Source organism: Pseudomonas sp. GM_Psu_1 (assembly GCF_026544185.1).
In the GTDB taxonomy this organism is placed as follows: Bacteria; Pseudomonadota; Gammaproteobacteria; order Pseudomonadales; family Pseudomonadaceae; genus Chryseomonas; species Chryseomonas oryzihabitans.
Genome location: NZ_JALNUX010000004.1, coordinates 1 through 113,185 on the forward strand (window position 1 = coordinate 1; position 113,185 = coordinate 113,185).

Genomic DNA, 113,185 nt, shown 5'->3' on the forward strand with positions numbered 1-113,185 from the left:
ATCCCGAGCTGCCCCAGGCCGCCGCCCTGGTGCGCATCGGCGCCGGCAGTCACCAGGCGCCGCGGGCCTTTCCGGGGCTGGCGCACTTTCTCGAACACCTGTTCTTTCTCGGCAGCCGGCGCTATCCGGCGGCGGACGGCCTGATGCCGCTGGTGCAGCGCCTCGGCGGCGAACTCAACGCCAGCACCCGCGAGACCACCACCGACTTCTTTTTCGCCCTGGCTCCCGAGCACCTGGCCGCCGGACTCGCCCGGCTGCTGGACATGCTCGCCGCGCCCCTGCTGGCAGCCGACGCCCAGCGCCGCGAGCGCGAGGTGCTGCACGCCGAATTCATCGCCTGGTCGCGCAGCGCCGACACCCGCCGCGACCTGGCCCTGGCCGCCGGCCTGCCCGCCGACCATCCGGCCGCCGGCTTCCATGCCGGCAACCGTTACAGCCTGCCGCTGCAGAGCCCGGCCTTCCAGGCGGCCCTGCGCGACTTCCAGCGCCAGCACTACCGGGCCGACAATGCACTGCTGGTGCTGGCCGGGCCGCAACCGCTGGCCGAACTGGTCGACCTGGCCCGGGAACAGGGCGCCCTGCTGCCCCCTGGCCCGGCGCCCAGCGCCGTAGCGCCGCAAGCACTTCCGGCTGCAGGCGAACGCTGGCAGACCACCGCCACAACGCCCCCGACGCTGGCCGTGCAATTCGCCCTCGACGATCTGCCACCCGGCAGCTGGGAAGCGGCGGAGTTGCTGGAAACCCTGCTGCTCGGCGACCATCCCGGCGGCCTGCCCGCCCTCCTGCGCCAAGCGGGCCAGGCCGAACGACTGAGCCTCGCCTGGCCCTATCGCCAGGCCCGCCAGGGCCTGCTCCGGCTGGATCTCGTGCCCGGCCCCCAGGCCAGCCCGAGCCACCTGACCGGCATCCTGTGCCCCTGGCTGGACGCCCTGCGCCAGACGCCCCTCGCCGCACTGCAGCAGGGGCACGCCGAACGTATCCAGCGCCTCTGGGCGACCCTGCCCGCCCTGGGGCTGGCAAGGCGCCTGGGTGAGCGCCTCTGGCTGGATCGGCCAGGAGACGCCTGGCCACAACCGGCGCTCTCCCCGGCCGCCCAGGCCGCCTGGCCCCGGCTGCTCGCGCAACTGGTCCCCGAGCGCCTCAGCGGTTTCGCCGCCGGCCTGGCCGACTCCCCGTGCACAACAGCTCCCGCCGCCGTCCCCTTCGCCCTGCCTCCGATCAATCCTTTGCTCGCCGACCCCGTCACGCCGAGCGCCCCGACGAGGCAGTCCTGGCCGATCAGCCAGGCCCTTGCCCCCCAGCAGCGCGAAGGCCTGCTGTTTTTGCGCTGGCAATGGCCGGGACCGGCACCGGTCGCGCCCGATGTTCGGGTGCTGGGCGCGTTACCCCGGCTGGCCGCCGAGGCGGGCGTCAGCCTGCGCTGGAGTCCGCCCGGGGCACCCTGGGACTTGCGGCTGCAGGGCTGGGCCATGGCGCTGCCGGCGGTGCTGGAGCAGGCGCTCGGCCGCCTGACGAACGCGCTGGACCTTTCCCAGCCGCTCCCCGCAGCCTCGATCGAGCCCATGCTGATCCGCCAGTTGCTCAAGGTCCTGCCCGAGCGACTAAATGCGGTCATGCCGCTGACTAGCAATGAAGCAGACCCGCGCTGGCAGGCCCTGGCCTGTGGCCTGCCCGAGGCGGCGCAGGCGTCCCTGGCCGCCCTCACGCCGCCGCCTCGGCCCCAGGCCGGGCCGCTGGGCGAACCCCCGGGCTGCACCGGTCGCCACTGGCACCACGAACCCAGCGCCGATGCCCAGCAGGCGCTGCTGCTGTTCTGTCCGCAACCCGATGCGCGCCCCGCCACCGAAGCCGCCTGGCGGCTGCTGGCGGCGCGCCTGCAAGGACCGCTGTTCCAGCGCCTGCGCAGCGAGCGGCAACTGGGCTATGCGGTGTTTTCCGCCTATCGCCTGCTGGGCGATCACGGTGGCCTGCTGATCGGCGTGCAGTCGCCCCAGGCCCGGGCGGCGGAGATCCTCGCGGAAATCGAAGGCTGCCTGGCCGACAGCCGCAACGCGGTGCAGGCCGAGGCCACTACGCTGGCAGAAGACATCGGTCAGCTGGGGCGCGACTTCAGCCCCACCACCCCTCAGCGCGCCGCCCTGGCCGAGCGACTCTGGTGGGGCTTCCAGCGCAGCGGGGCGCTGGATCTCGCCCCCCTGCAGCAGGCCCTGGCCGCCCTGGACGCCGAAGCTCTGCAGCAGGCCTGGCAACAACTCACCGCCAGCGACGCGCCGCGCTTCGCCCTGGCCAATGCCCACGCGCCATCCGGCTGGATGTCATAGCTTTCAACACTTTCCCGGGAGCGTCGGCCGGCCTTGGCGGTCAATCTGTTGCAGGATCGGTAAGACAGTAATGTCCGCCGGACCGCCAGCGATTCGTCGCGGCAAAAACCCTTAGCTAGGTAACATTTGTTAGACTTGACGACCGGATCCTTCCGGCTTTCGCAGTCAAAAGAGGAGACCTCCCATGTGGACCAAGCCTGCTTACACTGACCTGCGCATCGGCTTCGAAGTCACCATGTACTTCGCCAACCGTTGATGCGCCCCACGCCCCGGTTCGCCGGGGCGTACTTTTTCCAGGTTTAGCCTTTCCCATGCATATCCAGATTCTCGGCTCCGCCGCCGGCGGTGGCTTTCCCCAGTGGAACTGCAATTGCGTCAATTGCGACGGCTTCCGCAAGGGCACCCTCAGGGCCCAGGCCCGTACCCAGTCTTCCATCGCCCTGTCCGACGACGGGGTGAACTGGATCCTGTGCAACGCCTCGCCCGACATCCGCGCCCAGCTGGCCGGCTTCGCCCCGCTGCAACCGGCGCGGGCCCTGCGTGACACCGGCATCCGCGCCATCGTCCTGCTGGACAGCCAGATCGACCACACCACCGGCCTGCTCAGCCTGCGCGAAGGCTGCCCCCACGAGGTCTGGTGCACCGAGATGGTCCACCAGGACCTCACCACCGGCTTTCCGCTGTTCAACATGCTCGAACACTGGAACGGCGGGCTCAGCTGGCAGCCCATCGCCCTGAGCGGCAGCTTCACCATCCCGGCCTGTCCGAATCTGGAATTCACGCCCTTCCCGCTGCGCAGCGCCGCGCCGCCCTATTCGCCCCATCGCCACGATCCGCACCCGGGCGACAACCTGGGGCTGCTGGTCCACGACCGACGCACCGGCGGCAAGCTGTTCTATGCCCCGGGACTGGGCCAGCCGGACGCCGCCCTGCTGGAGCTGATGGGCCAGGCCGATTGCCTGCTGGTGGACGGCACGCTCTGGACCGACGACGAGATGCAGCGTCGCGGCGTGGGCACCCGGACCGGCACCGAGATGGGCCACCTGCCGCAGAGCGGCCCCGGCGGCATGCTGGAGGTGCTGGCCGGCTTCGAGCGCCAGCGCAAGGTGCTGATCCACATCAACAACACCAATCCGATCCTGGACGAAGACTCCCCCGAGCGCGCCATCGTCGCGCGCCAGGGCGTGGAAGTCGCCTGGGACGGCATGTCCATCGAGTTGTGAACGCCATGCCCGACGCCCTTACGCCCGCCGAATTCGAAGCCGCCCTGCGCGCCAAGGGCGACCTCTACCACATCCACCACCCCTATCACGTGGCCATGTACCAGGGCCGCGCCAGCCGCGAGCAGATCCAGGGCTGGGTGGCCAACCGCTTCTACTACCAGGTCAACATCCCGCTCAAGGACGCCGCCATCCTGGCCAACTGCCCGGATCGCGAGATCCGTCGCGAATGGGTGCAGCGCATCCTCGATCACGACGGCGAGCCCGGCAGCGAAGGTGGCATCGAGGCCTGGCTGCGCCTGGCCGAGGCCACCGGCCTGGACCGCGAGCAGGTGCTCTCCCAGGAACTGGTGCTGCCCGGGGTGCGCTTCGCGGTGGACGCCTACGTCAACTTCGCCCGTCGCGCCTCCTGGCAGGAAGCCGCCAGCAGCTCCCTGACCGAACTGTTCGCGCCGCAGATCCACCAGTCGCGCCTGGACGCCTGGCCGACCCACTATCCCTGGATCGATCCGGCCGGCTACGAATACTTCCGCACCCGCCTGGGCCAGGCCCGGCGCGACGTCGAGCACGGCCTGCAGATCACCCTGCAGCACTACACCACCTGGGAATCCCAGCAGCGCATGCTGGAGATCCTGCAGTTCAAGCTGGACATCCTCTGGACCATGCTCGACGCCATGAGCATGGCCTACGAACTGCACCGCCCGCCCTATCACAGCGTCACCGCCGAGCGCCGCTGGCACCGAGGAATCGACCTATGAGCTTCGACCGCACCCAGGTGCCGCGCTGGCGCCCCGGCTATCGCTTCCAGTTCGAGCCGGCGCAGGACGCCCATGTGCTGCTCTATCCCGAGGGCATGATCAAGCTCAACGACAGCGCCGCCGCCATCGGCGAGCTGATCGACGGCCAGCGTGACGTGGCCGCCATCATCGCCGTCCTCGACGAACGCTTCCCCGGCGTGCCCGAGCTGGGCGCCGACGTCGAACAATTCATGGAGGTCGCTCGTGCAGAGCACTGGCTCCTGCTCGGCTAAGCCTTATTCGAGAAGTCGCCGAGCGAAGGTTAGGCAAGGCAGAAACCCGCGAGGAAGCGGAGTTTACAAATGGTAAATGAGCATTCCGAGCGGGTTTCTAACGCTGCATCACCGAGCGCAGGCACTTCTCAATTGCCTGGAGTGCCCATGCAACTCCCGCAGCCACCGGCGATAGGCAAGCACAACGTCGGCCTGCCGCTGTGGCTGCTGGCCGAGGTCACCTATCGCTGTCCGCTGCAGTGCCCCTATTGCTCCAATCCCCTGGACTTCGCCGCCCAGGGTCGTGAGCTGACCACCGAACAGTGGTTCAAGGTGATGGCCGAGGCGCGGGAGATGGGCGCCGCCCAGATCGGCTTTTCCGGCGGCGAACCCCTGGTGCGCCAGGACCTCGCCGAACTGATCCGCGAGGCGCGCCGGCTGGGCTACTACACCAACCTCATCACCTCCGGCATCGGCCTCACCGAGGCGCGCATCGCCGAATTCAAGGAAGCCGGCCTGGACCATATCCAGATCAGCTTCCAGGCCAGCGACGAACAGGTGAACAACCTGCTGGCCGGCTCTAGGAAGGCCTTCGCCCAGAAGCTGGCCATGGCCAAGGCGGTCAAGGCCCATGGCTATCCGATGGTGCTCAACTTCGTCACCCACAGGCACAACATCGATCGCATCGACCAGATCATCGACCTCTGCCTGGCCCTGGAAGCCGACTTCGTCGAACTCGCCACCTGCCAGTTCTACGGCTGGGCCGAGCGCAATCGCGCCGGTCTCCTGCCGACCAGGGCCCAACTGGAGCGCGCCGAAGGCATCACCAATGACTACCGCGCGCGCCTCAAGGCCGAGAACCACCCCTGCAAGCTGATCTTCGTCACCCCGGACTACTACGAAGAGCGCCCCAAGGCCTGCATGGACGGCTGGGGCAAGCTGTTCCTCACCATCACGCCGGACGGTACCGCCCTGCCCTGCCACGGCGCCCGGCAGATGCCCATCGCCTTCCCCAACGTGAAGGAGCAGGACCTCAGGCACATCTGGTACGACTCCTTCGGCTTCAACGTCTACCGCGGCTACGACTGGATGCCCGAGCCCTGCCGCTCCTGCGACGAGAAGGAAAAGGACTACGGCGGCTGCCGCTGCCAGGCCTTCATGCTCACCGGCGATGCCCGCAACGCCGACCCGGTCTGCGCCAAGTCCCCGCACCACGACCTCATCCTCGCCGCCCGCCAGGAAGCCGAGACCGCGACCCAGCGGATCGAAGATCTGCACTTCAGGAACGAGCGTAATTCGCGGCTGATCGCCAAGGCCTAGGGCCGGCGGCGGCGCCAGGCACGCCAAGGTCGCCGCTGGAATCCAGGTCCCCGCGCCAAGGCGCAGGCTAGCGACGGGACTCACCACCCACGGCTCCGAGGCGTTTGCCTCCCGGCCGGGCAGTGACCATACTGCCCGGCCGGACCTTTTCCCCCGCCTCGTCATGCCTTCGATACGCCCGCTGCGCCCCGCCGACCTCCCGGCCGTCCTCGCCATCCAGGCGGCCAACTACCCCGCCGACCTGCTCGAAGACCACGCCTTCTACGCCAATCGCCTGGAGCTCGCCCCGGAACACTGCTGGGCGGCCCTGGACGCCGAGGCGCGGCTGCAGGGCTATCTGATCGCCTATCCCTGGGACGACGGCCTGCCACCGGTGCTGGGCGCCCGCCTGGAGCAGCTGCCGGGCGCGGCCTCGACCTGGTTCCTGCACGACTGCGCCGTGCACCCCGCCGCCCAGGGCCAGGGCGTGGCCGGGCGGCTCTATCGCCACGCGAAGGGCCAGGCCCGACGCGCCCGCCTGCGCCAGGGGCGACTGGTGTCGCTGTCCAACGCCATCGGCTACTGGCAGCGCCATCACTATCACCCGGTTCCGGCCGACGCCGCGCTCGAGGCCAAGCTGGCCGGCTATGGCGCCGGCGCCTGCCTGATGCAGCGCACCCTCGATACCCCGGACAGCGACCTCGCGTAAAACCTGCAAATCTAAATGCAAGTATTTCGCTTTCGCCTTAACATGGCCTAGCCCAGGAGGGCCTCCGCTGCCCGGCGCTCTGGCGCGGGTATCTTGATCGCCGCTACAAGGAATCCCTGATGAACATCGCTCCAGCGTCTTCGGCCAAGGGCCGGCGCGTCTTTTCCGTCACCCTGCTGGCCGCCCTGCTGGCGCTGGGTGGGCAAGCCGCCCAGGCGCGCTCCAGCTTCGAAGCCCCCGATCCGGACTACCACGGCGAGATCAAGGCCAGTCCCGTCAGCGGCACCGCCATCCTGGCCGGCAGCGAGGTCGCGCTGGACGGCCGCGGCTTCACCCCCGGTCAGCAGATCACCCTGTCGCGCGGTGGCGTGGCGCTCAACCCCGACGCCGCCTACGTGGCCGACGCCCAGGGCAACTTCAAGGCGACCATCCGCATCCCCGAAGACGCCGCCCCCGGCCAGCATCCCATCGTCATCAGCACCGCCCAGCCCTCGGGCGCCGCGGTCTTTCCGCTCAAGGTCTCGCCGGTGGTGCCGCTGTCCGGCGCCGAGGCCTACAGCCTCACCGCGGTCAAACTGGTCCCCGGCCTCTACCAGGTGGACAGCAGCGCCAAGACCGGCGCCCTCTTCGTCACCTCGGCCGTGGGCCGCCCGCCGGTCAAGGTCTCGCAGCTGCTCAAGCTCGATCCCAAGGACCTGTCCATCCAGCGCCAGATCACCCCGGCCGCCGCCCAGGGCGAGGACGCCGGTGTCTACGCCGTCTACGGCGTGGGCGTGGACGATCGCAACGGCACCGTCTGGACCACCAATACCCGGCAGAACACCGTGGCGGTCTATCGCCAGAGCGACCTGGGCCTGGTCAAGCAATTCGAACCCGGCCTCGTGCCCCATGCCCACACCGTGGTGGTCGACGAGAAACTCGACCGCGCCTTCGCCTCGGCGGCCATGACCCCGGACATCGTCAGCTTCGACGCCAAGACCCCGGCCGTGCGCAAGCACATCGCCATCGAATCGGGCGTGCGCGGCGAGCGGTTCGCCGTGGTCGGCATGCACCTGGACCTGGCGGTGCACAAGCTCTACGCCGTCAGCCTCAAGACCAACGAAGCCGCGGTGATCGACGCCAAGACCGAGCAGGTCGAGAAGGTCTTCCCGATCCAGGGCGCCAAGACCCCCATGGGCGTGGCCCACGATCCCCAGACCGATCGCCTGTTCATCACCGCGCAGGGCAGCGACAACCTGCTGATCGTCGACGCCAAGACCGGCAAGACCCTGCACAACGTCACCACCGGTGCCGGGGCGCTGAACGTGGCCTTCGACCCGGTCAAGCGCCTGGCCTACGTGACCAACCGCGGCGCCGGCACCCTGACCGTGGTCGACCCGGACGGCACCATCAAGGCCAACCTGGAACTGGGCACCTACCCCAACCACGCGGTGGTGGATGGCAAAGGCGTGGTCTACGCGGTCAACAAGGCCAAGGGGCAGGATGATGCCGAGGGGGATCGGATCACGCGGGTGATGGCGAAGTAACAAGCTCCGGGCTGATGGCCGCTTGCGTAGGAGCGGTCCACGACCGCGATAAGGCGTAAATCCACGCTTGCATTGGCCGTTAGCGAAGCCTGACAAGACAGAGCTGATAGGGGTGCCGGTTTCGTTGGTTGGGCTGAGCGAAGCGAAGCCCAACACAGCTGAGTTTGGCCGGGATGCCTTGGCTTACCGGTGCCCTAGCTGCTTATCAAGCTTTGCTGATACCTCTTGTTTCGCCCACCCGGGCGACTCACTTTTTTCAAGCGCGAAAAAAGTAAGCAAAAACGCTGTCCCCACGTTTCGGCCCTTCGGGTCCCCTCGCTCCGGCGCCGCTCCAGGGGTACGGCACGAAGGGGCCTCCTGCCCCTCGCGCCTTGCTCGGCGTCCTGCCTCGCATCCCCCTCCGCGACACCTGCACTCGGCCTCACTGACGGGGACGGGGCGCTAGCCTGGGAGTTCGTGTTTTCAGGGAGAACCCATAGCGATTCGTAGCGTGGAAAACCGCGCAGCGTTTTCCACTTAGGGAGTAACGCTTAACACGTGGACAAGGCTGCGCCGTTGTCCACCCTACCGGTTTGCACCCAAGGCATCAGGCGCGTGAATCGCCCCGTTCAGCAGGGCGAACGCCAGCGTCGTGGAGTGGGTCGAGCCGCAGGGATGCGGCGAGAGGTCCAGTGGGCCAGGGACGGCCCATCTGGACCGACCCCGGAACGGCGCTGGCGTGAGCGGACCTGGAGCGAAGCGGAAGGCCGTATGGTCGGGGCAAGCGTTTTTGCTTACTTTTTTGGCGACTGAAAAAAGTGAGTCGCCCGGGTGGGCGAAACCAAAACCATCAAAGCACTCGATAACAAGCCAAGGCACCCAATGCCCCACACCGTTGGGCTTCGCTAACCTACGTCCGCCCCAAACAACGACGCCCGCCAAATCCAACCCGGCGGGCATCATCCAAACAGGGGCCAAAGGGGGGAAACTCACCCCTCCAGCGACTCCACCCCCAACTCATCCCACACCGTCTCCGCCAGATGGAAGGTGGCATTGGCCGCCGGGATGCCGCAGTAGATGGCGCTCTGCATGATCAGCTCCTTGATCTCCTCCCGCGTCACCCCGTTGCTGCGGGCGGCGCGCAGGTGCAGGCGCAATTCGCCTTCGCGATTCATGCCGATCAGCATGGCGATGGTGATCAGGCTGCGGGTGTGCCGCGGCAGACCCGGGCGGGTCCAGATATCGCCCCAGGCGTGGCGGGTAATCATCTCCTGGAATTCTTCGTTGAAGGGGGTCAGCTTTTCCAGGCTGCGATCGACGTGGGCGTCGCCCAGCACCGCGCGGCGGACCTGCATGCCGGCTTCGTAACGTTCTCTTTCGTCCAAGATCGACTCCTTCAGGCGCTGAGAAAGGCCAGCACGCGCTGGGTAAAGGCAGCGCCCATCTGCACGTTGGACAGGTGGGCCGCGGGAAACTCGACGTACTCGGCGCCGGGGATGCGTTCCTGCAGGAAGCGCCCGTCGGCCGGGGTGGTCACGGCGTCGTGGGTGCCGGCGACGATCAGCGTCGGGGCGCGGACGGCGTCCAGCACCTCGCGGAAGTCGGCGTCGCGCACCGCCGCGCAGTTGGCCGCGTAGCCCTGGGGCGAGGTGCCGGCGAGCATGGCGACGATGCGGTCGACCTTATCCGGCTCGGCGCTGGCGAAATCGGGGGTGAACCAGCGGCCGATGGAGGCGTCGCGCAGGTCGCGCATGGCCTGCTCACCACCAGCTTCCACGGTCTGGATGCGGGTATTCCACACTTCGGGGGTGCCGATCTTGGCGCCGGTGTTGCACAGCACCAGACGGGTGACCCGCTCGGGGGCGTTGATGCCCAGCCACTGGCCGATGGAGCCACCCATGGACAGGCCACAGAAGGCGAAGCGGTCGATACCCAGGGCGTCGGCCAGGGCCAGGACGTCACGGCCGTTCTGATCCATGCGATAGGGGCCGGGCGTCACCAGGGAGGCGCCGTGACCACGGGTGTCGTAGCGCAGCAGGCGAAAGCGCTCGCTGAAGGCGGCGGCCTGGTCGTCCCACATGGCCAGGTTGGTGCCCAGGGAATTGGACAGGATCAGCACGGGGGCGCCCTCGGGGCCCTCCAGCCGGTAGTTCAGGTCGCCATCGGCGAGACGTACGCTGGGCATCAGGCAGTCCTCTGGTTTAGGAATGGGTAGGCAGGGTGCGATGTTCGGCCAGGGCGCGGGCCACCCAGGCCCGGGCCTGGCCCTGGTAATGGGCGGGGTCCAGCAGGCGATCCAGCTCGGCGCTGGAGAGTTCGGCGGTGACCTCGGGGGTATCGCCGAGCACCAGCCGCAGATGGCGACCCTCCTGGACGGCGCGCTTGCAGCTCTGCTCCACCAGGTGGTGAGCGGCCTCGCGCCCCAGGCGTCCGGCCAGGGCGATGCTCACCGCCTCGGCCAGCACCAGGCCGTGGGTCAATTCCAGATTGGCCTGCATCCGCGCCGCATCGACCTCCAGCCCGGCGACGATGGACTGCGCCTGCTGCAGGGCACCGGAGACCAGGCAGAACAGCTCCGGCAGGGTTTCCCACTCGGCGTGCCAGAGTCCCAGGCTGCGCTCGTGCTCCTGGGGCATGGCGGAAAACAGGGTGCTGACCAGACCCGGCGCGCGGGTGGCGGCGGCGATCAGCACCGCCGCGCCCACCGGATTGCGTTTGTGCGGCATGGTGGACGATCCCCCCTTGCCCGGCGCCGAGGGTTCGAAGACCTCGGCGGCCTCGGTCTGCATCAGCAGCGACAGATCGCGCCCCAGCTTGCCCAGGCTGCCCGCCACCAGGCCCAGCCAGGCGCCGACCTCGACCAGGCGATCGCGCTGGGTGTGCCAGGGCTGCTCCGGCAGGCTCAGCCCCAGCTCGCGGGCCAGGGCCTCGGCCACCGGCAGGGCGTCAGCGCCCAGGGCGGCCAGGCTGCCCGAGGCGCCGCCGAATTGCAGCACCAGCACCCTTGGCCGCAGTTCGGCCAGGCGCTGGCGGTGACGGCTGATGGCGCCCAGCACCCCGGCCAGTTTCATGCCCAGGGTCACGGGCGTTGCGTGTTGCAGCCAGGTGCGGCCGGCCAGCACGGTACCGGCATGGCGCTCGGCCTGGCTGGCCAGGGCCTCGGCCAGTTGCGCCAGGTCGGCATCCAGCAGGTCCAGCGCCTGGCGGATCTGCAGGACCAGGCCACTGTCCATGGCGTCCTGGCTGGTGGCGCCGCGGTGCACATGGCGCTCGGCCTCGGGGGCCTGGGCGGCGATCTGCCGGCCCAGGGCCTTGACCAGGGGAATGGCCGAGTTACCGGCGCTGACCACGGCGCGGGCCAGCTCGGCGGCATCGTACCGCTCGGCACGGCAGGCGGCGGCGATGGGCGCCACCGCCGTCTCCGGGATCACCCCCACCGCGGCCTCGGCGCGCGCCAGGGCCGCTTCGAAGTCCAGCATGCCCTGCAGTCGGCCGTGGTCACAGAACACCGCGCGCATGGCGGCGCTGGTGAAGTAGGCGTCGAACAGCAGATTGGACATGGGGACTCCTCGGGCTCAATGATCGTGATGCAGGTAGGCGGCCTGCCGCGGCAGCCGCAGGCTGACCAGGAAGGCCACCACCAGCATCACCGAGACGTAGATGTAGAACACCTCTTCATGCCCCTGGGTCTTGAAGCTCAGGGCGACGAATTCCGCCGAGCCGCCAAAGACCGCGTTGGCCACCGCATAGGACAGGCCCACGCCCAGGGCGCGCACTTCCGGCGGGAACATCTCCGCCTTCACCAGGCCGCTGATGGAGGTGTAGAGGCTGATGATGGCCATGGCCAGACAGATCAGCAGGAAGGCCACGAAGGGACTCTGGACGCTGGCCAGCGCCGTGAGGATCGGCCAGGTGCAGACCGCGCCCAGGCCGCCGAACAGCAGCATGGAGGCGCGCCGGCCGATGCGGTCGGAGAGCATGCCGAACAGCGGCTGCATGAGCATGAACACCAGCAGGGCGCAGGTCATCACGGCGCTGGCGGTCTTGGCGTCCATGCCGCTGGTGTTGACCAGGTACTTCTGCATGTAGGTGGTGAAGGTATAGAAGATCAGCGAGCCGCCGGCGGTGTAGCCGAGCACGGTGAAGAACGCCGCCTTGTGGTGCTTGAACAGGCCGCTCAAGGTACCGGCTTCCTTGTTGGCGCGGGTCTCGGCGGTGGTGGTCTCTTCCAGCGAACGACGCAGGAACAGCGAGATGACCGCGGCGGCGGCGCCGACCAGGAAGGGAATCCGCCAGCCCCAGGCGCGCAGCTCTTCGTCGCTGAGCACCTGCTGCAGGATCACCACCACCAGCACCGCGAGCAACTGGCCGCCGATCAGGGTGACGTACTGGAAGGAAGCGAAGAAGCCGCGCTGGCCGCGCAGCGCCACCTCGCTCATGTAGGTGGCGGTGGTGCCGTATTCACCGCCCACCGAGATGCCCTGCAGCAGTCGCGCGAGCAGCAGCAGGGCCGGCGCCGCGACGCCGATGCTGGCATAGGTGGGCAGGCAGGCGATGGCCAGGGAGCCGGCGCCCATCATCAGGATGGAGATGACCATGGAGGTGCGCCGCCCGTACTTGTCGGCGATGCGCCCGAAGATCCAGCCGCCCAGGGGCCGCATGAGAAAGCCCGCGGCGAAGACGCCGGCGGTGCTCAGCAGCTGCACGGTGGGATCGCTCTTCGGGAAGAAGGCGGCGGCGAAGTAGATGGAGCAGAAGGCGTAGACGTAGAAGTCGAACCATTCCACCAGGTTGCCGGACGAGGCGCCGACGATGGCGAAGATGCGCTTCTTGCGCTCCTCGAAGCTGTAATGCGGGTGAGTGCTCATGGAGATCCTTAATTATAGGTATGGATGGACGGAGGACAGCCTACCGCCATCGGACCAGGAGAGACACACGCGGTTACAGGAGGTGTGGGCATGGGGATGGGTGAGATTTAGGACATTTGCTGAGCAATGGCTCTACGATCAGCTCTGGCCATCGCGGCCATGGGCCGCTCCTACAGGGTCATGCTCTTGTAGGAGCGGCCCATGGCCGCGATTAACCTAGGAACCTCAGGCTCCGTCCACCCGCTCCACCGCCAGCGCCAACCCCTGGCCGACGCCCACGCACATGGTGGCGAGACCCAGGCGGCCGCCGGTCCTCTGCAGGTGGTGCACCGCGGTGAGCACCAGGCGGTTGCCGCTCATGCCCAGGGGATGACCCAGGGCGATGGCGCCGCCGTTGGGATTGACCTTGGGACTGTCGTCGGCCACGCCCAGCTCGCGCAGCACGGCCAGGCCCTGGGCAGCGAAGGCTTCGTTGAGTTCGATGACGTCGAAGGCCTCGATGGTCAGGTCCAGTTGCTTGAGCAGCTTGCGCACCGCCGGCGTTGGGCCGACGCCCATGATGCGCGGCGCTACCCCGCCACTGGCCATGCCCAGCACCTTGGCCCGCGGCGTCAGGCCGTGCTTTTTGACGGCCTCCGCCGAGGCCAGGATGATGGCCGAGGCGCCGTCGTTGAGGCCCGAGGCGTTGCCGGCGGTCACGGTCTGGTCCGGGCCGTTGACCGGCTTCAATTTGGCCAGGCCTTCGGCGGTGGTGTCCGCACGCGGATGCTCGTCGCGCTCCACCACCACGTCACCCTTCTTGCCCTTGATCGTCACCGGGACGATTTCCTCGGCGTAATAACCGGATTCCTGGGCCGCCGCGGCGCGCTGCTGGCTGCGCAGGCCGAAGGCGTCCTGGTCGGCGCGGCTGACGCCATAGTCGGCGGCTACGTTGTCGCCGGTGACCGGCATACTGTCGACGCCATAGGCCTCTTTCATTGCCGGATTGACGAAGCGCCAGCCCAGGGTGGTGTCTTCCAACTTCTGGCCACGGCCGAAGGCGCTGTCGGCCTTGCCCATCACATAGGGCGCGCGGGTCATGGATTCCACCCCGGCGGCGATCACCAGCTCCATCTCGCCCAGGGCGATGGCGCGGTAGGCCTGGCCCACCGCTTCCATGCCCGAGGCGCAGAGGCGATTCAGGGTCACGCCGGGTACGGTTTCCGGCAGTCCCGACAGCAGCACCGCCATGCGTGCCACGTTGCGATTGTCTTCACCGGCCTGGTTGGCGCAGCCCATGAACACCTCGTCCACGGCCGTCCAGTCCACCTGGGGATTGCGTTCCTGCAACGCCTTGAGCGGAATGGCCGCCAGGTCATCGGCACGCACGGCGGACAGCCCGCCGTTGAGCCGGCCAATGGGGGTGCGGACGGCGTCGCAGATATAGACGGGGCGACTCATTCCTCGCCTCCCTTCTGGCCGCCGTGGGCCGCCGTGGTGCGGGCCTGCAGATCGCGCAGGGCCTCGAGTTCGGTGGCGGTCGGCGCCTCGGTGGTGGCGACCTGATCGGCGAAGCGGAGGGCCCAGCCGGTGGCGGCCACCACCTGCTCGCGAGTCACCCCGGGATGCAGGGCGGTCACCACGAATTCGTTCGTGCCGGCTTCCGGTTCCATGATGCAGAGGTCGGTGATGATGGCGGTCGGGCCCTTGCCCGGCAGGCCCAGCTGCTGGCGGTGATCGCCGCCCTCGCCGAAGCCCACCGAGGTGATGAAGGCCAGCTTGTCGACGAAGCTGCGGTGCGACTGCTTGAGGATGATCAGCACCTCCTTGGCCGAACCGGCGATCTCCGGCGCGCCGCCGGCGCCCGGCAGGCGTACCTTGGGCTGGTGGTAGTCACCGATCACCGTGGTGTTGATGTTGCCGAAGCGGTCGACCTGGGCGGCGCCGAGGAAGCCGACGTCGATGCGCCCGCCCTGCAGCCAGTAGCGGAAGATCTCGCCGGTGGGCACCACGGTGTCGGCGGTCTCGGCCAGTTCGCCGTCGCCGATGGACAGCGGCAGCACCGACGGCTTGGCGCCGATGGGGCCGGATTCGTAGATCAGCACCACGTCCGGCGCATGGGTCAGGCGTGCCAGGTTCGCCGCGGTGGACGGCAAGCCGATGCCGACAAAGCAGACGCTGCCATTGCCGAGGCGGCGCGCGGCGGCCACGGTCATCATTTCATTGGTGGTGAAGTCGCTCATGGTTCAGGCCTCCGCAGCCAGCTTCGCCTGGAAGGCGGCGAAGTCCGCGGTACCGCGGATGTAGGTGTCGATCCACTGGGTGAAGGTGTCGCGATCGCGGGCGATCGGATCCCAGGCCTGGTAGAAGCGGTTGTCGCGCTCGTAGTAGCCGTGGGCATAGGACGGATGCGCCCCGCCCGGCACCACGCAGACGGCGCTGAGCGCCCAGGTCGGCAGCACGCAGGCGTTCATCGGTGCCTGGAGGTCGTCGACGATCTCCTCCACGGTGACGATGCAGCGCTGGGCGGCCAGGGCCGCTTCCTTCTGCACGCCGAGGATGCCCTGGATCAGCACGTTGCCCTGGCGGTCGGCCTTCTGCGCATGGATGACGGTGACGTCCGGGCGCACGCTGGGCACAGCAGCCAGTTTTTCGCCAGTGAAGGGGCAGGCGATGAACTTGATGTCCGGATTGACCTTGGCCAGGTCCGAGCCCTGGTAGCCGCGCAGGACGGCGAACGGCAGGTTGGAGGCACCGGCGACATAGGCATTGGCCAGGGCCGCGTGGCTGTGCTCGGAAATCTCCAGCGGGTGCGGCCAGCCCTTTTCCACCGCATCGCGCAGCCGGTGCAGGGAGCCGACACCGGGGTTGCCACCCCAGGAAAAGATCAGCCGCTTGGCGCAGCCGGCACCGATCAGCAGGTCGTAGACCAGGTCGGGGGTCATGCGCACCAGGGTCAGGTCGCGCCGATTCTGGCGGATCAGCTCGTGGGCGGCGGCGGTCGGAATGAGATGGGTGAAGCCTTCGAGGGCGACGGTCTCGCCATCGTGGACGAAGCGCTGGATGGCTTCGCTCAGGGACAGGATCTGGGCCATGGATTGTCGACTCGCGTCTTTGTTGTCGGCGCCGCCCGGTGCGGCGGTCTGGGGTCAGACTACAAAGCCCCATCGACGCAAACAATCCGATAATCGACTAACAGTTCGATTATCGAACAGCATCGTTCCGCAGGCGGGCGACCGCTTCGCTGCGCAGAGCGACGTCGCAACGGCTACACTGCCCTGCCCTTACCCAGAGCCCTGCCGATGTCCGACAAGCCCCGCGCCTCCCTGGAAGGGATCACCCTCGAAGCCCTGCTCACCCGCCTGGTGGAGCATCACGGCTGGGAAGAACTCGGGCGGCGCATCCCGCTGCGCTGCTTCACCCATGAGCCCTCCATCAAGTCCAGCCTGACCTTCCTGCGCCGCACGCCCTGGGCACGGGAAAAGGTCGAACAGCTCTATCGGCGCTTGCCCAAGCAGGGTTGAGCCTGGCCCGGTATAGGTTGGGTTGAGACGGCTCTATCGTCGAAGCCCAACGAGCCAGAGCCGAACCCGGGCACCATTGGGGTTCGCTGCGCTCAATCCAAACTACGACGCCTGTTCCTGCCGGAACACCAGCACCTTGAGTCCGCCCTCGGGATCCTCGTCGGCGAATTCCGGTGGATTGGCCAGGCGCTCGACGAAGGCCAGTCCGGGGGCTTCCTGGGCCATGCCAGCGATGAGGAAATCCGCGCCCACGCCGGGGTCGTTGACGCAGGCCAGCACCCGGCCGCCGGGGGTGAGCAGTTCGGGCAGGCGGCGCAGGATGCGGGCGTAGTCCTTGGTCAGGGCGAAGCTGCCCTGCTGGAAGCTGGGCGGATCGACGATCACCAGGTCATAGGGCCCCAGCTTGCGTACCTTGCCCCAGGACTTGAACAGTTCGTGACCGAGAAAGCTGACCTTGCCCAGGTCATGGCCATTGAGCCGGTGATTCTCGCGGCCGCGGGTCAGGGGCCCGCGGGCCATATCCAGATTGACCACCTGGGCCGCGCCGCCGGCCAGGGCGGCCACCGAGAAGCCGCAGGTGTAGGCGAACAGATTGAGGATGCGCAGGCCGGCGGCCTGCTCGCGCACCCAGCGGCGGCCCAGGCGCATGTCGAGGAACAGCCCCATGTTCTGGTGGCGGGTAAGGTCCAGGCCGAACTTCAGGCCGTCCTCGTGGATGACGTGCTCCCCCACCGGCGCGCCGATCAGCGCCTCGCTGGCGGCGTCCAGGCGATAGCGATGCTGTAAGAGCAGGCTGCGGGCACCGCTGGCCATCCACACCGGGGTCTCGCCCAGGGCGGTCAGAGTAGCGCGCAGGGCCTCCAGCTCGGCCGCGGGCAATTCGCGAAACAACCCCACCCGCACCACGCCTTCCAGCCAGTCCACGGTGAGTTGCTCCAGCCCCGGCAGCAGCCGGCCACGTCCATGCACCAGTCGGCGTGCCTCGGCGGGCGGCGAAGCGAGGGCGGTAAGCAGGAGCTCGGAGAGGCGGGCAAGGGTGGCGGTATTCATGGGCGGTCACGACGGCAAAGGAGCGGCATGCTACGGCAAAAGCGTCGGCCCCGCCTCCCGCAGCGAGTCCGGTAGACGTCTGCCGGCGCCTCGGCGCGGACACCCGGGCCGGACGTCGCCAGCGAACCGACCAGCCCGATGAAAATATGTCTCAGGCGGTAACGACTCGCAGTTGTATCCAGTTTGTAACCCGCTCTAGAATCCGCCTCCCCAACCCCAGGACGATAACAATGCGCCGGCTGGTCCCTGCTCTCTATCTGCTGCCCCTCTGTGCCCTCCCCCTCGCCGGTCATGCCCAGGAGCAGACGGAAGACTCGCCCCAGGCGCTGTCCGATCTCACCATCGTCGGCGCGGCCGAATCGCCCACCGGTCCGGTACAGGGCTACAAGGCAGAACGTTCCAGCAGTGCGACCCGTACCGACACCCCGCTGCACGAGACGCCCCAGTCGGTGAGCGTGGTCTCCCGCGAGGCCCTCGACGACCTCTCCGCCACCCGCCTGCAGCAGGCGCTGGACCAGGCCGGCGGCGTCGGCCGTGGCAACAACTTCGGCGGTCAGGGCCTGACCAGCTACACGGTGCGCGGCTTCACCAGCTCCGAATATTTCCGCAACGGCTTCCCCATGAATCGCGGCTATCCCAGCGCGCCGGATGCCGCCACCCTGGAGCGGGTCGAGGTCCTGCGCGGCCCGGCGGCGACCCTCTATGGCCGCAGCGATCCGGGCGGCACCTTCAACGTGGTCACCAAGCAGCCGCTGGGCGAGCGCAAGACCACCCTCGGCAGCCAGTTCACCGACCAGGGCCTACGGCGCGGCACCCTGGACACCACCGGCCCGGTGGATGAAGACGGCCGCCTGGCCTATCGCCTCAACCTGATCGCCGAAGGCGGCGACAGCTTCCGCGACGATGTCGAGCACGAGCGCTACGAAGTGGCCCCGGTGCTGAGCTGGCAGGCCACCGACGCCACCCTCATCACCTTCGAGGCCGACATCATCCGCAGCAACGCCCCGCTGGATCGCGGCCGCACCAATTACCTGACCCAGCGCGCCGAGGCCAGTCGCTCCACCAATGCCTGGGAAAAGGGCACCACCAACCTGCTGCACAGCGACAGCGAGGCCTATCAGCTGCGCTTCGAGCACCAGTTGAACGACGCCTGGACCCTGGCCGGCGGCTTCCAGTACCTCGACGGCAGCCTCAAGGGCAATGCCGTGGAAGCCAATGGCGTGCAGGCCGACGGCGTGACCCTCGGCCGCAACTTCAACTACCGCAAGCTGGAATGGAGCGATCGCGACCTGCAGCTGAACCTGACCGGTCGCTTCGACACCTTTGGCCTCGGCCACACCCTGATCACCGGGATCGAGGTGGAAGACTATGACTACCGCTCCATCATCCAGCGCTCCCCCGGCGGCGCCAACGTCTATCCGGTCAATCTGGTCGATCCGGTCCTGGGTCAGCCGCGCCCCGCCCTGACCCGCGTTGCCACCCACGACCATGAGACGCTCAAGACCTGGGCCGCCTTCGTGCAGGACCAGATCGCCCTCACCGAGCGCCTCAAGGTGCTGGGTGGCGTGCGCCTGGAGCGCTTCGAGCATGACTACGATAACAAGATGCCACCCCAGGTCCTCGCTAACGGACGGATTGTCACCGGTGACTGGAGCAAGGACTCGAACGCCGTCACCCCGCGCCTGGGCGTCAGTTATGACCTCACCCCGGAACTGGCCCTCTACGCCAGCGCCTCCAAGTCGTTCAAGCCCAACACCGGCGCGGCGTTCCAAGGTGGGGGTTTCGATCCCGAAGAAGGCAAGGCCTACGAAGTGGGCATGAAGTGGGCGGCGCTGGACGGCCGCCTCAGCGTCGACACGGCGATCTTCCATACGGTCAAGGAAAACGTCCTGACCCCGGATCCGGTCGAACCCACCTTCAACGTCGCTACCGGCGAGGTACGCAGCCGCGGCTTCGAAGTCAACGTGACTGGCGACCTGACGCCCAACTGGCGCATCCTCGGGGGCTACGCCTTCACCGACGCCGAGGTCACCAAGGACAACACCCTGGCCCGCGGCACGCGCCTGACCAACATTCCGCGCAATGCCGTCAACCTGCTCAACGTCTACGAATTCCATGACGGCGTGCTGCGCGGCCTGGGGCTGGGCGCCAACCTCAAGTACGTGGGCGAACGCGAAGGCCAGAAGACCGCTCTCAGCGACTACACGATGGACAGCTACACGGTCACCGACCTGCTGAGCTTCTACAAGGTCGACGAGCACCTGCGGCTGAACCTGGACGTGCGCAACGTCTTCAACAAGGGCTACGACGAGAGCTCCTGGAACGCCTACAGCTATCCGGGCGAGCCGCGTACGGTGCAGGCCGGTTTCACCTACACCTTCTAAAAGCACCCAACAAAACTACTGCGCGTCCGCCAGGCGGGCGCGTGCAGTGCTCGGAGTCCTCATGTACTGCTTGTACACTGCGGCTCCTGCGCGCCGCGCGCACCCGCCTGACAGCCGCTCGCTACGTTTTGTTAGCCGCTTTATGGCTCTCTAGAGTCAGGCCTCGCTGAAGGCCTGACCGGTCAGCGGCTGCACCACCGGGCGACCCTGGCGGTCGTGGAGGATGTCCACCGCCACGCCGTAGGTGGCTTCCAGCAGGTCGGCGGTGACGATGGCGGCGGGTCGGCCGGCGGCCAGCAGGCCACCGTTGACCAGCACCAGCAGCGAATCGGCGTATTGGCAGGCCAGGTTGAGGTCGTGCAGCACCACCACGGTCACCCGCTGGTGCAGGCGGGTTTCGTGGCGCACGCGATCGAGCAGGTTGATCTGGTGCCGCAGATCCAGGGCGCTGACCGGTTCGTCCAGCAGCATCACCTCGGGTTCGCGCATCAGCACCTGGGCAAAGAACACCAGTTGCCGCTGACCGCCACTCAGGGCACCCAGCTGGCGCGAGGCCAGATGGCCGATGCCCACCTCGTCGAGCTTGCCCAGCGCCCGTTCCAGCAGCTCATCGTCCAGATGCAGGGTCAGCCGTTCCAGGCTGCCCATGGCCACCGTCTCCAGCACCGACAGCGCCGCCTCGGCATGGGAATCCTGGGGCATGTAGGCCACGCCCTGGCGCCAGCCGTCCCGCTGACCACGCAGCGAAGCCCCCGCCACCAGCCGCCTGGCGCCGCGCTCGATCCGGCCGGCCGCCAGCGGCAGGTCACCGGCCAGGGCGCGCAGCAGGGTGGTCTTGCCGGTACCGTTGGGGCCGAGGATCACATGCACCTGCCCCGCGTGCAGCTCGGTGCAGAGTCCGGAGATGACGGTACGATCACCGCGCTTCAGCGCGAGGTCCTGGAGGCGGATCATGGGCTGGACCTGCGGGGGGCGAAGATGAGCCAGAGCAGAAAGGGCACCCCGACGATGGCGGTGACGATGCCCACCGGAAACAGCGCCCCGGGCAGGATCGACTTGGACAGCACCGAGGCGAAGGACAGCATCAGGGCGCCGCAGATCGCCGACAGTGGCAGCAGGAAGCGCTGGTCCTCGCCCACCTGCCAGCGGGCGATATGGGGCGCGACCAGGCCGACGAAGCCGATCACCCCGACGAAGCTGGTGGCCGTGGCGGTCATCACCGCCACCAGGATCAGCACCTTGAGGCGCAGCCGGCGGATATTTACGCCGAGGCTCTCGGCCCGTGCCTCGCCCAGCCGCAGGGCAGCCAGCTTCCAGGCATCGCGCAGGAGCAGGAGGCAGCACAGCAGGGTCACCCCGGCGACGATGGCCAGGGTGGTCCAGGTGGCGCGACCGAGGCTGCCGAACAGCCAGAAGAGGATCTGCTGCGACAGCTCCGGCGAGGAGAGGAATTGCACCAGCGACAGCAGCGACTGGAAGAGGAACAGCAGGGCGATGCCGCCGAGGATGATGGTGTCGCTGCCGGTGCGCTTGAGCGAGGCCAGGGCGAAGAGAAACAGCGCCGCCAGCATGGCGAAGGCGAAGGCGCCCAGCGGCACCCCGATCAGCGCGCCCAGGCCGAAGCTGCCCAGCGCCAGGCTGAGGGCGGCGCCACAACCGGCGGCGGCGGCCATGCCCAGGGTGTAGGGGCTGGCCATGGGGTTGTTGAGCAGCGTCTGCATCTGCGCCCCGCCCGCGCCGAGGGCCGCGCCCACCGCCAGCGCCATCAGCGCCACCGGCAGGCGCAGGTCGCGGACGATGGCGTCGGTCATCGGCTGCCGCTCGCCGAGCCCGGTCAGCGACTTGAGCACTTCCAGCGGCGAGAGCAGCGACGGCCCGGTGGCGATGTCCAGCACCAGACCCGCCAGGGTCAGCAGCAGAAACACCCCGCAGGCGCGCCAGCGGCGGCGCTCGCGGGCGCGTTGCTCGGCGATGGCGTTGCCGTGGCTGGCGTTCGCGGCCTCGCTCATGGCGTCAGGCCTATGGCAAAGGTGCCCTCGGGCTGGATCGGCATGTAGCGGCGGTAGTACTCGCGGTAGTTGGCCATGGGATCCACGTCCTGGAACAGATCCGGATAGAGCTGCTTGGCGATGAATTGCAGCATGGCGAAGTCTTCCAGGCTGCGCGAGGCGCCCTGGTAGACGCCATAGAGGCGCCCGTCGCGGATCGCCGGCAGATTGGCCCAGCCCGGTCGCTGCATGAAGGCGCGCAGGTGGCTGCGGGCGTCGTCGGCAGAGACCCCGGGGCCCATGGGCAAGGCGGAGGGATTGCTGTTGTCCTCACGCCCGGAGATGAAGATGACCTCCGGCTGGGCCAGGAGCACCTGCTCCGGATTCATCACCCCCCACCACTGGATGAAGGGCGCGGCGATGTTGTCGCCGCCGGCCAGGGTAACCATGGCGCCCCACATGTTGCGGCCATAGGTGAAGGAGTATTCGGCCGGGCCCTTGTTGCCGAACTCGGCATAGACCCGTGGTTTCGGGCGATGAGCCGCCGCGATGCGGGTCTGGATGTCCTGCACCACCTTGGCGTAGAAGTCGGCCAGTTCGTTGGCGCGCGCCTCCTGGCCAGTGATCACCCCGAGCAGGCGGGTGGAGGCCAGGTGGCGCTCCAGGGTCTGGGCGTTGTAGTCGATCGCCACCACCGGGATGCCGAGCTGTTCCAGGCGCTTGACCTCGCTGTCCAGCGCCTGGAATTGCCAGGCGGCCAGGACCACCAGATCCGGCTTGAGGGCGAGCACCTTTTCCACGGAGAAGCTGTTGTTTTCCGTCTCGCCCACATCGGGAAGGCTGGCCAGGGAAGGTCGGTGGGCGACGTTGAGCGCCCAGTTGGCCGGCACCTTGCGCTCCCAGGCGCCACGGGAGACACCGACCACGGCGTCGAAGGCCTGCTCGCCACCGACCGCCAGGTAGTCGCCATAGTGGAAGCCCAGCACCACCCGCTTGGCCGGCGCCTCGATGGTCACCGTGCGCCCGAGGACGTCGGTCACCTGGCGCGTCTCGGCGAAGGCCGGCGCAATCAGAAAGCAAGCGATAAGCGTTACCAGCCGGACAGCCCACTGTCCGCTGCGCGCGAAACCTTTCATGGAACCCCTTGGACGTCTGCACCCGCTCCAGGAGCCTGTCCATAATCTCGCGAGCTAGAGCCAAACAAGGCGAAAAGGCCTGAGGAAGCGGAATTTACTTAAAGTAAATGAGCATTCCGAAGGGGTTTTCAACGCTGTTTGGCCGACGCGCAGCAGATTATGGACAGGCTCTAGGGCGGGTGACTGCGAAGCTAGCAAAGGGTGCAACTTTACGCGGTGGCAGCGCCTGCGCCTAGCGCCCGCCACCGGCAAAAGGGAAGCCATCGACCTCAGGTCGCGTCGGCGTGACTGACCACCCCCTTGATCAGCACCGCCAGGGCGGCGAGACCCGCCGGCAGGAGCAGCGCGGTGAGCACCTGGGTGAAGCTCCAGCCCAGGCCCAGCAGGGTCGCGCCCATCCAGGCGCCGGTGATGGCGCCGAAACGGCCGATGCCGAGCATCCAGGAGACCCCGGTGGCGCGGCCATGGGTCGGGTAGTAGCGCGCCGCCAGCGAGGGCATGGCCGACTGGGCGCCGTTGATGCACATGCCGGCCACCAGCACCAGGGTGGCGACCAAGGCGACCTGGCCCAGGCTCTGGCCGACGCAATAGGCGAAGACGCCCGCCAGGACATAGAACAGGCCGATCACCTTGTGCGGATTGAATCTGTCCATGGCCCAGCCGACGAACACCGCGCTGAGCACCCCGCCGAACTGGAACAGCGCGCCGATCAGGGCGGCCTGCTCCAGGCTGGCGCCGGCGTCGCGCATCAACGTCGGCAGCCAGCTGGTGAGCAGGTAGACGATCACCAGGCCCATGAAATAGGTCAGCCACAGCAGCAGGGTGCCGGCGCTGTAGCTGCGGTTGAAGATCACCGCGAAGACGTTGCCGGTCTTGACCGACTTCTGCTCGGGCACCACGAAGTGCCGCGCCTCGGCGGCTTCGCGGCCGATGGGTGCCAGCACCCGGCGGATGCGCTCGGCGCTCTTGCCGTGCACCACCAGATAACGCGCCGATTCCGGCAGCCAGAGCAGCAGCACCACGGCCAGCGCCAGGGGCAGCACGCCGCCCAGCACCAGCAGGCTGTGCCAGCCATAGGCCGGGATCATCCAGGCCGAGACGAAGCCGCCGCCGGCCATGCCCAGGTTGAAGCCGCAGAACATGCTGGTCACCAGCAGCGACTTGAGGCGCTCGGGGGTGTATTCCGAGAGCAGCGTGGTGGCATTGGGCATGGCGGCGCCCAGGCCCAGCCCGGTGAGGAATCTCAGGATCACCAGCTGTTCGAGGTTGCTGCTGAAGGCCGACAGCAGGCTGAAGCCGCCAAAGATGAAGGTGGCGACCACCAGCACGCCCTTGCGACCGAAGCGATCGGCCAGCGGCCCGGAACCCAGGGCGCCAAAGACCATGCCGCCCAGCGCGGCGCTCATCACCGGCCCCAGGCTGGCCCGCGGGATGCCCCATTCCACCGACAGCGCCGGGGCGATGAAGCCCATGGCCGCGGTGTCGAGGCCGTCGAGAAAGACGATGAGAAAGCACAGGGCGACGATGCGCCACTGGTAGGCGGACAGCGCCTGGCGATTGATGAACTGCTGGACGTCCAGGGTGCCGGCTGTCGCCGTGGCCGAGGAATCGGCCAGGGGCACGGCGCCCGCGAGGGTGTGCGTCATGGTGGTCTGCTCGTGTTGTTGTTATCGGCGTGTTGCGCCACTGCGCCGACGTTAAGCCCAACCCCAGACAGCTGACAATTCGATTATCGGCGATATGGCCGATAATCGACCGGATTCGCTAGTGAAACAACCGGGTGCTCAATTCCTGGCTGGCCGCCAGGAGCACCGGCAGGAAGCGCGTCTCCAGCTCCTGGCGACTGACCCGACTGGCGTGGGTGCCGACGTTGAGCGACGCCAGCACCTGGCCGGCGGCGTCCCTCAGGGGCACCGCCAGGGATCTCAGCCCCACTTCCAGCTCCTGGTCGACGATGACGTAGCCTTGCTGGCGCACCTGGCCCAGGCACTCGATGAGCGCCGGCGGCTGATAGAGGGTACGGCTGGTCTTGGCCTGGAGGTCGGCGTGTTCCAGGTAGTCGTGCAGGGCGGCATCGTCCAGGGCGGCGAGCAGGATGCGGCCCATGGAGGTGCAATAGGCCGGCAACCGGCTGCCAACGCTGAGGTCCACCGAGATCAGTCGCTGCGGCGTGGCCGAGCGGGCGATATAGAGGATCTCGTCGCCTTCCAGGGTGGCCATGGAGCAGGCTTCGTGCAGTTGCTCGCTGAGGCGATCGAGCACCGGCTGGGCGGTGACCGCCAGGGGTGTCGACGACAGATAGGCGTGCCCCAGGGTCAGCACCTTGGGCAGCAGCGAATAGGTGCGCCCATCGGTGGTGACGTAGCCCAGCTTCATCAGGGTGTGCAGGCAGCGACGCACCGCGGCGCGAGGGATCTCGGTGCGATGGCTGATCTGGGCGATGGTCAGCTGGCGCTTGCGCTCCTGGAAGGCGTGGATGACCGCCAGGCCGCGGGCCAGGGAGGTCATGAAATTCGGGTCGCCGGTGAAGGCTTCGATGCGCTTGGCCGGCGAGGCGATGATGGGCGGCGCGGCCAGTGGCGGCAGACCGGTGGCGTGAGCGGTGCGGTTATCGTCCATCGACCCTATCCTCGGCAGGCTTTTGATCGATTATCGAGCGAGGGGGCGATTATCGCAATCGCATTTCTGCCGACACCCGCAGACGCGCAGGGGCCTCCAGGTGCATGCTAAGGCTTCCCGCCCAGCCGCCTGGATGCCTGTCGATGAAGACCCTGGAAGATCATCTCAGCCAGTACGCGAGCTACCACCGCGATCCGCGCAATATCGCCAGCCACTTCCCCGGCATCCTGCTGATCGTGCTGGCGGTGGCCATCCTGCTGTCCCGACCGGTCTTCAGCCTGGCCGGCTGGCCGCTGTCACCCGCGGTGCCGGTGGCCGGTGCGGTGGCGCTCTTCTATCTGCGCCTGGATCGGCCGCTGGGGCTGCTGATGAGCGTCCTGCTCGCGCTCGCCCTCTGGCTGGGCGCCGCGCTGGCGGCCCAGACCACGGGTGTCTGGCTGGCCTGGGGGCTGGGTCTGTTCCTGGTCGGCTGGGCCATCCAGTTCGTCGGCCACCACTACGAGGGGCGCAAGCCGGCCTTTCTCGACGACCTGGCCGGCCTGGCCATCGGCCCGCTGTTCATCGCCACCGAAGCCGTCTTCTGGCTGGGCGGTCGCCAGCAGCTCAGGCAGGCGATCGAAGAACGGGCCGGCCCGGTGCGGCGCCGTCAGCCCAGTCGATAGCGGATCGACGGCCGACCGTCGGGACCGTCCAGCGTCACCTGCGCCCTCACCCCCCAGACCTGCTGGATCAGCGCGGCCGTCAGCACCTCGCCGGGGGCGCCTTCGGCGACCAGGCGGCCGTCGCGCAGCACCGCCAGGCGATCGCAGAACAGCGCGGCGAGGTTGAGATCGTGGATGGCCAGCACGCAGGTCGCCGGCAGGCGGCGGACCAAGTCGAGGATCTCCAGCTGGTGCTGGATATCGAGGTGGTTGGTGGGTTCGTCCAGCAGCAGTTCGCTGGGCTCCTGGGCCAGGGCACGGGCGATCTGGGCGCGCTGGCGCTCGCCGCCGGAGAGGCTGTGCCAGCGCCGTGCCGCCTTGTCGACCAGGCCGACCTGGGCCAGGGCGCGCTGGCAGACCTCGGCGTCGCGCGCGCTCCAGGCATCGAGCAGGCCACGATGGGGCGTGCGCCCCAGGCGCACCACCTCGGCCACCGACAGATCGGCCTCGGTACCCGCCTGCTGCTCCACCAGGGCGACCCGACGCGCCAGGTCGCGCCGGCGCAGCTCGGCCAGCGGCGTCCCGTCGAGACTGACCCTACCCTCCTCCGGCCGCCGCAGCCCGGCCAGCAGCCGCAGCAGACTGGACTTGCCCGAGCCATTGGGGCCGAGCAGTCCGAGCACCCCACCGGGCGGCACCGCGAGGGTCACCCCGGCGAGGATCGGCTGGCCGCCGGCGCTCCAGGCCACGTCGCGCGCGGCGAGGCTCATCGGACCTCCCGTGCGCGATAGAGGATGAAGGCGAAGGCCGGGGCACCGACCAGGGCGGTGACCACGCCGATGGGCAGGGTCTGCTTAGCCACCAGGGTGCGGGCGACGATGTCGGCCAGCACCATGAACAGCGCGCCGATCAGGGCGCAGGTGGGCAGCAGCCGGCCATGCCCCGGACCGACCAGGAAACGCGCCACATGGGGGATCACCAGGCCGACGAAGCCCACCGCGCCCACCAGGCTGACCAGGCAGGCGGTGATCAGGCCGGTGACGGCCAGCAGCAGCAGGCGCAGCGGTCCCACCGCCACCCCGAGGCTGGCGGCGGCGTCTTCGCCAAAGGCGAAGGCATCCAGCGCCCGGGCGCAGGCCAGGCACACCAGCAGCCCGGCGAGCACCACCCCGGCGGCCAGCCAGACATCCGGCCAGCGCACCCCGGCCAGGCTGCCGAGCAGCCAGAACATCACGCTGCGCGCCTGCTCGGCATTGGCCGCGGTGGCAACGATATAGGCGGTCAGGGCATTGAACAGCTGGGAAGCCGCCACCCCGGCGAGGATGATGCGGGTACTGCCGCCGCTGCCGAGAAAGGGCAGCACCACGGCGAAGGCCAGCACCGCGCCGAGAAAGGCGCCCAGGGAGACACCAAGCACCCCGCCGCCGACGCCCAGCAGCATCACCAGCACCGCGCCGGTGGAGGCGCCGGCCGACAGGCCGAGCACATAGGGCTCGGCCAGGGCGTTGCGCAGCAGCGCCTGGAGGATGGCCCCCGAGACCGCCAGGCCCGCACCGCAGCAGGCGGCCACCAGGGCGCGACTGAGGCGGTATTCCCAGACGATGCCCTGGACGATGCGCTCCACCGGATAGGGCCCCAGGCCGAGGCCGTTGGCGATGGCCTGCAGACTGGTCAGGGGCGCGATGGGCATCTCGCCGAAGGACGCCGCCAGCACCACGCTCGCCGCCAGCGCCAGCACCGCGGCCAGGCCCAGCAGCCAGCGCCAGGGCCGGGCGCCTTCGGCCGCGAGGGGCAGACTCATGGTTGCGGCTTGGCCAGGTCGGCGGCCAGGGTCTCGACGCTGTCCACCACCCGCAGCGAGGGATTGAGGGTCGGGGCGTCTACCACCAGCAGATGATTCTCGCGTACCGCGCGCAATTCGCGGGTCAGGGGATCGCTGCGCAGGAAGGCCAGCTTCTTGTCTACGTCATCGGCTGGGTAGAGACGCCGGTCCATGCGCGCCACGACGATATAGTCAGGGTCCAGGCTGGCGATGCGCTCCCAGCTCACCGCCGGCCATTCCTCGGCGCTGTCGACCACGTTGCGCAGGCCCAAGGCCCGGGCGATCCAGGCCGGCGCACCGAGGTTGCCGGCGACCCAGGGATCCCCTTCCAGCCGCGGACTGGAAAACCAGAACAGCACCGAGCGGCCCTGCACCCCGGCGGCTTTGGCCTGCTCGCCCGCGGCGGCGATACGGCGGTCCAGGTCGGCGACCAGACGCTCGCCGGCCGGCTGCACATCGAGGATGGCCGCCAGCTCCCGGGCTTCGCGGGTCACCAGCTGCATGTCGAAGGGCGCGCTGCGGCTGCCATCGCTGTTGGAATCGGCGGTCACCGCCTTGCCCTCGCAATCGCTGGGCGCCACATAGGCGGCGATGCCCAGCTTGGCGAAGCGCGGGAAGTCCGCCACCTCGCCACCGGGGCCGACGTGATAGGTGTACTGGGCCGCCACCAGGTCCGGCCGGGTGCCGACCACGGCCTCGAAGCTGGGGGCGTTGTCGGCCAGCCGCGGAATGCCCTTGCCCGCCGCCTGCAGGTCCGCGGGCAAGCCGCCGAACCAGACGCCGGTGCCCACCAGCCGCGCGCCCACGCCCAGGCGCAGGAGCAACTCGGTGCTGGCCTGACCGAGGCTGACCAGCCGCTGGGGCGCGCGCTCGAAGACCAGTTCACGACCGCAGTTGTGCACGGTCAGCGGATAGGCGGTGGCCGCCTGGGTGGTGAGAGAGGCAACGGACAACAGGCCGGCGGCGAGCAGCGGCAGAAGATGGCGAAACATGGACTCTCCTTGGGATGACGCGTCCCTTGTGGATGTTGGGTAGCCCCTGGCAAGGTCTGGCTCGCTTCTCGCGAAGCTCACAGTGGCGCGACCGCGCCGGAGTTGCACCGGCTTCCCGCCAGGGAACAGGAAGGTCGCCGAGGGTGAGCCAGCAGCAACCAGGATTCAAGCACTAAATGTTACTTTATAACAATTCCGGATCGTACCAGCGCGGCGTATAGACCCACTCGCCGCCACCGGCCCGCGGGAAACGCCGGGTATGGCTGGAGCCGAGGATCACCAGGGTGCGTGAATCCACCATGTCGCTGCGCAGCGCGCCGAGGCTGGTGTATTCGAGACCGCCACCGGGACGGCCGACGTCGCGGCCGAGGATCACCGGGGTGTTCGCCGGACGGCAGCTGCGCAGGACGTCCAGCGCCCGCTCCAGCTGATGCGGCCGGGCCTTGGAGATGGGGTTGTAGAAGGCCATGGCCAGGTCCGCCGCGGCGGCCTGGCGCAGGCGCTGCTCGATCACCGCCCAGGGCTTGAGGTTGTCGGACAGGGAGATCAGGCAGAAGTCGTGGCCCAGGGGCGCGCCGGCCAGGGCGGCGCTGGCCATGGCCGCGGTGATGCCCGGGAGGATCTCCAGCTCCACCGCCGCCCAGCGCGGATCGTCGGCGCCTTCCAGCACCTCCAGCACCGCGGCGGCCATGGCGAAGACGCCCGGATCGCCGGACGACACCATGACCACCTGGCGACCGCTGGCGGCCAGTTCGAAGGCGTGGCGGGCGCGCTGCAATTCTTCGCGGTTGTCGCTGGCATGGGCCAGCTGATCCGGGCGCAAGGGACCGGCCATCTGCACGTAGGTGGCGTAGCCGAGCACGTCCTGAGCCTGGTCCAGGGCGCGGCGCACCACCGGCGCCATGAGCTCCGCCGCGCCGGGGCCGAGGCCCACCACGCTGAGGCGCCCGCGGCGCTGGCCCAGGTCCTCGGCGTCCAGCGGCCGGTCATGCAGGTGCAGGGCGAGGCCCTGGGCCTGGGCCCGCGCCACCGACGCCCGGGCGAAGTCCGGGGTACGGGCGTCGACGAATCTCAGGGGTACGGCCAGCGTCTGGCTCAGCTCGGCGAGACCGGGCGCGGCCATGTCTTCCGCCCGCGCCAGCAGCAGCGCCACGGCGCCCGGCGCATAGCCGGCGCTGGCGAGCAGCGCGGTGACGGCGGTGGCGGTGGCATCGGCGCGTACCGCCACCAGCACGGCGCGGGGATGGATCAGCAGGGTGTGATCGTCAGCGCTGGCCAGTGGCGAGACCAGGATGCGCTGCCGCGCCGCGGGATCGCGGGCCAGGGGCACCGCGTCCAGCCAGGGCGCCTCGCCCTCGATGCGTACCGGGGCGCCGGCCAGCAGATCGGCCACCCGGTGCTTGGCCACGTCGACATCGGCCAGGGCATAGCCGGCCGGCGGATCGAGCAGGCAGGTGCCGAATCTCAGTTCGCCACTGGTGGTGATGGCCGGGGCCACGTTCAGCAGCGTACCGAGCTGACGGGCCAGGCGATTGGCGCCGGCCAGGCCGCCCAGCAGCGGCACCACGGCGCTGCCGTCTTCGGCCACGGCCAGCACCGGCGGCTCGGCGGTCTTGTCGTCCAGCAAGGACGCCAGGCTGCGGATGACGATGCCGGCGGCGCAGAGCACCAGCAGCGGGCGCTGCTGCCGATAGAGGTCACGCAGGTGATCGCCGAAGGCGCTGTAGCTGACGTCGCCCTCGACCCGCCCAGCCAGGCCATGCACCAGGCTGCCCGGCAGGCCGGCCTGCAAGCGGCGGGCGGTGGCCAGGGCGCCGGGACCGAGGATGACGATGGCCGGGCTCAACCCTTCCATTTCACCCCCGGCACCACCACCAGCGAGAAATACGGCGAGGCCATGGGGTCGACGGCGTCCAGCGCGACGATGCGCTGATTGTCCATGGTGGCGCGCTCGATGTAGCGGGCGCGCTCGTCCAGACCCAGCTCACGCAGCACCTGGCGCACCTTCTCGAAGTTGCGCCCCAGCTTCATCACCACGGCGGCGTCGGCGCTGGCCAGGCGCGCCTTGAGTTCTTCCGCGGAGAGCACACCGGAGAGCACCGTCAGGGTCTGGTTGCGATAGACCAGCGGCAGGCCGAGCATGGCCACGCCGCCGAGCATGGAGCAGACCCCCGGCACCACCTGGGCCTCGTAGCGCTCGGCCAGGCGGTCGTGCAGGTACATGTAGGAGCCGTAGAAGAAGGGATCGCCCTCGCAGATCACCGCCACGTCGCGGCCGGCGTCCAGATGGTCGGCCACCTGGGCGGCGGCGGTGTCGTAGAAGTCGGCGATCACCGTCTCGTAGGACAGCGGCGGTGCCAGCTTCTCGGTGGTCACCGGATAGACCAGCGGCAGGCGCTGCTGGCCGTCCAGCAGATAGCCCTCGATGACGCCATAGGCATTGCCGCCCTGGCCCGCGTTGGCCTTGGCCTTGGCGACGAAATAGGCCACCACCGGCGCGCCCTGCAGCAGGCGCAGGGCCTTGAGGGTGATGAGTTCCGGATCGCCGGGGCCGACGCCCAGGCCGAGCAGGCGGCCTGCCATCACTCCACCTCCGTAGCCAGGGCGTTGACCGCCGCGGCGGCCATGGCACTGCCGCCCCGCCGGCCGCGGACGATGACATAGGGTACGCCGCGGCTGTCGGCGGCCAGGGCGTCCTTGGACTCCATCGCCCCGACGAAGCCCACCGGCATGCCGAGGATCAGCGCCGGCCTGGGCGCCCCGGCGTCGAGCATTTCCAGCAGATAGAACAGCGCGGTGGGGGCATTGCCGATCACCACCACGCTGCCGGCCAGGTGCGGCCGCCAGCGCTCCAGGGCCACCGCCGAGCGGGTGTTGCCCTGGGCCACGGCCAGCTCGCGGATGCCCTCGTCGTGCAGGGTGCAGATCACCTGATTATTCGCTGGCAAGCGGGTACGGGTGACGCCCTCGGCGACCATGCGCGCATCGCAGAGGATGGGCGCGCCGGCCGCCAGCGCCGCGCGCCCGGCCGCCCCGGCCCCCGGGGAAAAGGCCAGGTCCTGGACCACGTCGACCATGCCGCAGGCGTGGATCACCCGCACGGCGAGCTTTTCCAGGTCGGCGGGGATGGCCGAGAGATCGGCCTCGGCGCGGATGGTGGCGAAGGATTGGCGATAGATCGCCTGGCCGTCGCGTTCGTATTCAAGCATCACTGGGACTCCGGGCCAGCCAGGCGGCGGCCTCGTCGAGGGACAAATGGGTGGCGCGCCGCCGGCCCGGACCGGGCTGGGTGGCGTCGCGCACGAAGAGGTCATAGCGACCGGGGGCCATCGCCAGCAGGGTGTGGGGTGCCTGTCCGGCCAGGGCGCAGCTGCGCGGGCAACCGGAGAGGTGCACCTCGACGCCGGCCGGCAGCCGCTCGGCCAGGCGCAGGGCATCGCCCTTGGTGTCGGCCCGGCCCTTGGCGCAGCCCTGACTGCCGGTACAGGCGACCAGCCGGGCCAGGGGCGCGGCGGGATCGGTGATCAGCTCCAGGGTGGCCAGCGCGGCGAGCAGCTTGGCGGCCTGGTCGACCGGTACATCGGGCAGCAGCAGGCCCTGCCAGGGGGTGAGGTGCAGGTCGCCATTGCCGTGGTGTTCGGCCAGGTCGGCGACTGCCTCTAAAGTCGTGGCCGGCAGGCGGCCCAAAGCCGGTTGGACGCCAACCCAACACAAGCCGGATTGCCGCTGAGGATGGCTACCGAGGCGTCCTGCGATTTCCGCTGGCGCACGTGGGTGGCTCTGAGTCGGCAGCAGACCAAGACCGGCCAGCAGCTCCTCGACCGGCCGTTGCGCAAGCAGCTGTCTCATGCGGCTCTGTTCAGGGTCAGCCAGGTCAAGGAAGCGATGCAGCAGGGTCGCCACCGTGGCCACCTCGCGTCCCGCGGGGATCAGGCCCAGGGGCGCATCCGCTGGGGTGCCAGCCAGGCCAAGGACATAGCCCTCGGCGCGCGCCGACAGCCAGACATCATGGGGATGGTCGAGCCGGGCCAGGGCTTCGCCGCCGTCCAGTTGCAGAGCGAACTTGGCCGACAGCCCATGCAGGCGGCGGTCGCCTTCCAGCAGGGCGAGCAATTCGGCGGCCAGGGGACGAACGTCGCGCAGCTGCTGCGGATCCCTGCCGGCAGACGGGCTGAGCAGCAGATTGCGCACGTCATCGGCGGCGGGATCGGCCGGCCCCAGACCGGCGGCCTGCAGCTCGGCCACCAGGGCAGCGGCACCGTCCTGGCGTACACCACGCAATTGCAGGTTGGCCCTGTTGGTCAGCTCCAGGACCCCGCTCGCCCAGCGCGTGCTGGCGGCGGCGATGGCCCGCGCCTGGGCTGCCGTCAGCCGGCCCCCCGGCAACTTCACCCGGCACAGGCCGCCATCGCGCGCGGGCACGATGCGCAGCAGCCCCGGACAGGCCGAAGGCCGCGGGACGAGGGCGGAAGGAGACGGAGGATTCACGGCGGAAGGTCGGGCTGAACGGGGAAAGACGTTATTATGCCCGCTTTGCCCGACCCCTTGAAAACGCCCGGTCGGCTGACGTTCGATGAGGTGTGTTCATGATCCCCTGGCTGACCGTGGTGGGTATCGGCGAAGACGGCTACCCCGGCCTCGGCAAGCAGGCCCGCCGCGCCCTGCTGGAGGCGGGGGTCGTCATCGGCGGTCCGCGCCAGCTGGCGCTGCTGCCACCCTGCATCCGCGCCACCCGCGAGCCCTGGCCGCAGCCCTTCGCCCTGGCCCCGGTCCTGGACCGCCGCGGCACCCCGGTCTGCGTGCTGGCCAGCGGCGATCCCATGCTGTTCGGCGTCGGCGCGAGCCTGGCGCGCCAGCTGTCGGCCGACGAACTGCAGGTGCTGCCGGCGCCCTCCTCCTATTCCCTGGCCGCGGCTCGCCTCGGCTGGCCGCTGCAGGACGTCACCCTGCTGTCGGTGGTGGCCCGCCCGCTGGCCGCCGTGGTGCGCCATCTGCACCCGGGCGCCCGCCTGCTGGTATTGAGCAACGACGGCCACAGCCCTGCGGCCCTGGCCGCGCTGCTGGTGGACCAGGGCTTCGGCGCCAGCCAGCTGCAGGTGCTGGAGCACCTGGGCGGTCCTCTGGAGCGCCGGATCGCCGGTCGCGCCCAGGACTGGTCGCTGGCGGAAGCGGCGGCGCTCAACCTGGTGGCCATCGAGGTCCTGAGCGAGACTGGGGAGACGGGTCTGCCGCTCACCCCGGGTCTGCCGGACAGCGCCTATCGCCACGACGGCCAGCTGACCAAGCGAGACGTGCGCGCCGTGACCCTGGCCCGCCTGGCGCCGCGCCCCGGCGAACTGCTGTGGGACGTGGGCGCCGGTTGCGGCTCCATCGGCATCGAATGGGCGCGCAGCCATCCCGGCTGCCGGGTGCTGGCCATCGAGGCCGACGCCGGTCGCCAGGCGCATATCCTCCACAACCGCGACCACCTCGGCGCCCCGGCGCTGCACCTGGTGGCCGGCCTGGCCCCTGAGGCCCTGGCCGGTCTGGCCACCCCGGACGCCATCTTCATCGGCGGCGGCCTCACCGCGCCGGGGGTGCTGGACGCCTGCTGGGCCGCCTTGCGTCCCGGCGGCCGCCTGGTCGCCAATGCCGTGACCCTGCAGACCGAAGCCGCCCTGGTGGCCTTTCGCGAACGCCACGGCGGCGACCTGACCCGCCTGCAGGTGGCCCAGGCCCAGCCGCTGGGCGCCTTCGACACCTGGCGTGCGGCGCTGCCTATTACCTTGCTGGACGTGGTGAAGCCGTGAGGGTTGGACGTGCCCCCCTCACCCCGACCCTCTCCCCGAGGGGAGAGGGGGTGGCTTGGTGTGACCCTTTAATCCGCGGCGGCAAGCGGCGCCTTGCCCCCTCACCCCAGCCATCTCCCCGTAGGGGCGAGGGGGCGGTTAGGCGTGCCTCCTTCACCCCTGAAGACGGTGAGCTGCGCCTTGCCCCCTCACCACGCGGGGTAGGGGGGATGATTGGGTGGTGGCTTGGAAGTCTGGCGTACGGGCTGACGCCCACGACGCTTGCTGAGCACGCTGTGATCATCGGCGGGAAAGCCGCCTGTGAGACCAATACCCCTACTCCGCCGCCCGCCCCCAGGCACCGCCTTTCCTCCCCTCTCCCTCGGGGAGAGGGGCCGGGGGTGAGGGCGCGCCATGCATGACGAAACCTCCGCCGCTCCGGGGGAAGACCGCCCATGAAGATCCTTCTGCTCGGCGGCACCACCGAAGCCCTGGCCATCGCCCGCACGCTGCAGGCGGACGCCCTCTACAGCCTCGCCGGTCTCGGTCGGGTGCCCCAGGACCTGCCCTGCCAGGTGCGGGTCGGCGGCTACGGCGGCGCCGCGGGGCTGGCCGCCTTTCTCCACAGTGAAGGCATCGAGTTGCTGCTGGACGCCACCCATCCCTACGCCGCCCGGATCAGCCACAACGCCGGCCTGGCCGCGGCCCAGTCCGGTATCCCCTGCTGGGCCCTGCGCCGCCCCGGCTGGCAGGCTTGTCCCGACGACGACTGGCGCGAGGTGGCCGACTGGAGCGAACTCCAGACCACCCTGGCGCCCTTCACCCGCCCCTTCTTCACCCTGGGTCGCGAACCCCTGGAGCACCTCGCGGAAATCCCGCCCCACCAGTTCTGGACCCTGCGCCTGCTCGACGCCCATCCCGGCCACGCACGGGCGCGGATCATCGCTGACCGTGGTCCCTTCGCCTTGGAGGCCGAGCGCCTGCTGTTCGCCCAAGGCGACTTCGATGTGCTGATCAGCAAGAACAGTGGCAGCGCCGCCACCCAGCCCAAGTTGCAGGTGGCCCGCGAGCGGGGTCTGCCGGTGCTGATCCTGCGCCGCCCCGAGTTGCCCTGCGTCGATCGTGAATTCGCCAGCGTCGCCGACCTGCTCGCTGCCCTGGCCGAGGAAACCCCATGACCGTTCATTTCATCGGCGCCGGCCCCGGCGATCCCGACCTCATCACCGTCAAGGGCCAGCGGCTGATCCGCCAGTGCCCGGTGATCCTCTATGCCGGCTCCCTGGTACCGCCCGCGGTGCTGGAAGGTCACCAGGCCGAGACGGTGATCGACACCGCCCACCTGGACCTGGATGCCATCGTCGGCCATCTGGCCGCCGCCCATGCCCGCGGCCAGGACGTGGCCCGGGTGCATTCCGGCGATCCCTCGCTGTACGGCGCCATCGGCGAGCAGATCCGCCGCCTGCAGGCGCTGGGCATTCCCTACGAGATCGTGCCCGGCGTCACCGCCACCGCCGCCTGCGCCGCCCTGCTGGGTTGCGAGCTGACCCTGCCCGGGGTCAGCCAGACGGTGATCCTGACCCGCTACGCCAGCCGCACGGCCATGCCGGAAGGCGAGGCGCTGGCCGACCTGGCGCGCCATCGCGCGACCCTGGCCATCCACCTCGGCGTCGGCCAGCTGGAGCGCATCGTCGCCGACCTCCTGCCGCACTACGGCCCCGGCTGCCCGGTGGCGATCGTCCACCGCGCCAGCTGGCCGGACCAGGACAGCGTCCGGGGCACCCTGGCCGACATCGTCGAACGGGCGCGGGACAAGGATTTCCGCCGCACCGCGCTGATCCTGGTCGGCGAGGTACTGGCGCCAGGGGATTTCAGCGATTCCAAGCTCTATCGGCAGGGGCCGGGGTAGTCATCAAATGCCTTTATCGCGGCCATGCCGGTGCGCCGTAGCGACCGCTCCTACGGTTACATCGGAGCCTGTAGGAGCGGCCCATGGCCGCGATAAAACACCCCTACCCTAGAGAGAAATGACGGCGATTTCCGGAGTTCAATACCCCACCCCACCCTCGCCACCGCTGACGATGGCCACGCCCGAGCTGGTCCCCAGGCGGGTCGCGCCGGCGTCCAGCATGGCCTGGGCGGTGGCGCGGTCACGCACGCCGCCGGAGGCTTTCACGCCCATTTCCGGACCCACCTCTTCGCGCATCAGGCGGACATCGTCCAGGGTCGCGCCGCCATGGCCGAAACCGGTGGAGGTCTTGACGAAGGCGACGCCGAGGTCGCGACAGATCCGGCAGGCCTGGCGCTTCTGCTCATCGTCGAGCAGACCGGTCTCCAGGATCACCTTGAGCGGTACCGCGCCACAGGCGGCCTGCACCGCGGCGATGTCGGCGGACACCTCTTCCAGCAGGCCATCCTTGAGCCAGCCGAGGTTGAGCACCATGTCGATCTCCCCGGCCCCGGCGGCGATGGCCTGCGCGGCCTCGAAGGCCTTGGCCGCGCTCAGCCCGGCGCCGAGCGGAAAGCCCACCACCGCGCAGACCTTGACCGCGCTGCCGGCCAGTTGCGCCGCGGCATGGGGGACCTGGGCGGAATTCACGCACACCGAATAGAAGCCATGGGTGCGCGCCTCCTGGCACAGGCGGTCGATCTGGGCGCGGCGGGCATCGGCGGCGAGCAGGGTGTGGTCGATGGTCTTGGCGAGTTCGCCGGGTTCAAGCTGCATGGGGCCTCCTCAGGCACGGGTAGCGTATGATCGGATCAGAATTCTTGGTTGGTGCGGCCTGCACCTCTAGTCGGACTCCCGTAGCGCACCCCTCATGGATAGCAAGAAAGCCGCTCGGCTCAAGCTGATGCACCAGGCGCTGCAGGATCAGCACGCCATTCACCTGCGCGAGATGGCCCAGCTGCTGGGTGTCTCGGAAATGACCCTGAGACGCGACCTGCGGCTCCCGCCGGACGGCCTGCGCCTGCTCGGCGGTCATGTCACCCGCGATGTCGGCGGCAGCGAGGCGCCCGGCTACCAGGTGGTGGAACAGGACCTGCGCCAGGTCGAGGAAAAGCGTCGCATCGGTCGGCTGGCCGCGGCGCAGATCCGCGCCGGCGACACCGTCTTCCTCGATTGCGGGACCACCACGCCCTTCGTGGTGGACTTCATTCCCGATGACCTGGAATTCACCGCCGTCTGCCATTCGCTCAATGTGCTGCTCAAGCTGCAGCAGAAGGTCAACTGCACCCTGGTGGTCTGCGGCGGCACCTTCCAGCGCAAGAACCAGATTTTCGAGAGTCGCCTGGAGACCGGGGTGCTCGATGGCGTGCGCCTCACCCATGCCTTCGTCTCGGCGGCCGGGGTGAGCGCGGACTTTGGCGTCACCTGCTTCAACTTCAACGAGGTCGAGGTCAAGCAGAAGGTCCTGCGCCAGGCCCAGCAGCGGCTGCTGCTGGTCGACCATACCAAGTTCGACGTGGTGCGCGCCGCGCATTTCGCGGCGCTCGGCGACTTCGACCTGGTGGTCAGTGACGGACGCATTCCGCGCAGCTATCGCGAGCGGATCGAGGCGAACGGCGCGCAACTGCTTACCTGATCCGCGCCGGGTCGGCCAGGCGCGCCAGCAGCGCCTCGCGCTCGGCGGCGGCGAGATAGCCGGTCCGAACGCTGAAGGCGCGGCGTTCACCCGGCTGCAGCTGCTGCACCTGGCCCTTGGCCGTCTCGGCCAGATAGCCCTCCGGTTCGCAGGTCGCCGGCAGCACGAAGGCCGCCACCTGCTGATCGGGGTTGTGCAGCACCCAGCGCGTGGCATGGGGCAAGGCCTGCGGGCGATAGGCCGTGTAGAAGGCGGCGCCGCCCGGATGCTCCAGCAGGAAATGCGCCTCCCCCGCCGCGTCGGTCCCCGGCGCATCGATGAAACTGACGATCTCCGGCTGGTAGCGCGCCGGCGCATCCAGCACCCGCAGTCGCTCGGGGTCCTCGGCCAGTTCGGCGATGAAGGCCTGCCAGTCGGCGGTCGGCCGCACATGGGCCGGCACGCTGGTGCGCACCCGGGTGCGGGCCACCCCGAGCGGCTCATGGAAGCGTCCGCCGGGCACATAGGCGTAGTTCATGTGCGCCATGTACATCAGGTCCATGGGCTGGCCGGCCTGGTTTTCCACCTCCAGGCCCAGTTCGAACACCGCGCTGTCCGCTCTCAGGGTCACGCGGGGCTGGGCGCGATAGCGATCGCCGAAGCCCATGGCGTAGTCGTGGCGGCCGCCCAGACGCAGGAAATCGCCCTCCGCGTCCCGGCCCAGTTCCAGCCAGGCCTCGTCCAGCGGCGCGCAGGGCAACTCGCCGTGCAACTCGTGGCTGTCCTCCGGCGCCGGGCAGCCGTTGCGCAGCACCCCGGCGTGGAACATGAAGCAGCCATAGGTCTCGATGATCCGCCGGGTCGGCCGCGGTTGGTCGAACAGCCCCGGCATGGTCAGGCGGCAGCCGTCGAAGGTGGCGTCCCAGATCATCTGCCCCTGGTAGGGCAGCACCACCAGGCGGCCACGACGATTCTCCAGCGCCAGGGCGCGCACCCCGGAGGAATAGGTCCAGGCGCGCACCTGGAAGGCGTCGCTGGCGAGCAGGGTGCGCTTGTCGGCGGTGAATTGCTCAGGCTGCAGGGGCAGGCGTACGGACATGACGACGTCCTCCTCAGGCGGTCTGGGCGGCGCCCACCGGCAGCCGTTCGCTGGCCGGGTGACGCAGGCAATAGAGGGCGTAGGCGACGATCACCGTGAAGCACAGCAGCGGCACCGAATAGGCCAGCTGCATGTTGCCGCCGGTGTAGTCCGACAGCAGGCCCTGGAAGATCGGGATCACCCCGCCGCCGACGATGCTCATCACCAGCAGCGAGCCGCCGAATTCGGTGTCCCGGCCGATGCCGTCGACGGTCAGGCCATAGATGGTCGGCCAGCAGGGGCCAAGGAAGATGCTCACGCCCACGGCGGCGTACACCGCGGTGATGTTGGGCACCAGGATGGTGTAGGCCAGCAGCGCGATGCACAGCACCCCGTAGACGCCCAGCACCTTGGCCGGATGCCAGCGGCGCATCAGCAGGTTGGCGATCAGCTTGCCGACGAAATAGGCGGCGAAGGTGGTGAGCAGGAACCAGGAGGCGCTGCGCTCGTTCATGCCGCCGAGTTGCATGGCCAGGCGGATGGTGAAGCTCCAGACGCCGACCTGGGCGCCGACGTAGAGGAATTGCGCCAGCACGCCAAAGACGAAGCGCGGATTACGCCGCAGCCGACCCAGGCTGGCGGCGACGCCGTCGCCCTCGCTGCGTACGCGCTCGTTGCCCTTGCAGGCCGGATAGCGGGTGCAGGCGATGAGCACGAAGATCAGCACCAGCACGCCGATCATCCACTGGTAGGGCGTCAGGGTGGCCTGGATCATCTGCAACTGCTGGGCGGCGGCCTCGGCGGGATTCATCTGCAGCAGCTGCGCCTGGCTGGCGTCACCCTCCTTGAACATCACGAAGCTGCCGACGTAGACCCCGGTCATGGCGCCGAAGGGGTGGAAGGTCTGGGAGATGTTCAGCCGACGGGTGCCGGTCTCGCGCGGCCCGAGCAGGGTCGAATAGGTGTTGCAGGCGGTCTCCAGAAAGGACAGCCCTGCGGCGATCACGAACAGCGCCAGCAGGAACATGCCGTACTTGGCCATGGAGGCGGCGGGAAAGAACAGCAGGCAGCCGACCATGTAGAGGAACAGGCCGAAGAGGATGGTCGTCTTGTAGCTGAAGCGCCGCACCATCAGCGCGGCCGGCAGGGCCAGGAAGAAATAGCCGAGATAGAAGGCCGACTGGACGAAGGCGGTCTGGAAGTCACTGAGCAGGAAGGCCTTCTTGAAGTGGGCGATGAGCACGTCGTTCATGCTCGCCGCCGCGGCCCAGAGGGCGAAGATGCAGCACAGCAGGATGAAGGCGAACCACGGCGTGCGGTTCAGGTAGTAGCCGTCGGCACTGGGCCGCAGGGGTGACTGGCTCATTGTTGTTCTCCGTAGGGTGCCAGGGTGAGGGATCGCCGACCTTGCGTCAGAGATCCAGGGAAGCGAGGTAGTCTTCGAAGACCGCGGCCTCGGGATAGGAGGTCTGGGTGCCGCGCCCGGTGACCGACAGCGCCGAATAGGCCACCGCCCGCTGCATGGCCTCCCGCAGGCCCAGGCCCTGGACGCGGCCGTGGGCGAAGCAGCCGATGAAGGCATCGCCGGCGCCGGTGGTGTCGAGGGCCGCCACCCGCTGGCCGGGCAGGCTGAATTCACCCTCCTCGCCCACGTACAGCGCGCCCGCGGCGCCCAGGGTGACCACCACGTGCCGGATGCCGCGACCGGCCAATACCCGCGCCGCGGCGAAGGCGCTGTCGCGATCCGCCACCGGCAGGCCGCTGACCAGGGCCAGCTCGGTCTCGTTGGGGACGAAGTAGTCCAGCCGGGCGAGGTGCGCGGCGCTCAGGTCGGCCACCGCCGGCGCCGGATTGAGCAGCACCGGGATGCCCAGGCGCTGACCGCAGTCGATGGCGGCATAGACGGTCTCCAGGGCGATCTCCAGTTGCAGCACGATCAGCGCGCAGTCGCGCAGATCGGCTTCCGCGGCCTGGATGTCGGCCGGACCGAGGGCGGCATTGGCGCCCTTCACGATGAGGATGCTGTTGTGCGAATCGGGCTGCACGAAGATCGGCGCCACGCCGCTGGAGCGCCCGGGCGCGCGGGTGACGTGGCGGGTGTCGATGCCGAAGCGGCGGAAGTTGGCCAGGGTGTTGTCGGCGAAGAGGTCGTCGCCGACCTTGGTCACCATCAGCACCTCGCTGCCCAGCTTGGCCGCGGCGACCGCCTGGTTGGCGCCCTTGCCGCCACAGCCGAGGGCGAAGTCCGGCGCTTCCAGCGTCTCGCCCTGGACAGGCAGTCGCTCGATATAGGTGATGAGATCGACCATGTTGCTGCCGATGACCGCGATTTTGCCCATGCCGAGCGCGCCTCCGTTTTTCTTGATGTTATTAAATTAACGGTTTTTGTTAATTTTCCATCATAGATACTGCAACTCGGGGCGCAGCTCAAGCGCCGGTGATCGTCCACGGACGACAGCGAGCGTCCAACCCTCAAGGCTGGGAGCTGCGACACACGAAATGCGAGAAACGGAGAGATTGGACGGCGGTGCGGTACGGCAGCGGGAAGCAGCGCACCGGGGACCCGGTGCGCGCGGGGCGGATCAGTGGAAGAGTTCGGCGATGAACACGGCGCCGATGAAGGTGCCGAAGCCGGCGGTCAGGGAGACCACCACGATGCGCCAGCCCAGCCGGCGAAAGGCCGGGATGTCCTTGGCGATGGACAGGCCGGCGAAGGCCAGCATGGGCGTGATCACCGCCAACACGCCGACGCTGTTGGCGGCGGCGGTGATCTGCGGCGCCAGCGGGCACCAGGGCGAGGTGAGGAACATGGCCACCAGCGACACCCAGCACACCGCCGGCACCTTGCGGCGGAACAGCTGGCAGAGCAGCTCGCCGACGACGGCCGCGCCGATCATCAGCGCCACCGCGATGAGGGCGGCAGCCGGCAGCGTCTTGGTCGCCACGAAGGTGCCCAGCAGGGCCAGGCCGGCCGCGGCGAACCAGGCACTCAGGCGTCCCGACCAGCCCAGCTCCACCGGCTCGTCCACCACCGTCTGGTCTACCGCGCTCTGGGCGAAGGAGGCCTTGGTCGTCCGGCCGATACGCGGCTCCAGCACCCGATAGCCCCAGACCGCCAGCGGCAGGGAGATGAACAGGGTGAAATAGGTACCCAGGGTGGTGGTGATGAGGTTGGCCGCGGCGGCCAGCGCCATGACCTCCTTGGCCACCTCGGGGGTCTGCTGGGCCGCCACCGCACCGGCCGCGGCGGCCATGATGCTGCCCGAGCCGATGCCGGCGCCCATGGCCAGGGAATAGGGGTGGAAGATGTTGAGGCTGGCGATGAAGCCGGCGACGATGGCCATGAACACCGCACCGATCAGGGTGCCGGTGAGGTACTCGGCGAGCACACCGCGGCCTTCCGGGGAGTCCATGCCGTAGCGTTCGCCGATGATCGCCAGGCTCGGTTCGCGCCCCACGGAGAAGGTGGCGCCGATGGCCTCGCGCTTGATGCCCAGCAGCAGCGCCACGGGCAGGCCGAGCAGGATGGTGCCGACGAAATGGCCCAGCTCCTGGAAGGCCAGCGCCCAGCCGGCGGCGATCACCGTGGGCAGGGAACCGCCCACCACCAGGCCGAGCTTGGCGATGAAGATCAGCAAGGCGTACTGCAGGATGGCCGCCGAGCGCACCTGGGCGCTGCGGCTGACGCTCAGGCCCTGCGGCAGTCGCGTGCTGGCCAGGCCAATGGCGGCGCCCAGCAGCAGCGCCCAGATCATCGGCAACAGCACCACCTTGCCCGGGCCCAGCGGGATGCTGACCGAGCCGATCAGCTCGGCGATCAGCAGCACCAGCGCCGCCCAGAAATAGAGTTTCACGGTATCGCTGACAGCTCGGTCCTGGCCCACGGCCAGCGTCGGATTGGCGCTCATTCTTCCCCCTGCGGCCCGCTCGCGGGCTCGGTTGTTGGTATGGTTGGCAGTCGCGAGCGGCGAAGCCCGCTGGGCAGAAAAGGGCTCCGCGAGGGAGCGCGACCCGGTCGTTCTGGAGGTCTGGTCGAGGTCGCACGGCTGGCGTACCGGAGGCTGGAAGCCCGCCGCGGACAGGGTCTCGCGCGGGGTTCTGCGCCCTTTCCGGGGCTCTGCGTCGCGGGCCTCGGCCAGGCCGGGGCGGCCGTGGTCTTGGCCCGAGTATGGACAGCGCCCTGTTCTCTCTCCAATACTGGAAATGGCCTTTTCCGTTGCCTTTACGAGAACATACGGATGCGTGGGATTCACGAACAACGCTTGCACTATTTCGTCGAGGCGGTGCGGCTGGGCAGCGTGCGCGCCGCCGCCGACGCCCTCGATATCGCCCCGTCCGCGGTCAGCCGGCAGATCGCCCAGGTCGAGGCGGAACTGGGCGTCGACCTGATCGAGCGCCACCGCCGCGGCATCACCCCGACCGAGGCCGGGCGCCTGGTGCTGGATTACTTCCGCCAGCGTCAGACCCAGCTCGACGGGCTGAGAGACGCCATCGCCGATCTGCAGGGGCTGCGCACCGGTCGCGTGGTGCTGGCCATCGGCGAAGGCTTCATCGGCGACCTGTCGCGCAGCCTGGGCGACTTTTCCGCGCGGCATCCGGAGATCGAGGTCAGGGTCAACGTGGTGGGCACCAACGAGGTGATTCGCCAGGTGATGGAAGACGAGGCGCAACTGGGGCTGGTGTTCAATCCGCCGCGCGATCCGCACCTGCGGGTGCATGGCAGCCGCGGGCAGCCGCTCTATGCCATGGTGGCGCCGGAGCATCCGCTGGCCGCGACCCAGGGCCCCGTGACCCTGACGGAGCTGGGCCAGCATCGCCTGGCGCTGCCGGACATCTCCTACGGCATCCGCCAGATGCTCGACGCCGTGGAGCAGGCCGCCGGCCAGCGCCTGGCGCCGACCCTGACCTGCAACACCTTCGCCCTGCTCAAGCACTATGCCCAGCAGGGCGGCGTCACGCTCCTGCCGCTGTTCGCCGCGACCCAGGAACTGGACAGCGGCGCCTTGCGCGCCCTGCCCCTGGCCGATCCCGGCTTCGCCCGTGCCCACGTCGAGCTGGTCACCCGCCTGGGCCGCAAGCTCAGCCGCGCCGCGGACGAGTTGCGGACCAGCCTGGTGCAGCAGATGACCGCCTTTCGCTGAGCGCCTGCCCAAAGCCAGCTGCGCGTCGGCCAAACTGCGTTGAAAAGGCCCTGGGTCGCCAGCCCGGCCGGAATGCTCATTTACCATGAGTAAACTCCGCTTCCTCAGGCCTTTGATTCGCTAGCGCTCACCCTCCGGGCCAGCCTTCGGCTGTTACTCCCGTTGGTCGTTGCGCCTTGCTTGACTCTAGCTCGCAAGCCTTTGAGCAGACGCTAAGGCGTCTCAGGCGGGCAGTTCCTGGCGCACCAGCTCGGCCCACAACCGTACGGCCGGTTCGATGATGGCGTCGTTGAAGTCATAGGCCGGGTTGTGCAGCGGCGCCGAGGGCTGGGCGCCGTCGACCCCCAGCCAGAGATAGGCGCCGGGACGCGCCGCCAGCATGAAGGCGAAGTCCTCGGAGGCCATGGATGGCGGTACGCCATCGCTGACCCGCTCGGCACCAAAGGCCCTTACCGCCGCCTCACGCACCCGCGCGGCCTGGGCCGGATGGTTCTGGGTCACCGGATAGCCGCGGGTGAATTCCAGCTCGCCGCGCACGCCCTGAGCCAGCGGCGCCTGGGCGACGATCTCGCCGATCAGCCGCTCCACCTCGGCGCGCACCGCGCCGTCCAGGCAACGCACCGTGCCCCGGAGTCGCGCCACCTCGGGGATGACGTTGATCGCCTCCCCCGCTTCCATCATGGTAACGCTGACCACCGCCGACGCCAGCGGCGAGATCCGCCGGGCAACGATGGTCTGCAGCTGCAGGATCAGGTCCGCCGCGGCGACGATGGGATCGCGGCCGCGCTCGGGCATGGCCGCGTGGCAGCCCTTGCCGGTCAGGGTGATAGCGAAGGTGTCCAGCGAGGCCATCATGGCCCCCGGATTGACCACCACCTGGCCGGCCGGCAGCCCCGGCCAGTTGTGCAGACCGTAGATGGCGTCCATCGGGAAGCGTTCGAACAGGCCCTCCTCGATCATCTTCTGGGCGCCGCCGAGATTTTCCTCGGCGGGCTGGAAGACGAAATAGAGGGTGCCGCGGAAATCGCGGTTCTCACTCAGGTGGCGCGCAGTGGCCAGCAGGATGGCGGTGTGGCCGTCATGGCCGCAGGCATGCATGCGCCCGGCGGCGGTGGAACGATGGGGCACGTCCCCCACCTCCTGCATCGGCAGGGCGTCCATGTCGGCGCGCAGCCCCAGACTGGGGCCCTCGCCATGGCGCAACACCCCGACCACGCCGGTGCCGCCGAGGCCACGATGGACCTCCAGGCCGAAGCCCTCGAGCAATTCGGCGACCCGCGCCGCGGTACGGTGCTCGGCGAAACCCAGTTCGGGATGGGCGTGGAAATCGCGACGCCAGCTGCGGGCGTCGTCCAGCAGCGCTTGGTGAATGGTCATGGGCTACTCCAGGCTGGCGCCGTAGCCGAAGCCGGCGGCGGGGACGGCGGCGGTTTCCACCCAGACGCTCTTCACCTCGCTGTATTCGCGCAGGGCGTCGAGGCCGGAGGAGCGACCGTAGCCGCTCTCGCCATAGCCGCCGAAGGGCGAGCTGACGTGGATGGTCTTGTAGCCGTTGACCCAGAAGGTGCCGGCGCGCACGCCACGGGCCACCCGGTGGGCGCGCCCGACATCGCGGGTCCAGACCGCGCCGGCCAGGCCGAAGCGACTGTCGTTGGCGATGCGGATGGCGTCGGCCTCGTCCTTGAAGGGAATGGCCACCACCACCGGCCCGAAGATCTCTTCCTGGGCGCAGCTCAGGCCATTGTGACCGGCCAGCACCGTGGGATTGACGTAGTAGCCGGTCCCGGCGGGCAGCGGTTCGACGCCATTGGCGACATGCCGCGCGCCCTCGCCCAGGGCCCCTTCCACCATGGTGCGCACATGGGCGAATTGCTTGGCGTTGTGGATCGGACCGATCTGGGTCTCGGGATCGCTCGGGTCACCCACCTTGAACTGGCTGGCGGCGCGGGCCACCGCCTGAATGAAGCGCTCGTAGATGGATTCCTGCACCAGCAGTCGCGAACCCGAGACGCAGCTCTGGCCGGCGCCGGAAAAGATCGCCGCCTGGGCACCGCGCACAGCCAGGTCCAGGTCGGCGTCTTCGAAGACGATGTTGGCCGACTTGCCACCCAGCTCCAGCACCACCGGGATGCAGCGCTGGGCCGCGGCGGCGGCGATGTGCCGGCCGGTGGCCGGCGAGCCGACAAAGACCACCTTGCGGATGTCGGCGTGGGCGATCACCTGCTGGCCCACGGTATGCCCCTGGCCGGCGAGCACGTTGACCAGGCCCTTGGGCGCGCCGGCGCGTTCCACCAACACGCCGAGCAGCAGCGAGGTCACCGGGGTCAGCTCGGAGGGCTTGAGGATCACCGCGTTACCGGCGGTGATGGCCGGGGCGATCTGCCAGCCGCCGGTGAAGATGGGCGCGTTCCAGGGGGTGATCTGCAGCACCGTGCCCAGGGGTTCGTAGGTCACGTAGTTGAGATGACTGGTGGGCACCGGGATGACTTCGCCGTGCAGCTTGTCGGCCCAGCCGGCGTAGTACTCGAACATCTCGGCGACCTTGAGCACCTCGACGCGGGCATCACGGATCGGCTTGTTGGCGGTCTGGGATTCCAGTTGCGCCAAAACCTCGGCTTCCTCGCGGATCAGGGCGCCAACCCGGTAGATGATGCGCCCGCGCGCCTGGGCGGTCAGGGCGCGCCATTCCTCGCGCGCCCGGCGGGCGGCGGTATCGGCGCGCTCGACCACGGCCAGGTCGGCGTCGGGGTAGCTGTAGGCGGGGCTGTCGTCATGGGCGTTGCGCACGGTGATCCGCTCGCCACTGCCGTCGACGAAGGTGCCGTCCACAAAGCTGGCGACCTGCTGGCGGTCGCCCCAGAAGGGCTTGAGCAATTCCAGTGTCTTGGCGTTCATCGTGATCATTCCCCCTTGCCGAACAGGTCTTCGCTGGTACGTCGTGCGATGGCGCAGAAATCCTCGCCATCGGCCAGGGTCTCGGCGCTGGCCTTCCAGGCCTGGGCCGTAGCCGCGGCCAGTGGCAGGTCGAGGCCGAGTTCGGCGATGAGCTGCTGGGCCAGGCCCACGTCCTTGCGCATCAGGCCCATGGTGAAGCCGGAGTCGTAGGCCTTGTTCAGCACCCAGGTGGGGAACATGCCCTGGCTGGCGGCGCTGCGCCCGGAACCGGCATTGATGCCTTCGAGCAGCTTTTCCGGAGCGACGCCGGCACGGGCGGCCATGGTGACGGCTTCTGCGGTGGTGATCAGGTGCGCCGCGGCCAGGAGGTTGTTGGCGATCTTGGCGATGTTGCCGGCACCCACGGCGCCGATATGCACCCGGGTCGCGCTCATGGCTTCCAGCGCCGGTAGCGCCTTGGCCAGGGCCACCTCGCTACCGCCGATCACCATGGTCATGGTGCCGGCCGCGGCACCGGCGGGGCCGCCGGAAACCGGGGCATCGAGGAAGTCGGCGCCGACCTCGGCGAAGGCCGCCGCCACCCGGCGACTGGTCTCCGGGGTGGAGGTGGTGGTGTCGACCACCACGGTGCCCGGTCGCACGCGGCTGACCAGACCCGCCTCGCCCAGGCACACGGCCTCGACATGCTCGGCCTTGGGCAGCGACAGCACGATGACGTCGCTGCTGGCGGCCAGGGCCGCCAGGTCGCCGGCGATGGCCACGCCCTGGGCGGCGACCCGCTCGCAGGCGGCGCTGGAAGGATCCAGTCCGGTGACGGTCACGCCCTTGCGCGCCAGGGTGATCGCCATGTTGCCGCCCATGTTGCCGAGTCCGATGACCCCGACCTGCCTGCCCATGCCTTGTTCCTCTTCTTCGAATTGGCGGTGACCGACCCGGTGGCCGGCCCCTTGGCGATCGAGTATGGGAGGCCCCAGGCATCACCACCAATACGGCATTCGGACTTTCATGTTGCGCAAAAGGCAACGTGAGCAAGAGGCACCAGCATCGTGCAAAGGCGCAATTCAAGGGCACTGCCCAGCCCCAGACTGGTGCAGGGCGACCGACCGCGAAGTCACCGCCGAGGCCGAGGCGCCAGTCCCTATGCGTCTCGCCGACGCCTGGCACAGTTCCTGAAAAGGCGCCCTGGCTGGCCAGCAGTCCAGCCCAACAACAGCGCACGTTCGCTTAGGAGCCTTTCGCATGAAGCGCCGCCCACTACTGAAGACCACCCTTGCCGCGTCCGCTCTGCTCATGAGCGGTCTGTTTCCCTGGAGTGCCGCCCACGCCGCGGACACCATCAAGGTCGGTATCCTGCATTCGCTGTCCGGCACCATGGCCATCTCCGAGACCTCGCTCAAGGACATGGCGCTGATGACCATCGACGAGATCAACGCCAAGGGCGGGGTACTGGGCAAGAAGCTGGAACCGGTGGTAGTGGATCCGGCCTCCAACTGGCCGCTGTTCGCCGAGAAGGCGCGCCAGCTGGTGACCCAGGACAAGGTCGCGGTCACCTTCGGCTGCTGGACCTCGGTCTCGCGCAAATCGGTCCTGCCGGTCTATGAAGAACTCAACGGCCTGCTGTTCTACCCGGTGCAGTACGAAGGCGAAGAGATGTCGCCCAACGTCTTCTACACCGGCGCGGCGCCGAACCAGCAGGCCATCCCGGCAGTGGAATACCTGATGAGCGAAGAAGGCGGGGCCGCCAAGCGCTTCTTCCTGCTGGGCACCGACTACGTCTATCCGCGCACCACCAACAAGATTCTGCGCTCCTTCCTGCACAGCAAGGGCGTGCAGGACAAGGACATCGAAGAGGTCTACACCCCCTTCGGCCACAGCGATTACCAGACCATCGTCGCCAACATCAAGAAATTCTCCGCCGGCGGCAAGACCGCGGTGGTCTCCACCATCAACGGCGACTCCAACGTGCCCTTCTACAAGGAACTGGGCAACCAGGGCCTGAAGGCCACCGACGTGCCGGTGGTGGCCTTCTCGGTGGGCGAGGAAGAACTGCGCGGCATCGACACCAAGCCGCTGGTGGGCCAGCTGGCCGCCTGGAACTACTTCGAGTCGCTGGATAACCCGGTGAACAAGAAGTTCGTCGAGGCCTGGAAGGCCTACGCCAAGGCCAAGAACCTGCCCAACTACCAGACCGCCGTGACCAACGACCCCATGGAAGCCACCTACATCGGCATCCACATGTGGGCCCAGGCGGTGGAAAAGGCCGGCAGCACCGACGTCGACAAGGTGCGCAAGGCCATGGCCGGCCAGACCTTCGCCGCGCCGGACGGCTACACCGTGAAGATGGACGAGAAGAACCATCACCTGCACAAGCCGGTGATGATCGGCGAGGTCCAGGACGACGGCCAGTTCAACGTCGTCTGGCAGACCGAGGGCCCGGTCCGCGCCCAGCCCTGGAGCCCCTACATCCCCGGCAACGACAAGAAGTCCGACGAACCGGTGAAGAGCGGCCAGTAACGGCCCGCCTCACTCCCGGCCCCTCACTCCGAGGGTAGGGGAGCGAAGCCTGCAAGGTGGCACCTCGCTCTTGCCCCCTCTCCCCCCGGGAGAGGGTTGGGGTGAGGGCAACAGGCGCACCGAAGCCAACAGTTCTTCCCCTCTCTTTGGCAGAGGGCCGGGGTAAAGGCAAAAGGCGCTCCAAGGCCAACAGCTCTTCCCCCGCTCTTCTAGGGAGAGGGCCAAGGCGCTACCCGCCAGAACCGGAAGCGCCCGCACCACCAACGCTCCGCTCCGCCCTCTCTCCCCCTGGGAGAGGGCCGGGGTGAGGGCCCGCCAGCGCACCCGGCCAGACCGCCGGGCGCCGGCACCAGAAACGAGGCCACGCCCGCCCTCTCCCGGAGACGCCGTGCAGGAGCCTTTACCCACCGACGAGGCCGAGTATGTCCCTACGCCTTTTTCTGCTGCCCCTGCTGTTGCTGCTCATGGGCACCGCCCAGGCCGGCCCCGCCGCCGACCTGGCCGCCGCCAGCGCCAACGACCAGGCCAAACTCCTCCAGGACTGGGCCGCCGCGCCCGATCCCGCCCAGCTCCCGGTGCTCCAGGCACTGCAGGACGGCCGCTTCTATGTCGATGAAGACAAGCGGCCCTTCTACAAGACCGGCGACAGCTACAGCGCCGCCGAAGGCGACGCCACCCCTCCCACCGGCACACCCAAGCCGGTACGCCTGAACAACCGTCTGCGCATCCTCATCCGCGCCGCCCAGGCCAGCGGCGGGCTGCTGTCGCCCGATGCCGGCGTGCGCCTGGCCGCCGCCCAGGCCCTGCGCCAGGAGGCCAAGCCCGAGCAGCGTGCCTTCCTGGAAAAGCGCCTGCAGAACGAAGCCGACAAGGACGTCAAAGGCGCCCTTGCCGCCGCCCTGGCCAATCTGCAGCTGACCGACCCCGATCCCGCCGTGCGCCTGGCCGCGGTGCGGCTGCTCGGCGAATCCGGTGAGCCCCAGGCCAAGACCCGCCTGCAGGCCCTGCTCGATCCGGCCGTGGAAGCCAACGAAGACGTCCGCAAGGCCGCTGCCACCGGCCTTGCCCAGGTGGACCGCAAGCTGCTGCTGGGCGACCTGCTCGGCCAGGCCTTCACCGGGTTATCGCTCGGCTCCATCCTGCTGCTGGCCGCTCTGGGTCTGGCCATCACCTATGGCCTGCTCGGCGTCATCAACATGGCCCACGGCGAGATGCTGATGCTCGGCGCCTACAGCACCTATGTGGTGCAACTGACCCTGCAACGCCTGGCGCCCGAATGGCTGGCCTGGTATCCGCTGCTGGCACTGCCGGTGGCCTTCGCCGTCACCGCCGCCATCGGCATGGCGCTGGAGCGCACCGTGATCCGCCACCTCTATGGCCGCCCGCTGGAAACCCTGCTGGCCACCTGGGGCATCAGCCTGATGCTGATCCAGGCGGTGCGGGTGCTGTTCGGCGCCCAGAACGTCGAGGTGGCCAATCCGGCCTGGCTGTCCGGCGGCATCCAGGTGCTGCCCAACCTGCTCCTGCCGTGGAACCGGGTGATCATCCTCGGCTTCGTGGTCTTCGTGCTGATCCTCACCTGGACCCTGCTGAACAAGACCCGCCTGGGCCTCAACGTGCGCGCCGTGACCCAGAACCGCAACATGGCCGCCTGCTGCGGCGTACCGACGGGTCGCATCGACATGCTCGCCTTCGGCCTCGGTTCCGGCATCGCCGGCCTCGGCGGCGTGGCTCTGTCGCAGATCGGCAACGTCGGTCCGGACCTTGGCCAGAGCTACATCATCGACTCCTTCCTGGTGGTGGTGCTCGGCGGCGTCGGCCAACTGGCCGGCAGCGTGCTGGCGGCCTTCGGCCTGGGCATCGTCAACAAGATCCTCGAACCCCAGATCGGCGCCGTGCTGGGCAAGATCCTCATCCTCGGCCTGATCATCCTGTTCATCCAGAAGCGGCCCCAGGGCCTGTTCGCCCTCAAGGGGAGGGTCATCGATTGAACCAGCCACTCGCGCTTACCGCTGTGCAGAAGGTCGGCCCGCGCCTGAGCCTGGCCGTGCTCGGCCTGGCCCTCGCCGTGCTGATCGCCCTGCCGCTCTTGTCCCTGCTGCCGGCCGACAACCCCTTCCAGGTCTCGGCCTACACCCTCACCCTGGTGGGCAAGATCCTCTGCTACGCCATCGTCGCCCTGGCGCTGGACCTGGTCTGGGGGTATGCCGGGATGCTCTCCCTCGGCCACGGGCTGTTTTTCGCCCTGGGCGGCTACGCCATGGGCATGTACCTGATGCGCCAGGCCGCCGGTGACGGTCTGCCGCCGTTCATGAGCTTTCTCTCCTGGACCCACTATCCCTGGTTCTGGGCCGGCACCGACCACTTCCTCTGGGCGCTGTGCCTGGCGGTGCTGGCCCCCGGTCTGCTGGCCCTGGCGTTTGGCTTCTTCGCCTTCCGTTCGAAGATCAAGGGCGTCTACTTCTCGATCATGACCCAGGCGCTGACCTTTGCCGGCATGCTGCTGTTCTTTCGCAACGAGACCGGCTTCGGCGGCAACAACGGCTTCACCGGCTTCACCACCCTGCTGGGCTTTCCGGTCGCCGCCCAGGGCACCCGGGCGGTGCTCTTCCTGCTCACCGTGGCCCTGCTGGTGGCCAGCCTCTGGCTAGGCTGGCGCCTGGCGCAGAGCAAGTTCGGCCGCATTCTCACGGCGATCCGTGACGCCGAGAATCGAGTGACCTTCTGCGGCTACGATCCGCGCGGCTTCAAGCTGTTCGTCTGGGTACTGTCGGCGGTGCTCTGCGGCCTGGCCGGGGCGCTCTACGTACCCCAGGTGGGCATCATCAACCCCAGCGAGATGGCCCCCACCAACTCTATCGAAGCGGCCATCTGGGTCGCCCTCGGCGGACGCGGCAGCCTGATCGGCCCGGTGCTTGGCGCCGGCATCGTCAACGGTGCCAAGAGCTGGTTCACCGTGGCCTTTCCCGAATACTGGCTGTTCTTTCTCGGCGCCCTGTTCATCGTCGTCACCCTCTATCTGCCGCGTGGCGTGATCGGCCTCATCAAGAAGGAGCGCGACGCATGAAAGCCGCCCCCGTACCTCCCACCGCCGCGGAAGTGCTCGATGCCGGCATCGGCGCCGAAGCCAGCGGTCTCGGCCATCGCGCCGGCACGGGCCTGGATACCCGCCACGGTACCATCCTCAGCCTGGAAGGCATCGAGGTCAGCTTCGATGGCTTCAAGGCCCTGCGCGACCTCAACCTCTACATCGGCGTCGGCGAATTGCGCTGCATCATCGGCCCCAACGGCGCCGGCAAGACCACCATGATGGACGTCATCACCGGCAAGACCCGCCCCGACCGTGGCAGCGCCTGGTTCGGCGAGACCCTGGACCTCACCCGGCTGCAACCGGTGGAAATCGCCCAGGCCGGCATCGGGCGCAAATTCCAGAAGCCCACGGTGTTCGAGGCCCTGACGGTCTGGGAAAACCTCGAGCTGGCGCAACGGACCGACAAGTCGGTCTGGGCCAGCCTGCGCGCGCGCCTCTCCGGCGAACAGCGCGACCGCTTGGAAGAGGTGCTCACCACCATCCGCCTGCAGGAATCCCGCGGTCGCACCGCTGGCCTGCTCTCCCACGGCCAGAAGCAATTCCTCGAGATCGGCATGCTGCTGGTGCAGGAGCCGCAACTGCTGCTGCTCGACGAACCCGTGGCCGGCATGACCGACGCCGAGACCGAATTCACCGCCGAGCTGTTCAAGTCGCTGGTGCCCCGGCACTCGCTGATGGTGGTGGAGCACGACATGGGCTTCGTCGGCAGCATCGCCGACCACGTCACCGTGCTGCACCAGGGCCACGTCCTCGCCGAAGGCTCGCTGGACCAGGTCCAGGCCAACGAACAGGTGATCGAGGTGTATCTGGGGCGCTAGCGCCCCTGACTTGAGAATGCGCATCGCGGCCATGGCCACGAGCGGCACCCTATCCGTAGGAGCGGCCCATGGCCGCGATAGAACCTTCCCGAGGCCCCCATGCTCCAGGTCAACGAACTCCATCAGTACTACGGCGGCAGCCACATCCTGCGTGGCCTGTCCTTCGACGCCCCCATCGGCGAGGTCACCAGCCTGCTCGGCCGCAACGGCGTCGGCAAGACCACTCTGCTGCGCTGCCTCATGGGCCTGATCCCGGCCAAGCGCGGCAGCGTCACCTGGGAAGGCCAGGACATCACCAGTCGCAAGCCGCACCAGCGCGTGCAATCCGGCATCGCCTACGTGCCCCAGGGCCGCGAGATCTTTCCGCGCCTCACCGTCGAGGAAAATCTGCTCATGGGCCTGTCGCGCTTTCCCGCCCGCGAGGCCCGCGAGGTGCCCGAGTCCATCTACGAACTCTTCCCCGTGCTGCGGCAGATGCGCCAGCGCCGCGGCGGCGACCTCTCCGGCGGCCAGCAGCAGCAACTGGCCATCGGCCGCGCCCTGGCCAGCCGCCCGCGACTGCTGATCCTCGACGAACCCACCGAAGGCATCCAGCCCTCGGTGATCAAGGAGATCGGCACCGTTATCGCCCACCTGGCCAGGCGTGGCGACATGGCCATCCTGCTGGTGGAGCAGTTCTACGACTTCGCCAGCGAACTGGCCGACGGCTATCTGGTGATGTCCCGTGGCGAGATCGTCCAGCGCGGTCGCGGCGCTGACATGGAGGCCGAAGGGGTACGGGGACTGGTGGCGATCTGAGCCACCAGGGTCGATAATCGAACGCTTCCGCGACCTGCTCGGCCGCCCGCCCGTTCGCCTCGATTGACGAAATTAACCGACTGGTACATTTTCTCTCCAGCGCCGGGCAGCGCCTGCCCGGCAAGACCCCAAGAGAGAAGGCTGTCATGTCCTCCCGTCGCATCCTGGTCCTCAACGGACCCAACCTCAACCTGCTCGGCACCCGCGAACCCGCCACCTACGGCCACGAGACCCTGGCCGACGTCGCCCGGCTGTGTGCCGAGACCGCCGCCGCCGAGGGGTACGAGGTGGATTTCCGCCAGACCAACCACGAAGGCGAATTGCTCGACTGGATCCACGCGGCCCGCGTCGCCTATGCCGGGGTGGTGATCAATCCCGCCGCCTGGACCCACACCTCGGTGGCCCTGCGCGATGCCCTGGTGGCCAGCGAGTTGCCGGTCTACGAGGTGCACCTGTCCAACGTGCATCGCCGCGAAGCCTTCCGTCACCATTCCTATGTCTCGGGCATCGCCGTCGGCGTGATCTGCGGCCTCGGCAGCCAGGGGTATCGCGCCGCCATCAGCGCCCTCATCGCCCACCAGGGAAACTAACGCCATGACCGCACCCAAATCCGTTCTCGCCGGCCTCATCGGCGCCGGCATCCAGGCTTCGCTGACGCCCGCCATGCACGAACGCGAAGGCGACGCCCAGGGCCTCAGATACCTCTACCGCCTGATCGACCTGGACGTGCTCGGCCTCTCCGCCGACGCCCTGCCCGAGCTGCTGCAGGCCGCCCAGCGCACCGGCTTCACCGGTCTCAACATCACCTTTCCCTGCAAGCAGGCGATCATCCCGCTGCTCGACGACCTCTCCCCCGAGGCACGCGGCATCGGCGCGGTGAACACCGTGGTGCTGGCCGACGGCCGCACCGTGGGCCACAACACCGACTGCCTGGGCTTCGCCGAAGGCTTTCGCCGCGGCCTGCCGGACGTGGCCAAGCGGCTGGTAGTGCAGTTGGGCGCTGGCGGCGCCGGCAGCGCCGTGGCCCACGCCCTGCTCGCCGAGGGGGTGGACCAGCTGTTCATCTTCGACGTCGAGGCCGAGCGCGCCCAGGCGCTGGTGGACAACCTGACCCGCCACTTCGGCCCCGGGCGCGCCGCGGTCGGCACCGACCGGGCCGCCGCGGTAGCCGCCGCCGATGGCCTGGTCAACACCTCGCCGGTGGGCATGGCCAAGCTGCCCGGCATGCCGCTGCCGGCCGAGTTGCTGCACCCCGGCCTATGGGTCGCCGAGATCATCTATTTCCCGCTGGAAACCGAACTGCTGCGCCAGGCCCGCGCCCTCGGCTGCCGCACCCTGGATGGCGGCACCATGGCCGTGTTCCAGGCGGTCAAGGCCTTCGAACTCTTCAGCGGCCGCAGCGCCAACGCCGACCGCATGCAGGCCCATTTCGCCGAATTGCGCGGCTGATAGCGCGTTTGATCGCGGCCATGGGCCGCTCCTACAGGCTCCGATATGCCCCGTAGGAGCGGCCCATGGCCGCGATAATTTCCGCGCAACCATCTACAGCCACACCGCATCCCAAAACGAATAATCACCCGCCCGCTTCACCAGCCCCGCCCTTAGCGGATTGGCGACGATGTAGCGGGCCACCGCCTGCACATCCTCTTCGGCTCGTAGCGCATGGTCATGATAGGCCGGCGCCCACACAGCCCCTTTGGTATTGCGGATCGCATTGACCCGACGCGCGCTTGCCGACTTCAGGCGCAGGACCAACTCTTCCAGGCTGAAACACTCACCCAGCGAAACCAGCCAGTGAACGTGATCCGGCATCAACACCCAGGCAAGCAGCCTGGCGTCATTGAGCAGACAAGGATCGATAAAGGTACGGGCAGCCGTGCACGCCAGATGAAAATCGGAAAAAAGCGGCTGGCGCTCCACGGTCGTGGCGGTAAGGAGATACAGCTGGCCAGGCAGAGAAACACGCCCCCTGCGCAGCGCCGCATGACGTGATGACATCGCTCGTCCTTGAGTGATGAAGACAATTCAAGATCTTAATCGCGGCCATGGCGGTCCGCCGATGCGGCCGCTCCTACAAAAGCATCGCTCTCTGTAGGAGCGGCCCATGGCCGCGATAGAACCCTACCGCGGCATGTTCGGCTGGCGCCGCGACTTCTTGCGCGGACCGCCCTTGGCGTAGCCGGCGGCCTGGCCTTCCTGGCCCTTGTCCCAGGCCTTGCTGCCGTCGCTGGCGCGGGGCGGCAGGCCGTTGTGCTGGGTCAGGATGCGTCCGCCGCCGTTACCGGCCTTCTTGCTGCCCACCGGGGTGGAATTCTTGCGTCGCGCGCTCTGGTAACCGGTGTCGCCCACCGGCTGGGTGGCCGGGATCAACTGGTGCTTGCCCGGCCCGATCAGGTCGGCGCGGCCCATCTCCTTGAGCGCCTCGCGCAGCATCGGCCAGCCCTTGGGATCGTGGTAACGCAGGAAGGCCTTGTGCAGGCGGCGCTGCTGGTCGCTCTTGACGATGGTCACGCCATCGCTCTTGTAGGTGACCTTGCGCAGCGGATTCTTGCCCGAGTGGTACATGGCCGTGGCGGTGGCCATCGGCGAGGGATAGAAGGCCTGCACCTGGTCCGCACGGAAGCCGTTGCGCTTGAGCCAGAGGGCGAGGTTCATCATGTCCTCGTCCGTGGTGCCCGGGTGCGCGGCGATGAAGTACGGGATCAGGTACTGCTCCTTGCCCGCCTCCTTGGTGTACTTCTCGAACATCTGCTTGAAGCGGTCATAGCTGCCGATGCCGGGCTTCATCATCTTGTCCAGCGGACCGCGCTCGGTGTGCTCGGGCGCGATCTTCAGGTAGCCGCCGACATGGTGGGTGACCAGTTCCTTGACGTACTCGGGCGATTCCACGGCCAGGTCGTATCTCAGCCCCGAGGCGATCAGGATCTTCTTCACCCCCGGCAGCGCCCGCGCCTTGCGGTAGAGCTCGATCAAGGACGAGTGATCGGTGTTGAGGTTCTCGCAGATGCCGGGGAACACGCACGACGGCTTGCGGCAGTGGCGCTCGATCTCCGGATCCTTGCAGGCGATGCGGTACATGTTGGCGGTCGGCCCGCCGAGGTCCGAGACCACGCCGGTGAAGCCCGGCACCTTGTCGCGCATCTCCTCGATCTCGCGGATGATCGAGTCATGGGAGCGATTCTGGATGATCCGGCCTTCGTGCTCGGTGATGGAGCAGAAGGTGCAGCCACCAAAGCAGCCACGCATGATGTTCACCGAGAAACGGATCATCTCGTAGGCCGGGATCTTTTCCTTGCCATAGGCCGGGTGCGGCACGCGCGCATAGGGCATGCCGAACACGTAGTCCATTTCCTCGGTGGTCATGGGAATGGGCGGCGGCGTGAACCAGACGTCCACGTCACCATGCCGCTGCACCAGCGCCCGGGCGTTGCCCGGGTTGGTCTCCAGGTGCAGCACCCGGTTGGCGTGGGCATAGAGCACCGGGTCGTTGCGGACCTTCTCGAAGGACGGCAGGCGGATCACCGTCTTGTCGCGGGTCATGCGCGGGCTTTCCAGCAACTGCACCACCTTGGCTTCGTTGGGATCCTCAACCTCACCCTTGGCTTGCTCGATGGCGCAGGCCTCGGTGTCCTGGGTGTTCACATAGGGATTGATGATCTTGTCGACGCGACCGGGACGGTCGATGCGGGTCGAGTCGACCTCGAACCAGCCCTCGGGCGTATCGCGACGGATGAAGGCGGTGCCGCGCACATCGGTGATGGACTCGACGCGCTCGCCACGCGACAGGCGCTGGGCGATCTCCACCACCGCCCGCTCGGCGTTGCCATAGAGCAGGATGTCGGCGGTGGCGTCCATCAGGATCGAGCGGCGGACCTTGTCCTGCCAGTAGTCGTAGTGGGCGATCCGGCGCAGCGAGGCCTCGATGCCGCCGAGCACGATCGGCACGTGGCTGTAGGCCTCCTTGCAGCGCTGGCTGTAGACCAGGCTGGCGCGATCCGGTCGCTTGCCGGCGACGTTGCCCGGGGTATAGGCATCGTCGGACCGGACCTTCTTGTCCGCGGTGTAGCGGTTGATCATGGAGTCCATGTTGCCCGCGGCCACCCCGAAGAACAGATTCGGCTCGCCGAGCTTCATGAAATCGTCCTTCGACTGCCAGTCCGGCTGGGCGATGATGCCCACGCGGAAGCCCTGGGCCTCCAGCAGCCGGCCGATGATGGCCATGCCAAAGGACGGGTGATCGACGTAGGCGTCCCCGGTGACGATGATGATGTCGCAGCTGTCCCAGCCGAGTTGCTCCATCTCCGCCCGACTCATGGGCAGGAAGGGTGCAGGACCAAAGCACTCGGCCCAGTATTTCGGATAGTCGAACAGCGGCGTGGCGGCTTGCATGGCAGCTTCCGGGAAAGGGGGGTTTTCAGGAGGGCGCGAAGAATAGCACAAAAAATGACCAGTTCAGCCCCCGGACATCGATTGCCTTTGGCTATCGACGGTGGCTCTGGACCCGCCCTCACCCCAACCCTCTCCCCGGGGGAGAGGGGGCAAAAGCACACCGCGCAGCTATTCGTCCCCCTCTCCCTTGGGGAGAGGGTCGGGGCTAGGGAAGCCCATCGGCAATGCCCTTCAGCCGTAGGGTGGATAACGGCGCAGCCTTGTCCACGCGTAGCTGCCCCCTTCTCCCCAGAGAGGACGAGGAACGCTACCCAACGGCAGCATGCTCTTCCCCCTCGCCCTCCGGGAGAGGGACGGAGTGAGGGAAAGTCCACTCAGCGGCCCAACTCGACAGGAGTGCTACCATAGCCGCCCGCTCCCCTTCACCACCGAGACGCCCCCGTCCATGTCCCAGCCCCAACCCGCCGCCGGCCAGTTGCAGCGCGGCCTGAAGAATCGTCATATCCAGCTGATCGCCCTCGGCGGAGCCATCGGCACCGGTCTGTTCCTCGGCTCGGCCGGGGTGCTGAAATCCGCCGGTCCGGCGATGATCCTCGGCTACGCCATCGCCGGCTTCATCGCCTTCCTGATCATGCGCCAGCTCGGCGAGATGATCGTCGAGGAACCCGTCGCCGGCTCCTTCAGCCACTTCGCCAGTCGCTACTGGGGCCGCTTCCCGGGCTTTCTCTCCGGCTGGAACTACTGGGTGCTCTATGTGCTGGTGGGCATGTCGGAACTCACCGCAGTGGGCAAGTACGTGCAGTACTGGTGGCCCGAGGTGCCGACCTGGGCCAGCGCCCTGGTGTTCTTCGTGCTGGTCAACGCCATCAACCTGTTCAACGTGAAGGCCTTTGGCGAGACCGAGTTCTGGTTCGCGCTGATCAAGGTGGTGGCCATCCTCGGCATGATGGCCTTCGGGCTCTGGCTGCTGGTCAGTGGCAGCGGCGGTCCCGAGGCCTCGGTGAGCAATCTCTGGAGTCATGGCGGCTTCCTGCCCAACGGCTGGAGCGGTCTGTTCGCCGTGCTGGCGATCATCATGTTCTCCTTTGGCGGCCTGGAACTGGTGGGCATCACCGCCGCCGAAGCCGACCAGCCGCGCAGCGTGATCCCCAAGGCCATCAACCAGGTGGTCTGGCGCATCCTGATCTTCTATGTCGGCGCCCTGACCATCCTCTTGTCGCTGCATCCCTGGGACGAACTGGTGCGCAGCATCGGCGCCGGCGGTGACGACTACGCCGGCAGTCCCTTCGTGCAGACCTTCGCCCTGCTCGGCAGCGACACCGCCGCCCACCTGCTCAACTTCGTGGTGCTGACCGCGGCGCTGTCGGTCTACAACAGCGGCGTCTACTGCACCAGCCGCATGCTCTACGGCCTGGCCGAACAGGGCGATGCCCCGCGCGCCCTGCTGCGCACCAATCGCCGTGGCGTGCCGCTGCTGGGTATCGCGGTGTCCTCGGCGGTGACCCTGCTCTGCGTGGTGGTCAACTACCTGCTGCCGCAGAATGCCCTGGAGCTGCTGATGTCGCTGGTGGTGGCCTCGCTGGTGATCGCCTGGGCGCTGATCAGCCTGACCCACCTGAAATTCCGCGCCGCCCAGCGCCAGGCCGGGCGCACCTCGCACTTCCCGGCCTTCTGGTCGCCCTTCGCCAACTGGCTGTGCCTGGCCTTCGTCGGCATGATCCTGGTGCTGATGCTGCGCATCCCCGGCATCGCCGTCTCGGTCTATGCCATCCCGGTCTGGCTGGCCTTCCTGTTCCTCTGCTACCGGCTGCGCCGCGGCTGATCGCTACGGGTAGTTGGGCTGAGCGCAAGCGAAGCCCAACACCTGGGGTAGGCACCGATCGTTGGGCTTCGACGATGGAGCCGTCTCAGCCCAACCTACCTCCCTACTCGAACGGCACCCAGGGCCTTTGCGGCTTCATGATGATGCAGCCGTCCTCGCCCACCGCCCAGATGTCGTAGAAGCGATTGTTCACCAGTCGCGTGGCGGCACCGGGCACGGCCACCCGCTGGGTGCAGCTGTCGCTGTCGGCATCGTCGATCACCCCCAGATCCAGCAGGCGTTCGGCGATCATGAAGTTGCCCGGCGACAGGCCGAGGATGAAGGGCAGGACCGGCACCTGCTCGAAGGTCTTCTGCGCCAGCGGCAGCCAGGCCACCTCCAGCGGACCTCCGGTCCAGAGCAGCCGCTTGAGCGGCCGCAGCTCCGGAAGGCTGCTGAGGTCATGGTGCAGTTCCTGGACGAAACCGCGCTCGAAGGTCTTTTGCGCCGAGAGCACCTGGCCATAGGCATAGGCCAGCGACAGCATCCACAGCACGGGCAGCACCAGCAGCCAGGTCAGCCGTGGCTGGAGGCGCTCCAGCAGGTCGTGGGCCAGCAGCAGGGCCAGGGTCAGGATGACCGCCAGGCCCATCAGGGTGCGCGCCTCGAGGATGAAATCGCTGAACAGCAGGGTGATGCCGGCCACGCAGGCGGCCAGCACCGGCAGCGTCGCGCCGTACAGCAGCAGGGGCAGCAGCGCCCGGCGGCCATAGGCGCGGGCATAGGTCAGGCCGCCCAGGCCATAGCCGATCGCCGCCAGCCCACCAAACAGCCACCACAGCCAGAGATTGCCGGGGGTGACCAGCAGGCCGACGCTCTGCAGCACCTCGCCCAGCCGATGCCAGAGCTCGGGCAGCACCTGGCCACCCACACCGGCGTGTCGCGTGGTCGCCATCAGCTGATAGGCGGTGAGGAAGTAGAGGGCGCAACCCAGCAGCAACTGCAGGCCCTGGCGCAGCACCAGCCGCAGGGCCTGCGCCGGGGCCTCGCGGCGTTGCACGGCGCGGATGAACTCCAGGCAGCAGAGGCCGACGAAGACATTGAGGGCCACCTGGTAGAAAGCGACGGCCGCCGCCAGCAGCGCCGCCGGCACCAGCAGCGCCAGCACGGTGTGACGACTGCGAAAGATCGCCGCATAGATCACCGCCACCAGACTCAGGGCCATGGTCGGGCCATCGTACTGGTAGGTCAGGTTGCCCAGCCAGAACGGCGAGAACCACAGCGGCAGCAGGGCCAGGCACTGGGTCGGTCGCGGCGCGCCGAAGCAGTGCCTGGCCAGATCGGTCAGGGCCCAGGTCGCGGCGGCGCAGGCGATCAGCAGCGGCAGGGGGAAGAGGTTGAGGGTACTGCCGCTGAAGGTCAGCAGCCGGTAGAAGACCTCGGTGAGCACCCGCCCCTGCTGGCGCCACTCCGGGCCGTTCTCCAGCTGGATGCGCCAGTTGTCATCGACATAGGGAAAGTCGACCAGGATGAAGGGCAGGACGAACAGCAGCAGTGCGGAAAGGAACAGCGCCCGGGTCTGCACCGGGGTGAGCGTCTGGGGCATGGCGGCGGATCCGGATCCGGCTTCGACGGGAGACGCAGCCGCCACCACCCGAAGCGATAGCGGCGCCGGCTGCGTGGGGTCAGTCCTGCAGGGCCAGCTGGCAGATGCGCTCGCAGAGTTCGTCGAAGTCGATGCCCATGGCCGCGGCCGATTGCGGCAGCAGACTGGTGGCGGTCATGCCCGGCAGCGTGTTGACCTCCAGACACCAGAGTCGTCCCTCGGCGTCCAGGCGGAAGTCGGCGCGACTGTAGCCGTCGAGCTTGAGCGCCCGATGCGCGGCCAGGGCCAGCCGGCGCGCTTCCTCGGCGATCTCCGCGGAGACCTCGGCCGGAAAGACTTCCACAGCGCCCTTGGGCTGGTATTTGCTGGTGTAGTCGAACACGCCACTCTGGCCGAGGACGATCTCGCCCACCGCCAGTGGCTGGTCGCCCAGCACGCCCACGGTCAGCTCGCGCCCGGCGACGAAGCGCTCGATCATCACCTCGCGGTCATAGCGCAGCGCCAGCTCGATGGCCGGTTGCAGGTCCTCGGCGCGGCTGACCTTGCTCAGGCCCACGGTGGAACCCTGCTGGCTGGGTTTGACGATCACCGGAAAGCCCAGGGTGTCGGCCACGGTCGCGGCATCCACCGGCGCCATCAGCCAGTCGGCGGTGGGTACGCCAGCGGCCCGGAACAGCCGCTTGCTGAGGTCCTTGTCCATGGCCACGGCGCTGCCCACCCGGCCGCTGCCGGTGTAGCGCAACTCGGCCAGGTCGAGCAGGGTCTGCAGGGTGCCGTTCTCGCCGGTCCCGCCGTGCAGGGCGAGGAACAGCAGATCCTGGTCGCCCAGCTGGGCACGGCTGAGCACCGCGCCGGCATCCTGGCCGCGCATCCGCACCAGGGCGGTCCGCTCCGGCGGTTCGAGGCCGACGCGGGCTTCCAGCAGGGCGCGCTCGGCGTCTTCATCGAGCAGCCCCAGGGCGGTATCCACGGTCACCACCTGATGCCCACGCCGGCGCAGCGCCGCCACCACCTGGGCACCGCTGGCGATGGACACGTCGCGTTCTTCGCTGGTGCCGCCGAGCAGGACCGCGATCTTCAGCTTGTCCTTGACCATCATTCGTCCTCGAAAACGTAGCTGCCGGGCGCGAGATTCTCGAACCGGGTGTATTTGCCGATGAAGGCCAGCCGCGTGGTACCGATCGGACCGTTACGCTGCTTGCCGATGATGATTTCCGCCACGCCCTTGTACTCGGTCTCCGGGTGGTACACCTCGTCCCGGTAGACGAACATGATGACGTCGGCGTCCTGCTCGATGGCGCCCGATTCGCGCAGGTCGGAGTTCACCGGACGCTTGTTCGGCCGCTGTTCCAGCGATCGGTTGAGCTGGGAGAGCGCCACCACCGGGCAGTTGAATTCCTTGGCCAGGCCCTTGAGCGAGCGGGAGATCTCGGAAATCTCGTTGGTGCGGTTCTCGCCGCTGCTGCCACCGATCTGCATCAGCTGCAGGTAGTCCACCATGATCAGCGCCAGGTCGCCGTGCTCGCGCACCAGGCGCCGGGTGCGGGCGCGCATTTCCGAGGGACTGATGCCGGCGGTATCGTCGATGAACAGCTTGCGGTCGTTGAGCAGATTGACCGCCGAGGTCAGCCGCGGCCAGTCATCGTCGTCCAGCTTGCCGGAGCGCACCTTGGTCTGGTCGATGCGGCCGAGGGACGAGAGCATCCGCAGCACGATGGAGTCGGCGGGCATCTCCAGGGAGAACACCAGGACTGCCTTGTCGGTGCGCAGCACCGCGTTCTCCACCAGGTTCATGGCGAAGGTGGTCTTGCCCATGGAGGGACGGCCGGCGACGATGATCAGGTCGGCCGGCTGCAGGCCGCTGGTCTTCTCGTCCAGGTCGGCGAAGCCGGTGGACACGCCGGTGATGGCATCGCTGGAGTTGAACAGGGTATCGATGCGGTCGATGGCCTTGGTCAGGATGTCGTTGACCCCGACCGGCCCGCCGGACTTCGGCCGCGCCTCGGCGATCTCGAAGATCTTGCGCTCGGCTTCGTCGAGCAGCTCGTTGGCGCCGCGGCCTTCCGGGTTGTAGGCGCTGTCGGCGATGTCGGCGCTGATGCCGATCAGCTGGCGCAGGGTGGCCCGCTCGCGGACGATCTGCGCATAGGCCTTGATGTTGGCCACCGAGGGGGTGTTCTTGGCCAGCTCGGCCAGATAGGCCAGGCCGCCCACCTGGGGCAGCTGACCTTCGTTGTCCAGCTGTTCGGACAGGGTCACCACGTCGAACGGCTGGTTGCGCTCGGCCAGACGGGCCACGGCGCGAAAGATGAGTCTGTGGTCGTGGCGATAGAAGTCGCCATCGGACACCTGATCGAGCACGCGCTCCCAGGCGTTGTTGTCCAGCATCAGACCACCCAGCACGGCCTGTTCGGCCTCGATGGAATGCGGCGGGACCTTGAGGGCAGCGGTCTGCAGATCGTACTGCTCGGGCAGGGAAATCTCGTTCATGCGCAGGTCTTGGGCCCCCATTGCGGGCGGCGAAATGATTTTCGATAGGGCAGAAAAGACAAAGGGCACGTCACTGCCTTGGCAATGACGTGCCCGATTGTCGACAGACCGGCGCCGGGGCGCAAGTCCGCCAGTCAGGCGACGGCGCGCTTATTCAGCGACGACGACGACCTTGACGGTGGCTTCGACGTCGGTGTGCAGGTGCACTTCGACATCGTATTCGCCAACGCTGCGCAGGGCGCCGTTGGGCAGGCGAACTTCGCTCTTGTCCAGCTCAACGCCGGCGGCGCTGACGGCTTCGGCGATGTCGCGGGTGCCGATGGAACCGAACAGCTTGCCTTCGTCGCCGGAGTTGGCGGCGATGGTAACAGTCAGGTCGGCCAGCTTGGCGGCACGGGCATCAGCCTCGGCCTTCTTCTCGGCAGCCTGCTTCTCGAGCTCGGCGCGACGAGCTTCGAAAGCCTCGACGTTGGCAGCGGTGGCTGCGGTGGCCTTGCCCTGCGGCAGCAGGAAGTTACGGGCGTAACCGCCCTTGACGTTCACTTTGTCGCCCAGGTTGCCCAGGTTGGCGATCTTTTCCAGCAGGATGACATCCATTGAGTCTTTCCTCTTAACTTTTAACCTTCACCGTCCGCGGGCCCCTGCGGCTCTTGCGCGGACCGCCCACGGAAATCGAACACGCTATCGATCACAGCCAGAATCACCAACAACGGATAGATCAGCTGCCCGAACAGCAACAGCGTCACGTACAGCCCCACCAGCCAGAATCCTGCCAGGCGCTTGGCCGCCACCAGCCCGTGCAGCAGGGCGATGCCGGCAAAGGCCAGCGGCACGCTGCACAGCGGGGTCAGCAGGCCAAGCCCGCTGCCCAGGTTCGGCGCCAGCACCAGCAGGGCCAGGAGGCCGAGCGCGATGGCCGGACGCAGACGCAGGGCGCGAAATTCGCGACCGAACCCCTGGGGGTTGTACAGCGCCGCCTGCCAGTAGCGCCCGAGCATCAGGCACAGCAGGCAGGTGATCTGGAAGAACGCCGCCATCAGGCCGGTCAACACGGGCAGCAGCAACTGCTGCAACTGCGCCTGCTTTTCCGGCGGCAACTGCGCCGCGCTCGGGCCCAACACCTGGGGCAGCAACCGACGGATTTCCTCCGCCAGTTGCGCGATGCCCTCGGCATAGACCTGGCCCAGCACCAGGGCGAAGACCAGCCCCAAGGGGACACTGGCCAACAGCACCCGGGTCCAGGACAGACTCTGGCGCAAGATGGCCGCCAGCAGCGTCGAACCCAGCAACACCAGCACGATGCTGGCATCACCCAGATACAGCCAGAACAGCGCTGGCAACAGGGCCCAGACCAGCACCCCGGCCGCCGCGGCAGGTCCCCGGCGCAACAGCACCAGGCTGCCACCGGCAGCGGTCATCCAGTACAGCAGCGGCACGACTGCACCCAGCACCACCACGAGGGTGGCTTGAGTACGGCCGCGCATGATGAACTCAGCCAGAGGCCGCATGCCGTGTTTATCCGTTATTCGTGATCAGGCGTCGATCAACGACCGTGGCTGTCGGTGTAGGGCAGCAGGGCCAGGTAACGGGCACGCTTGATGGCGGTACCCAGCTGACGCTGGTACTTGGCCTTGGTGCCAGTGATACGGCTCGGGACGATCTTGCCGGTTTCGGAGACGTAGGCCTTCAGGGTGTTGAGATCCTTGTAGTCGATCTCTTTCACGCCTTCGGCGGTGAAACGGCAGAACTTACGACGACGGAAGAAACGTGCCATGACAATGATTCCTCGCTAGATCCAGATTACTCGGCGCTGTCGGCGTCGTCGGAGTTGCCTTCGGCGGACTCGGACTCGGACTCGGCAGGACGCTCGCGACGCTCGCGACGCTCGTTGCGGTTTTCTTCGGCCTTGAGCATCTCGGATTGACCGGTGACGGCCTCGTCACGGCGCAGGATCATGTTGCGGATCACGGCGTCGTTGTAGCGGAAGTTGTCTTCCAGCTCGGCCAGGGCCTTGGCGCTGCACTCGATGTTCATGAGTACATAGTGAGCCTTGTGAACGTTGTCGATGGCGTAAGCCAGCTGACGACGGCCCCAGTCTTCCAGGCGATGGACTTTGCCACCGTCTTCTTCGATAGCCTTGGTGTAGCGCTCGACCATGCCGCCCACCTGTTCGCTCTGGTCCGGATGAACCAGGAACACGACTTCGTAATGACGCATTTAATGCTCCTTACGGGTTGCAGCCTGCCGCGGAAACGCGGTCAGACAAGGAGTGAATAGTTCGGATGACTTGCCCTGCGGAATGCGGACGCACTCCGGGCAAGGGGCAACATTCTAGAGAAGGGCGCCGGGGGGCGCAACCGCAGGCATGACCGACGCGACCGCCGGGCAGCCCCAGGCACTCAGCGTTGCACGTCGGCCAGGGCCTGGCGGATCTTGTTCAGGTCATAGGGCTTGATCAGCACCCCGACCCGCGCTTCCATGCCCGGCTCGCGCTCGAAGGCATAACCCGAGGCGACCACGATGCGCAGCGTCGGATCCATCGCCAGGGCGCGGCGGGTCAACTCGATGCCGGACATGCCGCCCAGCCCGATATCGGTGAACAGCACATCGTGTTCGCGTTGCGGCAGCAACTCGAGGGCGGCCTCCGCCGAGGCGACGGCCGTGACCTGATGGTCCAGCTCCTCGATGACTTCGGTGGTCAGCATGCGCAGCGTGGCATCGTCTTCGACGAGCAGCACTCGCAAGCCTACCGGCTCCTGGATCTCCTGACTCACGCGGGCGTCCTCTTGTTGACAGGCCTCGCCCCGGCATTCCCGGAGCGAGGCCGATATTCTGCGCACTGCAGCGCGATTCGTATAGTGCGATACGCGCTGCGTCGGTACCCAGACGTTTCTTAGCGCGGGCTAGCTGGGCGCAGAGGCGCGTCTTTGACGCACGGCCTCGAACAGGCAGACCCCGGTCGCCACCGAAACGTTGAGACTGCTGACACTGCCGGCCATGGGCAGCCGGGCCAGATGATCACAATGCTCACGGGTCAGTCGGCGCATGCCCTTGCCCTCGGCCCCCATGACCACCACGGTCGGCCCACTCATGTCGACGTCATAGATCTCCTGGGTCGCCTCACCGGCAGTCCCGACGATCCACAGGCCACGCTTCTGCAGCTTTTCCAGGGTCCGCGCCAGATTGGTGACGGCCACCAGCGGCAGCACCTCGGCGGCCCCACAGGCGACCTTGCGCACCACGGCGGTCAGGGTGGCCGACTTGTCCTTGGGCACGATCACCGCCAGGGCTCCGGCGGCATCGGCGCTGCGCAGGCAGGCGCCGAGGTTGTGCGGATCGGTCACACCATCGAGCACCAGCAGCAGTGGCGGGCCCTCGGCCCGATCGAGCAACTCCTCGAGCATGGCCTCGCCCCAGACCTGGCTGGGGCTGACCTGGGCCACCACGCCCTGATGCACGCCCTCGGCTAGTTCGTCGAGCAGCGCCCGCGGCTTGGTTTCCACCGCCAGGCGCTGACCGGCGGCCAGCTCCAGCAGGGCCTCGACCCGCGGCTCACGCCGCCCTTCGGCGATCCAGAGCTGCTTCACCCGCCGCGGGTGGAAGCGCAGCAGCGCTTCCACGGCGTGGATACCGTAGACGGTTTCCAGCTGGCTCATGCGTCATCCTTGGGGCGCGCCTGGCCCTTGCGATGCGGCTTCTTGGCCTTGGCCTTGGTCCTGCTCTTGGCCGCGGCCTGGGCCTGGCCTTCGACCTTGGGCTTGGCAGCCGACTTCTTCTTGGCGGCAGCGGCCTTGGCCTTCTTGACCTTGGCTTCCACCGCAGCGGCGCCTTCGGCAGCAGCACCCTGCGCCTGACGCTTCGCCGGAGCGGTACGCGCCTTGGCCGTGGCACTGGCCTTGCCCTTGGCAGTCTTGCCCTGAGCCGTGGTCTGGCCCTGGGCGACGGCCTTGTCCTGACCGCCGGACTTGCCCTTGGCCTTGGGCTTGCCGCCCTCGACCTTGGCTTCCGCCAGCAGCGCCTGCTTCACCGCACGACTGCGCTTGACGTCGGTATTGCCCAGCAACTTGTCGGCCTGCTCCAGCAATTCCGGCGACACCGAGGTGGCCGGGGCTTCCGGCGTCGGGGCGACGGCCTGGTCTTCCGCTGCCGGCGCCTCGCGGCGACGACCGCGACCCTCACGCTTGCGGCGCGGCTCGCGCTCTTCACGGACCCGCGGCGCGCCGGCCGAGGCCGGCAGCACGAAGTCGATCTTGCGCTCGTCCAGGTCGACCCGGGCCACCACCACCTCGATGGGATCGCCCAGGCGATAGCTGCGCCCACTGCGCTCGCCGGAGAGGCGATGATGGACGCTGTCGAAATGGTAGTAGTCGTCCGGCAGCGCGGTGACGTGCACCAGGCCCTCGACAAAGACCTCGGACAGTTCGACGAACAGGCCGAAACCGGTCACCGCGGTAATGACGCCGGCATAGGTCTCGCCGACGCGATCCTTCATGAACTCGCACTTGAGCCAGTTGGACACGTCACGCGTGGCCTCGTCGGCGCGGCGCTCGGTCATGGAGCACTGCTCGCCGAGCTGATCCAGGCGCAACTCGTCGTAGGGATAGATGCGCGCCTTGGCCATGCTCGTCGCGCCTGCGCGCTTGACGTGCTTGGTCTCCAGCTTGGAGCGGATGACGCTGCGGATCGCCCGGTGCACCAGCAGATCCGGATAACGCCGGATCGGCGAGGTGAAATGGGTGTAGGCCTCGTAGTTGAGACCGAAGTGACCGTTGTTGTCCGGGCTGTAGACCGCCTGACTCAGGGATCTGAGCATTACCGTCTGGATCAGCCGGAAATCCGGCCGCTCACGGATCTGCTGCAGCAGCGCCTGGTAGTCCGACGGCACCGGATTGGCCTTGCCCTTGGTCAGCGACAGTCCCATCTCACCGAGGAACTGGCGCAGATTGGTCTGCTTTTCCAGCGGCGGCGCCTCGTGCACCCGGTAGAGGGCTGGCACCTTGTGCTTTTCGAGGAACTTGGCGGTGGCCACGTTGGCGCACAGCATGCACTCCTCGATCAGCTTGTGGGCATCGTTGCGCTGGGTCGGACGGATCTCCGAGATCTTGCGGTCGGCGCCAAAGACGATGCGCGTTTCCTGGGTCTCGAAATCGATGGCACCGCGCACGTGACGAGCGGCCAGCAGCACCTTGTACAGGCTGTAGAGCTGCTCCAGGTGCGGCACCACGTCGCCGAGCTGCTTGCGCAACTGCTTGCCTTCGGCCGACTTGGGCTGTTCCAGCACCGCCGAGACCTTGTTGTAGGTCAGACGGGCATGGGAGTGGATGACCGCTTCGTAGAACTGGTAGCCGGTCATGCGCCCGGAAGCGGCGATGGTCATCTCGCAGACCATGGCCAGGCGATCCACCTGGGGATTGAGCGAGCAGAGGCCGTTGGAGAGCGCCTCCGGCAGCATGGGAATCACCCGCTCGGGAAAATACACCGAGTTGCCGCGCTTTTCCGCCTCGGCATCCAGCGCCGAGCCGACCTTGACGTAGTGGGAGACGTCGGCGATGGCCACGTACAGCCGCCAGCCGCCGGACTTTTTGGCCTCGGCATAGACGGCATCGTCGAAGTCGCGAGCATCTTCGCCATCGATGGTCACGAAGGGCAGCTGGCGCAGATCGATGCGCTTCTGCTTGTCCTTCTCCTCCACCTCGGGCTTGAGCTTGGCGGCCTCCTTCTCGACGGCCTTGGGCCATTCGTTGGGGATGTCGTAGCTGCGCAGGGCGACCTCGATCTCCATGCCCGGCGCCATGTAGTCGCCCAGGATCTCGACCACTTCGCCCTGGGCCTGGCGGAAGGTGGTGGGCCACTCGTCGATGCGCACCTGCACGAACTGGCCGTGAGCGGCGCCGCCGTGCTTGCCCTCGGGCACCAGCACCTGCTGACCGATCTTGGGATTGTCCGGCACCACGTAGGCCAGGCCGCTCTCCTGGAAGAAGCGCCCGACCAGGGACTCGTGCGCCCGGGTGACCACCTCGACCAGACCGCCTTCGCGACGACCGCGCCGATCATGGCCGGCGACCCGCGCCAGGGCGATGTCGCCATCGAACACCAGGCGCATCTGCGCCGGGCTGAGGAAGAGGTCGTCGCTGCCGTCGTCGGGGATCAGGAAGCCGAAGCCATCGCGATGGCCGGCGATGCGGCCACGCACCAGGTCCAGCTTGTCGATGGGCGCATAGGCACCGCGGCGGGTGTAGATCACCTGACCGTCGCGCTCCATGGCGCGCATGCGGCGCCGCAGGGCTTCGAGCTGGTCCTCGGTGACGAGACCGAATTCTTCGGCGAGCTGTGGCCGTGTGGCCGGGGCGCCGCGATCGGCGAGATGAGCCAGAATGAGTTCGCGACTCGGAATGGGGTTATCGTACTTTTCCGCTTCCCGGGCGGCCTCGGGATCGAGGGATTGCCAATCGGCCATCAGTCTGGGGTTACCTTCTGTGTCTTGGTTCGGTAGGAACTGCCATGGCGCCTATTGAAACGTGAAAACCGCGCAATAGTTAGCCTGGCATGCTCAATAAAATATTTTTCACAGCAGGGGTTTACAAGCAAACGCCCCCTGAGTAAAGTGCCGCCCCACGACGCCGTGAGCAATCACGACGCCGGAGATGAGCAATCATCGCCTTGAGTGCCCAGGTGGCGGAATTGGTAGACGCACTAGGTTCAGGTCCTAGCGGTGGCAACACCGTGGAAGTTCGAGTCTTCTCCTGGGCACCACTCATTATAGTCGATCGATTTGCAGATCGGTCGACGAAAAGCCGGCACTAGCCGGTTTTTAATCCTGAAACCCGCAAGGGTGACGGGAAGCGACCAGAAGTCGCACTGCAGGCCCAGGTGGCGGAATTGGTAGACGCACTAGGTTCAGGTCCTAGCGGTGGCAACACCGTGGAAGTTCGAGTCTTCTCCTGGGCACCAATACCAAGCGGACGATCCCGGATCGGACGCAACAGAAAAAACCGGCTTCGGCCGGTTTTTTCTTGCCTGCGAAAAGGCGTGGGGCCCTCCCCTACGCCTTGAACTGCCCCAGACTGCCGCGCAACTGGGCGGCCAGCTCCGCCAGAGTCCGACTGCTGTGCGCAGTGGCCGCCACCGATTCGGCTGCGCGCAGCGTCTCGCCATGGATGACCTCGACCCGCTGGCGTACCGCCGCGGCGCCCTCCGCCTGACGCTGGGCCGCCTGGGCAGCCGTGGTCATGCTGGCATGCACCTGATCCACGGCGCGGTGGACATCCTGCTGGATGCGCTTGCTGTCGCGCAGCACCGCCAGCCCGCTGCCGGCCTGCTGGCGCGCCGCGCCTATGGCGGCGACAGCTTCGCGCGCGCCTTCCTGCAGACCGGCGATGTGGGTCCGGATGCTGCCGGTGGATTCCTGGGTCTTGCTGGCCAGCGCCCGCACCTCGTCGGCGACCACCGCAAAGCCACGTCCGCTCTCGCCGGCCCGGGCCGCCTCGATGGCCGCATTGAGCGCCAGCAGGTTGGTCTGCTCGGCGATGCCGCGGATCACGTCCAGCACCACCTCGATCTGCTCACTTTGCGCGGCCAGCCGCTCGATCACCTGGGCGCCGGACTCGACCTGGGTCACCAGCCCCTCGATACCTTCGGCCACCTCGGTGGCGATGCGGGCGTTGCTCTGGGTGGAACTGCGAATGGCCTCCACCTGCTGCAGGGCGCCCTGCATGGCCTGACTTTCGCCCTGGGCTTCCGCGGCGATACCGGACAAGGCCTCCAGACTGCGCGCCACCTCTTCGCGTTGGCGCAACGCCGCCGCTTCGGCGGTGGCACTGCTGCCGGCCAAACCGCGGATTTCCTCGCCGGTACGCGCCGCGACGCCATGGGCCTCGCCCACCAGCGGCTGCAGCTTGGCCAGGAAGCGATCGACCGCGCCACCCAGCGCCTGGATCTCATCGCCCTGCCCCAGCTGCAGGCGGCGCGTGAGATCCCCCTCCCCGGCTGCCAGATCGTCCAGCGCCCGCTGCAGCACGCCGATCCGCCGCAGCACCCGGCGCCCCAGCACCAGCGCCACGGCCACGACCATCACCACGCCGACCCCGATCAGCCCCAGGGCGATCTGCCAGCGCAGCGCGCCCGCCAGGGTGGCGACCGTTTCACCGGCATTGCGACTCATGGCCAGGGCAGCCTGGCGCGTGCCTTCCAGGCGCGTCGCCAGGGTCGCCGCACTGCCCTTGGCCGCGGCCGTCACGCTGCTGGAGACCAGACCGCCGGCGTCGTCGATCAGGGTCTTGAAACTCTTGTCCAGAGCCGCGCCGGTGCGCTCGATGGTCTGGGTGGAAAAGCCCACCACCACCTTGCCGATCTCCACGCCATTGGGACTGATGGAAGCCTCCACGCGATAGACCGAAGGATCCCGGGTCGCGGCATCCAGCACCTTGGCCAGGGCGCCCTCGCCCTGGCCCACGGCGAGCAGGCGGGCCACGCGCTCGTCCTGGCGATTGAGATAGCGGGTCAGATTCTGGCCCTGGGCGTCCTGGAAGACCACGAAGAGCACCTCGGGATTGCCTTGCGCACGCCGCGCCAGGTCGGACAGGGCCGGCACATCGGCGTCCCACATCGCCTTGGGCGCGACGCCCGCAAGCAGCTCGGCCAGATTCTGCGCATTGCTCTTGAGGGTAGCGGCCAGGGTCTCACCCACCTGCTGCCGCTCGCGCGCCAGGCGCTGCGCAAGCCCCTCGGCCAGCCGCGCACGGGTCTGCCCCGCCAGCTCGGCAAGACTGCCGTCCACCTCGCCCCCGGCCTGGCGCAGGGTGTCGGCGAGCTGCTCGGACTCGCCGGACAGGCGGGTGGCCAGACCTGACTGCAGCCCCTTCACCGCATCCTGGGTCAGCCACAGCGCCAGGGCTACCTGGAGCATGACCGCGAGCAAAAGACTGATGAATACCGGCAGCAACAGGCGACTGCGCAGCAGCGACAAGAGAAACGACATGGAGGTCTCCAGCGGCAAGGGACATTTACAGGCTGTCGGCCAGCTCGAGGGGAGCTGGAGGCTCAGCGGTGAATAGTCATAGCAATATGCTGGCCATTTCGGACCAGCGGCCGTCCCCGGCCTACCAGCGTCTCTCGCCCGCCAGAAATGGAAAAGCCCCGCGGTGCGGGGCTTTTCCGGCTGCATCCTTTTAGCGCATCAGGCGAAAGGATGGCGCAGCACGATGGTTTCCTTGCGATCCGGGCCGGTCGAGACGATGTCGATCGGCGCCTCGACCAGCTCGGCGATGCGGCGGATGTAAGCCTGGGCGTTGGCCGGGAGCGCCTCGAGACTCTGGGCACCCACGGTGGATTCGCTCCAGCCCGGCATCTCTTCGTAGACCGGCTGCAGACCGATGTAGCTGTCGGCGTCGGTGGGCGCCTCGGTCAGCAGGTTGCCGGCGGCATCCTTGTAACCGGTGCAGATGCGCACGGTGTCCAGACCGTCGAGCACGTCTAGCTTGGTCAGGCACAGACCGGAGATGCTGTTGATCTCGATGGAACGACGCAGGATGACGGCATCGAACCAGCCGCAACGGCGCGGACGGCCGGTCACGGAGCCGAATTCGTGGCCCTGCTTGGCCAGGTAGGCACCGGTTTCGTCGAACAGCTCGGTCGGGAAGGGACCGGAGCCGACGCGGGTGGTGTAGGCCTTGGTGATGCCGAGGATGTAGTCCAGGTACAGCGGACCCACGCCGGAACCGGTCGCCACGCCACCGGCGGTGGTGTTGGAGCTGGTGACGAAGGGATAGGTGCCGTGGTCGATGTCCAGCAGGGTGCCCTGGGCGCCTTCGAACATCAGGTTCTCACCGGCCTTGCGCAGCTCGTGCAGACGGCTGACGACGTCCATGACCAGCGGCTGCATGACCTTGGCGTGTTCCATGGCCTCGTCGTAGGTCTTCTGGAAGTCCACCGGCGGCTCGTTGAAGTAGTTCTGCAGGACGAAGTTGTGGTAGTCCAGCACTTCCTTGAGCTTGACGGCGAAACGCTCGGGGTGGAACAGATCGCCGACGCGCAGACCGCGACGGGCGATCTTGTCTTCGTAGGCCGGGCCGATGCCGCGACCGGTGGTGCCGATCTTGGCTTCGCCACGGGCCTTCTCGCGGGCCTGATCCAGGGCCACGTGATAGGGCAGGATCAGCGAGCAGGCCGAGCTGATGCGCAGGCGCTCGCGCACCGGCACGCCGCGCGCTTCCAGCTCGCCGACTTCCTTGAACAGGGCTTCCGGCGAGAGCACCACGCCATTGCCGATCAGGCACTGGGTGTCGGCGCGCAGGATGCCCGAGGGAATCAGCCGCAGGATGGTCTTCTGACCATCGATGACCAGTGTATGGCCGGCGTTGTGACCGCCTTGATAACGCACCACGGCAGCGGCCTGGTCGGTCAGCAGGTCCACGATCTTGCCCTTGCCCTCATCACCCCACTGGGTGCCCAGGACGACGACGTTCTTACCCATAACCTTATCCCCTGTCAGGAAGATTTCTGTCGGCCAGGCCGACGATGCTCACGTTCACCCGGATGCCAGATCCGGTGTTTAGGAATTCAAGGGCACCACGACCCAGGCGCCCTGCTGCTCGATCAGGCGGCGATCGCAGCCCGAGCTGTGCAGCTGGTCCGCGTCGTCATGAGCGGTGGCCTGGACCACCCGCTCGCCCGCGGCACGCAATTCGCGCACGGCCTGCCAGAGCACCGGCGCATCGCCCGCCGGCGCCCAGATGCCGCGGCGTGGCTCGTCAAGCACGGCGGTGCCCAGCTCGACGAGGGTCTTGAGATCGGTGGAAAAGCCGGTGGCCGGACGCGAACGGCCGAAGTCGGCGCCGATGTTGTCATAGCGACCGCCCTGGGCGATGGATTGACCGGTGCCCGGCACGAAGGCGGCGAAGACCACCCCGGTGTGGTAGTGATAACCGCGCAACTCGCCCAGATCGAAATACAGCGGCACGCCCGGGAAACGCCCCTTGAGCGAATCGGCCAGGGCGATCAGCTCGTCCAGTGCCTGCAGGACGCCCGCGGGCGCACCCGCCAGGCGCTGCCGCGCCTGCTCGAGCACCATGGCATCGCCACTGAGCTCCACCAGCGCCCGCAGCCAGCCGCGCTCGGCGGCGGGCAGGCCGGCGGTCAATTCGGCGATCTCGTCGACCGCCTTGCGCTGCAAGGCATCGAACAGCTGCTGCTCGCTGGCGCCAGAGACGCCGGCCGCCTGGCACAGCCCGCGATAGATGCCCACATGCCCCAGATCCATGTGGACGTCGGGCACCTGGGCCTGCTCGAGCACGTCGAGCATCAGGCTGATGACTTCCAGATCCCCTTCGCTGCCGGGCACGCCATAGAGCTCGGCGCCGACCTGGATCGGGCTGCGCGAGGTGGACAGGGCACGGGGACGGGTATGCAGCACGCTGCCGGCATAGCACAGTCGGCTCGGACCGCTCTGCTTGAGGCTATGGGCTTCCATGCGCGCCACCTGGGGCGTGATGTCGGAGCGGAAGCCCATGAGGCGGCCGGAATTGGGATCGGTCACCTTGAAGGTGCGCAGTTCCAGCTCCTTGGCCGCGCCAGTGAGCAGCGATTCCAGGAATTCCAGGTGCGGGGTAATGACGAACTCGTAGCCCCAGCAATGGAACAGTTCCAGCACCCGACGCCGAGCGCCTTCGATGCGCGCCGCGTCGGGCGGCAGGATTTCCTCGATACCGTCAGGCAGCAGCCAGCGGTCTACCGTAGCCATTAGGCCTCTTCTCCATGTCATGGATCGGCACGCGGCTGCCGAGGTCGGCGCAGTGGATTCCTGGAGAATCCTGCCGCCGGATCGAGCCGCTCTGCCGTGGATTGCTACCCGGATCAGCCAGGGCGTCGCCCTTCCACGGGTTTCGTACGGACGCAAAAAAGCCGGGGATGGCCCCGGCTGATTCATGATAACACGAAAAAATCGGCGATCGGGGATGAACGACGAGCGAAGCCTAGGCGCCGTTCATCCCTGACCTCACTGCCCCGGACTCTGGAAATACTTGAAGAAATCGCTCTTCGGATCCAGCACCAGGACGTCGCTCTTGCTGGAGAAGCTGGAGCGATAGGCCTGCAGGCTGCGATAGAAGGAGAAGAACGCCGGATTCTTCGAGTAGGCCTGGGAATACACCTGGGCCGCCTGGGCATCACCTTCACCGCGGGCCTGTTCGGCCTGGCGATAGGCTTCGGCCAGCAGCACACGGCGCTGACGATCGGCGTCGGCACGGATGCCTTCGGCCAGCTCGCGACCCTTGGCGCGATGCTCGCGGGCTTCCCGCTCGCGCTCGGTGCTCATCCGCTCATAGACGCTGCGACTGACTTCCTTGGGCAGGTCGATGGCCTTGACGCGCACGTCCAGCACCTCGATACCCAGCTCCTGGTTGGCCATCTTGTTCAGCGCCGCGGTCAGCGAACCGACCATGGCATCCCGCTCACCGGACACCACCTCGTGCAGGGTGCGACGACCGAACTGGTCACGCAGCCCCGCTTCCAGGCGGCGCAGCAGACGCTCATCGGCGATCTGCTTGAGACCCGAGGTCGCGGTGTAGTAGCGATCGGCGTTGAAGATGCGCCACTTGGCGTAGGCATCCACCATCACCGCCTTCTTTTCCAGGGTCAGGAAGCGCTGCGTCGGGGTATCCAGCGTCTGCAGGCGGGCATCGAACTTGCGCACCCGGTTGACGTAGGGAATCTTGAAGTGCAGGCCGGGCTCCAGATTGGGCTCGACCACACGACCGAAGCGCAGCATCACCGCCCGCTCGGTCTCCTTCACCACGAACAGACTGCTCCAGGCGGCAAGACCCAGAACGACCACGACGATCAGCGCGGCCAGCGATTTATTGCTCATCAGCGGCTCTCCCTCGTACGCGCTTCGGTGGACTGCGGCAGATTGCGAATGACCGAGGCCGCCGTATCGCTCGACGCCGCCGGGGCAGCGCCACTGCTGATCGCCGAGGTCGGTGCCGGGGCACGGTTCTGCATCAGCTTGTCGAGCGGCAGATAGAGCAGGTTCTGGCCGGCCTGACCGGTGACCATGACCTTGCTCGCCTGACCGAGCACTTCCTGCATCGTCTCGATGTACAGACGCTCGCGGGTCAGCTGCGGATTGGCCGCGTACTGGACCGCCAGCTGGCTGAAGCGCGAGGCATCACCCTGGGCCCGGGCGACGACTTCGTCGCGATAGCCGTTGGCTTCCTCGATGATGCGCTGGGCAGCACCGCGGGCCTCGGGGATCACGCCGTTGGCATAGGCTTCGGCCTGGTTCTTCTCGCGCTGCTCGTCTTCACGGGCACGGATCACGTCGTCGAAGGCTTCCTGAACTTCACGCGGCGCCGAGGCGCTCTGGATGTTCACCTGGGTCACGGTGATGCCGGTCCCGTAGGTATCGAGGAAGCGCTGCAGACGTTCGCGGACGTTGGTGGCGACCTGCTCGCGGCCGTCGGTCAGCAACTGGTCCATGGTCGAGGAGCCGGCCACGTGGCGCACGGCGCTGTCGGTCGCCTGCTGCAGGCTGACCTCGGGCTGGTCGACGTTGAGGACGAAGTCCTTGAGATTGGTGATGCGGTACTGGACGGTCAGCGGCACCTCGACGATGTTCTCGTCCTGGGTCAGCATGGCGCCCTGCTTGCTGTAGGCCCGCTCACGGGTGACGTTTTCCTGGTACTTGGTCTCGAAGGGCGGGAAGTAGATGTTCAGGCCCGGCCCTACCGTCTCATGGTATTTGCCCAGGCGCAGCACCACCGCCTGCTCCTGCTCGTCCACGACGTAGACGGCGTTGTACAGCCAGAGAGCGCCGACCAGCAGCACGCCCAGCAGCAGCAAACCCTTGCCACCACCCGAGCCAAAGCTGTCGCCGCCGCTGCCGCCGGAGCGCTTCTTGCCGCCGACCAGGCGGTTGATGCGGTCCTGAAACTTACGCAAGGCTTCGTCGAGATCCGGCGGCCCCTTGCGTCCACCATTGCCGCCACCGTTGTTGTTGCGGCCGCCCCAGGGGTCTTGATTGTTCGAGTTGCCACCGGGCTCGTTCCAAGCCATAGCGCTCTCCCTACTGATAACGCGAAAACGCGCCGAAATGGCGCGCCGACCAATGCTACCGGATGGTCCCTGCCCGAACAAAAGCGCCGAGCGGGGGTTTATTGCAAAACATGTTGCTGGATAAAGACTTCCGGTTCTTCACCGGCCCGGCTGAGCAGTCGATTGAGTTCGGCGCGGGGTACTCGTACAGACAACAGGATGTTGCCTTCGTCATCATGATCGTCCTGGCGAACCACGCCCAGCTCGAACAGCTGGGCCCGCAGCCGGGCATGCCGCTGGGGCAGGCGCAGCACCCCGACGAAAAGATCTTCGCCGAGCAGTTCGGCCACGGCCTGACCGACCAGCTCCAGACCACGGCCTTCGCGCGCCGAGACCCAGACCCGGATCGGCCGTCCGGTTTCATCGTCGCGCTGGATATGCGGCTCGACCCCGTCGAGCAGATCGAGCTTGTTGTAGACCTCCAACATCGGCAGCTCGTCGGCACCGATTTCGTGCAGCACCGCCTCGACCTGCTCGATCTGCAGCTGGCGATCGTCCTCGTGGGCATCGATCACGTGCAGCAGCAGGTCGGAGTTGCTGGATTCCTCCAGGGTCGCTCGGAAGGCCTCCACCAGCTTGTGGGGCAGATGGCGGATGAAGCCCACGGTATCGGCCAGCACGATCGGCCCCAGGTCCGGCAATTCCAGACGGCGCAGGGTGGGATCGAGGGTGGCGAACAGCAGGTTGGCCGCGTAGACGCCGGATTCGGTGAGGCTGTTGAACAGGGTGGACTTGCCGGCGTTGGTGTAGCCGACCAGGGACACCGAGGGAATCTCGGCACGCCGGCGACCGCGCCGGGCCTGCTCGCGCTGGCTGCGCACCTTGTCCAGGCGCTGGCGGATCTGGCGGATGCGGATCCGCAGGAGACGACGGTCGGTTTCGAGCTGGGTTTCACCCGGACCACGCAGACCGATGCCGCCCTTCTGGCGCTCGAGGTGAGTCCAGCCGCGCACCAGCCGGGTGCTCATGTGCTCGAGCTGGGCGAGTTCCACCTGCAGCTTGCCCTCGTGGGTACGGGCGCGCTGGGCGAAGATGTCGAGAATGAGGCCCGTGCGATCGAGGACGCGGCACTCGAAGGCTTTTTCGAGGTTGCGTTCCTGACTGGGCGTGAGGTCATGGTTGAAGATGACCAGATCGGCGGCATGGGCGTGCACCTGATCGTGCAACTCTTCGACCTTGCCGGTACCGATGAGATAACGCGCCGTCGGCTGGCTGCGGTTCACCGTGACGAACGCCACGGTCTCCGCACCCGCCGATCGCGCGAGTTCGAGGAACTCCTGAGGATCTTCGCGCGCCTCGGGATGCAGGCCTTCCAAATGGACCAGAATGGCCCGCTCACCACCTTCGTGACGCTCGAAGAACAACAGGGCGCTCCTCTCGTTATTTATTCGCTATCCGACTCGCTCGTCTCGGAGCTGGGCAGACGGACCGGGCGGCTCGGCACCACGGTGGAGATTGCATGCTTGTAGACCATCTGGCTGACGGTGTTCTTGAGCAGAATCACGAACTGGTCGAAGGACTCGATCTGACCCTGCAGCTTGATACCGTTGACGAGATAGATGGAAACCGGAACGCGCTCTTTACGCAGGGTGTTCAGGTAAGGGTCTTGTAGCGAATGCCCTTTTGACATCGTGTCGCTCTCCTAAGGAAATGAAAATACCGATCTGGCGACATGCCAGTTTCCGCTGCCCACCATGGACACGCGGACAAAAACGATTCAGCTGCGGGGCGATATGGTGTCACCGGCCAGGCATTTCAAGATCCGCGGCAGATTGTCACAAGCCAGGCTGTCGAAGGTGTGTGCGGCGGGCCAGCCACGCAACCAGGTCAACTGCCGCTTCGCCAACTGCCGCGTCGCCGCAACGCCACGCGCCACCATCTCTTCCCGCGTGCAATCCCCTTCCAGGAACTCCCACACCTGACGATAGCCTACGGATCGCATGGACGGCAGACCAGGATGCAGATCGGGACGTTCCCGCAAGGCTGAGACTTCGTCGATGAAGCCCTGTTCCAGCATCAGGCTGAAGCGCTCGGCGATACGCGCATGGAGCACCTCACGCCGGCCGGGCGCCAGGATCAATTGGGCCACAGTATAGGGTAATTGCGTCTGGGGCGCCCCGTTCGAATCGGCATTGGCGCGCAATTGCAGCGCGCGGTGCTCGGTCATCGACTGGCCGCTGACGCGATACACCTCGAGGGCGCGCAGGAGGCGCTGGGGATCGTTGGGATGGATGCGCGCGGCCGATACCGGATCGACCTCGGCCAATTGCCGGTGGATCTCGCCCCAGCCGGCCGTGGCCGCCAGCGCCTCGATCTCGGCCCGCACCTCGGCGTCGGCACCGGGCATGTCGGCCAGGCCTTCGAGCAGGGCCTTGAAGTAGAGCATGGTGCCACCCACCAGCAGCGGGATGCGTCCGGCCGCGGTGATCTCGGCCATGGCCGCCAGGGCATCGGCGCGAAATTCGGCGGCGGAATAGCTCTCCGCGGGGTCGCGGATGTCCACCAGCCGGTGCGGATGGGCGGCCAGCAGCCCGGCGCTGGGCTTGGCGGTGCCTATGTCCATGCCGCGATAAATGAGCGCCGAATCCACGCTGATCAGCTCGATGGGCAGCAGCCGCGCCAGCTCGATGGCGAGATCGGTCTTGCCGGAGGCGGTCGGCCCCATGAGAAAGATGGCGGGCGGCAGAGGGGCGGTCATTGCGGATTCTCGAAGGGGCGCCGCGCAGGGCGCGGCGGGCGGTCAGCGGCCGCGCAGGAAGAGTTTGTCCAGATCGTCCAGGCTGAGCTGGGCCCAGGTGGGACGACCGTGGTTGCACTGGCCGCTGCGCTCGGTGGTTTCCATGTCGCGCAGCAGGGCATTCATTTCCGGCAGGGTCAGCCGCCGGTTGGCCCGTACCGAGCCGTGGCAGGCCATGGTGCCGAGCAATTCGTTGAGGTGCGCCTGGATGCGATCGCTGGTGCCATAGTCCAGCAGGTCGGCGAGCACGTCCTGCACCAGCCGCGCCGCCTGGGCCTGCTTGAGCAGGGCGGGGATCTGGCGGATGGCGAGGGTCTCGGGACCCAGGCGCTGCAGTTCGAAGCCGAGGCGCTCGAACCACTGGCCATGCTCTTCGGCGCAGTCGGCCTCGCGCTCGCTGACGGCCAGGGACTCCGGCACCAAGAGCGGCTGGCCGCGCAGGCCTTCGCTGGCCATGGCCACCTTGAGTCGTTCGTAGGTGATGCGCTCGTGGGCGGCGTGCATGTCCACCAGGATCAGGCCCTGGGCGTTCTCGGCCAGGATGTAGATGCCCTTGAGCTGCGCCAGGGCATAGCCCAGCGGCGGCACGTCGCCCTGCTCCGCGGGCAGGGCCGCGGCCTCGGCACCCTCCGGCAGCGGCGCGAAGAAGGCCTTGTAGGCGCTCTGCACCTCGGCCACCGGCGCGCCGGCATAGGGCTGCGGGGCAGGACTGTAGTGCGCGGCACCACCCGAACCGCCGCCACCGGCGAAGGGCTGGGCCGGCGGCGCAGGGCTGTCGTGCAACACGGCGGCAGCCAGGCGCATCTCGCCCTGGGGGCCGAATTCACCGGCGGCCGGACCGCTCAGCGGCGTCGGTGCGGTGGGCGCCACCACGGCGAGCTGGTCATCCGGGCGGATGTCGCCCAGTGCCCGGTGCAGGGTGCCGTAGAGAAAGTCGTGCACCTGGCGGCTGTCGCGGAAGCGCACCTCGTGCTTGGTGGGGTGGACGTTGACGTCCACCGCCGCCGGATCCACTTCCAGGAACAGCACGAAGGCCGGGTGGCGACCGTTGTAGAGGACGTCGCGATAGGCCTGGCGTACGGCATGGGCGACCAGCTTGTCGCGCACCATGCGGCCGTTGACGTAGAAGTACTGCAGATCCGCCTGGCTGCGCGAAAAGGTCGGCAGGCCGACCCAGCCCCAGAGGCGCAGGCCGTTGCGCTCGTGTTCCAGCGGCAGAGCCTGCTCGAGAAAGGCCGGACTGCAGACCGCGCCGACCCGCCGACCCTGGCTCTGAGGATCGCCCGCCGGATGCAGGGCCAGCACGCTCTTGCCGTTGTGTCTCAGATGAAAGCCGACGTCGAAGCGCGCCAGCGCCAGGCGCCGCACCACTTCCTGCAGGTGATCGAATTCGGTCTTTTCGGCGCGCAGGAACTTGCGTCGCGCCGGGGTATTGAAGAACAGGTCGCGCACCTCCACCGAGGTGCCCTGGGGATGGGCGGCGGGCTGCACCCGCGGTTGCATCTCGCGGCCTTCGGTCTCCACCTGCCAGGCCTGGTCTTCGCCGCGAAAGCGCGAGGTCAGGGTGAGGCGCGACACCGAACTGACCGACGCCAGGGCCTCACCGCGAAAGCCCAGGCTGGTGACGCTTTCCAGTTCGTCCAGGTGGTAGATCTTGCTGGTGGCATGGCGCGCCAGGGCCAGATGCAGGTCGTCCGGCGGGATGCCATGGCCGTCGTCGCGGATGCGCAGCAGCTTGACCCCGCCCTGCTCCACCTCGATATCGATGCGCCGGGCCCCGGCGTCCAGGCTGTTCTCCAGCAGCTCCTTGGCCACCGAGGCGGGTCGTTCGACCACCTCGCCGGCGGCGATCTGGTTGGACAGCCGCGGGCTGAGCAGCTGGATGCGCCGGGGTTCAGTCATTGCTGGCCGCCAGTTCGTGGGTGGGGATGGTCAATACCTGGCCGGAGCGGATGCGATTACCACGCAGCCCATTGGCCGCCCGCAGGGTGGAGAGATCGACGTCATAGCGACGGGCGATGAGGCTCAGGCTTTCGCCGGGCTGCACCCGGTGCTGATCGAAGCCGCGCACGCTGCCGACCTTGTCGCCCCGCTGTTCACGCTGCCAGGCCAGGTAGGTGCCGGGCGGTGGACGGTGCTGGAAGTACTGCACGATACCGGCCTGGATCTGCCGGGCGAGCAGCCCCTGGTGCGCCGGACTGGCCAGCTTGGCCGATTCGTTGGCATTGGTGATGAAGCCGGTTTCCACCAGGATCGAGGGGATGTCCGGCGACTTCAGCACCATGAAGCCGGCCTGCTCCACCCGCGTGTGCAAGAGCTTGGTGGCGCGCCCGACCTGGCTGAGGATGGTCTGGCCGACCTCCAGGCTGGAGGCCACGGTGGCGGTCATGGACAGGTCCATGAGCACCCCGGCGAGCATGGGATCCTTGTTGTCCAGCGCATCGGACACCCCGCCGACCTGGTCGGAGCGGTTTTCCGCATCGGCCAGCCAGCGCGCCGCCTCGGAGGTGGCGCCGCGCTGGGACAGGGCGAAGACGGTGACGCCCTCGGCGCTGGCACTGGGCGCCGAATCGGCGTGAATCGAAATGAACAGGTCGGCGCCCTTCTTGCGGGCGATGATCTGCCGCTGGCGCAACGGGATGAAGTAGTCGCTGGTGCGGGTCAGCTCGGCGCGAAAGCCCTTCTGCCGATTGAGATTGGCCTGCAACTGCTTGGCGATGGCCAGCACCACGTTCTTCTCGTACAACCGACCGCGACCGATGGCACCCGGGTCTTCGCCGCCGTGGCCGGGGTCGATCACCACCACCACGTCGCGCTTGCCGCTGGGGCTGGACGGCAGACGGGTCGCCGGCTGCGCCGGGGTCACCGGCGTGGCCGGCAGATTGGGCGTGACGGTGGCGGGAATGTCACTGGTGGCGGGATCGGTGCCCTGGTCGTAGAGGTCGACCACCAGGCGATTGCCGTATTCCTTGTTGGGCGCCAGGGTAAAGCTCTTGGGCGTCAGGGCACCCTTGGTGTCCAGCACCAGGCGCACCTCGCCCGGCGAACGCTGGGCCGCGCGCAGACCGGTGATGGGGGTGTTGCGCAGCGGCTTTTCGTTCAGCCCACCGTCGAGCTGCGCGCCGGACAGGTCGATGACGATGCGATCCGGGGCACTGAGGGTGAAGACGCTGGCCTTGACCGGGCCGGTCAGATCGAACACCAGACGGGTGTTGTCGGGCGCACGCCAGACGCGCATGCCCTTGATCTGGGTGGCGGCCAGCAGCTGACTGCTGAGAATCAACAACAACAGGCCGAGTCCCGACCTGAAAAAACGCTTGCGCATGCCTGCGACCGTATAGCTGGAGAACGAGGGATCGGCGCCTAGGGCGCGAGGGCGGCGCACCAGGCCTCGCCGTGAGCGCCATGACTAGTCAGGCGCAGATCACGGCCGTCGGCGCGTGGCGTAATGGTAATGTCCAGGTCCGGCTTTGGCAAAAAGCCCTGACCGCGCTCGGGCCATTCCACCAGGCACAAGGCCTCGGGTGTGAAGTAGTCGCGAATCCCCATGAATTCCAGTTCTTCCGGATCGGCCAGGCGATAGAGATCGAAGTGATAGACCGCGCCACTGGCCAGTTCGTAGGGCTCGACCAGGGTGAAGGTGGGACTCTTCACCGCCCCGGTGTGGCCGAGGCCACGCAGGATGCCCCGCGACAGGGTGGTCTTGCCGGCGCCCAGATCGCCGTGCAGGTAGAGTACGCCACGACCGCCGCTGGCCTGGGCCAGGCGGGCACCCAGGGCGTACATGGCGTCTTCGTCGGCGGCGTGCAGGGTCAGTTCAGGCATGGCTGGAGTTCCTCGAGCAACTGGCGGGCGACCGGGGGCAGATCGCTGGCGGCGAGACCGCGGCCCTGGCGACCCAGCTCGGCGCCGGCACGGCCGTGCAGCCAGGCGCCCAGGCAGGCGGCCTCGAAGGGGGCCAGCCCCTGCCCCAGCAGGGCGGCGATGATACCGGTGAGGATGTCCCCCAGGCCACCGGTAGCCATCGCCGGATGCCCCTCGCCGCACAGCGCCATGCGACCGTCCGGATGGGCGATCAGGGTACCGAAGCCCTTGAGCAGCGCCACGCCGCCATAGCGCCGCGCCAGTTCGCGGGCGCTGCCGGGACGATCGGCTTCGATGTCCTTGATCGAGACCTCCAGCAGCCGCGCCGCCTCGCCCGGATGGGGCGTCATCACCCAGGGCCCGCGCGGCGCCTGGACCACCCCGGCGGCCAGCAGGTTGAGGGCATCGGCGTCCCAGACCTGGACCGCGTCCAGCGTTGCGGCGGCACTGGCCAGGGCCTTGCCCCAGGCGCCCTGCCCCAGGCCCGGCCCGACGGCGAGCACATCGGCCTTCTTGGCCAGTTCCAGCACGGCGAAACTGGAATGCACCCCGGCGACCATGACCTCCGGCCGCCGCGCCAGCACCGCGGTGACATTGGAGGGCCGGGTCGCCAGGCTGAGCATGCCGGCGCCGCAGCGCAGCGCCGCCTCGCTGGTCATGATGGCTGCGCCACCGGTGCCTTCGTCGCCGCCGATCACCAGCAGATGGCCGTACTGCCCCTTGTGCGCATTGAGCGGGCGCCTGGCCAGCCGCGGCAGGTTGCCGGGCGCCAGCCGCTGGGCGGTGGCATGGGCGGGATTCTGCGGCTCCTCCATCAGCGGCTCGAACACCAGACTGCCGACATGGTCAGGTCCCTTGCCGGTGAACAGGCCGAGCTTGAGGCCGATGAAGGTGATGGTCAGATCGGCGCGCACCAGAGGGCCCGCCGCGGCGCCGGTGTCGGCATCCAGTCCGGAAGGGAGGTCGATGGCCACCACCGGCAATTCGCTGGCGTTGATCCGTTCGATGGCCGCGGCATAGGGCTCGCGCGCCGCGCCCTTGAGGCCGGTGCCCAGCAGGGCATCGACCACCAGACCCTCCAGCGGGGCATCCGCGCGCCAGGGCTGGATGTCCACGCCGGCGGCCAGGGCCTCGGCATGGGCCAGGGCGGCATCGCCCTGGAGTCCGGTCGGATCGGCCAGGTGCCAGACCCGTGCCTGCCAGCCGGCCTTGCGCGCCAGCGCCGCGACCAGATAGCCGTCGCCGGCATTGTTGCCACCGCCGGCCAGCACGCAGAGGGCACCGGCATGGGGCCAGCCGTGGCGCAAGGAGCGCCAGGCCGCGGCCGCCGCGCGTCTCATCAACTCGAGGCCGGGCAGACCGCCGGCGATCAGTTGGGCGTCGAGATCCCGCACCTGCTGGGCGCTGTAGAGCTGGAACGGCAGTTCGTCGTGCATGCTGGGAAAGCCTCCGGAGTCTGGCAAAATAGGCGGCCCTCCTGCCTGTGCGTTCCCATCGATGTCCGCTGTCGCTCTCGATCTCGCCGCCCTGGCCGACCTCATCAAGACCTGGGGTCGGGAATTGGGCTTTCAGCAGACCGGCATCGCCGGGCTGGATCTGGCACGTCACGAGGAACATCTGGAGCGCTGGCTGGCCGCCGGTTTCCACGGCGAGATGGACTATATGGCCGCGCACGGCAGCAAACGTTCGCGACCGGCCGAACTGGTCCCGGGAACCCTGAGGGTGATTTCCCTGCGCATGGATTACCTGCCCGGCGACACCCGCATGAGCGAGCGTCTGGCCGACGGCGCGGCGGCCTATGTTTCGCGCTACGCCTTGGGCCGCGACTATCACAAGCTGATCCGCAAGCGCCTGCAGCATCTGGCCGAGCGCATCCAGGGCGAGATCGGCCCCTTCGGCTATCGCGCCTTCGTCGACAGCGCGCCGGTGCTGGAGAAGGCCATCGCCGAACAGGCCGGCCTGGGCTGGATCGGCAAGAACACCCTGGTACTCAATCGCAAGGCCGGCAGCTGGTTCTTTCTCGGCGAGCTCTTCGTCGACGTGCCGCTGCCGGTGGACGAACCCACCCCGCGTGACCACTGCGGCACCTGCCGCGCCTGCCTGGACATCTGCCCGACCCAGGCCTTCGTCGGCCCCTATCAGCTCGACGCCCGGCGCTGCATTTCCTACCTGACCATCGAGTTCAAGGGCAGCATTCCGCCGGAGCTGCGCCCCTTGATCGGCAACCGGGTCTTCGGCTGCGACGACTGCCAGCTGGTCTGCCCCTGGAACCGCTTCGCCAAGCCCACCGCCGAAGGCGATTTCCAGCCACGCCACAGCCTGGACAGCGCCAGCCTGGCCGAACTCTTTCGCTGGACCGAAGCCGAATTCCTCAGCCGCACCGAAGGCTCGCCGCTACGCCGCGCCGGCTACGAGCGCTGGCTGCGCAACCTGGCCGTGGGCCTGGGCAACGCCCCGACCAGCATCCCGGTGCTGGAAGCCCTGAAGCTGCAGCGCGAACACCCCTCCCCCCTGGTGCGCGAGCACGTGGAATGGGCGCTGCAGCGACACGCGGCAAGCTAGACGCTCAGGGCCCTACCGTGGTGTAGGGGATCGGCGCCCACCAGCTGCCGTAGGGGACGCCGTATTTGTCGACATAGCGCTTGACCACCGGCGACAGCGGCCGGTACTTGCCGTTGGATTTGCCGCCATAGGGCCCCTTGGGCTCGATCTCGGCCTGGAGGGTCAGGACCTCGATGGGGTCGAGGCAGGGGCCCATGATCCAGACCTTGACAACCCCGCCGGGCGCCAGGCCGATGGTGAGGGCTTCGCGATAGTCGAAGTGGTAGCCACTCGGACACTGACCCGGGATACGCTCGACCATCTTTTCCCTGGCCCAATCGGGGATGGTGAACAGCGCATGATAGGTCTGAGGTTCGACCATCGATTGCCAGCGTAGGGAGACGACGTAGGGCAGATCCAGGCCGGTCAGAGTACGGCCTTTGCCTGAGCCGATTCTTTCAGGCCAACCCTCTGCGCGAATCGCCAGATTTCCAGGTTTGCCATAAGACACTACTCCCCCCATAGCATTAGGAAAGATGCGCCCACTGTTATCACCAATATTGACTTGCTCCAACCAAACTTCCATGTAGTTAGGCGCTATAAAGCCCAAGTACCAGGCTTCATAAGGCATCTTTGGTTTGCTCAACGCGCTAGATTGGCAGCCTGCAATACACAATACCGTGACGAGAAGCAGCCAAAAGCGACTCATATCGGATACTCCGCCTGCAGTCGATTGGGATAGACGTTGCGCCGACCATCGGCGGTAGGGGCATCGACGAAGATCGTATCCACATTGCCCAGGCCACTGCCCATACGCGCATTCCAGTGAGCCGACCTGTGTACATAGCGACTGAGCAGCAGACGATTTTCGGCCTGACTCAGTGGCTCAGGCACATGCGGACTACCTGCCTGAAGCTTATTGGCTATCGGAGCCAGTTCGGCTGGCAAACGCCACTCCGGATCCTCGTCATCGAGGGTCGTTAAAGGGACACCTTGAGCACTGGCCAGACGGTGCATCATCCGCAGGTAAACCAGGGATAGCTCTCCACGAACCTTTCGCTCCAGTCGTATCGCAGCGAAGACTTCGACTTCCGGCAGGTCGCCCCGGATGCGGGGCAACTCGAGGCGCCAGGTATCGATACCGAGACGAGTGCTTGATGAGTCGTACCAGAACGCCCCTTGCAGGCGCCGCAACTCCAGTTCGGCCTGGCGATAGCTCCAGGCCTGGTGGCTATCCGTGCCCCGCGGCTCACGGGAAGCCCTCGGTCGGGTTAACAGCAGTCGCTCCTGCGTCTCATCCGGATAGCCGCCGCCAATATCAGCGTGGGCGCCGGGCAGAAAGATCTCCTCATGCTCGGGTGCCACGCTGGTCAGGGCGAAATTGCGGCGGTACTCGTGCTGCGCTGCCAATTGCACAACCTTGAGCGCGCAACCAGCCGGCAGATAGAGATTGAGCCCCGGATTGATCGTATTGGCTGGACTGAAGTCGCCCCGCAAAGGATCAGCAACCGCTGCCACGGTATCGAACACGCCAATGAAATTGATTTTCACCCTGGCGCGGCTCCAGGAAAGACACGGCAACAGTCCTGCCGCGGCAACACCACCATCGATCTTTAATACTTCATTGGCGAAATGCCGCGCTGCTGCCGCCCCTCGGCTAAAGCCAAAAAGATCGAATTCAACAGCCTCAACAGATACGCTGGGATTACTGAGTCGAAACTGTATGTATTGTTTGGCAAAGGCGGATGGGAAACTATGAACGCAGCCCAACACGCCGCTTTTTCCCACGCCCGTCCCCATGGAAAACAAATTGTCTGGCTGGCCAGCTTGGGTCCCAATACCTTCGATATAGACAGAGATACTGGATCGGACTTCGCTTTTATCGAGCTTTCGATCCACATCGCTCTCATACAGCCGATACAACCGCGCGATATTCGTCTCCGCCCCGGCATAGCTGCCATCGGCATTCAGCATGAACTTCTCGCAATGCCTTGCGATGCTGCGCGCCTGATCCTGACGAAACCCCTGCTCTCCCGCCCGGCAGGCGGCGCCGGTGGCGGCGTTGAAGAGGTTGTTGCCGGTACCGTCGAAGAAGACGCCGATGCGCAGGGTGATGCGCTGTTCCAGCGGGCGCTCCGCCTGTTCGGCGACTTCATCCCTGGCGACGGGCGCGCTGTCCGGGCGCTTGGCCGGTCCCTCGCTGCCCTGTCGCTCCCGGTCGCGCAGCGCCGCAGGCTTGCCCTGCCCCGGTGCCAGGCCGGTAGCACCTGCATGGCTTGCGCAGGCGCCCTTGGCCGCGCCGCCTGCGTCCAGGCCGATGATGACGGTGCCGGAACCACCGATCACCACGCCGCCATGGCTGGTGAGGCTGCCGAGCACCGCCGCAGGCCGGCCGTTGATCAGGACGTTGGGGATGACCGCGGCGCTAAGGGCCGCGCCACAGCCGCAGGCATGGCCGAGGGTCGCGGCGGGCAGGCCATCGAAGGTGACATCGGCGGAGCCCTGGACCAGGGCGGTGGAACCACATTTGGGGCAGGCGACGGCGTCGCCCAGGCGAGCAGCGGGCTTTCCAGACATGACCGATCTCCCTATCGGTAACTGGGGCCTGAAAAATGCCGCACAAAAGGCTCTAGGACAAGCCTTTCAGCGCGACACCGCGCAAATCGTCACGGCCTTAGCCGTGGGGATCGTCCGGATAGGTGAAGGTCGGCATCTGCCAGTTGAATCTCAGCGCCAGCAGGCGCAGCAGCAGCCCCGCGGCCAGGGTGATGAGCAGTGCCTGCTCTTCGCCGAGCCACGGGCGGCAGAGCAGGTAGCAGCCGGCGGAGAGTACCGCCACGCTGGCATAGAGCTCGCGCCTGAGGATCAGGGGTACGTCGTTGCAGAGGATGTCGCGCAGGATGCCGCCGCAGGTGCCGGTCAGGGTGCCGCTGACGATGACGATGGCCGGACTCAGGCCCATTTCCAGGGCCACCTGGCAACCGATCACGGTAAAGGCCACCAGGCCCAGGGCGTCGAGCACCAGGAACAACCGGCGCAGATAGCGCATGACCCGCGCGATGGCCACGGTGGCGAGGCCCGCGCCGACGGTGAGCGCGAGGTACTCCGGGTGCTTTACCCAGCCTAGCGGATAGTGCCCCAGCAGCACATCACGCACCGAGCCGCCGCCGAGGGCGGTGACGCTGGCGATCAGCGCCACGCCGAACAGGTCCATGCCGCGGCGCCCCGCGGACAGGGCGCCGGTCATGGCTTCGGCGGTGATGGCGACCAGGTAGAGGATGGACAGCAGCACGGACGGGTGGCCGTCAGACCTTGATGAAGTGCTCGCGGTAGTGACGCAGCTCGGCGATGGAATCGCGGATGTCGTCCAGCGCCAGGTGGCTGCCGCTCTTCTTCACGCCGTCACGCACATGGGGTGCCCAGCGCGCGGCCAGTTCCTTGAGGGTGGAGACGTCCAGGTTGCGGTAGTGGAAGTAGGCTTCCAGCTCCGGCATGCGGCGATAGAGGAAGCGCCGGTCCTGGCAGATGCTGTTGCCGCAGATCGGCGATTTGCCCTTGGGCACCCATTGACGCAGGAACTCCAGGGTCAGGGCCTCGGCCTGGGCGGTGTCGACGGTGCTCTCGCGCACCCGCTGGGTCAGGCCCGAGCCGCCGTGCTGACGGGTATTCCACTCGTCCATGCTGGCCAGTATCTCGTCCGACTGGTGGATGGCCAGTACCGGGCCCTCGGCCAGCACATTGAGATCGCTGTCGGTGACGATGGTGGCCATCTCGATGATCACGTCCCGATCCGGATCCAGGCCGGTCATTTCCAGGTCGATCCAGATCAGGTGCTGCGGATTGGGGGCGGTCATGGCGAACTCCTTGATGATGGCACCAGTGTAGCAGCGCGCCTGCCGCGCACCTACCGGCGCCAGAGCAGCAGCCGGCTGCCGCGCAGGTCCCCTACCTCCAGCACCCGATCCGCGGGCTGGCCGGGAATCTCGAAGGTGTTGCTGATCAGCCAGCTGCCGGCGCGCTGCTCCGTGCGGGCCTTGTCGCCCAGGCGTGGCATGGGCGCCGGCGAGAGAAAGCAGTAGACGACGTCGAACTCGCCCAGCTCCACCCGCCAGAGATCGCGATAGCGCACCTGGCAATTGCGCCGCGGCAGGCAGCGCAGCCAGGCCAGGGCGAAGCTCAGCGGCGCGGTCTCCACGCCGACGAAGGTGGCCTGCGGAAAGCGCCTGGAAAGATCGACCAGGGTATCGCCCAGGCCGCAGCCCAGGTCGACGAAGCGAAAGGTCGGCTCGCGCTCGGCGAGCAGTTCGGCCAGTCGCTCACGGGTCTGACGGCCGGTGAGATAGAGCGGTACCCGCTCGCGCAGACTGTTCCAGTTCAGCAGCAGCAGCAGCAGGAAGCCGAGCGCGGCGATGCCCGCCGAGAGCCCGCGACCGCTGACCAGATAGAGCGCCGGGGCGAACAGCAGATTGATGAAGACCCACCAGCGGGCGAGTCCCAGCAACTCGCCCAGCAGGGCCGCCAGTACCGCCTGCAGGCAGACCAGCGCCAGCAGCGAGGGGCGCTGGCCGGCGAAGCTGGCCCACAGGCGGATGCCGACGACGGCGACCACCAGGGCGGCCAGTTGCACCAGCACGGCCAGCAACAGCGGATAGCGCGAGGCGAGATGGGCCAGCATGGGGGCTCCGAAGCGACGAGGTACGCCAAGTTTAGGTAATCCGGGGGAGGCGGCCAATGCTAGACTCAGCGGTCCTGAAACCCGCGGACATCCCATGGCCAAACGCCACCTGACCCGTCGCCAGAGCTGGCGGATCGAGAAAATCCAGACCGAACGCGCCGCCCGCGCGGAAAAGCGCGAATCCAAGCTGATCGACGAGCTCGAAGGCGGCGACCTGGGGCCGGAGCAACAGGGCCTGGTGATCGCCCACTTCGGCGTTCAGGTGGAGGTCGAGGATGACGACGGCCAGCTGCAGCGCTGTCACCTGCGCGCCAACCTGCCGACCCTGGTCACCGGCGACCGGGTGGTGTTTCGCGCCAGCCTCCAGGGCAATGGCGTCATCGTCGCCCAGCTGCCGCGCCGCTCGGAAATCTGCCGGCCGGACATGCGCGGCCTGCTCAAGCCGGTGGCGGCCAACGTCGACCGCCTGGTGATCGTCTTCGCCCCGCTGCCCACGCCCCACGCCAACCTCATCGACCGCTACCTGGTGGCCGCCGAGCACGCCGGCATCCAGCCGCTGCTGCTGCTCAACAAGGCCGACCTGATCGACGAGCACAACGGCCCGGCGCTGGACGACCTGCTGGGCATCTACCGCGAACTGGACTATCCGCTGCTGGAGGTCTCGGCCCACAATGGCCTGAGCATGGACCAGCTCAAGAGTGCCCTGGACGAGCACGTCAGTGTCTTCGTCGGTCAGTCCGGGGTGGGCAAGTCGTCGCTGGTGAATGCCCTGCTGCCGGGAGTCGATACCCGCGTCGGCCCGCTGTCCGAGCTGACCAACAAGGGCACCCACACCACTACCACCGCCCGGCTCTTCCACTTTCCCGACGGCGGCGACCTGATCGACTCGCCCGGCATCCGCGAATTCGGCCTCAGTCACGTCAGCCGTGATGATGTCGAAGCTGGCTTCAAGGAATTCGGCGACTACCTGGGCCACTGCCGTTTCCGCGACTGCAAGCATGAGCGGGAGCCCGGTTGCGCCCTGCTCGCTGCCCTGGAGCGCGGTGACATCCATCCGCAGCGGATGGCCAGTTACCGGCATATCCTGGCCAGCCTCGAAGGCGAGTCGCGCTACTAGGCAAAACGCCGGGCAAGCCCGGCGTTTTGCTCTATCAGTCGAGGACCATCAGCCAAAGACGCGGAAGCGCTCGGCGTCGTCCATGAAGCCCTTCTCGGGGAAGTCGCCTTCGTTGGAGCCGAAGGGCATCTGGGCGCGCAGGTGCCAGGTCTCCGGCAGCTTCCACTCGGCGGCGGCCAGGGCGTCGGGCAGCGGATTGTAGTGCTGCAGGCTGGCGCCGATACCGGCATTGGCCAGGGCCGTCCACACCGAGAACTGGGCGATACCGCTGGCCTGCTCCGACCAGATCGGGAAGTTGTCGGCGTAGGCCGGATACTTGTCCTGCAGGCCGGCAACCACATGCCGATCCTCGTAGAACAGCACGGTGCCGGCACCGGCGGCGAAGCTGTTGATCTTGCCTTCGGTGGCGGCGAAGGCGTCGGCCGGCACGATCTGCCGCAGCGCCTGCATGACGAAGCCCCAGAACTTGTCGCTCTCGGCGCCGAACAGGATCACCGCGCGCGAACTCTGCGAATTGAAGGCGGAGGGCGACAGCTTGACGGCCTCCTGGATCAGCGCGGTGACCTGGTCCTGGGCCAGCGGCAGATTCTTGCCCAGCGCGTACTGGCTGCGGCGGCGCTTGATGGTGTCGATAAAGGCGTTGCTCATCGGAAGGCTCCTGCAAGGGAATCGGAGATCGGGAGACCGCGCACGAGGGCGCAAGGTGCCCGATCCGTCATGAAACCCCTGCAGCTTAACCAGCCGTCTTCACGTCAACGGACGAAAAAACCGAACGCTAGCAGCGAATTTTCCTATCTATCAGCGCGACCGTTCAGGGCTTGCTCTGGATGACACCCGCATCGAAGGCATTGATCTGCTGCTTGAAGGCCGCGTTGTTGATGGGTTGCGCCAGGTTACCGGTGGCGCTGACGCCACCGCTGGAGACCCCGCTCCGGCTCGCCGCCGGGGCGGCGCCGGCCGCGGGCTTGGGTGCCTGGTTGCCGCCGGCGCGCCCCTCGATGGCCTGCTGGGCCTTCTTGGTCAGCACGATGATGTCGATGCGGCGGTTGACCGGATTGAGCGGATGCTCGCGATCGAAGGGGGCCGAGGAGGCATAGCCGACGATCCGCGCCACCTGCTCTTCCGGATAGCCACCGGCGATCAGCGCCCGGCGTGCGGCGTTGGCGCGACCGGCGGACAGCTCCCAGTTGCTGAAGTCACCCTTGCCGTTGTAGCGCGCCGCATCGGTATGGCCGCTGATGCTGATCTTGTTCGGCACTTGGCGAATGGTGTCGGCCATGGCCAGCAGGATGTCCTCGAAATAGGACTTCAGCCGCGGACTGCCGGAGTCGAACATCGGCCGGTTCTCGGCATCGACGATCTGGATGCGCAGGCCGTCCTGGGTGATTTCCAGCAGGATCTGGTCCTTGAACTTCTGCAGTTCCGGATTCTGCTCGATCTTGTTCTGCAGCTCCTGCAGCAACAGCTCCAGGCGCTCCTTGTCGACCTGCTCGGCGATCTTTTCCGCCTGGCTGGCATCCATCTTTTGGGCCTGCTGGTTCTGATCCTTCTGCGCCGCCGCATTCGGCTGGCGATCTGGCGAACTGTCCGGCGACTGGGTCGGATCGGGCTGCACCCGGTTGGAGTCGTTGGGGTCGGCGCGCTCCTCCATGTCCGGGTTGACCTTGTTCTGGGTCGAATCCGGCTGGGCCTGGATCTCGGGATTCAGGGTGCGGTCGGGCGCCGGCGTCGGCGTGCCGCCCAGGTCGATGACATAGGGGCTGGCGCTTTCGGTGAAGCCGATCGGATCCTGGAAGTAGCCGGCGATGGCCTTCTTCTGTTCCGGGGTGGCCGAGGACATCAGCCAGAGCACCAGGAAGAACGCCATCATGGCGGTGGCGAAGTCGGCGAAGGCGATCTTCCAGGCGCCGCCGTGGTGGCCGGCGGCGCTCTTCTTGACGCGCTTGACGATGATCGGCTGGTTGTTGTCCATCAGCTGCCCCGCATCGCCTGCTCGAGCTCACTGAAGGACGGCCGGTGCGCCGGGAACAGCACCTTGCGACCGAATTCCACGGCGACGGTGGGCGGCATGCCGCTGGCAGCGGCGACCAGGCAGGCCTTGATGGCCTCCAGCACATTGAGTTCTTCCTTGGCGTCGTGCTCCAGGCAGGTCGCCAGCGGTCCGAAGAAGCCGTAGGCCGCGAGAATACCGAGAAAGGTCCCCACCAGGGCCGCACCCACGTGGCCACCGATGGCCGCCTGGTCGCCCTCGCCGAGCATGCCCATGGTGATCACGATGCCCAGTACCGCGGCGACGATGCCGAAGCCGGGCAGGCCGTCAGCGACCCGCGATACCGCGTGGGACGGATGCTCCAGCTCTTCCTTGATGCCGGCCAGTTCCATGTCGAACAGGCCTTCCAGCTCGTGGGGGGCCATGTTGCCGGAGGACATCAGTCGCAGGTAGTCGGCGACGTAGGCAGTCATCCGCTCATCCTTGAGGATGTTCGGGTACTTGCTGAAGATAGGACTGGCCTTGGGATCCTCGACATCCGCCTCGATGGACATCATGCCCTCGCGCCGGCTCTTGTTGAGGATCTCGTAGAGCAGCTTCAGCACGTCCAGGTAGAAGGCGTGGGTGAAGCGATTACCAAACATCTTCAGCGACTTCTTGAACACCTGCATGAAGGTGCTGCCCGGGTTGGCCTGCAGGAAGGCCCCCAGGGCGGCACCGCCGATGATCAGGACCTCGAGCGGCTGGATGATCGCAGCGATCTTGCCATGCGCGAGGATGTAGCCGCCGAGGACAGCCGCGAATATCACGATGATGCCGATGATTTTTGCCATGGTTGGGAATACTGTGTGCTAAGGAAAATTGAGCCGGGGAATCACCCTCACGCCCCCTTTATCGGACCCGGCGCCCCGGACTGAAGGCCTTTCATCAAATTTCAAGGCGACCGTCGTATGTCCAGCCGCCCGAACACTGTCGAAGACTGGGTCAAACACCTGGAAGGCGTGCGCCTGCCGGTGGCCACCGCCACCGCGGAGCGTCTGCGCCGCGCCCTGGCCGATGGCCGTCTGGCGTTGCATGAGATCGCCGAACGGCTCTGCGAGTCACCACCCCTGGCGCTGGCCCTGCTGCGCGAGGCCAATCGCGGCCATGCCAGCCTCGGCGATCCGGCCGCCAGTCTGGAAGCCGTGCTCGGCCGCGTCGGGCTCGGCCCGGCGGAATACCTGATCGCCCGCCAGCCGACCCTGCCCGAGGAACGCCTGCCGCGTCCGCTGCGGCAGCTGTGCCTGGTCAGCCAGCACGCCATGACCCTGGGGCTGGGCCTGTTCGGCGTGCCCCTGGCGCGGCTGTGGCCGGACATCCGTCTGGCCGCCCTGCTCTTTCTGGCGCCGCTCTGGCCGCTGGCGACCCGCTATCCGGAACTCTTCGAGGAATGGGAGCGGCGGGTGCTAGGCGAAGGCGAACCGGCGATAAAGGTCGAGCACGAGCTGCTCGGCGTGCCGGCGATCCGCCTGTGCCAGGCGCTGGCCCGTCACTGGCAGCTGCCCGAGTGGATCATCGAAGGCTATCGGCTGCTGGACCAGGATCGCCGGCAACTGGTCAGGGCGTTGCACATCGCCCATGGCGACGATCCCCTCGAACAGCAGCAGCACCTCGACGACGACCCCACGCTGCGGCGCTGGCTGACCCATCCCGGCAACACCATCCTCCTGGCCAACGGCCTGGCGCTGGCCAGCCACCATGCCTGGGACGGTCCCCACACCCTGCGCTGGCAGCGCTTCAGCGCCCTCTACCTGCAACTGCCACTGGCACGGGTGCAGAGTCGCAGCCACGAACTGGCGGTGCAGGACGCCCAGCGCCATGCCCGGCCCGGCCTCTGGCACCCGGCCGAAGGCCTGGTCTGGCCGCCGGGCGAACGGCGCCTCAAGCCGGTGCCCCGGGTCCAGGTCGCCAGCGAGGGGCAGGCGCAGCGCTGGCGCGGACTCTGCGAGCAGTTGCTGCACACGCCCAGCGCCTTCGCCACCCTGCCCCAGCTGTTCGATTGCGCCCGCCAGGCGCTGGTGGCCTGCGGCCTGCCGCGGCTGCTGCTGCTGACCCCGGATCGCAACGGCCAGAAGGGCAATGTCCAGCTGCACCATGGCCTGGACGACGCCCCCGGCCTGCAACTGGACATCGCCAGCCATCCGCTGCTGGCCAAGCTGTTCGGCAGCCCCGGCCAGTTGCGCATCGATGACGGCAACCGCGCGCGTTTCGCGCCACACCTGCCCGCCGATCTGCGCCGGCTGTTCAGCAACGAACGGCTCTGGCTGCGCAGTCTGGGCTTTGGCGAGCGGGTGGTGCTGCTGGCGATCCTGGACAGTGAACTGCAGCCGGAGGATCCCCGTCGGACCGCGGCGCTGGACAAGACCTTCACCTGCATCGAGCGCGCCATCGGCACCTTCGCCAATCGTCCGCGGGTACGACCGACCTGACGCTGGCCGGTCAACCTCGGTACACTTCACCTTTGCTACGGACCGACGGGAAATCCGCGATGCCCTTTTCCGCCCTGCCCCTGGTGATCGAACCGGCCGATCTCGCGGCGCGCCTGGATGCGCCCGAACTCATCCTGGTGGATCTCTGCAGCGCCGCCCACTATGCCGAGGGCCATCTGCCCGGCGCGCGCCATGTCGCGCCCGCCCGCACCCAGCTGGGCAGCAAGCCGGCGCCCGGTCTGCTGCCGGCCCAGGCGGACCTGGAGCAGCTGTTCGGCGAACTGGGCCAGCGCGACGAAGCCGTCTACGTGGTCTATGACGACGAAGGCGGCGGCTGGGCCGGACGCTTCATCTGGCTGCTCGATGTCATCGGGCACGGCCACTATCACTACCTCAACGGCGGCCGCCAGGGCTGGATCGCCGCCGGCCTGCCGCTGAGCACCGCGGTGCCCGCGCCGGCCGGGGCACCGGTCGCCCTGACCCTGCACGAGGAGCCCACCGCCAGCCGCGCCTATCTGCAGAGCCGGCTGGGCGCCGAGGACCTGGCCATCTGGGACGCCCGCGGCGCCGACGAATACCGCGGCGAAAAGGTGCTGACTGCCCGTGGTGGCCACATTCCCGGAGCGATCAACTTCGAGTGGACCGCCGGCATGGATCGCGAGCGCCAGTTGCGCATCCGCGAGGACCTGGGCGCCGAACTCGAACGCCTGGGCATCACCCGCGACAAGGAAATCATCACCCACTGCCAGACCCATCACCGATCCGGCTTCACCTACCTCGCGGCCAAGGCCCTGGGCTATCCGCGGGTCAAAGCCTATGCCGGCTCCTGGGGCGAATGGGGCAACCACCCCGACACCCCCATCGAATGACTGCCAAGGACCTCCCATGAAACTGCAAGACCGACTGTTCATCCTCGCCCAGCACCTGCTGCCGCACCATCTGCTGTCGCGGGTGATCGGCGGCTTCGCCGAGTGCCGGGCGCCCTGGTTCAAGAATCTGCTGACCCGCTGGTTCGTCCGTCACTATGACGTCGACATGCGCCAGGCCCAGGTGGAAGACCCCACCGCCTACGAGAACTTCAACGCCTTCTTCACCCGCGCCCTCAAGCCCGGCGCCCGCCCGCTGCCGGCCGAAGCCGGTGTGGTGGTGAGCCCGAGCGACGGCGCCATCAGCCAGCTCGGTCGCATCGAGCACGGCCGCATCTTCCAGGCCAAGGGCCACAGCTACAGCCTGCTGGAGCTGCTCGGCGGCGATGGCCTGCGCGCCGCGCCCTTCATGGGCGGCCATTTCGCCACCATCTACCTGTCGCCCAAGGACTACCACCGGGTGCACATGCCGCTCACCGGCACCTTGAAGGAGATGGTCTATGTGCCCGGCCGCATCTTTTCGGTCAACCAGCTCACCGCCGAGAACGTGCCCGAACTGTTCGCCCGCAACGAGCGGGTGGTCTGCATCTTCGATACCGCCGTGGGCCCCATGGCGGTCATCCTGGTCGGCGCCATGATCGTCGCCAGCATCGAGACGGTCTGGGCCGGCCTGGTCACGCCGCCCAAGCGCGAACTCAAGAGCTTTGCCTACGACGAGGCCGCGCGCGCGCCCATCACCCTGCGTACCGGCGACGAGCTGGGGCGCTTCAAGCTGGGCTCCACCGCCATCGTGCTGTTCGGCCCGGACGCGGTGAACTGGTCTGCTGAACTCGGCGCGCTGTCCACCGTCAACATGGGGCAACTGCTGGGGGTTCCGACCACGCCGGACCCCTTGACCACCGTTTCCGAGCCAGGGCCTCTCGCCTAGATGCGCGGTTCATTGCCCATCGAACCAGGAGTGTGCGCGGCGAATGGATAGCAAAAGGCCACAGCTCATGTTGCGGGTACCGACGCCCGATCAGCGCAGCCTGACGTTTTGTGACGCCACCCCGGCCGGCCTCAAGCGCTGGCTGGAGCAATTGCCACGGGCCAAGCTGGGCGAATTCGCCCGACTGCTCTATCAGGGCCTGCTGGAACTCAACCGGCTGATCCTGACGCCGGAAGCGCGCCTGCGCCTGCTCGAAGCCCTGCGCCCGGACGTGCAGCGGGTCTGCCAGCAGCTCGAGCGTCATGTGCTCAACCAGGCCATCGTGCTCGACGAACGCTCGCGCAAGGTGGCCAATCTCTGCCAGGCCCTGCAGAACCTGCTGGCCGCCGGCTACAAGCTGATCGTGGTCGAGGAAAGCGAGCGCGGCGAACGCAGCACCCTGCTGGCCACCGCCATCCAGCGCGCCCTGCGCGCGCTGCTCGGGCCGCTGATCCGCGCCGCCCAGCTCTATACCCCGGTGCACGACAACCTCTGGCTGGAGCTGCACCAGCTCTATCGGCTGGCAGTGACCACCGGCCTGCACAACCAGAAGATCCGCGACGAACTGCTGCCCGGCGACGGCAGCCAGACCATCACCCAGGCCTATGGCGCCGCTCTGCTGTTTGGCGCCGCACGCTGCAACCAGCTGCGCCAGAGCCATATCGCCCAGCTGACGCTGCACCTGGACGACTGGGCCAGCCTGATCCGCCTGCAAGGGCCCGAACAGAACGGCACCCTGATGGTGGTGGCGCCGCAGATCGACGCTCCCCCGCGCTATCGTTCGCTGTTGCGTGAAGCCAATCTCAACGGTCTGCTCGGTCTTGCGCCGCAACAACTGGTGCAGGCCATCGAGGACTACTTGGCGCTGGCGCCGGAGCAACGCCCGCGGGCGCGCCTGCCGGTGCACGGCGACCTGTCCCTGGATCTGCTGCAGCACCTGGTCGGCGCCTGGGGCCAGGAGGCGGACCGCGCCTTCCAGCGCATGCCCGGCCAGGGCCAGGTGCAGGTCTGCATCGGCATGAGCGCCCTGCACTACCAGCTCGCGGGGGGGCAGGTGTTCGCCGACACCCTGCGCCTGTCGGCGCAGGCCGTGCCGGACGCCTTCGCGCCCAAGCCCAAGGAAGACGTCTGGTCGCTGGCCTTCGATGCCGATACCCGCGCACCCGACGCCCTGGACTGGAGCGCCGAGTCCCTGGAAGAAATCCATTACGACGTCCTGCCCGGCGACGGCGAGGCGGCCAGTCCGGCCTTTCCGATCCATGCGGTGCAGGTGGTCAACCACAGTCCGGGCGGCTATTGCCTGAGCTGGAGCGGCGAGGTCCCCGAGCAGCTGCAGGCCGGCGAACTGCTCGGCGTGCGCCTGCCCGAGGATCACAACTGGGGCCCGGCGGTGGTGCGCTGGGTACGCCAGGTGCCCGGCAGCGGAACCCACATGGGCGTCGAACTGCTGGCCCCCACCGCACGGCCCTGCGGGCTGCAGCTGCTGCGCAAGGCCGAGCAGAACAGTCAGTACCTGCGTGCCCTGCTGCTGCCGGAGATCAAGGCCATCGACCAGGCACCGACCCTGATCGCGCCGCGACTACCCTTTCAGGAGGGCAGCAAGGTGCAGATCAATCAGCAGGGCAACGAGCAGCGCGGCATGCTCGACCGGCGTCGCAGCATGACGGTCAGCTTCAGCGTCTTCGAATATCACTTGCTGGAACAGAGCGGCGCTCAGCCCAGCGGCGGCCCTGCCGGCGGTGGCGCCCGGCAGGAAGAAGACTTTGACTCGCTGTGGAAGTCTCTGTAGCTTCGATAAATCATCGTTATCGCCAGGGCGCGAATAGACCATGGCCGCCGAACACAGTGCGATCCGCCTGTTACTGCTCGAAGCATCGCAGAACGAGGCGGAACGCCTGGTCAGTCTGTTCCGCAACGCCGGACGGGCGACGCGGGCCCAGCGTCTGGCCGACCCTGCAGGTCTCGACGAACTGCTGTCCCAGTCCTGGGACCTCGCCATCCTCGCCCCGCCCTCTCCCGAACTCGACAGCCTGAGCGCGCTGCGCCAGTTGCGTCGCCGCGTGCCCCAACTCGCCGTCATCCAGCGGGTGCCACCGGACGATCCCGCAGCGGTGCTCGACGCCCTGCGCCTGGGCGCCCGCGATGGCATCGCCAGCGACAACGACGAGCACCTGCTGCTGGCCAGTCTGCGCGAACTCGGCAACCTGGCCGAGCGCCACGAACGCCGCCGCCTAGAGCAGGCCCTGGCCGAGGCCGAACAGCGCTGCCAGCTGCTGCTGGCCAACGCCGTGGAGGCGGTCGCCTATGTCCACGACGGCCTGCATATCCACGTCAACTCGGCCTATGTGGAGCTGCTGGGCTATCCATCCGCGGAAGACCTGGAGATCACGCCGCTGATGGACCTCATCGCCGCCGCCGACCAGCCGGCGCTGCGCGAGGCCTTTCGCCAGTTGCGCGACGACCCCAGTCCCCTCGAACTGGACTGCCGGTGCGTCCGCCAGGACGGCAGCACCCTCGGTGTGCGCCTGCGCCTGACGCCGGCCATCTACCTCGACGAACCCTGCGTGCAGCTGCACCTGCGCGAGGAACGCGCGGCCCCGGCCGCCGAGGCCCTCGAGGAACAGCTGCGCGAGGTGCGCTTCCAGGACACCCTCACCGGTCTGCTCAATCGCAGCCGCATGCTCGAACTGCTCGAAGACGCCCTGGAGCGCGCCCGACTCGGCGCGCCGGCGAGCTTCGCCTACCTGAGCATCGATCGCTATCCGACCCTGCTGGCGGAGCTGGGCATAGGCGCCATGGACGAGTTGCTGGTGGCCCTGGCCGAGCGCCTGCGCGAGCACTTCGGCACCCTGGTGACCCTCTCGCGCTTCGCCGATGATGCCTTTACCGCCCTCCTGCCGCAGGCGGCCGACGCCAGCCTGGACAGCGCCTTCGAGCGCCTGCTGGGTCGTCAGGAGCGGCAGCCGCTCACCCTGGCCGGACGCACCCTGGCGATCAGCTATTCCATCGGCGTGGTAAGCCTGGACAACCACACCAAGAGCGCCGGTGATCTGGTGGACCGGGCGCACCGCTCCGCGCGCCAGGTCGCCCAGCGCGGCGGCAACGCCTGCAAACGCTACGATCCCCAGGAAGAGCTGGCCGCCGCCGCCAATCGCGGCAATCTGGTGGCCATGGTCAAGCAGGCCCTGCAGCAGAACGGCTTCCGCCTGCTGTTCCAGCCGGTGATCGGCCTGCGCGGCAGCAGCCACGAGTACTACGAGGCGCTGCTGCGGCTGGTCAATCCCCAGGGCGAAGAGGTCTCCCCGGCCGAATTCGCCCGCACCGCCCGCGACAGCGGCCTGAGCGGCCAGATCGATCGCTGGGTGATCCAGCAGGCGGTGCGTCAGCTGGGCGAACACCGCGCCCGCGGCCACGGTACCCGCATCTTCGTGCACCTCTCGGGCGCGACCCTGGGCGATCTGGAGTTGCTGCCCTGGCTGCGGGAAACCCTGCAGGGGCAACAGCTGGACGCCGAGGCGGTGATCTTCCAGCTCAGCGAAGAAGACCTGCTGGCCCAGCCGGAGCAGGCCCTGGCCATGGCGCAGCGCCTGCGCCGCCAGGGTCATCCGGTCACCCTGAGCGGCTTTGCCGCCGGCGATCCGCCCCTGGCGGCGCTGCGGCTGCTGGTACCGGATTACGTCAAGCTGTCGGGCAAGCTGATCAAGGATCTGGGACAGCCGGAGCACCAGGAGCGGCTCAAGGCCATGGTCGCCGAGTTGAGCGCCCAGAACGTCCAGACCATCGCGCCCTTCGTCGAGAGCGCCAGCGTGCTGGCCCAGCTCTGGCAGGTCGGGGTGCACTTCATCCAGGGCTACTACCTGCAGGAGCCCAGTCAGGCGATGGACTACGAATTCCACCCCGAGCACTAGGGCTCGGGGTGGCCGTCGAACGGGACCTCAGCCGCGGGTAAGCCGGTCTTCCACGCCGAGCAGATAGAGCACGCCATCCAGGCCCAGCACGCTCACCGACTGGCGCGCGGACTGGCGCACCAGCGGCTTGGCGCGAAAGGCCACGCCCAGCCCGGCCAGGGCCAGCATCGGCAGGTCGTTGGCGCCGTCGCCCACGGCGATGGTCTGCTCCAGCGTCAGGCCTTCACGGCTGGCCAGTTCCTGCAGCAGGTCGGCCTTGCGCTGGGCATCGACGATGGGCTCGACGGCGCGGCCGGTCAGCTTGCCGTCGACGATCTCCAGTTCGTTGGCATAGACGTAGTCGATGCCCAGCCGCGCCTGCACCTGGCGGGCGAAATAGGTGAAGCCGCCGGAAAGGATGGCGGTCTTGTAGCCCAGCCGCTTCAACTCGGCAAACAGCCGCTCGGCGCCCTCGGTCAGGCGCAGCCCGGCACCGATGTCTTCCAGTACCTCTTCGGACAGGCCCTGCAGCAGCGCCATGCGCTCGGTGAAGCTGGCGCGGAAGTCGATCTCGCCACGCATGGCGCGCTCGGTGATGGCCGCCACCCGCTCGCCGATGCCGGCGGCCTTGGCCAGTTCATCGATGACCTCGGCCTGGATCAGGGTGCTGTCCATGTCGAACACCGCCAGGCGGCGATGCTGCCGCGGCAGATCGTCAGGTTGCCAGCCGATGTCGGCCTGGCCTTCCTGGGCCAGCGCCAGCAGCCCCGCGCGCAGCGCCTGGGGCTCGTGCGGCTCGCCGGTGACGCGCAGCTCCAGGGCGGCGCGCGTGGTCGCGCCCGGCTCGCTCAGGGCGCGGATGGCATGGATGTTCAGGCCCTGCTCGCGGCACAGCGCGGCCAGGCGGGTCAGCGGCAGATCGGCCAGGGTACGACCCATCAGCGTCAGGACATGGGCTTCGCCGGTTTCCGGCGCCGGCTGCGCCAGGGGCGCCACCTGCAGGCCCAGGGCCTGCAGCGCCTGCTGCAACGCGGCGCCAGCACTTGCCGGGCTGACCAGCAGGGTCACGGCGGCACTGTTGTCCAGCCCCTGCTGCTGCAGCGATTCCAGCCGGGCACCGGCCGCGGCCAGGGCGCCGGTGAGAGCAGCCAACCAGTCGGCGGGCAGGATGCCCACGGCCTGGAGTCCGATAACGTCTTGCATGGCGATCCCCTCGCGGAAAAGCGCGCAGTCTACCCTTTCGCCCCGACGGTGCCGAGCCATGGGCACCGGCTGGCGGCGGGAGTCCACCGCCGGCCTCTTTTGCGGGCGAAGCCCTGCATTCGCCGTTTTCGCACCCCTGGCGCGCTGGTTATACTGGCCGCACATTTTTTGTCCAAAGAAACGATTTCTGTGACCCGCCCCGCGACCGTCAAGCCCGATAATTTCTTCCTGCTGATCTACCGAGCCCTGCGCCAGCGTCGTGTGCCGGTGGCCTTGCGCATCGTTTCCCACAGCCTGCTGCTGGTGGCGGCCGCCCTGGTGATCTATGCCGGCATCATGAGCATGCAGTTTCGCCATGCCATGCAGCAGCAGGCCGACGCCGTCGGCCAGAGCCTGGTGACCCAGACGGCCAACTCCGCCGCCGAATTGCTGGTGGCCAACGACAACCTCAGCCTCAATGTGCTGCTGAGCAACCTGGCGCGCAATCCGCTGGTGGCCCATGCCGCGGTCTACAGTCCGGACAACCGGGTGCTGGCCGAATCCGGCACGCGCCCGAGCCAGGGCCTGCTGACCGCTACCGACGGCATCTACAGCACGCCGATCCGCTTTCAGGACGTCACCGCCGGCCAGGTGCGCCTGGCGCTGGACATGGACCAGTTCCAGCAGCCGATGATGATCAGCCTGCAGAACATGGGACTGCTGGGCCTCATCCTGTTGGCCCTGACGCTGATCCTCAGCCTGCGCCTCGGGCGCCAGCTGTCGACGCCGCTGCTGGAGCTGCGCGTCTGGCTGCGCGATCCCGATGACCCCGCACCGGGCGCCGGTCGCCTCGACGAACTGGGCGACCTGGCTCGTCAGCTGCAGAGCCGCCTGATACCGCCCAAGCCGCCCAAGGCGGAAGTGGCCGACGAAGACGACGATCCCTTCGCCGACGAGCAGGGTGGCCTGAGCGTCAAGCCGCCTGCGCGCAAGGCCGCCGCCAAACCGGCCGCGCGCAAGGCGCCCGTGGCGGACGCCGACAGCGAGCTGGACGCCGACGCCTTCGCCGAGCTGGTACCGGACTCCTTCACCGAGCCGCCGCCCACGCCCGCTCCGGTGGTGCCCACCGAACCCGATATCGTCACCTCCGCGGTGCTGGCCATCCAGCTCGGCGCCCAGGACCAGCTCAGCCGGCTGCCGCGCAGCCGCCTCGAACAGCTGCTGGAGCGCTATCGCGACTGCCTGCAGCAGGCGACCGAGCTCTATGACGGCGAACTCCACACCCTCAAGGACGGGGGCAGCCTGATCCTCTTCCACGAGCGCAGCGACGACGACGACTACCTGACCCGCGCGCTGTGCTGCGGCGAGATCATGCGTGCCCTGGGTCATGCGCTGCAGGTGGAAGTGGTTGGCAGCGGTGCAACCCTGCAGCTGCAACTGGGTCTGACGCAGGGCGAACGCCTCGCCGGCCTGGAGCTTGCCCAATTGCTGGAAAACACCACCGTGCGCAATGCCCAGGCGCTGAGTCGCCACAGTCGCAACCTGTTGCTGGTCGAGCAGAGCATCGCCGAGGACGAGCTGCTGCGTAAACGCGCCCGTATCCGCACCATCGCCAGCCCCGCCGGGGCCAGTTGCGTGGAACGTCTCCTGGAACCCTACTCCGCGACGCTGGAGCGTCATCTGGTCCGGCTCGAGGCGCGTTAAAGCGCCCACCCGACCCCACCTATGAGCGCCCTCCTGCCCCGTCTCGCCCTCGTTGCGCTGTTGCTGGCGGCCTGCGCTGCCCAGGCGGCGCCCAACGCGAGCAGCGTGCGACTGCCCGATGGCGGGGTCTATACCGGCGAGATCGTCAGCGGTCTGCTCAACGGCAGCGGGCGCATCGAGTGGCCCAACGGCAACTGGCTCAAGGGCCGCTTCAAGGACGGCCTGGCCGAGGGCCCCGGCGAACAGCAATTCGCCGACGGTACCTACTACCAGGGCACCTTTCGCCGCGGTCTCTACCATGGCCAGGGCAATCTGATCAGCAGCAGCGGCTGGGAGTACCACGGCAGCTTCGTCAATGGCCGCATGCAGGGCCAGGGCTCCAAGCTCGACAGCGACGGCACCCAGACCATCGGCACCTTCAACGACGGCCACCTCAACGGCGTCGGCCAGTGGCAGGAGCCGGGCGGCGATCGCTATGACGGCGAATTCGTCGACGACCAGTTCGAAGGCGCCGGCGTCTATCGCAGCGCCGGTGGCGATCTCTGGCGCGGGCGCTTCAGTGGCGGCGAGCTGACCGGCAACGGCGAATTCGTCGGCAGCGACAGCAGCCAGTACCGCGGCGCCTTCCGCAACTGGAAATTCGATGGCCAGGGCGTGCTCACCAACAGCGACGGCAGCGTCTATCGCGGCAACTTCGCCGATGGCGTCTATGCCGGCATGGGCGTCCTGACCCGCGCCGACGGCCAGGTGGAACGGGGTCTCTGGGAGGGCGGCAAGCGCATCCGCGACGACCAGGGCCAGTACATCGCCGATCCCCTGGAGCGCGCACTGCTCGACCAAGGCAAGGTGCTCGATCAGGAATTGCAGCAGATCCCCGCCTCCACCCCCGCCACCGAACTCTATGGCCTGGTCCTGGCCGGCGACGGCGGTCAGGGCGTGTTCCAGCGCGAGGCCAACTATGTGGCCAACTTCCTGACCACCACCTGGGGTGCCCGCGACGTCGTCCACCTGATCAACGCCAAGGACATCCGCAGCGACCATCCGCTGGCCACCCGCGAGAATCTCTATCAGAGCCTGCAGGCCCTGGCCCAGCGCACCGGTCCGGAAGACCTGATCCTCATCTACCTGACCAGCCACGGCTCGGCCGACCATCAGCTGGTGCTCTCCCAACCGGGCCTGGATCTCTCCAGCCTGCCGGCGGCGGAGCTCGGCCGCCTGCTCGCGCCGCTGCGCGGACGCGACAAGCTGATCATCGTCTCCAGCTGCTACAGCGGCGGCTTCATCCCGCAACTGCAGGACGACCATACCCTGGTGATGACCGCCTCCAAGGCCGATCGGACCTCCTTCGGTTGCACCGACGAAGCCGATTTCACCTACTTCGGCCGCGCCCTGTTCGCCGAGGCCTTCCAGCACACCGACGATCCCGAGCAGGCCTTCCAGCGCGCCCGCGACACCGTGTCGGTGCGCGAGAAGACCGAAGGCTTCGACCCGTCCGAGCCGCAGCTCTGGGCGCCGCCGGCCGTGCTGCAGAAGTGGCGCGCCTGGCGCGCGGGTCGCTGAGAACTGCCTTTGCCTTGGGGCTTTGACGAACAACCGGAACGCCTGAGGTCCAACCTGACATCAGCGGTCGCCGCTACAAGGAGAGCCCCGTGTACCTGACGCCTCAGCATGCCCTCATCGCCGGCGCCACTGGCCTGACCGGCGAACACCTGCTCGACCGCCTCCTCAACGAGCCGACGGTCCCCCGGGTGCTGGCGCCGACCCGTCGCCCGCTGGCGGAACACGCCCGGCTGGACAATCCGGTGGGTGACCTAAACAGCCTGCTGCCGACCCTGGAAGGCCCGCTGGATGTGGCCTTCTGCTGCCTGGGCACCACCATGAAGCAGGCCGGCTCCGAAGCCGCCTTTCGCGCCGTGGACTATGGCCTGCCCCTGGCGGTCGGCCAGCGCGCCCTGGAACTGGGCGCCCGTCACTACATCGTGGTCAGCGCCATCGGCGCCGATCCGCAATCCTCGATCTTCTACAACAAGGTCAAGGGCGAGCTGGAAGAAGCCCTGCGCGCCCAGGGCTGGACGCAACTGACCCTGGCCCGACCGTCGCTGCTGATCGGCCAGCGCCAGGAAGAACGCCTGGGCGAGCGCCTGGCCGCCCCCTTGTCGCAATGGCTGCCCGGCAAGTGGCACGGCATCGAAGCCGCCGTGCTGGCCCGCGCGCTCTGGCGTCTGGCCCTGGAAGAAGGCAAGGGCGTGCGCGTGGTGGAATCGGACGAATTGCGCAAGCTGGGGCGATAGAGGCGTAGAACCAGGGGCGGGGTTCCCAACCTCGCGGTCATGGCGATACGCCGATGCGGCCACTCCCCGCTCGGACAGCTCCCTCGCCCTCCGGGAGAGGGTTGGGGTGAGGGCACGCCGCACGACGAAGCCACCCGCGGAAAAGGCTGCGCCGTTTTTCACGCTACGGCGCCTGCACAAGACCCTCCTCGCTCAGATAAGCCCCCTCTCCCTCTGGGAGAGGGCTGGGGTGAGGGCGCGCTTCACGACGAACTCACCAGCGGAAAAGGCTGCGCCGTTTTCCACACTACCGAGCTATCACGCCCCTCAGGCCGGCTGGGCCAGCACCATCTGGTCGACCTCCTGCACCAGCCAGTCGTGCAGGGCGCGCAGGCGGGGATCGGCCAGGGCGCCCTGGGCATAGAGCAGCATGTACCTCTTGTGCGCCGGTACCGAACGGCCGAAGGGCGGCACCACCAGCACGCCTCGGGCCAGCTCGTCGGTGATCAGGGCGCGGCGGGCGATGGCGACGCCCATGCCGGCGATGGCCGCCTCGATGGTCAGGTGGTTGCGGTTGAAGGTGTGACCCCGGCGCACATCCAGCGCCGGCGCGCCGATGCTGGCCAGATAGAATTCCCATTCGGCGTATTCGTAGCTGCCGCGCCAGGCGGTGATGTCGTGCAGCAGCGGATAGAACTCCAGGTCCTCCGGCCGCTCCAGCGGCGGTCGTCCCGCCAGCAGGCTGGGCGCGCAGACCGGAAAGATCTCTTCCTCCATCAGCGGCGTCGAGGCCAGGCCCGGATAGCTGCCGTCGTTGAGGTCGATGGCCAGGTCGAATTCGCCCTCGCGCAGCGACCAGCTGCTGTCTTCGGCCACCAGCCGCAGTTGCAGGTCGGGAAAGCGCGCCTGCAGCCGCGGCAGTCGCGGCGTCAGCCACTTGCCCAGGAACGAGGGGATCGACCTGAGGCGCACCACGCCGCCGAACTGGCCGGCGTTTAGACGGCGCAATTCGGCGTCGATCAGCCCATAGGCCTGATTCAGGGTGGTTGCCAGGCGCTGGCCTTCGGCGGTCAGCTCCAGGCCACGGGCCACCCGGTGAAACAGCTTGAAGCCCAGGCGCTCTTCCAGCTGGCGCATCTGCTGGCTGATGGCGCCAGGCGTCACGTGCAGCTCTTCGGCGCAGCGCGTGAAGGACAGGTGCCGGGCGGCGCAGGCGAAGACCTGCAACCAGGCCTGGGTTTGGGCGTTGAGGATCCGGCTCATCGATGAGTTCCGCTAAAGGATCGCTTAGAAGCTTTCGTTTGTGCGAGCTGAGGGCTTATCACCACTATGAGCCATCCGCCGGCAGCTTGTCTGGCGACCATTCAAGCTCAATCAGGGATTATCGTCATGGCCATCAGCGTCTTCGACCTGTTCAAAATCGGCGTGGGTCCGTCCAGTTCCCATACCGTGGGCCCGATGCGGGCCGGCGCCCTGTTCGCCCAGCGCCTGGTCGACGAAGGTCTGCTGGAACAGGTCAAGCGGATCGAGGTACGCCTTTACGGATCGCTCTCGGCCACCGGCGTCGGCCATGGCACCGACCGCGCCACCCTGATCGGCCTCATGGGCGAATGGCCGGATCGCGTCGATCCCGCCGCCGTGGAGCCGCGCATCGAAGCCCTGCGCAACGAGCGCCAGCTGCTGCTCGCCGGGCGCCAGGCGATCCACTTCGACTGGCAGGAAGACCTGCTGCTCCTGGACGAGAGCCTGCCCTATCACCCCAATGCCATGACCCTGACCGCCTTTGGCGCCACTGGCGAGGTGGCCGAGGCGACCTACTATTCCATCGGTGGTGGCTTCGTGGTGGACGCCGCCCAGGCCGCCAGCGGCGTGCTGGACAACGACACCACCGAACTGCCCTACGACTTCTCCAGCGGCGCCGAGCTGCTGCAGCTGTGTCGCCGTCATGGCCTGGGCGTGGCCGAGCTGATGCTGGCCAACGAAAAGAGCTGGCGCTCCGAGGAAGAGATCCGCAGCGGCCTGCTGCGCATCTGGAACGTGATGCGCGAATGCGTGCAGAACGGTCTCGCCAACGAGGGCATCCTGCCCGGCGGCCTCAAGGTGCGTCGCCGCGCTGCCCGCCTGCACCAGAGTCTGCAGGCCATCGGCAAGCCCAACGTCATCGGCTCCACCCTCTCCGCCATGGAATGGGTCAACCTCTTCGCCCTGGCGGTGAACGAGGAGAACGCCGCCGGCGGACGCATGGTCACCGCGCCCACCAACGGCGCGGCCGGGATCATCCCGGCGGTGCTGATGTACTACATGAAATTCAACCCCGACGCCTGCGACGACGACGTGGTGCGCTTCATGCTGGCCGCCGCCGCGGTCGGCATCCTGTGCAAGAAGAACGCCTCCATCTCCGGAGCCGAGGTGGGCTGCCAGGGCGAGGTCGGCTCGGCCTGCGCCATGGCCGCGGCCGGTCTGGCCGAGGTGCTGGGCGCCAGCCCGGCGCAGCTGGAAAACGCCGCCGAGATCGGTCTGGAGCACAACCTGGGACTGACCTGCGATCCGGTCGGCGGCCTGGTGCAGGTGCCCTGCATCGAGCGCAATGCCATCGCCGCGGTCAAGGCGATCAACGCCGCCCAGATGGCCCTGCGCGGCGACGGCGAGCACTTCATCTCCCTCGACCAGGTGATCCGCACCATGAAGGAAACCGGCGCGGACATGCACAGCAAGTACAAGGAAACCTCGCGCGGCGGCCTGGCCGTGACCTTCGTGGAGTGCTGAGAGGCGCTTGATCACTCCAATGCGGCGTATATACTCCAATGTATATACGCCTCGAGGAGCTACCCATGGCCGAAGCCCGCGTGTTCAAGTCCGGTAACAGCCAGGCCTTGCGCCTGCCCAAGGAATTTCGCTTCGAATCGGATCGGGTAGAAATCTTCCGCCGCGGCAACGAGATCGTCCTGCGTGAGCTACGCCCCAGTGCAGCCGAGATCTTCGACACCTTGGCTGCCCTGTCACTGTCGTCCCTGGAGCGGGAAGACAATCCACCCCAGGTGCGGGAAGAACTCTAGTGCCGGCCCGCTACCTGTTGGACACCAACATCTGCATCTACATCGCCAAGCACAATCCGCCGCAAGTCCGCGAACGTTTCGCTCAGCACGGACGCGATGAACTGGCGATGTCCGTGATCACCTGGGGCGAACTCTGTCATGGCGCGGCCAAGAGTCAGCAACCCGAGCGCACTCGGGCGATCCTGGAACAACTCCGACAACAGATCGCCGTGCTGGAACTGGATGCGGAATGCGCCGAGCACTATGGTGCCATCCGCGCCGAGCTGGAGCGCCAGGGCAAGATCATCGGCAACAACGACCTGTGGATCGCCGCCCATGCCCGCGCCAGGGCGCTGATCCTGGTCAGCAACAACCTGCGGGAATTCAGCCGGGTCGCTGATCTGGCCTGCGAGAACTGGACAGCGGCCGACTGAAACGGCACGGTCGGCTCTGACCTAGACACAAGGAACGCCCATGAGCCTCGACTCCGTCCGCCAGCACCTTGCCTGCATCGCTCCCGATCTCGAGATCCTCGAGGCCACCACCAGTACCGCAACCGTCACCCTGGCGGCGGCCGCCCACGGCGTGGAGCCGGGGCGGATCGCCAAGACCCTGGGGCTGAAAGTCGGGGAGCAGCGGTTGCTGTTGGTGGCTCGCGGCGATGCGCGCCTGGACAACCGCAAGCTCAAGGCCGCCTTCGGTGGCAAGGCTAAGCTGCTCGATGCCGCCACCGTGGAAGGCCTCACCGGGCATCCGGTGGGCGGCGTCTGCCCGTTCGG

At 67.8% G+C, this 113,185-nt stretch carries 100 protein-coding genes, 2 tRNA genes, 1 other RNA gene and 1 riboswitch (1 of these 104 cut by a window edge); of the genes, 41 read left to right on the forward strand and 62 right to left on the reverse strand.

From position 1 onward, the window contains the following. The 8 genes from pqqF to OXS31_RS07435 form a co-directional block, all read left to right on the forward strand. Window positions 1-2,321: pyrroloquinoline quinone biosynthesis protein PqqF (gene pqqF / locus OXS31_RS07400; RefSeq protein ID WP_267398586.1), on the forward strand; the 2,321-nt coding region annotated here is incomplete at its 5' end. A gap of 184 nt (window positions 2,322-2,505) precedes the next feature. Next, window positions 2,506-2,577 (forward strand): pyrroloquinoline quinone precursor peptide PqqA, encoded by a 72-nt coding sequence (gene pqqA, locus OXS31_RS07405; RefSeq protein WP_003243383.1) that lies wholly within the window; start codon window positions 2,506-2,508, stop codon window positions 2,575-2,577. Between the two features lie 55 nt (window positions 2,578-2,632). Next, on the forward strand, window positions 2,633-3,544 hold the full coding sequence (gene pqqB / locus OXS31_RS07410) for a pyrroloquinoline quinone biosynthesis protein PqqB (RefSeq protein ID WP_027601037.1): 912 nt from the start codon (window positions 2,633-2,635) through the stop codon (window positions 3,542-3,544). A 5-nt stretch (window positions 3,545-3,549) separates the two neighbouring features. Then, window positions 3,550-4,299 (forward strand): pyrroloquinoline-quinone synthase PqqC, encoded by a 750-nt coding sequence (pqqC, locus tag OXS31_RS07415; RefSeq protein ID WP_027598782.1) that lies wholly within the window; start codon window positions 3,550-3,552, stop codon window positions 4,297-4,299. Continuing rightward, window positions 4,296-4,571, forward strand: coding sequence for a pyrroloquinoline quinone biosynthesis peptide chaperone PqqD (gene pqqD / locus OXS31_RS07420; protein WP_267398589.1), 276 nt, complete (start codon window positions 4,296-4,298; stop codon window positions 4,569-4,571). The genes pqqC and pqqD overlap by 4 nt, the downstream gene beginning before the upstream one ends. Before the next feature lie 147 nt (window positions 4,572-4,718). Continuing rightward, window positions 4,719-5,870: a pyrroloquinoline quinone biosynthesis protein PqqE gene (gene pqqE / locus OXS31_RS07425; protein WP_197851201.1), complete on the forward strand. Its 1,152-nt coding sequence runs from the start codon at window positions 4,719-4,721 to the stop codon at window positions 5,868-5,870. Window positions 5,871-6,033: 163 nt separating this feature from the next. Beyond that, window positions 6,034-6,558, forward strand: a complete 525-nt coding sequence (locus tag OXS31_RS07430; RefSeq protein ID WP_108581439.1) for a GNAT family N-acetyltransferase — start codon at window positions 6,034-6,036, stop codon at window positions 6,556-6,558. A 119-nt stretch (window positions 6,559-6,677) separates the two neighbouring features. Further along, on the forward strand, window positions 6,678-8,084 hold the full coding sequence (locus OXS31_RS07435) for an ATP-binding protein (protein WP_267398591.1): 1,407 nt from the start codon (window positions 6,678-6,680) through the stop codon (window positions 8,082-8,084). Between the two features lie 968 nt (window positions 8,085-9,052). Here OXS31_RS07435 and pcaC read toward each other — a convergent pair. The 7 genes from pcaC to OXS31_RS07470 all read right to left on the reverse strand — a co-directional run bounded on the left by pcaC (window position 9,053) and on the right by OXS31_RS07470 (window position 16,005). Then, window positions 9,053-9,448, reverse strand: coding sequence for a 4-carboxymuconolactone decarboxylase (gene pcaC, locus OXS31_RS07440; RefSeq protein ID WP_042137431.1), 396 nt, complete (start codon window positions 9,446-9,448; stop codon window positions 9,053-9,055). Between the two features lie 11 nt (window positions 9,449-9,459). Beyond that, a complete protein-coding gene (pcaD, locus tag OXS31_RS07445) occupies window positions 9,460-10,248 on the reverse strand; it encodes a 3-oxoadipate enol-lactonase (protein ID WP_267398592.1) in 789 nt (262 codons plus the stop codon). A 16-nt stretch (window positions 10,249-10,264) separates the two neighbouring features. Further along, window positions 10,265-11,623, reverse strand: a complete 1,359-nt coding sequence (locus OXS31_RS07450) for a 3-carboxy-cis,cis-muconate cycloisomerase (protein ID WP_267398593.1) — start codon at window positions 11,621-11,623, stop codon at window positions 10,265-10,267. Window positions 11,624-11,638: 15 nt separating this feature from the next. Beyond that, the gene (locus tag OXS31_RS07455; RefSeq protein WP_267398594.1) at window positions 11,639-12,931 is read right to left on the reverse strand and encodes an MFS family transporter; all 1,293 of its coding nucleotides are present in this window, start codon (window positions 12,929-12,931) and stop codon (window positions 11,639-11,641) included. 225 nt (window positions 12,932-13,156) lie between these two features. Further along, a complete protein-coding gene (pcaF, locus tag OXS31_RS07460; protein WP_267398595.1) occupies window positions 13,157-14,371 on the reverse strand; it encodes a 3-oxoadipyl-CoA thiolase in 1,215 nt (404 codons plus the stop codon). Beyond that, window positions 14,368-15,153: a CoA-transferase subunit beta gene (locus tag OXS31_RS07465; protein ID WP_027598791.1), complete on the reverse strand. Its 786-nt coding sequence runs from the start codon at window positions 15,151-15,153 to the stop codon at window positions 14,368-14,370. Before OXS31_RS07465 ends, pcaF begins: the two co-directional genes overlap by 4 nt. Window positions 15,154-15,156: 3 nt before the next feature. Next, window positions 15,157-16,005, reverse strand: a complete 849-nt coding sequence (locus tag OXS31_RS07470) for a CoA transferase subunit A (protein ID WP_027598792.1) — start codon at window positions 16,003-16,005, stop codon at window positions 15,157-15,159. A 207-nt stretch (window positions 16,006-16,212) separates the two neighbouring features. On the opposite strand from OXS31_RS07470, the gene OXS31_RS07475 reads away from it, so the two are divergent. Next, window positions 16,213-16,434, forward strand: a complete 222-nt coding sequence (locus OXS31_RS07475) for a VF530 family protein (protein WP_027598793.1) — start codon at window positions 16,213-16,215, stop codon at window positions 16,432-16,434. 102 nt (window positions 16,435-16,536) lie between these two features. On the opposite strand, the gene OXS31_RS07480 is transcribed toward OXS31_RS07475, so the two are convergent. Next, the gene (locus OXS31_RS07480) at window positions 16,537-17,484 is read right to left on the reverse strand and encodes a class I SAM-dependent methyltransferase (RefSeq protein ID WP_181084377.1); all 948 of its coding nucleotides are present in this window, start codon (window positions 17,482-17,484) and stop codon (window positions 16,537-16,539) included. Window positions 17,485-17,714: 230 nt separating this feature from the next. On the opposite strand from OXS31_RS07480, the gene OXS31_RS07485 reads away from it, so the two are divergent. Together OXS31_RS07485 and OXS31_RS07490 are read left to right on the forward strand one after the other, a co-directional pair. Beyond that, window positions 17,715-19,868 carry a TonB-dependent siderophore receptor gene (locus tag OXS31_RS07485; RefSeq protein WP_267398598.1) on the forward strand — a complete coding sequence of 718 codons (2,154 nt, stop codon included), beginning with the start codon at window positions 17,715-17,717 and terminating at the stop codon, window positions 19,866-19,868. Between the two features lie 61 nt (window positions 19,869-19,929). Next, window positions 19,930-20,005: non-coding RNA, sX9 sRNA (locus tag OXS31_RS07490), on the forward strand. A gap of 19 nt (window positions 20,006-20,024) precedes the next feature. On the opposite strand, the gene OXS31_RS07495 is transcribed toward OXS31_RS07490, so the two are convergent. The 5 genes from OXS31_RS07495 to OXS31_RS07515 form a co-directional block, all read right to left on the reverse strand. Beyond that, window positions 20,025-20,822, reverse strand: a complete 798-nt coding sequence (locus tag OXS31_RS07495; RefSeq protein WP_027598796.1) for an ABC transporter ATP-binding protein — start codon at window positions 20,820-20,822, stop codon at window positions 20,025-20,027. Beyond that, the gene (locus OXS31_RS07500) at window positions 20,819-21,877 is read right to left on the reverse strand and encodes an iron ABC transporter permease (protein WP_027598797.1); all 1,059 of its coding nucleotides are present in this window, start codon (window positions 21,875-21,877) and stop codon (window positions 20,819-20,821) included. Before OXS31_RS07500 ends, OXS31_RS07495 begins: the two co-directional genes overlap by 4 nt. Beyond that, entirely contained in the window at window positions 21,874-22,896 is a 1,023-nt protein-coding gene (locus tag OXS31_RS07505; RefSeq protein ID WP_267398600.1) for an ABC transporter substrate-binding protein, read from the reverse strand. The genes OXS31_RS07500 and OXS31_RS07505 overlap by 4 nt, the downstream gene beginning before the upstream one ends. Before the next feature lie 365 nt (window positions 22,897-23,261). Further along, window positions 23,262-24,638: an MFS transporter gene (locus tag OXS31_RS07510; RefSeq protein WP_235389957.1), complete on the reverse strand. Its 1,377-nt coding sequence runs from the start codon at window positions 24,636-24,638 to the stop codon at window positions 23,262-23,264. 118 nt (window positions 24,639-24,756) lie between these two features. Then, window positions 24,757-25,611 (reverse strand): IclR family transcriptional regulator C-terminal domain-containing protein, encoded by an 855-nt coding sequence (locus OXS31_RS07515; protein WP_017642952.1) that lies wholly within the window; start codon window positions 25,609-25,611, stop codon window positions 24,757-24,759. 143 nt (window positions 25,612-25,754) lie between these two features. Between OXS31_RS07515 and OXS31_RS07520 the strand changes: the two genes are divergently transcribed. After that, window positions 25,755-26,273, forward strand: a complete 519-nt coding sequence (locus OXS31_RS07520; RefSeq protein WP_144948602.1) for an Mpo1-like protein — start codon at window positions 25,755-25,757, stop codon at window positions 26,271-26,273. Here OXS31_RS07520 and OXS31_RS07525 read toward each other — a convergent pair. From OXS31_RS07525 to cobG, 7 genes are all read right to left on the reverse strand, one after another. Beyond that, window positions 26,258-27,022 (reverse strand): ABC transporter ATP-binding protein, encoded by a 765-nt coding sequence (locus OXS31_RS07525; RefSeq protein WP_027598801.1) that lies wholly within the window; start codon window positions 27,020-27,022, stop codon window positions 26,258-26,260. The two genes, OXS31_RS07520 and OXS31_RS07525, sit on opposite strands and share 16 nt — an antisense overlap. After that, entirely contained in the window at window positions 27,019-28,053 is a 1,035-nt protein-coding gene (locus tag OXS31_RS07530; RefSeq protein WP_017642949.1) for an iron ABC transporter permease, read from the reverse strand. The genes OXS31_RS07525 and OXS31_RS07530 overlap by 4 nt, the downstream gene beginning before the upstream one ends. After that, the gene (locus OXS31_RS07535) at window positions 28,050-29,066 is read right to left on the reverse strand and encodes an ABC transporter substrate-binding protein (RefSeq protein WP_144948600.1); all 1,017 of its coding nucleotides are present in this window, start codon (window positions 29,064-29,066) and stop codon (window positions 28,050-28,052) included. Before OXS31_RS07535 ends, OXS31_RS07530 begins: the two co-directional genes overlap by 4 nt. 30 nt (window positions 29,067-29,096) lie before the next feature. Next, a riboswitch (cobalamin riboswitch) is annotated at window positions 29,097-29,244 on the reverse strand. A gap of 6 nt (window positions 29,245-29,250) precedes the next feature. Continuing rightward, on the reverse strand, window positions 29,251-30,921 hold the full coding sequence (gene cobJ / locus OXS31_RS07540) for a precorrin-3B C(17)-methyltransferase (RefSeq protein ID WP_267398603.1): 1,671 nt from the start codon (window positions 30,919-30,921) through the stop codon (window positions 29,251-29,253). Next, window positions 30,909-31,649: a precorrin-2 C(20)-methyltransferase gene (locus tag OXS31_RS07545; RefSeq protein WP_007161114.1), complete on the reverse strand. Its 741-nt coding sequence runs from the start codon at window positions 31,647-31,649 to the stop codon at window positions 30,909-30,911. Before OXS31_RS07545 ends, cobJ begins: the two co-directional genes overlap by 13 nt. Continuing rightward, window positions 31,649-32,275, reverse strand: coding sequence for a precorrin-8X methylmutase (locus OXS31_RS07550; protein ID WP_017642945.1), 627 nt, complete (start codon window positions 32,273-32,275; stop codon window positions 31,649-31,651). Before OXS31_RS07550 ends, OXS31_RS07545 begins: the two co-directional genes overlap by 1 nt. Continuing rightward, window positions 32,268-33,554, reverse strand: coding sequence for a precorrin-3B synthase (gene cobG / locus OXS31_RS07555; RefSeq protein WP_346659862.1), 1,287 nt, complete (start codon window positions 33,552-33,554; stop codon window positions 32,268-32,270). The genes OXS31_RS07550 and cobG overlap by 8 nt, the downstream gene beginning before the upstream one ends. A gap of 98 nt (window positions 33,555-33,652) precedes the next feature. Between cobG and cbiE the strand changes: the two genes are divergently transcribed. The 3 genes from cbiE (at window position 33,653) to cobM (ending at window position 36,740) form a co-directional block, all read left to right on the forward strand. Continuing rightward, a complete protein-coding gene (gene cbiE / locus OXS31_RS07560) occupies window positions 33,653-34,855 on the forward strand; it encodes a precorrin-6y C5,15-methyltransferase (decarboxylating) subunit CbiE (protein ID WP_267398605.1) in 1,203 nt (400 codons plus the stop codon). Between the two features lie 434 nt (window positions 34,856-35,289). Further along, window positions 35,290-36,012, forward strand: a complete 723-nt coding sequence (locus OXS31_RS07565) for a cobalt-precorrin-6A reductase (protein ID WP_197851190.1) — start codon at window positions 35,290-35,292, stop codon at window positions 36,010-36,012. Beyond that, complete coding sequence (gene cobM / locus OXS31_RS07570) at window positions 36,009-36,740, forward strand: precorrin-4 C(11)-methyltransferase (RefSeq protein ID WP_027598808.1); 732 nt, start codon at window positions 36,009-36,011, stop codon at window positions 36,738-36,740. Before OXS31_RS07565 ends, cobM begins: the two co-directional genes overlap by 4 nt. Window positions 36,741-36,878: 138 nt before the next feature. Here cobM and deoC read toward each other — a convergent pair whose 3' ends face one another. Beyond that, on the reverse strand, window positions 36,879-37,556 hold the full coding sequence (deoC, locus tag OXS31_RS07575) for a deoxyribose-phosphate aldolase (protein ID WP_144948591.1): 678 nt from the start codon (window positions 37,554-37,556) through the stop codon (window positions 36,879-36,881). 94 nt (window positions 37,557-37,650) lie between these two features. Between deoC and deoR the strand changes: the two genes are divergently transcribed. After that, window positions 37,651-38,415: a DNA-binding transcriptional repressor DeoR gene (deoR, locus tag OXS31_RS07580; RefSeq protein WP_027601060.1), complete on the forward strand. Its 765-nt coding sequence runs from the start codon at window positions 37,651-37,653 to the stop codon at window positions 38,413-38,415. Here deoR and OXS31_RS07585 read toward each other — a convergent pair. From OXS31_RS07585 to OXS31_RS07600, 4 genes are all read right to left on the reverse strand, one after another. Beyond that, window positions 38,408-39,493: an aldose 1-epimerase family protein gene (locus tag OXS31_RS07585; protein WP_267398609.1), complete on the reverse strand. Its 1,086-nt coding sequence runs from the start codon at window positions 39,491-39,493 to the stop codon at window positions 38,408-38,410. The genes deoR and OXS31_RS07585 overlap by 8 nt on opposite strands. Window positions 39,494-39,506: 13 nt before the next feature. Further along, a complete protein-coding gene (fucP, locus tag OXS31_RS07590; protein ID WP_027598812.1) occupies window positions 39,507-40,838 on the reverse strand; it encodes an L-fucose:H+ symporter permease in 1,332 nt (443 codons plus the stop codon). A gap of 46 nt (window positions 40,839-40,884) precedes the next feature. Beyond that, window positions 40,885-41,811, reverse strand: coding sequence for a ribokinase (gene rbsK / locus OXS31_RS07595; protein ID WP_027601062.1), 927 nt, complete (start codon window positions 41,809-41,811; stop codon window positions 40,885-40,887). 243 nt (window positions 41,812-42,054) lie between these two features. Next, window positions 42,055-43,380, reverse strand: a complete 1,326-nt coding sequence (locus tag OXS31_RS07600) for a DUF3100 domain-containing protein (protein ID WP_027598814.1) — start codon at window positions 43,378-43,380, stop codon at window positions 42,055-42,057. Between the two features lie 330 nt (window positions 43,381-43,710). On the opposite strand from OXS31_RS07600, the gene OXS31_RS07605 reads away from it, so the two are divergent. Then, window positions 43,711-44,613 carry a LysR family transcriptional regulator gene (locus OXS31_RS07605; protein ID WP_042137384.1) on the forward strand — a complete coding sequence of 301 codons (903 nt, stop codon included), beginning with the start codon at window positions 43,711-43,713 and terminating at the stop codon, window positions 44,611-44,613. A gap of 222 nt (window positions 44,614-44,835) precedes the next feature. Here the strand turns inward: OXS31_RS07605 and OXS31_RS07610 are convergent, their stop codons facing one another. Genes OXS31_RS07610 through OXS31_RS07620 form a run of 3 tightly spaced genes read right to left on the reverse strand, consistent with a single transcriptional unit; the run spans window position 44,836 to window position 48,482 of the window. Continuing rightward, window positions 44,836-45,990 carry a M20 aminoacylase family protein gene (locus OXS31_RS07610; RefSeq protein ID WP_267398610.1) on the reverse strand — a complete coding sequence of 385 codons (1,155 nt, stop codon included), beginning with the start codon at window positions 45,988-45,990 and terminating at the stop codon, window positions 44,836-44,838. A 3-nt stretch (window positions 45,991-45,993) separates the two neighbouring features. Next, window positions 45,994-47,508 carry an aldehyde dehydrogenase family protein gene (locus OXS31_RS07615; RefSeq protein WP_267398611.1) on the reverse strand — a complete coding sequence of 505 codons (1,515 nt, stop codon included), beginning with the start codon at window positions 47,506-47,508 and terminating at the stop codon, window positions 45,994-45,996. 5 nt (window positions 47,509-47,513) lie between these two features. Next, a complete protein-coding gene (locus OXS31_RS07620; protein ID WP_262378362.1) occupies window positions 47,514-48,482 on the reverse strand; it encodes an NAD(P)-dependent oxidoreductase in 969 nt (322 codons plus the stop codon). 265 nt (window positions 48,483-48,747) lie between these two features. Between OXS31_RS07620 and urtA the strand changes: the two genes are divergently transcribed. From urtA to OXS31_RS07655, 7 genes are all read left to right on the forward strand, one after another. After that, window positions 48,748-50,022 (forward strand): urea ABC transporter substrate-binding protein, encoded by a 1,275-nt coding sequence (urtA, locus tag OXS31_RS07625; RefSeq protein WP_027601065.1) that lies wholly within the window; start codon window positions 48,748-48,750, stop codon window positions 50,020-50,022. A gap of 422 nt (window positions 50,023-50,444) precedes the next feature. After that, a complete protein-coding gene (urtB, locus tag OXS31_RS07630) occupies window positions 50,445-52,013 on the forward strand; it encodes an urea ABC transporter permease subunit UrtB (protein ID WP_267398612.1) in 1,569 nt (522 codons plus the stop codon). Then, the gene (urtC, locus tag OXS31_RS07635) at window positions 52,010-53,089 is read left to right on the forward strand and encodes an urea ABC transporter permease subunit UrtC (protein ID WP_044341013.1); all 1,080 of its coding nucleotides are present in this window, start codon (window positions 52,010-52,012) and stop codon (window positions 53,087-53,089) included. Before urtB ends, urtC begins: the two co-directional genes overlap by 4 nt. Next, complete coding sequence (gene urtD, locus OXS31_RS07640) at window positions 53,086-53,931, forward strand: urea ABC transporter ATP-binding protein UrtD (RefSeq protein WP_027601067.1); 846 nt, start codon at window positions 53,086-53,088, stop codon at window positions 53,929-53,931. Before urtC ends, urtD begins: the two co-directional genes overlap by 4 nt. Window positions 53,932-54,030: 99 nt before the next feature. Further along, entirely contained in the window at window positions 54,031-54,729 is a 699-nt protein-coding gene (gene urtE, locus OXS31_RS07645) for an urea ABC transporter ATP-binding subunit UrtE (protein WP_169854451.1), read from the forward strand. Window positions 54,730-54,875: 146 nt separating this feature from the next. Beyond that, on the forward strand, window positions 54,876-55,319 hold the full coding sequence (gene aroQ / locus OXS31_RS07650) for a type II 3-dehydroquinate dehydratase (protein ID WP_027598824.1): 444 nt from the start codon (window positions 54,876-54,878) through the stop codon (window positions 55,317-55,319). 4 nt (window positions 55,320-55,323) lie between these two features. Beyond that, on the forward strand, window positions 55,324-56,178 hold the full coding sequence (locus OXS31_RS07655) for a shikimate dehydrogenase (protein WP_144948579.1): 855 nt from the start codon (window positions 55,324-55,326) through the stop codon (window positions 56,176-56,178). A 93-nt stretch (window positions 56,179-56,271) separates the two neighbouring features. Here the strand turns inward: OXS31_RS07655 and OXS31_RS07660 are convergent, their stop codons facing one another. Further along, entirely contained in the window at window positions 56,272-56,727 is a 456-nt protein-coding gene (locus OXS31_RS07660; RefSeq protein WP_267398614.1) for a transposase, read from the reverse strand. Window positions 56,728-56,850: 123 nt separating this feature from the next. Next, window positions 56,851-59,118, reverse strand: a complete 2,268-nt coding sequence (locus OXS31_RS07665) for a YgiQ family radical SAM protein (RefSeq protein WP_074584931.1) — start codon at window positions 59,116-59,118, stop codon at window positions 56,851-56,853. A gap of 445 nt (window positions 59,119-59,563) precedes the next feature. Here OXS31_RS07665 and OXS31_RS07670 point away from each other — a divergent pair, with 445 nt between their 5' ends. Then, the gene (locus tag OXS31_RS07670) at window positions 59,564-60,940 is read left to right on the forward strand and encodes an amino acid permease (protein ID WP_007161139.1); all 1,377 of its coding nucleotides are present in this window, start codon (window positions 59,564-59,566) and stop codon (window positions 60,938-60,940) included. Between the two features lie 103 nt (window positions 60,941-61,043). Here the strand turns inward: OXS31_RS07670 and OXS31_RS07675 are convergent, their stop codons facing one another. The 10 genes from OXS31_RS07675 to rnr form a co-directional block, all read right to left on the reverse strand. Beyond that, on the reverse strand, window positions 61,044-62,525 hold the full coding sequence (locus OXS31_RS07675; RefSeq protein WP_267398615.1) for a glucosyltransferase domain-containing protein: 1,482 nt from the start codon (window positions 62,523-62,525) through the stop codon (window positions 61,044-61,046). A gap of 79 nt (window positions 62,526-62,604) precedes the next feature. Further along, window positions 62,605-63,621: a D-alanine--D-alanine ligase gene (locus OXS31_RS07680; RefSeq protein ID WP_027601073.1), complete on the reverse strand. Its 1,017-nt coding sequence runs from the start codon at window positions 63,619-63,621 to the stop codon at window positions 62,605-62,607. Further along, a complete protein-coding gene (gene dnaB, locus OXS31_RS07685) occupies window positions 63,621-65,015 on the reverse strand; it encodes a replicative DNA helicase (protein WP_007161142.1) in 1,395 nt (464 codons plus the stop codon). The genes OXS31_RS07680 and dnaB overlap by 1 nt, the downstream gene beginning before the upstream one ends. Window positions 65,016-65,165: 150 nt before the next feature. Continuing rightward, complete coding sequence (gene rplI, locus OXS31_RS07690; RefSeq protein WP_007161143.1) at window positions 65,166-65,612, reverse strand: 50S ribosomal protein L9; 447 nt, start codon at window positions 65,610-65,612, stop codon at window positions 65,166-65,168. A 20-nt stretch (window positions 65,613-65,632) separates the two neighbouring features. Continuing rightward, window positions 65,633-66,523 carry a hypothetical protein gene (locus OXS31_RS07695; protein WP_027598829.1) on the reverse strand — a complete coding sequence of 297 codons (891 nt, stop codon included), beginning with the start codon at window positions 66,521-66,523 and terminating at the stop codon, window positions 65,633-65,635. A gap of 35 nt (window positions 66,524-66,558) precedes the next feature. After that, window positions 66,559-66,789 carry a 30S ribosomal protein S18 gene (gene rpsR / locus OXS31_RS07700; protein WP_007161145.1) on the reverse strand — a complete coding sequence of 77 codons (231 nt, stop codon included), beginning with the start codon at window positions 66,787-66,789 and terminating at the stop codon, window positions 66,559-66,561. A 26-nt stretch (window positions 66,790-66,815) separates the two neighbouring features. Then, window positions 66,816-67,232 carry a 30S ribosomal protein S6 gene (gene rpsF / locus OXS31_RS07705; protein WP_007161146.1) on the reverse strand — a complete coding sequence of 139 codons (417 nt, stop codon included), beginning with the start codon at window positions 67,230-67,232 and terminating at the stop codon, window positions 66,816-66,818. A 182-nt stretch (window positions 67,233-67,414) separates the two neighbouring features. Continuing rightward, the gene (locus OXS31_RS07710; protein ID WP_007161147.1) at window positions 67,415-67,789 is read right to left on the reverse strand and encodes a response regulator; all 375 of its coding nucleotides are present in this window, start codon (window positions 67,787-67,789) and stop codon (window positions 67,415-67,417) included. A gap of 129 nt (window positions 67,790-67,918) precedes the next feature. Then, window positions 67,919-68,671: a 23S rRNA (guanosine(2251)-2'-O)-methyltransferase RlmB gene (gene rlmB, locus OXS31_RS07715; RefSeq protein ID WP_027601074.1), complete on the reverse strand. Its 753-nt coding sequence runs from the start codon at window positions 68,669-68,671 to the stop codon at window positions 67,919-67,921. Beyond that, window positions 68,668-71,472 carry a ribonuclease R gene (gene rnr, locus OXS31_RS07720; protein ID WP_267398619.1) on the reverse strand — a complete coding sequence of 935 codons (2,805 nt, stop codon included), beginning with the start codon at window positions 71,470-71,472 and terminating at the stop codon, window positions 68,668-68,670. Before rnr ends, rlmB begins: the two co-directional genes overlap by 4 nt. Window positions 71,473-71,681: 209 nt before the next feature. Between rnr and OXS31_RS07725 the strand changes: the two genes are divergently transcribed. Continuing rightward, window positions 71,682-71,768, forward strand: a tRNA-Leu gene (locus tag OXS31_RS07725). Between the two features lie 111 nt (window positions 71,769-71,879). Continuing rightward, window positions 71,880-71,966, forward strand: a tRNA-Leu gene (locus tag OXS31_RS07730). Window positions 71,967-72,057: 91 nt separating this feature from the next. Here the strand turns inward: OXS31_RS07730 and OXS31_RS07735 are convergent. The 12 genes from OXS31_RS07735 to OXS31_RS07790 form a co-directional block, all read right to left on the reverse strand. After that, window positions 72,058-73,992, reverse strand: a complete 1,935-nt coding sequence (locus OXS31_RS07735; RefSeq protein WP_044341024.1) for a methyl-accepting chemotaxis protein — start codon at window positions 73,990-73,992, stop codon at window positions 72,058-72,060. A 198-nt stretch (window positions 73,993-74,190) separates the two neighbouring features. Next, the gene (locus OXS31_RS07740; protein ID WP_007161151.1) at window positions 74,191-75,486 is read right to left on the reverse strand and encodes an adenylosuccinate synthase; all 1,296 of its coding nucleotides are present in this window, start codon (window positions 75,484-75,486) and stop codon (window positions 74,191-74,193) included. Window positions 75,487-75,564: 78 nt separating this feature from the next. Next, window positions 75,565-76,752, reverse strand: a complete 1,188-nt coding sequence (locus OXS31_RS07745) for an ATP phosphoribosyltransferase regulatory subunit (protein WP_027601078.1) — start codon at window positions 76,750-76,752, stop codon at window positions 75,565-75,567. A 255-nt stretch (window positions 76,753-77,007) separates the two neighbouring features. Next, window positions 77,008-77,877, reverse strand: coding sequence for a protease modulator HflC (gene hflC / locus OXS31_RS07750; protein WP_007161153.1), 870 nt, complete (start codon window positions 77,875-77,877; stop codon window positions 77,008-77,010). Then, window positions 77,877-79,064 carry an FtsH protease activity modulator HflK gene (gene hflK / locus OXS31_RS07755; RefSeq protein WP_007161154.1) on the reverse strand — a complete coding sequence of 396 codons (1,188 nt, stop codon included), beginning with the start codon at window positions 79,062-79,064 and terminating at the stop codon, window positions 77,877-77,879. Before hflK ends, hflC begins: the two co-directional genes overlap by 1 nt. Before the next feature lie 98 nt (window positions 79,065-79,162). Beyond that, on the reverse strand, window positions 79,163-80,467 hold the full coding sequence (gene hflX / locus OXS31_RS07760) for a ribosome rescue GTPase HflX (protein WP_007161155.1): 1,305 nt from the start codon (window positions 80,465-80,467) through the stop codon (window positions 79,163-79,165). Between the two features lie 20 nt (window positions 80,468-80,487). Then, window positions 80,488-80,733 carry an RNA chaperone Hfq gene (gene hfq / locus OXS31_RS07765; protein ID WP_007161156.1) on the reverse strand — a complete coding sequence of 82 codons (246 nt, stop codon included), beginning with the start codon at window positions 80,731-80,733 and terminating at the stop codon, window positions 80,488-80,490. Window positions 80,734-80,820: 87 nt separating this feature from the next. Then, complete coding sequence (gene miaA / locus OXS31_RS07770; RefSeq protein ID WP_267398626.1) at window positions 80,821-81,801, reverse strand: tRNA (adenosine(37)-N6)-dimethylallyltransferase MiaA; 981 nt, start codon at window positions 81,799-81,801, stop codon at window positions 80,821-80,823. A gap of 42 nt (window positions 81,802-81,843) precedes the next feature. Continuing rightward, window positions 81,844-83,742 carry a DNA mismatch repair endonuclease MutL gene (gene mutL, locus OXS31_RS07775; RefSeq protein ID WP_144948559.1) on the reverse strand — a complete coding sequence of 633 codons (1,899 nt, stop codon included), beginning with the start codon at window positions 83,740-83,742 and terminating at the stop codon, window positions 81,844-81,846. After that, window positions 83,735-85,165 (reverse strand): N-acetylmuramoyl-L-alanine amidase, encoded by a 1,431-nt coding sequence (locus tag OXS31_RS07780; protein ID WP_027598837.1) that lies wholly within the window; start codon window positions 85,163-85,165, stop codon window positions 83,735-83,737. The genes mutL and OXS31_RS07780 overlap by 8 nt, the downstream gene beginning before the upstream one ends. 38 nt (window positions 85,166-85,203) lie before the next feature. Then, complete coding sequence (tsaE, locus tag OXS31_RS07785; RefSeq protein WP_007161160.1) at window positions 85,204-85,665, reverse strand: tRNA (adenosine(37)-N6)-threonylcarbamoyltransferase complex ATPase subunit type 1 TsaE; 462 nt, start codon at window positions 85,663-85,665, stop codon at window positions 85,204-85,206. Continuing rightward, window positions 85,653-87,140 carry an NAD(P)H-hydrate dehydratase gene (locus OXS31_RS07790; RefSeq protein WP_145250628.1) on the reverse strand — a complete coding sequence of 496 codons (1,488 nt, stop codon included), beginning with the start codon at window positions 87,138-87,140 and terminating at the stop codon, window positions 85,653-85,655. The genes tsaE and OXS31_RS07790 overlap by 13 nt, the downstream gene beginning before the upstream one ends. 61 nt (window positions 87,141-87,201) lie before the next feature. Here OXS31_RS07790 and queG point away from each other — a divergent pair, with 61 nt between their 5' ends. Continuing rightward, on the forward strand, window positions 87,202-88,266 hold the full coding sequence (gene queG / locus OXS31_RS07795) for a tRNA epoxyqueuosine(34) reductase QueG (RefSeq protein ID WP_108581468.1): 1,065 nt from the start codon (window positions 87,202-87,204) through the stop codon (window positions 88,264-88,266). Between the two features lie 4 nt (window positions 88,267-88,270). On the opposite strand, the gene OXS31_RS07800 is transcribed toward queG, so the two are convergent. The 5 genes from OXS31_RS07800 to OXS31_RS07820 all read right to left on the reverse strand — a co-directional run bounded on the left by OXS31_RS07800 (window position 88,271) and on the right by OXS31_RS07820 (window position 92,920). After that, entirely contained in the window at window positions 88,271-88,954 is a 684-nt protein-coding gene (locus OXS31_RS07800; protein ID WP_074584936.1) for a DUF2931 family protein, read from the reverse strand. After that, window positions 88,951-90,822 (reverse strand): PAAR domain-containing protein, encoded by a 1,872-nt coding sequence (locus OXS31_RS07805; protein WP_267398628.1) that lies wholly within the window; start codon window positions 90,820-90,822, stop codon window positions 88,951-88,953. The genes OXS31_RS07800 and OXS31_RS07805 overlap by 4 nt, the downstream gene beginning before the upstream one ends. Window positions 90,823-90,919: 97 nt before the next feature. Further along, window positions 90,920-91,534 (reverse strand): trimeric intracellular cation channel family protein, encoded by a 615-nt coding sequence (locus OXS31_RS07810; RefSeq protein WP_042137396.1) that lies wholly within the window; start codon window positions 91,532-91,534, stop codon window positions 90,920-90,922. Between the two features lie 16 nt (window positions 91,535-91,550). Then, window positions 91,551-92,099, reverse strand: a complete 549-nt coding sequence (gene orn, locus OXS31_RS07815) for an oligoribonuclease (RefSeq protein ID WP_267398629.1) — start codon at window positions 92,097-92,099, stop codon at window positions 91,551-91,553. Window positions 92,100-92,149: 50 nt separating this feature from the next. Further along, a complete protein-coding gene (locus OXS31_RS07820; protein WP_267398630.1) occupies window positions 92,150-92,920 on the reverse strand; it encodes a class I SAM-dependent methyltransferase in 771 nt (256 codons plus the stop codon). 94 nt (window positions 92,921-93,014) lie between these two features. On the opposite strand from OXS31_RS07820, the gene rsgA reads away from it, so the two are divergent. Next, window positions 93,015-94,037 carry a small ribosomal subunit biogenesis GTPase RsgA gene (gene rsgA / locus OXS31_RS07825; protein ID WP_007161170.1) on the forward strand — a complete coding sequence of 341 codons (1,023 nt, stop codon included), beginning with the start codon at window positions 93,015-93,017 and terminating at the stop codon, window positions 94,035-94,037. Window positions 94,038-94,085: 48 nt separating this feature from the next. On the opposite strand, the gene OXS31_RS07830 is transcribed toward rsgA, so the two are convergent. The 3 genes from OXS31_RS07830 to motA all read right to left on the reverse strand — a co-directional run bounded on the left by OXS31_RS07830 (window position 94,086) and on the right by motA (window position 96,860). Further along, entirely contained in the window at window positions 94,086-94,685 is a 600-nt protein-coding gene (locus OXS31_RS07830; RefSeq protein WP_007161171.1) for a nitroreductase family protein, read from the reverse strand. A 163-nt stretch (window positions 94,686-94,848) separates the two neighbouring features. Further along, window positions 94,849-96,009 (reverse strand): flagellar motor protein MotB, encoded by a 1,161-nt coding sequence (locus OXS31_RS07835; RefSeq protein WP_042137344.1) that lies wholly within the window; start codon window positions 96,007-96,009, stop codon window positions 94,849-94,851. Further along, window positions 96,009-96,860, reverse strand: a complete 852-nt coding sequence (gene motA / locus OXS31_RS07840; protein WP_017642892.1) for a flagellar motor stator protein MotA — start codon at window positions 96,858-96,860, stop codon at window positions 96,009-96,011. Before motA ends, OXS31_RS07835 begins: the two co-directional genes overlap by 1 nt. 117 nt (window positions 96,861-96,977) lie before the next feature. Between motA and OXS31_RS07845 the strand changes: the two genes are divergently transcribed. From OXS31_RS07845 to OXS31_RS07865, 5 genes are all read left to right on the forward strand, one after another. Next, window positions 96,978-98,495, forward strand: a complete 1,518-nt coding sequence (locus OXS31_RS07845) for an HDOD domain-containing protein (protein WP_267398631.1) — start codon at window positions 96,978-96,980, stop codon at window positions 98,493-98,495. A gap of 59 nt (window positions 98,496-98,554) precedes the next feature. Then, entirely contained in the window at window positions 98,555-99,364 is an 810-nt protein-coding gene (locus tag OXS31_RS07850) for a rhodanese-like domain-containing protein (protein WP_074584941.1), read from the forward strand. A gap of 16 nt (window positions 99,365-99,380) precedes the next feature. Beyond that, the gene (gene asd / locus OXS31_RS07855) at window positions 99,381-100,289 is read left to right on the forward strand and encodes an archaetidylserine decarboxylase (RefSeq protein WP_074584942.1); all 909 of its coding nucleotides are present in this window, start codon (window positions 99,381-99,383) and stop codon (window positions 100,287-100,289) included. Between the two features lie 67 nt (window positions 100,290-100,356). Continuing rightward, the gene (locus OXS31_RS07860; protein WP_108581475.1) at window positions 100,357-102,117 is read left to right on the forward strand and encodes a molecular chaperone; all 1,761 of its coding nucleotides are present in this window, start codon (window positions 100,357-100,359) and stop codon (window positions 102,115-102,117) included. A gap of 40 nt (window positions 102,118-102,157) precedes the next feature. Further along, complete coding sequence (locus tag OXS31_RS07865; RefSeq protein ID WP_044341041.1) at window positions 102,158-104,236, forward strand: EAL domain-containing protein; 2,079 nt, start codon at window positions 102,158-102,160, stop codon at window positions 104,234-104,236. A gap of 27 nt (window positions 104,237-104,263) precedes the next feature. Here the strand turns inward: OXS31_RS07865 and serB are convergent, their stop codons facing one another. Beyond that, a complete protein-coding gene (gene serB, locus OXS31_RS07870) occupies window positions 104,264-105,418 on the reverse strand; it encodes a phosphoserine phosphatase SerB (protein WP_027601093.1) in 1,155 nt (384 codons plus the stop codon). Between the two features lie 189 nt (window positions 105,419-105,607). Between serB and OXS31_RS07875 the strand changes: the two genes are divergently transcribed. From OXS31_RS07875 to OXS31_RS07885, 3 genes are all read left to right on the forward strand, one after another. Further along, window positions 105,608-107,101 (forward strand): AhpA/YtjB family protein, encoded by a 1,494-nt coding sequence (locus tag OXS31_RS07875; RefSeq protein ID WP_267398632.1) that lies wholly within the window; start codon window positions 105,608-105,610, stop codon window positions 107,099-107,101. A gap of 21 nt (window positions 107,102-107,122) precedes the next feature. Continuing rightward, a complete protein-coding gene (locus OXS31_RS07880) occupies window positions 107,123-108,661 on the forward strand; it encodes a C13 family peptidase (protein WP_027598856.1) in 1,539 nt (512 codons plus the stop codon). Window positions 108,662-108,750: 89 nt separating this feature from the next. Continuing rightward, window positions 108,751-109,392 (forward strand): oxidoreductase, encoded by a 642-nt coding sequence (locus tag OXS31_RS07885; protein ID WP_017642883.1) that lies wholly within the window; start codon window positions 108,751-108,753, stop codon window positions 109,390-109,392. 306 nt (window positions 109,393-109,698) lie between these two features. Here OXS31_RS07885 and OXS31_RS07890 read toward each other — a convergent pair whose 3' ends face one another. After that, window positions 109,699-110,634, reverse strand: coding sequence for a LysR substrate-binding domain-containing protein (locus OXS31_RS07890; RefSeq protein ID WP_017642882.1), 936 nt, complete (start codon window positions 110,632-110,634; stop codon window positions 109,699-109,701). 126 nt (window positions 110,635-110,760) lie between these two features. On the opposite strand from OXS31_RS07890, the gene OXS31_RS07895 reads away from it, so the two are divergent. The 4 genes from OXS31_RS07895 to OXS31_RS07910 form a co-directional block, all read left to right on the forward strand. Continuing rightward, window positions 110,761-112,137, forward strand: a complete 1,377-nt coding sequence (locus OXS31_RS07895) for an L-serine ammonia-lyase (RefSeq protein ID WP_267398633.1) — start codon at window positions 110,761-110,763, stop codon at window positions 112,135-112,137. A 65-nt stretch (window positions 112,138-112,202) separates the two neighbouring features. Beyond that, window positions 112,203-112,427: a type II toxin-antitoxin system VapB family antitoxin gene (vapB, locus tag OXS31_RS07900; protein ID WP_144956433.1), complete on the forward strand. Its 225-nt coding sequence runs from the start codon at window positions 112,203-112,205 to the stop codon at window positions 112,425-112,427. Continuing rightward, on the forward strand, window positions 112,427-112,840 hold the full coding sequence (locus OXS31_RS07905; RefSeq protein ID WP_144956430.1) for a type II toxin-antitoxin system VapC family toxin: 414 nt from the start codon (window positions 112,427-112,429) through the stop codon (window positions 112,838-112,840). The genes vapB and OXS31_RS07905 overlap by 1 nt, the downstream gene beginning before the upstream one ends. Before the next feature lie 40 nt (window positions 112,841-112,880). Further along, window positions 112,881-113,185 carry the 5' portion of a YbaK/EbsC family protein gene (locus tag OXS31_RS07910; RefSeq protein ID WP_144956426.1) on the forward strand. Its footprint extends 172 nt past the window's final position, so only the first 305 of its 477 coding nucleotides appear in the window; it begins with the start codon at window positions 112,881-112,883; its stop codon lies off the right edge, out of view.

Bases quoted from the DNA above. Each gene is read 5' to 3' on its own strand.
- pqqB (WP_027601037.1), top strand. From the start codon at position 2,633: ATGCATATCCAGATTCTCGGCTCCGCCGCCGGCGGTGGCTTTCCCCAG.
- pqqC (WP_027598782.1), top strand. From the start codon at position 3,550: ATGCCCGACGCCCTTACGCCCGCCGAATTCGAAGCCGCCCTGCGCGCC.
- pqqD (WP_267398589.1), top strand. From the start codon at position 4,296: ATGAGCTTCGACCGCACCCAGGTGCCGCGCTGGCGCCCCGGCTATCGC.
- pqqE (WP_197851201.1), top strand. From the start codon at position 4,719: ATGCAACTCCCGCAGCCACCGGCGATAGGCAAGCACAACGTCGGCCTG.
- OXS31_RS07430 (WP_108581439.1), top strand. From the start codon at position 6,034: ATGCCTTCGATACGCCCGCTGCGCCCCGCCGACCTCCCGGCCGTCCTC.
- OXS31_RS07435 (WP_267398591.1), top strand. From the start codon at position 6,678: ATGAACATCGCTCCAGCGTCTTCGGCCAAGGGCCGGCGCGTCTTTTCC.
- pcaD (WP_267398592.1), bottom strand. From the start codon at position 10,248: ATGCCCAGCGTACGTCTCGCCGATGGCGACCTGAACTACCGGCTGGAG.
- OXS31_RS07450 (WP_267398593.1), bottom strand. From the start codon at position 11,623: ATGTCCAATCTGCTGTTCGACGCCTACTTCACCAGCGCCGCCATGCGC.
- OXS31_RS07455 (WP_267398594.1), bottom strand. From the start codon at position 12,931: ATGAGCACTCACCCGCATTACAGCTTCGAGGAGCGCAAGAAGCGCATC.
- pcaF (WP_267398595.1), bottom strand. From the start codon at position 14,371: ATGAGTCGCCCCGTCTATATCTGCGACGCCGTCCGCACCCCCATTGGC.
- OXS31_RS07465 (WP_027598791.1), bottom strand. From the start codon at position 15,153: ATGAGCGACTTCACCACCAATGAAATGATGACCGTGGCCGCCGCGCGC.
- OXS31_RS07470 (WP_027598792.1), bottom strand. From the start codon at position 16,005: ATGGCCCAGATCCTGTCCCTGAGCGAAGCCATCCAGCGCTTCGTCCAC.
- OXS31_RS07475 (WP_027598793.1), top strand. From the start codon at position 16,213: ATGTCCGACAAGCCCCGCGCCTCCCTGGAAGGGATCACCCTCGAAGCC.
- OXS31_RS07480 (WP_181084377.1), bottom strand. From the start codon at position 17,484: ATGAATACCGCCACCCTTGCCCGCCTCTCCGAGCTCCTGCTTACCGCC.
- OXS31_RS07485 (WP_267398598.1), top strand. From the start codon at position 17,715: ATGCGCCGGCTGGTCCCTGCTCTCTATCTGCTGCCCCTCTGTGCCCTC.
- OXS31_RS07495 (WP_027598796.1), bottom strand. From the start codon at position 20,822: ATGATCCGCCTCCAGGACCTCGCGCTGAAGCGCGGTGATCGTACCGTC.
- OXS31_RS07500 (WP_027598797.1), bottom strand. From the start codon at position 21,877: ATGAGCGAGGCCGCGAACGCCAGCCACGGCAACGCCATCGCCGAGCAA.
- OXS31_RS07510 (WP_235389957.1), bottom strand. From the start codon at position 24,638: ATGACGCACACCCTCGCGGGCGCCGTGCCCCTGGCCGATTCCTCGGCC.
- OXS31_RS07515 (WP_017642952.1), bottom strand. From the start codon at position 25,611: ATGGACGATAACCGCACCGCTCACGCCACCGGTCTGCCGCCACTGGCC.
- OXS31_RS07520 (WP_144948602.1), top strand. From the start codon at position 25,755: ATGAAGACCCTGGAAGATCATCTCAGCCAGTACGCGAGCTACCACCGC.
- OXS31_RS07525 (WP_027598801.1), bottom strand. From the start codon at position 27,022: ATGAGCCTCGCCGCGCGCGACGTGGCCTGGAGCGCCGGCGGCCAGCCG.
- OXS31_RS07530 (WP_017642949.1), bottom strand. From the start codon at position 28,053: ATGAGTCTGCCCCTCGCGGCCGAAGGCGCCCGGCCCTGGCGCTGGCTG.
- OXS31_RS07535 (WP_144948600.1), bottom strand. From the start codon at position 29,066: ATGTTTCGCCATCTTCTGCCGCTGCTCGCCGCCGGCCTGTTGTCCGTT.
- cobJ (WP_267398603.1), bottom strand. From the start codon at position 30,921: ATGGAAGGGTTGAGCCCGGCCATCGTCATCCTCGGTCCCGGCGCCCTG.
- OXS31_RS07545 (WP_007161114.1), bottom strand. From the start codon at position 31,649: ATGGCAGGCCGCCTGCTCGGCCTGGGCGTCGGCCCCGGCGATCCGGAA.
- OXS31_RS07550 (WP_017642945.1), bottom strand. From the start codon at position 32,275: ATGCTTGAATACGAACGCGACGGCCAGGCGATCTATCGCCAATCCTTC.
- cbiE (WP_267398605.1), top strand. From the start codon at position 33,653: ATGATCCCCTGGCTGACCGTGGTGGGTATCGGCGAAGACGGCTACCCC.
- OXS31_RS07565 (WP_197851190.1), top strand. From the start codon at position 35,290: ATGAAGATCCTTCTGCTCGGCGGCACCACCGAAGCCCTGGCCATCGCC.
- cobM (WP_027598808.1), top strand. From the start codon at position 36,009: ATGACCGTTCATTTCATCGGCGCCGGCCCCGGCGATCCCGACCTCATC.
- deoC (WP_144948591.1), bottom strand. From the start codon at position 37,556: ATGCAGCTTGAACCCGGCGAACTCGCCAAGACCATCGACCACACCCTG.
- deoR (WP_027601060.1), top strand. From the start codon at position 37,651: ATGGATAGCAAGAAAGCCGCTCGGCTCAAGCTGATGCACCAGGCGCTG.
- OXS31_RS07585 (WP_267398609.1), bottom strand. From the start codon at position 39,493: ATGTCCGTACGCCTGCCCCTGCAGCCTGAGCAATTCACCGCCGACAAG.
- fucP (WP_027598812.1), bottom strand. From the start codon at position 40,838: ATGAGCCAGTCACCCCTGCGGCCCAGTGCCGACGGCTACTACCTGAAC.
- rbsK (WP_027601062.1), bottom strand. From the start codon at position 41,811: ATGGGCAAAATCGCGGTCATCGGCAGCAACATGGTCGATCTCATCACC.
- OXS31_RS07600 (WP_027598814.1), bottom strand. From the start codon at position 43,380: ATGAGCGCCAATCCGACGCTGGCCGTGGGCCAGGACCGAGCTGTCAGC.
- OXS31_RS07605 (WP_042137384.1), top strand. From the start codon at position 43,711: ATGCGTGGGATTCACGAACAACGCTTGCACTATTTCGTCGAGGCGGTG.
- OXS31_RS07610 (WP_267398610.1), bottom strand. From the start codon at position 45,990: ATGACCATTCACCAAGCGCTGCTGGACGACGCCCGCAGCTGGCGTCGC.
- OXS31_RS07615 (WP_267398611.1), bottom strand. From the start codon at position 47,508: ATGAACGCCAAGACACTGGAATTGCTCAAGCCCTTCTGGGGCGACCGC.
- urtA (WP_027601065.1), top strand. From the start codon at position 48,748: ATGAAGCGCCGCCCACTACTGAAGACCACCCTTGCCGCGTCCGCTCTG.
- urtB (WP_267398612.1), top strand. From the start codon at position 50,445: ATGTCCCTACGCCTTTTTCTGCTGCCCCTGCTGTTGCTGCTCATGGGC.
- urtD (WP_027601067.1), top strand. From the start codon at position 53,086: ATGAAAGCCGCCCCCGTACCTCCCACCGCCGCGGAAGTGCTCGATGCC.
- urtE (WP_169854451.1), top strand. From the start codon at position 54,031: ATGCTCCAGGTCAACGAACTCCATCAGTACTACGGCGGCAGCCACATC.
- aroQ (WP_027598824.1), top strand. From the start codon at position 54,876: ATGTCCTCCCGTCGCATCCTGGTCCTCAACGGACCCAACCTCAACCTG.
- OXS31_RS07655 (WP_144948579.1), top strand. From the start codon at position 55,324: ATGACCGCACCCAAATCCGTTCTCGCCGGCCTCATCGGCGCCGGCATC.
- OXS31_RS07660 (WP_267398614.1), bottom strand. From the start codon at position 56,727: ATGTCATCACGTCATGCGGCGCTGCGCAGGGGGCGTGTTTCTCTGCCT.
- OXS31_RS07665 (WP_074584931.1), bottom strand. From the start codon at position 59,118: ATGCAAGCCGCCACGCCGCTGTTCGACTATCCGAAATACTGGGCCGAG.
- OXS31_RS07670 (WP_007161139.1), top strand. From the start codon at position 59,564: ATGTCCCAGCCCCAACCCGCCGCCGGCCAGTTGCAGCGCGGCCTGAAG.
- OXS31_RS07675 (WP_267398615.1), bottom strand. From the start codon at position 62,525: ATGCCCCAGACGCTCACCCCGGTGCAGACCCGGGCGCTGTTCCTTTCC.
- OXS31_RS07680 (WP_027601073.1), bottom strand. From the start codon at position 63,621: ATGGTCAAGGACAAGCTGAAGATCGCGGTCCTGCTCGGCGGCACCAGC.
- dnaB (WP_007161142.1), bottom strand. From the start codon at position 65,015: ATGAACGAGATTTCCCTGCCCGAGCAGTACGATCTGCAGACCGCTGCC.
- rplI (WP_007161143.1), bottom strand. From the start codon at position 65,612: ATGGATGTCATCCTGCTGGAAAAGATCGCCAACCTGGGCAACCTGGGC.
- OXS31_RS07695 (WP_027598829.1), bottom strand. From the start codon at position 66,523: ATGCGGCCTCTGGCTGAGTTCATCATGCGCGGCCGTACTCAAGCCACC.
- rpsR (WP_007161145.1), bottom strand. From the start codon at position 66,789: ATGGCACGTTTCTTCCGTCGTCGTAAGTTCTGCCGTTTCACCGCCGAA.
- rpsF (WP_007161146.1), bottom strand. From the start codon at position 67,232: ATGCGTCATTACGAAGTCGTGTTCCTGGTTCATCCGGACCAGAGCGAA.
- rlmB (WP_027601074.1), bottom strand. From the start codon at position 68,671: ATGAGCCAGCTGGAAACCGTCTACGGTATCCACGCCGTGGAAGCGCTG.
- rnr (WP_267398619.1), bottom strand. From the start codon at position 71,472: ATGGCCGATTGGCAATCCCTCGATCCCGAGGCCGCCCGGGAAGCGGAA.
- OXS31_RS07735 (WP_044341024.1), bottom strand. From the start codon at position 73,992: ATGTCGTTTCTCTTGTCGCTGCTGCGCAGTCGCCTGTTGCTGCCGGTA.
- OXS31_RS07740 (WP_007161151.1), bottom strand. From the start codon at position 75,486: ATGGGTAAGAACGTCGTCGTCCTGGGCACCCAGTGGGGTGATGAGGGC.
- OXS31_RS07745 (WP_027601078.1), bottom strand. From the start codon at position 76,752: ATGGCTACGGTAGACCGCTGGCTGCTGCCTGACGGTATCGAGGAAATC.
- hflC (WP_007161153.1), bottom strand. From the start codon at position 77,877: ATGAGCAATAAATCGCTGGCCGCGCTGATCGTCGTGGTCGTTCTGGGT.
- hflK (WP_007161154.1), bottom strand. From the start codon at position 79,064: ATGGCTTGGAACGAGCCCGGTGGCAACTCGAACAATCAAGACCCCTGG.
- hfq (WP_007161156.1), bottom strand. From the start codon at position 80,733: ATGTCAAAAGGGCATTCGCTACAAGACCCTTACCTGAACACCCTGCGT.
- miaA (WP_267398626.1), bottom strand. From the start codon at position 81,801: ATGACCGCCCCTCTGCCGCCCGCCATCTTTCTCATGGGGCCGACCGCC.
- mutL (WP_144948559.1), bottom strand. From the start codon at position 83,742: ATGACTGAACCCCGGCGCATCCAGCTGCTCAGCCCGCGGCTGTCCAAC.
- OXS31_RS07780 (WP_027598837.1), bottom strand. From the start codon at position 85,165: ATGCGCAAGCGTTTTTTCAGGTCGGGACTCGGCCTGTTGTTGTTGATT.
- tsaE (WP_007161160.1), bottom strand. From the start codon at position 85,665: ATGCCTGAACTGACCCTGCACGCCGCCGACGAAGACGCCATGTACGCC.
- OXS31_RS07790 (WP_145250628.1), bottom strand. From the start codon at position 87,140: ATGCACGACGAACTGCCGTTCCAGCTCTACAGCGCCCAGCAGGTGCGG.
- queG (WP_108581468.1), top strand. From the start codon at position 87,202: ATGTCCGCTGTCGCTCTCGATCTCGCCGCCCTGGCCGACCTCATCAAG.
- OXS31_RS07800 (WP_074584936.1), bottom strand. From the start codon at position 88,954: ATGAGTCGCTTTTGGCTGCTTCTCGTCACGGTATTGTGTATTGCAGGC.
- OXS31_RS07805 (WP_267398628.1), bottom strand. From the start codon at position 90,822: ATGTCTGGAAAGCCCGCTGCTCGCCTGGGCGACGCCGTCGCCTGCCCC.
- orn (WP_267398629.1), bottom strand. From the start codon at position 92,099: ATGACCGCCCCCAATCCGCAGCACCTGATCTGGATCGACCTGGAAATG.
- OXS31_RS07820 (WP_267398630.1), bottom strand. From the start codon at position 92,920: ATGCTGGCCCATCTCGCCTCGCGCTATCCGCTGTTGCTGGCCGTGCTG.
- rsgA (WP_007161170.1), top strand. From the start codon at position 93,015: ATGGCCAAACGCCACCTGACCCGTCGCCAGAGCTGGCGGATCGAGAAA.
- OXS31_RS07830 (WP_007161171.1), bottom strand. From the start codon at position 94,685: ATGAGCAACGCCTTTATCGACACCATCAAGCGCCGCCGCAGCCAGTAC.
- OXS31_RS07835 (WP_042137344.1), bottom strand. From the start codon at position 96,009: ATGGACAACAACCAGCCGATCATCGTCAAGCGCGTCAAGAAGAGCGCC.
- motA (WP_017642892.1), bottom strand. From the start codon at position 96,860: ATGGCAAAAATCATCGGCATCATCGTGATATTCGCGGCTGTCCTCGGC.
- OXS31_RS07845 (WP_267398631.1), top strand. From the start codon at position 96,978: ATGTCCAGCCGCCCGAACACTGTCGAAGACTGGGTCAAACACCTGGAA.
- OXS31_RS07850 (WP_074584941.1), top strand. From the start codon at position 98,555: ATGCCCTTTTCCGCCCTGCCCCTGGTGATCGAACCGGCCGATCTCGCG.
- asd (WP_074584942.1), top strand. From the start codon at position 99,381: ATGAAACTGCAAGACCGACTGTTCATCCTCGCCCAGCACCTGCTGCCG.
- OXS31_RS07860 (WP_108581475.1), top strand. From the start codon at position 100,357: ATGTTGCGGGTACCGACGCCCGATCAGCGCAGCCTGACGTTTTGTGAC.
- OXS31_RS07865 (WP_044341041.1), top strand. From the start codon at position 102,158: ATGGCCGCCGAACACAGTGCGATCCGCCTGTTACTGCTCGAAGCATCG.
- serB (WP_027601093.1), bottom strand. From the start codon at position 105,418: ATGCAAGACGTTATCGGACTCCAGGCCGTGGGCATCCTGCCCGCCGAC.
- OXS31_RS07880 (WP_027598856.1), top strand. From the start codon at position 107,123: ATGAGCGCCCTCCTGCCCCGTCTCGCCCTCGTTGCGCTGTTGCTGGCG.
- OXS31_RS07890 (WP_017642882.1), bottom strand. From the start codon at position 110,634: ATGAGCCGGATCCTCAACGCCCAAACCCAGGCCTGGTTGCAGGTCTTC.
- OXS31_RS07895 (WP_267398633.1), top strand. From the start codon at position 110,761: ATGGCCATCAGCGTCTTCGACCTGTTCAAAATCGGCGTGGGTCCGTCC.
- vapB (WP_144956433.1), top strand. From the start codon at position 112,203: ATGGCCGAAGCCCGCGTGTTCAAGTCCGGTAACAGCCAGGCCTTGCGC.